The 115,343-nt window shown below is 60.6% G+C and carries 98 protein-coding genes; 51 read left to right on the forward strand and 47 right to left on the reverse strand.

Annotated elements, in window-relative coordinates; all coding sequences use genetic code 11:
- Positions 1-191: 191 nt before the first annotated feature.
- From HB376_RS24690 to HB376_RS24730, 9 genes are all read right to left on the reverse strand, one after another.
- Positions 192-1,256: a putative zinc-binding metallopeptidase gene (locus tag HB376_RS24690; protein WP_213766305.1), complete on the reverse strand. Its 1,065-nt coding sequence runs from the start codon at positions 1,254-1,256 to the stop codon at positions 192-194.
- Positions 1,257-1,373: 117 nt separating this feature from the next.
- Positions 1,374-1,958 carry a TetR/AcrR family transcriptional regulator gene (locus HB376_RS24695; RefSeq protein WP_213766306.1) on the reverse strand — a complete coding sequence of 195 codons (585 nt, stop codon included), beginning with the start codon at positions 1,956-1,958 and terminating at the stop codon, positions 1,374-1,376.
- A gap of 135 nt (positions 1,959-2,093) precedes the next feature.
- Positions 2,094-3,584, reverse strand: a complete 1,491-nt coding sequence (locus HB376_RS24700) for an efflux transporter outer membrane subunit (RefSeq protein ID WP_255631559.1) — start codon at positions 3,582-3,584, stop codon at positions 2,094-2,096.
- Positions 3,585-3,586: 2 nt separating this feature from the next.
- On the reverse strand, positions 3,587-4,633 hold the full coding sequence (locus HB376_RS24705; RefSeq protein ID WP_213766308.1) for an efflux RND transporter periplasmic adaptor subunit: 1,047 nt from the start codon (positions 4,631-4,633) through the stop codon (positions 3,587-3,589).
- A 7-nt stretch (positions 4,634-4,640) separates the two neighbouring features.
- Positions 4,641-4,850 (reverse strand): DUF1656 domain-containing protein, encoded by a 210-nt coding sequence (locus tag HB376_RS24710; RefSeq protein WP_165104258.1) that lies wholly within the window; start codon positions 4,848-4,850, stop codon positions 4,641-4,643.
- A gap of 40 nt (positions 4,851-4,890) precedes the next feature.
- Positions 4,891-7,020: an FUSC family protein gene (locus tag HB376_RS24715; protein WP_213766310.1), complete on the reverse strand. Its 2,130-nt coding sequence runs from the start codon at positions 7,018-7,020 to the stop codon at positions 4,891-4,893.
- A gap of 6 nt (positions 7,021-7,026) precedes the next feature.
- Positions 7,027-7,545 carry a MarR family transcriptional regulator gene (locus HB376_RS24720; RefSeq protein ID WP_213766312.1) on the reverse strand — a complete coding sequence of 173 codons (519 nt, stop codon included), beginning with the start codon at positions 7,543-7,545 and terminating at the stop codon, positions 7,027-7,029.
- Between the two features lie 101 nt (positions 7,546-7,646).
- The gene (locus tag HB376_RS24725) at positions 7,647-9,377 is read right to left on the reverse strand and encodes a cobalamin biosynthesis protein CobT (protein WP_346730572.1); all 1,731 of its coding nucleotides are present in this window, start codon (positions 9,375-9,377) and stop codon (positions 7,647-7,649) included.
- A gap of 127 nt (positions 9,378-9,504) precedes the next feature.
- On the reverse strand, positions 9,505-10,716 hold the full coding sequence (locus tag HB376_RS24730; protein ID WP_213766314.1) for an AAA family ATPase: 1,212 nt from the start codon (positions 10,714-10,716) through the stop codon (positions 9,505-9,507).
- A gap of 598 nt (positions 10,717-11,314) precedes the next feature.
- Here HB376_RS24730 and ltaE point away from each other — a divergent pair.
- The gene (gene ltaE, locus HB376_RS24735) at positions 11,315-12,346 is read left to right on the forward strand and encodes a low-specificity L-threonine aldolase (protein ID WP_213766315.1); all 1,032 of its coding nucleotides are present in this window, start codon (positions 11,315-11,317) and stop codon (positions 12,344-12,346) included.
- Positions 12,347-12,361: 15 nt separating this feature from the next.
- Here the strand turns inward: ltaE and HB376_RS24740 are convergent, their stop codons facing one another.
- A complete protein-coding gene (locus HB376_RS24740) occupies positions 12,362-13,252 on the reverse strand; it encodes a LysR substrate-binding domain-containing protein (RefSeq protein ID WP_213766316.1) in 891 nt (296 codons plus the stop codon).
- 116 nt (positions 13,253-13,368) lie between these two features.
- Here HB376_RS24740 and HB376_RS24745 point away from each other — a divergent pair, with 116 nt between their 5' ends.
- The 8 genes from HB376_RS24745 to HB376_RS24780 all read left to right on the forward strand — a co-directional run bounded on the left by HB376_RS24745 (position 13,369) and on the right by HB376_RS24780 (position 23,315).
- Positions 13,369-14,373: an aldo/keto reductase gene (locus HB376_RS24745; protein ID WP_213766318.1), complete on the forward strand. Its 1,005-nt coding sequence runs from the start codon at positions 13,369-13,371 to the stop codon at positions 14,371-14,373.
- 134 nt (positions 14,374-14,507) lie between these two features.
- The gene (locus HB376_RS24750; RefSeq protein ID WP_213766319.1) at positions 14,508-15,392 is read left to right on the forward strand and encodes an oxidoreductase; all 885 of its coding nucleotides are present in this window, start codon (positions 14,508-14,510) and stop codon (positions 15,390-15,392) included.
- Positions 15,393-15,410: 18 nt separating this feature from the next.
- Positions 15,411-16,451 (forward strand): AraC family transcriptional regulator, encoded by a 1,041-nt coding sequence (locus HB376_RS24755; protein ID WP_213766320.1) that lies wholly within the window; start codon positions 15,411-15,413, stop codon positions 16,449-16,451.
- A gap of 233 nt (positions 16,452-16,684) precedes the next feature.
- Entirely contained in the window at positions 16,685-17,593 is a 909-nt protein-coding gene (locus HB376_RS24760; RefSeq protein WP_218627367.1) for a pyridoxal-phosphate dependent enzyme, read from the forward strand.
- Between the two features lie 550 nt (positions 17,594-18,143).
- Positions 18,144-19,898, forward strand: a complete 1,755-nt coding sequence (oxc, locus tag HB376_RS24765; RefSeq protein WP_213766321.1) for an oxalyl-CoA decarboxylase — start codon at positions 18,144-18,146, stop codon at positions 19,896-19,898.
- A 120-nt stretch (positions 19,899-20,018) separates the two neighbouring features.
- On the forward strand, positions 20,019-21,269 hold the full coding sequence (frc, locus tag HB376_RS24770) for a formyl-CoA transferase (RefSeq protein ID WP_213766322.1): 1,251 nt from the start codon (positions 20,019-20,021) through the stop codon (positions 21,267-21,269).
- Positions 21,270-21,366: 97 nt separating this feature from the next.
- Positions 21,367-21,810, forward strand: coding sequence for a PAS domain S-box protein (locus HB376_RS24775; RefSeq protein ID WP_346730573.1), 444 nt, complete (start codon positions 21,367-21,369; stop codon positions 21,808-21,810).
- Between the two features lie 53 nt (positions 21,811-21,863).
- Positions 21,864-23,315, forward strand: a complete 1,452-nt coding sequence (locus HB376_RS24780; protein ID WP_213766324.1) for an aldehyde dehydrogenase family protein — start codon at positions 21,864-21,866, stop codon at positions 23,313-23,315.
- Between the two features lie 101 nt (positions 23,316-23,416).
- On the opposite strand, the gene HB376_RS24785 is transcribed toward HB376_RS24780, so the two are convergent.
- Positions 23,417-23,767 (reverse strand): hypothetical protein, encoded by a 351-nt coding sequence (locus HB376_RS24785; RefSeq protein WP_213766325.1) that lies wholly within the window; start codon positions 23,765-23,767, stop codon positions 23,417-23,419.
- 131 nt (positions 23,768-23,898) lie between these two features.
- Positions 23,899-24,819: a LysR family transcriptional regulator gene (locus HB376_RS24790; RefSeq protein ID WP_213766449.1), complete on the reverse strand. Its 921-nt coding sequence runs from the start codon at positions 24,817-24,819 to the stop codon at positions 23,899-23,901.
- Positions 24,820-25,242: 423 nt separating this feature from the next.
- Between HB376_RS24790 and oxlT the strand changes: the two genes are divergently transcribed.
- The 9 genes from oxlT to HB376_RS24835 all read left to right on the forward strand — a co-directional run bounded on the left by oxlT (position 25,243) and on the right by HB376_RS24835 (position 35,515).
- Positions 25,243-26,595, forward strand: a complete 1,353-nt coding sequence (gene oxlT / locus HB376_RS24795; RefSeq protein WP_213766326.1) for an oxalate/formate MFS antiporter — start codon at positions 25,243-25,245, stop codon at positions 26,593-26,595.
- A complete protein-coding gene (locus HB376_RS24800; RefSeq protein ID WP_213766327.1) occupies positions 26,592-27,569 on the forward strand; it encodes a LysR family transcriptional regulator in 978 nt (325 codons plus the stop codon). The genes oxlT and HB376_RS24800 overlap by 4 nt, the downstream gene beginning before the upstream one ends.
- A gap of 136 nt (positions 27,570-27,705) precedes the next feature.
- Positions 27,706-28,734 (forward strand): 2-dehydropantoate 2-reductase, encoded by a 1,029-nt coding sequence (locus HB376_RS24805; RefSeq protein ID WP_213766329.1) that lies wholly within the window; start codon positions 27,706-27,708, stop codon positions 28,732-28,734.
- A gap of 114 nt (positions 28,735-28,848) precedes the next feature.
- Positions 28,849-29,070: a hypothetical protein gene (locus tag HB376_RS24810; RefSeq protein WP_213766330.1), complete on the forward strand. Its 222-nt coding sequence runs from the start codon at positions 28,849-28,851 to the stop codon at positions 29,068-29,070.
- Positions 29,060-29,815: a GntR family transcriptional regulator gene (locus HB376_RS24815; protein ID WP_213766451.1), complete on the forward strand. Its 756-nt coding sequence runs from the start codon at positions 29,060-29,062 to the stop codon at positions 29,813-29,815. Before HB376_RS24810 ends, HB376_RS24815 begins: the two co-directional genes overlap by 11 nt.
- A 1,362-nt stretch (positions 29,816-31,177) precedes the next feature.
- Entirely contained in the window at positions 31,178-32,425 is a 1,248-nt protein-coding gene (gene frc / locus HB376_RS24820) for a formyl-CoA transferase (protein WP_213766332.1), read from the forward strand.
- Positions 32,426-32,501: 76 nt separating this feature from the next.
- A complete protein-coding gene (locus tag HB376_RS24825; RefSeq protein WP_213766333.1) occupies positions 32,502-33,284 on the forward strand; it encodes a fumarylacetoacetate hydrolase family protein in 783 nt (260 codons plus the stop codon).
- A 13-nt stretch (positions 33,285-33,297) separates the two neighbouring features.
- Positions 33,298-34,017 carry a hypothetical protein gene (locus tag HB376_RS24830; RefSeq protein WP_213766335.1) on the forward strand — a complete coding sequence of 240 codons (720 nt, stop codon included), beginning with the start codon at positions 33,298-33,300 and terminating at the stop codon, positions 34,015-34,017.
- A gap of 250 nt (positions 34,018-34,267) precedes the next feature.
- Entirely contained in the window at positions 34,268-35,515 is a 1,248-nt protein-coding gene (locus HB376_RS24835; protein ID WP_213766336.1) for a YbfB/YjiJ family MFS transporter, read from the forward strand.
- A gap of 187 nt (positions 35,516-35,702) precedes the next feature.
- Here the strand turns inward: HB376_RS24835 and HB376_RS24840 are convergent, their stop codons facing one another.
- From HB376_RS24840 to HB376_RS24850, 3 genes are all read right to left on the reverse strand, one after another.
- On the reverse strand, positions 35,703-36,041 hold the full coding sequence (locus tag HB376_RS24840; RefSeq protein ID WP_213766337.1) for a DUF4148 domain-containing protein: 339 nt from the start codon (positions 36,039-36,041) through the stop codon (positions 35,703-35,705).
- Positions 36,042-36,326: 285 nt separating this feature from the next.
- Complete coding sequence (locus HB376_RS24845; protein WP_213766338.1) at positions 36,327-37,106, reverse strand: carbon-nitrogen hydrolase family protein; 780 nt, start codon at positions 37,104-37,106, stop codon at positions 36,327-36,329.
- 29 nt (positions 37,107-37,135) lie between these two features.
- Positions 37,136-38,035, reverse strand: coding sequence for a LysR substrate-binding domain-containing protein (locus tag HB376_RS24850; protein WP_213766339.1), 900 nt, complete (start codon positions 38,033-38,035; stop codon positions 37,136-37,138).
- 152 nt (positions 38,036-38,187) lie between these two features.
- Between HB376_RS24850 and HB376_RS24855 the strand changes: the two genes are divergently transcribed.
- From HB376_RS24855 to HB376_RS24885, 7 genes are all read left to right on the forward strand, one after another.
- Positions 38,188-38,424, forward strand: coding sequence for a hypothetical protein (locus HB376_RS24855; protein ID WP_213766340.1), 237 nt, complete (start codon positions 38,188-38,190; stop codon positions 38,422-38,424).
- Between the two features lie 278 nt (positions 38,425-38,702).
- On the forward strand, positions 38,703-39,500 hold the full coding sequence (locus HB376_RS24860) for a sulfotransferase (RefSeq protein ID WP_213766341.1): 798 nt from the start codon (positions 38,703-38,705) through the stop codon (positions 39,498-39,500).
- 645 nt (positions 39,501-40,145) lie between these two features.
- Positions 40,146-40,517, forward strand: coding sequence for a DUF4148 domain-containing protein (locus HB376_RS24865; RefSeq protein WP_213766342.1), 372 nt, complete (start codon positions 40,146-40,148; stop codon positions 40,515-40,517).
- 195 nt (positions 40,518-40,712) lie between these two features.
- Positions 40,713-41,507: an alpha/beta fold hydrolase gene (locus HB376_RS24870; RefSeq protein WP_213766344.1), complete on the forward strand. Its 795-nt coding sequence runs from the start codon at positions 40,713-40,715 to the stop codon at positions 41,505-41,507.
- Positions 41,508-41,951: 444 nt separating this feature from the next.
- Positions 41,952-42,692 (forward strand): DUF4410 domain-containing protein, encoded by a 741-nt coding sequence (locus HB376_RS24875; RefSeq protein WP_213766345.1) that lies wholly within the window; start codon positions 41,952-41,954, stop codon positions 42,690-42,692.
- A gap of 442 nt (positions 42,693-43,134) precedes the next feature.
- The gene (locus HB376_RS24880) at positions 43,135-44,325 is read left to right on the forward strand and encodes a mandelate racemase/muconate lactonizing enzyme family protein (protein ID WP_213766347.1); all 1,191 of its coding nucleotides are present in this window, start codon (positions 43,135-43,137) and stop codon (positions 44,323-44,325) included.
- Between the two features lie 126 nt (positions 44,326-44,451).
- On the forward strand, positions 44,452-46,080 hold the full coding sequence (locus HB376_RS24885; protein ID WP_213766348.1) for an NAD-dependent malic enzyme: 1,629 nt from the start codon (positions 44,452-44,454) through the stop codon (positions 46,078-46,080).
- A 124-nt stretch (positions 46,081-46,204) separates the two neighbouring features.
- Here the strand turns inward: HB376_RS24885 and HB376_RS24890 are convergent, their stop codons facing one another.
- Positions 46,205-46,729: a hypothetical protein gene (locus HB376_RS24890; protein ID WP_213766350.1), complete on the reverse strand. Its 525-nt coding sequence runs from the start codon at positions 46,727-46,729 to the stop codon at positions 46,205-46,207.
- A 277-nt stretch (positions 46,730-47,006) separates the two neighbouring features.
- Between HB376_RS24890 and pyrE the strand changes: the two genes are divergently transcribed.
- Together pyrE and HB376_RS24900 are read left to right on the forward strand one after the other, a co-directional pair.
- Entirely contained in the window at positions 47,007-47,522 is a 516-nt protein-coding gene (pyrE, locus tag HB376_RS24895) for an orotate phosphoribosyltransferase (RefSeq protein WP_213766351.1), read from the forward strand.
- Positions 47,523-47,606: 84 nt separating this feature from the next.
- A complete protein-coding gene (locus HB376_RS24900; protein ID WP_213766352.1) occupies positions 47,607-48,002 on the forward strand; it encodes a VOC family protein in 396 nt (131 codons plus the stop codon).
- A 412-nt stretch (positions 48,003-48,414) separates the two neighbouring features.
- Here the strand turns inward: HB376_RS24900 and HB376_RS24905 are convergent, their stop codons facing one another.
- Positions 48,415-48,639: a hypothetical protein gene (locus tag HB376_RS24905; RefSeq protein WP_213766353.1), complete on the reverse strand. Its 225-nt coding sequence runs from the start codon at positions 48,637-48,639 to the stop codon at positions 48,415-48,417.
- Between the two features lie 865 nt (positions 48,640-49,504).
- A complete protein-coding gene (locus HB376_RS24910; protein ID WP_213766354.1) occupies positions 49,505-49,687 on the reverse strand; it encodes a hypothetical protein in 183 nt (60 codons plus the stop codon).
- Between the two features lie 347 nt (positions 49,688-50,034).
- Between HB376_RS24910 and HB376_RS24915 the strand changes: the two genes are divergently transcribed.
- Positions 50,035-51,567, forward strand: a complete 1,533-nt coding sequence (locus HB376_RS24915) for a GGDEF domain-containing protein (RefSeq protein WP_213766355.1) — start codon at positions 50,035-50,037, stop codon at positions 51,565-51,567.
- A 170-nt stretch (positions 51,568-51,737) separates the two neighbouring features.
- On the opposite strand, the gene HB376_RS24920 is transcribed toward HB376_RS24915, so the two are convergent.
- The 5 genes from HB376_RS24920 to HB376_RS24940 form a co-directional block, all read right to left on the reverse strand.
- Entirely contained in the window at positions 51,738-52,211 is a 474-nt protein-coding gene (locus HB376_RS24920) for a hypothetical protein (protein ID WP_213766356.1), read from the reverse strand.
- Between the two features lie 691 nt (positions 52,212-52,902).
- Positions 52,903-53,439: a YMGG-like glycine zipper-containing protein gene (locus HB376_RS24925; RefSeq protein WP_213766358.1), complete on the reverse strand. Its 537-nt coding sequence runs from the start codon at positions 53,437-53,439 to the stop codon at positions 52,903-52,905.
- A 25-nt stretch (positions 53,440-53,464) separates the two neighbouring features.
- A complete protein-coding gene (locus HB376_RS24930) occupies positions 53,465-53,818 on the reverse strand; it encodes a hypothetical protein (protein WP_213766452.1) in 354 nt (117 codons plus the stop codon).
- A 720-nt stretch (positions 53,819-54,538) separates the two neighbouring features.
- Positions 54,539-55,234 carry an anti-sigma factor gene (locus tag HB376_RS24935; protein ID WP_213766360.1) on the reverse strand — a complete coding sequence of 232 codons (696 nt, stop codon included), beginning with the start codon at positions 55,232-55,234 and terminating at the stop codon, positions 54,539-54,541.
- Positions 55,224-55,832, reverse strand: coding sequence for an RNA polymerase sigma factor (locus tag HB376_RS24940; RefSeq protein WP_213766361.1), 609 nt, complete (start codon positions 55,830-55,832; stop codon positions 55,224-55,226). Before HB376_RS24940 ends, HB376_RS24935 begins: the two co-directional genes overlap by 11 nt.
- 290 nt (positions 55,833-56,122) lie before the next feature.
- On the opposite strand from HB376_RS24940, the gene HB376_RS24945 reads away from it, so the two are divergent.
- Entirely contained in the window at positions 56,123-57,088 is a 966-nt protein-coding gene (locus HB376_RS24945) for a metallophosphoesterase (protein ID WP_213766362.1), read from the forward strand.
- A gap of 29 nt (positions 57,089-57,117) precedes the next feature.
- A complete protein-coding gene (locus HB376_RS24950; RefSeq protein ID WP_255631554.1) occupies positions 57,118-57,483 on the forward strand; it encodes a cupredoxin family copper-binding protein in 366 nt (121 codons plus the stop codon).
- Between the two features lie 16 nt (positions 57,484-57,499).
- Here the strand turns inward: HB376_RS24950 and HB376_RS24955 are convergent, their stop codons facing one another.
- Together HB376_RS24955 and HB376_RS24960 are read right to left on the reverse strand one after the other, a co-directional pair.
- The gene (locus tag HB376_RS24955) at positions 57,500-58,570 is read right to left on the reverse strand and encodes an aldose epimerase family protein (RefSeq protein ID WP_255631555.1); all 1,071 of its coding nucleotides are present in this window, start codon (positions 58,568-58,570) and stop codon (positions 57,500-57,502) included.
- Positions 58,571-58,609: 39 nt separating this feature from the next.
- Positions 58,610-59,818: a DNA-binding transcriptional regulator gene (locus tag HB376_RS24960; RefSeq protein WP_213766365.1), complete on the reverse strand. Its 1,209-nt coding sequence runs from the start codon at positions 59,816-59,818 to the stop codon at positions 58,610-58,612.
- 1,424 nt (positions 59,819-61,242) lie between these two features.
- On the opposite strand from HB376_RS24960, the gene xylA reads away from it, so the two are divergent.
- The 5 genes from xylA (at position 61,243) to HB376_RS24985 (ending at position 71,670) form a co-directional block, all read left to right on the forward strand.
- Positions 61,243-62,559 carry a xylose isomerase gene (gene xylA / locus HB376_RS24965; RefSeq protein WP_213766367.1) on the forward strand — a complete coding sequence of 439 codons (1,317 nt, stop codon included), beginning with the start codon at positions 61,243-61,245 and terminating at the stop codon, positions 62,557-62,559.
- A 255-nt stretch (positions 62,560-62,814) separates the two neighbouring features.
- On the forward strand, positions 62,815-63,843 hold the full coding sequence (xylF, locus tag HB376_RS24970; protein ID WP_213766368.1) for a D-xylose ABC transporter substrate-binding protein: 1,029 nt from the start codon (positions 62,815-62,817) through the stop codon (positions 63,841-63,843).
- Positions 63,844-63,939: 96 nt separating this feature from the next.
- Positions 63,940-65,496 (forward strand): D-xylose ABC transporter ATP-binding protein, encoded by a 1,557-nt coding sequence (gene xylG, locus HB376_RS24975; protein ID WP_213766370.1) that lies wholly within the window; start codon positions 63,940-63,942, stop codon positions 65,494-65,496.
- Positions 65,493-66,692: a sugar ABC transporter permease gene (locus HB376_RS24980; RefSeq protein ID WP_213766371.1), complete on the forward strand. Its 1,200-nt coding sequence runs from the start codon at positions 65,493-65,495 to the stop codon at positions 66,690-66,692. The genes xylG and HB376_RS24980 overlap by 4 nt, the downstream gene beginning before the upstream one ends.
- Before the next feature lie 103 nt (positions 66,693-66,795).
- A complete protein-coding gene (locus HB376_RS24985; RefSeq protein ID WP_213766372.1) occupies positions 66,796-71,670 on the forward strand; it encodes an NAD-glutamate dehydrogenase in 4,875 nt (1,624 codons plus the stop codon).
- 44 nt (positions 71,671-71,714) lie between these two features.
- On the opposite strand, the gene tdh is transcribed toward HB376_RS24985, so the two are convergent.
- The 10 genes from tdh to HB376_RS25035 all read right to left on the reverse strand — a co-directional run bounded on the left by tdh (position 71,715) and on the right by HB376_RS25035 (position 82,916).
- Positions 71,715-72,743, reverse strand: coding sequence for an L-threonine 3-dehydrogenase (tdh, locus tag HB376_RS24990; RefSeq protein ID WP_213766373.1), 1,029 nt, complete (start codon positions 72,741-72,743; stop codon positions 71,715-71,717).
- Positions 72,744-72,768: 25 nt separating this feature from the next.
- Positions 72,769-73,968, reverse strand: coding sequence for a glycine C-acetyltransferase (locus HB376_RS24995; RefSeq protein ID WP_213766374.1), 1,200 nt, complete (start codon positions 73,966-73,968; stop codon positions 72,769-72,771).
- Positions 73,969-74,096: 128 nt separating this feature from the next.
- Positions 74,097-74,864 (reverse strand): SDR family oxidoreductase, encoded by a 768-nt coding sequence (locus HB376_RS25000; protein WP_213766375.1) that lies wholly within the window; start codon positions 74,862-74,864, stop codon positions 74,097-74,099.
- 90 nt (positions 74,865-74,954) lie between these two features.
- Positions 74,955-76,217: an MFS transporter gene (locus tag HB376_RS25005; protein WP_213766376.1), complete on the reverse strand. Its 1,263-nt coding sequence runs from the start codon at positions 76,215-76,217 to the stop codon at positions 74,955-74,957.
- Positions 76,218-76,477: 260 nt separating this feature from the next.
- Positions 76,478-77,275 carry an ABC transporter substrate-binding protein gene (locus HB376_RS25010; RefSeq protein ID WP_213766378.1) on the reverse strand — a complete coding sequence of 266 codons (798 nt, stop codon included), beginning with the start codon at positions 77,273-77,275 and terminating at the stop codon, positions 76,478-76,480.
- Positions 77,276-77,419: 144 nt separating this feature from the next.
- Positions 77,420-78,469, reverse strand: a complete 1,050-nt coding sequence (locus HB376_RS25015) for a GlxA family transcriptional regulator (RefSeq protein ID WP_213766379.1) — start codon at positions 78,467-78,469, stop codon at positions 77,420-77,422.
- A 1,173-nt stretch (positions 78,470-79,642) separates the two neighbouring features.
- Positions 79,643-80,434: an ATP-binding cassette domain-containing protein gene (locus tag HB376_RS25020; protein ID WP_213766380.1), complete on the reverse strand. Its 792-nt coding sequence runs from the start codon at positions 80,432-80,434 to the stop codon at positions 79,643-79,645.
- Positions 80,435-80,514: 80 nt separating this feature from the next.
- Positions 80,515-81,228 (reverse strand): ABC transporter permease, encoded by a 714-nt coding sequence (locus HB376_RS25025; protein ID WP_213766381.1) that lies wholly within the window; start codon positions 81,226-81,228, stop codon positions 80,515-80,517.
- A gap of 45 nt (positions 81,229-81,273) precedes the next feature.
- Positions 81,274-81,963: a histidine ABC transporter permease HisQ gene (gene hisQ, locus HB376_RS25030; protein ID WP_213766454.1), complete on the reverse strand. Its 690-nt coding sequence runs from the start codon at positions 81,961-81,963 to the stop codon at positions 81,274-81,276.
- 446 nt (positions 81,964-82,409) lie between these two features.
- Complete coding sequence (locus HB376_RS25035) at positions 82,410-82,916, reverse strand: metal-dependent hydrolase (RefSeq protein WP_213766383.1); 507 nt, start codon at positions 82,914-82,916, stop codon at positions 82,410-82,412.
- A gap of 214 nt (positions 82,917-83,130) precedes the next feature.
- On the opposite strand from HB376_RS25035, the gene HB376_RS25040 reads away from it, so the two are divergent.
- Both HB376_RS25040 and HB376_RS25045 read left to right on the forward strand, forming a co-directional pair.
- Positions 83,131-83,415, forward strand: coding sequence for a hypothetical protein (locus HB376_RS25040; protein ID WP_255631556.1), 285 nt, complete (start codon positions 83,131-83,133; stop codon positions 83,413-83,415).
- 13 nt (positions 83,416-83,428) lie between these two features.
- Positions 83,429-83,608 (forward strand): hypothetical protein, encoded by a 180-nt coding sequence (locus HB376_RS25045; RefSeq protein ID WP_213766385.1) that lies wholly within the window; start codon positions 83,429-83,431, stop codon positions 83,606-83,608.
- 158 nt (positions 83,609-83,766) lie between these two features.
- Here HB376_RS25045 and HB376_RS25050 read toward each other — a convergent pair whose 3' ends face one another.
- From HB376_RS25050 to HB376_RS25085, 8 genes are all read right to left on the reverse strand, one after another.
- A complete protein-coding gene (locus HB376_RS25050) occupies positions 83,767-84,390 on the reverse strand; it encodes a superoxide dismutase (RefSeq protein ID WP_213766387.1) in 624 nt (207 codons plus the stop codon).
- A gap of 29 nt (positions 84,391-84,419) precedes the next feature.
- Positions 84,420-84,914, reverse strand: a complete 495-nt coding sequence (locus HB376_RS25055) for a hypothetical protein (RefSeq protein WP_213766389.1) — start codon at positions 84,912-84,914, stop codon at positions 84,420-84,422.
- A 179-nt stretch (positions 84,915-85,093) separates the two neighbouring features.
- Positions 85,094-86,023, reverse strand: a complete 930-nt coding sequence (locus HB376_RS25060; protein ID WP_213766391.1) for a hydroxymethylglutaryl-CoA lyase — start codon at positions 86,021-86,023, stop codon at positions 85,094-85,096.
- A gap of 85 nt (positions 86,024-86,108) precedes the next feature.
- Positions 86,109-87,491, reverse strand: coding sequence for an MFS transporter (locus HB376_RS25065; protein WP_213766392.1), 1,383 nt, complete (start codon positions 87,489-87,491; stop codon positions 86,109-86,111).
- Between the two features lie 68 nt (positions 87,492-87,559).
- Entirely contained in the window at positions 87,560-88,375 is an 816-nt protein-coding gene (locus HB376_RS25070; protein WP_213766394.1) for an enoyl-CoA hydratase-related protein, read from the reverse strand.
- Positions 88,372-89,547 carry a CoA transferase gene (locus HB376_RS25075; RefSeq protein ID WP_346730574.1) on the reverse strand — a complete coding sequence of 392 codons (1,176 nt, stop codon included), beginning with the start codon at positions 89,545-89,547 and terminating at the stop codon, positions 88,372-88,374. The genes HB376_RS25070 and HB376_RS25075 overlap by 4 nt, the downstream gene beginning before the upstream one ends.
- Before the next feature lie 10 nt (positions 89,548-89,557).
- Positions 89,558-91,288, reverse strand: coding sequence for a hydantoinase B/oxoprolinase family protein (locus tag HB376_RS25080; RefSeq protein ID WP_213766396.1), 1,731 nt, complete (start codon positions 91,286-91,288; stop codon positions 89,558-89,560).
- Between the two features lie 2 nt (positions 91,289-91,290).
- Entirely contained in the window at positions 91,291-93,348 is a 2,058-nt protein-coding gene (locus HB376_RS25085) for a hydantoinase/oxoprolinase family protein (protein ID WP_213766398.1), read from the reverse strand.
- Between the two features lie 161 nt (positions 93,349-93,509).
- Between HB376_RS25085 and HB376_RS25090 the strand changes: the two genes are divergently transcribed.
- From HB376_RS25090 to HB376_RS25135, 10 genes are all read left to right on the forward strand, one after another.
- Positions 93,510-94,451 (forward strand): LysR substrate-binding domain-containing protein, encoded by a 942-nt coding sequence (locus HB376_RS25090; protein ID WP_213766399.1) that lies wholly within the window; start codon positions 93,510-93,512, stop codon positions 94,449-94,451.
- A 394-nt stretch (positions 94,452-94,845) separates the two neighbouring features.
- Positions 94,846-96,159, forward strand: coding sequence for an MFS transporter (locus HB376_RS25095; RefSeq protein WP_213766400.1), 1,314 nt, complete (start codon positions 94,846-94,848; stop codon positions 96,157-96,159).
- 402 nt (positions 96,160-96,561) lie between these two features.
- Positions 96,562-97,461, forward strand: coding sequence for an MBL fold metallo-hydrolase (locus tag HB376_RS25100; RefSeq protein WP_213766401.1), 900 nt, complete (start codon positions 96,562-96,564; stop codon positions 97,459-97,461).
- A 109-nt stretch (positions 97,462-97,570) separates the two neighbouring features.
- Positions 97,571-98,749 (forward strand): ABC transporter substrate-binding protein, encoded by a 1,179-nt coding sequence (locus tag HB376_RS25105; RefSeq protein WP_213766402.1) that lies wholly within the window; start codon positions 97,571-97,573, stop codon positions 98,747-98,749.
- A 100-nt stretch (positions 98,750-98,849) separates the two neighbouring features.
- Positions 98,850-99,719: a branched-chain amino acid ABC transporter permease gene (locus HB376_RS25110; protein WP_213766403.1), complete on the forward strand. Its 870-nt coding sequence runs from the start codon at positions 98,850-98,852 to the stop codon at positions 99,717-99,719.
- A complete protein-coding gene (locus tag HB376_RS25115; RefSeq protein WP_213766405.1) occupies positions 99,716-100,747 on the forward strand; it encodes a branched-chain amino acid ABC transporter permease in 1,032 nt (343 codons plus the stop codon). The genes HB376_RS25110 and HB376_RS25115 overlap by 4 nt, the downstream gene beginning before the upstream one ends.
- Entirely contained in the window at positions 100,744-101,526 is a 783-nt protein-coding gene (locus tag HB376_RS25120) for an ABC transporter ATP-binding protein (RefSeq protein ID WP_213766457.1), read from the forward strand. The genes HB376_RS25115 and HB376_RS25120 overlap by 4 nt, the downstream gene beginning before the upstream one ends.
- On the forward strand, positions 101,504-102,214 hold the full coding sequence (locus HB376_RS25125; RefSeq protein WP_213766406.1) for an ABC transporter ATP-binding protein: 711 nt from the start codon (positions 101,504-101,506) through the stop codon (positions 102,212-102,214). The genes HB376_RS25120 and HB376_RS25125 overlap by 23 nt, the downstream gene beginning before the upstream one ends.
- Positions 102,215-102,302: 88 nt before the next feature.
- On the forward strand, positions 102,303-103,304 hold the full coding sequence (locus HB376_RS25130; protein WP_213766407.1) for a dihydroxyacetone kinase subunit DhaK: 1,002 nt from the start codon (positions 102,303-102,305) through the stop codon (positions 103,302-103,304).
- 2 nt (positions 103,305-103,306) lie between these two features.
- Entirely contained in the window at positions 103,307-103,918 is a 612-nt protein-coding gene (locus tag HB376_RS25135) for a dihydroxyacetone kinase subunit L (protein ID WP_213766408.1), read from the forward strand.
- A gap of 1,115 nt (positions 103,919-105,033) precedes the next feature.
- Here HB376_RS25135 and HB376_RS25140 read toward each other — a convergent pair.
- The 4 genes from HB376_RS25140 to aldA all read right to left on the reverse strand — a co-directional run bounded on the left by HB376_RS25140 (position 105,034) and on the right by aldA (position 110,970).
- Positions 105,034-105,945 carry an SMP-30/gluconolactonase/LRE family protein gene (locus tag HB376_RS25140; protein ID WP_213766410.1) on the reverse strand — a complete coding sequence of 304 codons (912 nt, stop codon included), beginning with the start codon at positions 105,943-105,945 and terminating at the stop codon, positions 105,034-105,036.
- Positions 105,946-106,009: 64 nt separating this feature from the next.
- Positions 106,010-106,648: a flavin reductase family protein gene (locus tag HB376_RS25145; RefSeq protein WP_213766412.1), complete on the reverse strand. Its 639-nt coding sequence runs from the start codon at positions 106,646-106,648 to the stop codon at positions 106,010-106,012.
- 109 nt (positions 106,649-106,757) lie between these two features.
- Positions 106,758-109,391 (reverse strand): CoA transferase, encoded by a 2,634-nt coding sequence (locus HB376_RS25150; protein WP_255631557.1) that lies wholly within the window; start codon positions 109,389-109,391, stop codon positions 106,758-106,760.
- Between the two features lie 145 nt (positions 109,392-109,536).
- Positions 109,537-110,970: an aldehyde dehydrogenase gene (gene aldA, locus HB376_RS25155; RefSeq protein ID WP_213766414.1), complete on the reverse strand. Its 1,434-nt coding sequence runs from the start codon at positions 110,968-110,970 to the stop codon at positions 109,537-109,539.
- A 233-nt stretch (positions 110,971-111,203) separates the two neighbouring features.
- On the opposite strand from aldA, the gene HB376_RS25160 reads away from it, so the two are divergent.
- The 4 genes from HB376_RS25160 to HB376_RS25175 are packed head-to-tail and all read left to right on the forward strand — an operon-like array spanning position 111,204 to position 115,247.
- Positions 111,204-112,391: a CoA transferase gene (locus tag HB376_RS25160; RefSeq protein ID WP_213766416.1), complete on the forward strand. Its 1,188-nt coding sequence runs from the start codon at positions 111,204-111,206 to the stop codon at positions 112,389-112,391.
- 9 nt (positions 112,392-112,400) lie between these two features.
- The gene (locus HB376_RS25165; RefSeq protein WP_213766418.1) at positions 112,401-113,618 is read left to right on the forward strand and encodes a CoA transferase; all 1,218 of its coding nucleotides are present in this window, start codon (positions 112,401-112,403) and stop codon (positions 113,616-113,618) included.
- On the forward strand, positions 113,615-114,799 hold the full coding sequence (locus HB376_RS25170) for a thiolase family protein (RefSeq protein WP_213766419.1): 1,185 nt from the start codon (positions 113,615-113,617) through the stop codon (positions 114,797-114,799). Before HB376_RS25165 ends, HB376_RS25170 begins: the two co-directional genes overlap by 4 nt.
- A gap of 10 nt (positions 114,800-114,809) precedes the next feature.
- On the forward strand, positions 114,810-115,247 hold the full coding sequence (locus tag HB376_RS25175; protein WP_218627370.1) for an OB-fold domain-containing protein: 438 nt from the start codon (positions 114,810-114,812) through the stop codon (positions 115,245-115,247).
- Positions 115,248-115,343: the final 96 nt, after the last annotated feature.

Below are 115,343 nucleotides of genomic sequence, written 5' to 3' on the forward strand. Positions count from 1 at the left end.
AAATGACGTGCCGCCACGCACAGTGGCTAATAGTGATAAAGAGAAAATCCGACTCTCGCAGACCACTAACACTGAAAGCAGCAACCCGGCACTGACTCTGACCACTAACCCCAGAACCTAGCAACCCAGCATAGACCCCGACCACTAACCCCAGAACCCTAACAACCCGCCATAGCCTATTAACCAGGAACCTACCGCTCGGCATGCCCCGAAGCTGCGATCACCTTATCCACAAATCGCAGTTTTTCCACGACGGGTGGCGCGAGCGCGAACGGATACGCATCCGGCATGCCGAGACTGCGATTCAGGCTGTTTAACGCATAGGTAAGCGGAAACCACTGTTTCATCAGATGATCGAAGGTGGCTTCGCCCGGCGGTGCCTTAGCCTCCAGCGTAGGATCCAGCGAGTTCCCCGGCATGAGCGCGACGCCGCAGGCCATCGCGGTATCGACGGTATCCACGATATGCAGGTAATGCGCCCAGGTCTCCGCCCAATCCTCCCACGGATGCGTGGTCGCGTACGCACTGACAAACGATTTGCCCCAGTTCGGCGGCGCTCCGTCCTTGTAATGCTTCGCCAGCGCCTCGCGATAATTCGCCCGCTCATCGCCGAATAGTTTACGAAAGCCCGTGATCCACGGCGTATTGGCGACCAGCCGATCGAAATAGTAGTGACCAATCTCGTGCCGGAAATGACCGAGCAAAGTCCGGTACGGCTCGCCCATCGCAAGCCGGACGCGTTCGCGTTGCGCGTCATCGGCTTCCGCGATATTCATGGTGATCAGACCTCTATCGTGACCGGTCAGCACTCTTTTACCGCGTTTGTCTTCCAGGAATTTGAACTGCAGCCCGGTCTTCGGGTTGACCTGACGCGACTCCACGCGCAGCCCCAGCGCACCGAGCGTGTAGAGCAGGCGGCGTTTGGCCGCTTCCAGCCTGAACCAGTAGTAACGGCGGTTCGCCACCCGCAGATTGGGAATGGTGTGCGTCAGGCGGCAAGCGTGACACAGCGGGTCGGTGGAGTCGGCCGGAACCATCCAGTTGCAGACTTTTTCGACTTCGTAGTTATGACAGCGCTTGTACAGGATGTCTCGATGTTCAGGGTGCCGGCTGCGCCAGAGGCCGTCGCCCATGTCCTCGAAAGCGCTGATTTCAGCGATTTCCGGGATAAAACCAAGCAGCGATTCGCAGCGTTCGCAGCGAAAATTCTCGAAGAACACCAGCTGATTGCAATGATTGCAATGGAAAGTTTTCATAGGCCGGGGGTATCGAAGTACATGGCGCATGTTCCCCTAGTATGGACATGCGCGCTGGAAGTGCTTCGAAGCAACCCGCATGCCGCCGGGAAAATGACTCCAGGGACGGCTTCAGACCTAGCTTACGCGTTCTGTCAGATACGCGGTCACGACCGTTTTATATTCATCGACGAGCAGACGGCGCTCCTTTGGCTTCGCCGCCAGGTAGAGCGGCGCCAGGCTTTTGACGATCTGCAGCAGCACTTCCGCGATGCGAAGGGCGTCGGCTGCGGCCAGGTCCTCGCGACGATACGCGAACAACTCGGCGAAGCGCTGGCGGAGCCGATGCCGGTCGTCGTCGCTGCGGCCGGACGGAATCGATGCCGCCAGCAAGGGCAAATACGCAGGGTGCTCGCTGATGAACCCTGTCATCAAGTCGATCAGTTGCGCAGCCAGATCGGGCGTGGGCGCAATCCGGGCTTGCTCGGACAAAGCGCTCCAGCGTTGGTCCATGCGGTCCCCATACTCGGTACGCAGCGCAACGGCGAGCACATTCTTGTTGGGGAAGTACTGGTACACCGCGCCAATGGAGGTTCCGGCGCGCGTGGCGATCTCGGTCATGGTGGCGGCATCGAAACCGCGTTCCGCGATGACAGCGCCCGCCGCCGCCAGCATGTCCTGCATCCGCCGTTCGGCGCGTTCTTGCTGGGGGATGCGTCGCATGGGCAAGTAGGGGAATGTGAGGAGACGCTCGGATTATAATTCGTGCGTCGGCGCAGACAGTTGCCGCGTGACCCAGCCGCTTCAACAGATAGGATGACGATCTAACTCATCAGCCAACGAACTCGCCCATCCGCTTTATTGACCCGGAGCGCCAGCACTTGTTCTCACCGGCGCGGCGGCTGCCTTGGCCGGGTCCGGGGCCGAGTTCGGATCCATTTCCCAGCCGCCGCCCAGCGCGAGGAACAGGTTGACCTGATCGAGCGCGACCTGTCCCCTCGCCGCAGCCAACTGCCCATTCGTCGATGTCAGGGTTCGCGTCGCATCCAGATCCGCGATAAACGATTCGCGCCCCGCGACATAAAAACGATGGGTCTGATCGGCGGATTCAGCCGCTGATTTCTGCGCGGCCGTCAATGCATCGGCGCGGGTGTAATCGGCGGCATAGGTGGCGAGGCTGGACTGCGTTTCCCGCAGCGCCTTCAACACGACGCCATCGAATTGGGCTAGCGCGGCATCGGCGCCGTATTGCGCTTCTTGAATCCGGCCGCGCTGACCGTTCACCGGGAAGGACCAGCTGATCAACGGACCGAAGCCCCAACGTGCGGTTGGTTGCGTGCCTAGATCCTCCAGTACCCCAGTCAGCCCCGCCGATGCCCCGAGAGTCACCGTTGGAAACAGCGCACCCGTGGCCACGCCGATCCTCGCTGTCGATCCCGCAAGCTTTCGTTCCGCCTCGCGTACGTCGGGACGCCGGCGCAACAGCGCGGCGCCATCGCCGACGGGCAGCGGCTGCGCAATCACCGGCGTCTTGTTGCAGGCAAACACGCTCTTTGGCAGATCGGCGGGCGCACGCGCCAGCAGCGTGGCGAGCTGGTATTGCGCGATCCGCCGGCGTGCCGTGTACACCGGGATATTCGCCGAGAGCGTTTCCACTTGCGTCTGGCCGCTCGTGACATCGGGCGCATTGCCGCGCCCCGCCTGCTGCAAGCGCCGCGATACGGACACCCGCTGGCGTTGCAAGTCGAGCGAGCGCTGTGCGATGCCAAGCTCTTCCGCCGCCGAGCAATTCTGCACGTAAGCCCGTACTACATCTGCCACCACCGTGATGCGCGCGAGATCGGCTGCGGCCTGGGTTGCATCGCTGTCTGCTCGCGCCGCTTCCACGCCCCGTCGTAGCGTGCCGAACAGATCGAGCTCATACGAAATGTTGATGCCGATATCGCCTTCATTCGCGACCGGGATCTTTTCAAAGATCAAGTATTGCTCCGCCGATTCCTGCGCGCGTTTGAACGCAGCCGACGTACCGCCCGAAAAGCCGCCTTGCGCCTGCGCGACACTGAGCGCGGCGCGCGAGCGGCCGAGATTGGCCGCGGCGACGCGCAGATCCGTGTTCGACGCCATGGCTTGCTGGACCAGATCGTCGAGGACGGGGTCGTCGTAAAGACGCCACCAATGCATTGGCACCGGACCGCTCGATACCGTCGACTGGCCATCCGCGCCGTCGAGCGGGGCGTTGGCGAAAGGCGCATTGACGACGGCATCTTTCGGTACCGAATAGTCAGGACCGACCGTAAAACACGCGGCAAGCGCGAGCACGAACGGCGTCAGGACGAGAGCGCGCGGCATCTTCATTGACTTGCACCCGGCGTTGCACCCGGCGCGGAGGCAGTCGCAGCGCCGATACCGCTAACCGGCGAGACACCGCTTGCGGCGCTCACGGGAGCGGCAGCGGAGGCACCTGAAGCAGCAACGACACCGCTCGCGCCACCGGGTGTATTCGAACCCGCCGTATTCGATTTAGCGAGCGGCGTGATATCGCGTACCGATACTGTCGCCGTGCGTCCGGCGATCATGCGAAAGTCCGCCGGCACTTCATCCAGCGCGATCCGCACCGGAATCCGCTGCGCGAGCCGTACCCAGCTGAACGCCGGATTCACGTTCGGCAGCAGATTCGATCCCTGCACCCGGTCGCGATCCTCGATCCCCGCCACGATGCTTTGCACGTGCCCCCGCAGGATTTTTGTCTCGCCCATCACCTTGATATCCACCGATTGCCCGATATCGATCCCGTGCAGCTTGGTCTCTTCGAAATACCCATCGACACGGAACGAGTGCAGGTCCACCACCGACAACACCGAGCGTCCCGCCGTCACATACTCGCCCGTACGCGGCGCGCGATCGTTGAGATAACCGTCGACGGGACTCACTACCGTCGTGCGCTGCAAATTGAGCCGGGCGGTATCGATGGCAACATCGGCATCCGCCAGCGCCGCTTCCGCCGTTTGCACGCGCGACTGGCTTTCTTCAGTCACTTCACGCGCGACGAGGTCACCGAGCGTGCGGTTGCGGGCATCTTCGCGGCGGGCCTGATCGAGGGTCGCGCGCCGTTGCTGGGCGGTTGCCTGTGCCTGGCGCAGCGCGAGTTCATAACGCGCCTGATCGATGACAAACAGCACCTGGCCCGCGCTCACCGGCTGGCTGTCGACCACGTTCACGCTCACGATCAGGCCGCCCACGTCGGGCGCGACTTGCACGACGTCGGCGCGCACATGGCCGTCGCGGGTCCAGGGCGCGAACATGTAGTAGTCGACCAGCCGCCACAACACGAATGCGGCGATCGCCACGACGACGAGCGTAAAGAGAATTTGTCCAACGGAGAACCAGGCTTTTTTCACGATAATTTCACGGTAATAGCCGATGCGAAACAATGACAACGATGCCGAGCACGATCACGTAGATCGCGAGATCGAAAATGGAGCGATGCCAGACGAAACGGTACAGGCCGACGCGAGCGAACACCCGCGTAACGACCAGGCAGAGCAGGTACGAAACCAGCATCAGTACCAGCACGGCGGGCAGGAACACGCCGTAGATATCGATTTCACCGATCATCGCGGAGTGCTCTGGAAAAAGGAGTGGAAGGAGCGGCGTGTCATGCAGCAGGCTCCGGTTGGGGCGGCAACGCGGACGCGAGCGTATCCGGGAACAGCGATAAACGCATGCCCACCAGCGCATGTAACGCGTCACGAATCTGGCGTCCGGGGACTGTCTTGTCCGGCTGTGCCGCCTCGGCCGCCGCTTCGGCCTGCACCGCACCGCCGCGCCTTGTGATGCGATCCAGTGCTGCGTCGATAGCCGCCTCCAGGCTCGCCGGCACCGGCTGACGCGCGCCGCGCTCCACGCATTGCTGGAAATACGCGCGCACACCTTCCAGCACACCATCGACCGACGCGAGATCACTGTCGTGCAGACGGCGCCGCAGACGCCGCAGATCGAGCGAGTTGAAAGCAATGCGCAGATCGCGAAAACTCTCGATGGACGGATGACGCTGGTCGTCGCTGGCGGCGAGACGCGGGATGATCTGCATGAGACGGTCGATCATGCGCGCGGTGAGATTTTTCTGGTCATCGACGGGCCGGGTCGACGCGCTCAACGCCACGTCGCGCCAGCCCGACCGGATCAGCCGGGCCGCGGCCAGTTCAGCGCCGAAAGGCCGGGTCACGCGGGTCCAGACGAACGCGAATAACAAACCCGCCGGGCCAGCCAGATTGCTGTTCATGAAGGTCAGGAAGTTCGCATCGTAGGTGCCCTGGATGCTGATGAACGTGGCGGTATTCACGGCCGTGAGCATGGTCGCGAGGTTGAATTGCGGCCGCGGAATCAGCGTGCCGATCAGGATGAAGGGGACCGCGAACATGATCACGAGCATGGGGAAGTCGTGCACCGTCGGCAGGATGACGAATAGATACAGCCCCGCGAGCACCACGGCAAGACAGGTGTAGATAAAAAACGAGAACACCTGGGGCGCGGGTTCATCGAGGGCGGCGAAGAAACAGCACGCCACCGCGGCCAGCGTGACCGCGCCCGCGCCGTCGTTCCAGCCGGATGCAATCCAGAGGCTCGACGCGATGAAAATGGCCAGCACGACCGAGCCCGCCGAAAACAACAGCATGCCGCGATCGAAGTACTGCTGCGTGCCGCCAAGCCGCCAGTGCCGGTAACGGGGCCGCCAGCTGCCTTGTTCGTTCGTGATGATCACGCGCAGCGCGCGGCAATCCTGCCAGACATCGACCAGTTGCTTCAAGCGCCACAGGGTGTTCGACAACAGCGCGCCGTCCCAGGTCCGCAGAGCGTCCGCGTCCGGTTGCAGGCCAGCGATCCGGCCGCGCAGCGCGTCGGCCTTGGGGTCGTTATTGGCATTGATGGACGACGCTGTATCGGTGCGCGCGGACAGCGGTTCGTCGAACCATGTAACGATATCGGCGAGTAGCGGCTCGAGACCCGGTGGCGGCGGTTTCTGGCCGTTGAACAACGCGGCCAGCGGGTCGCTGATCGCTGACATGATCGGCATCAGCAATTGCATCCGCCCGCGCAACGCCTGCGCCCGCGCGAGCACGTCGGGCCGGGTGTGGTCGTAGGCAAGCTGGCTCAGCAGGAATTCGAGCGCGTTGACGGTGACCGCGAGCCGTTGCCGGCACGCCGAGATGGTCTTGCCACCCACGCGCCCTGAGAGCGTCTCTTTGGCATAGAACGCGGCGTCTCGGAACCAGGCGTCGGTCCGTTCGATCAGCGTAGGCGCGAGACGGCTCGGCAAGATGGCGCTGCCGACCACGCTGGCGCACACGATCCCGAGCACGATCTCCTCGGTCCGCGATACCGCGAGATCAAAGATCCCCGCCGGGTTCATCACGGAGGGCAGTGCGATCAACGGCATGGTGTAGGCGGCCAGCATGAACACATAGCTGCGCGCGGTGCGGTCCGAGATGGCGAGAAGCAGCAGCGTGCCCGTCCATAACGCGACCACCGCGCTAAAAAGGTAGGGCGACTCCACGAAGGGCGGCACGAACAGCACGGCAGCCGATGCGCCGATCATGGTGCCGAGCGCGCGATACAGCGCCTTGGAACGCGTCGCGCCGACGAACGGATTCGACACGATATAAACCGTCGCCATGGCCCAGTAAGGGCGCGGCAGCTCCAGCTTGAGGCCGATATACAGCGCCAGCATGGATGCCGCGAAGGTCTTGACCGAAAATATCCAGTCGCGCGAAGTGGGGTACATCATGGTGCGCTAGACGCCTTCTTCCGTATCGGTGCCGGCCGTGCCTTGGGGCGACACGTGTGTTGGAGCTTGCGACGGATCTTGCTGAGTTTGACTGGACGCGCCAAGTTTAAACGCAGCGAATACCCTCAGGGTCGCTTCCAGGTCTTCCCGGCTCACATCGTTCAGCACGCCGGCGCGCAGTCCGACCAGTTCTTTCTCGATCTTGGCGGTGACCGACCGGCCTTCGTCGGTGAGGGAGATGATTTTCGCGCGCCGATCGTCGGGATCTTCGTCGCGTCGCACCAGGTTGGCCGCGCACAACTGATCGAGCAGACGCACCAGCGACGGCCCTTCGATTCCCGTCAACTCGGCGAGTGCAACTTGCCGGATAGGCGCATCAAGCCGCGCCGCGATCAGCAGCGGCGTCGCGCAGGCTTCCGAGACGTTATAGGCCGCGATTACGTCGTGGCTCGTGCGCCGCCACTGGCGGGAGGCGATCACGAGCGCGCTGCTGACGGATTGACGGAGGACATCGATTGTTGGCATGGCGCGCATTGTATTTCGACGACAATTCGTTAGCAAGCTATTGAATTAATTTTTTGGGGCGGGATGAGCCTGGAGCGCGGTGGGGTGGGTAAAAGAGCGGCTTAGTGCCTGTCATGCCTGTAGCCGCGCTTGAGCAGGAGTTGGCTAAGCACCGTGAACGCCATCGTGGGGAGTTCGTCAAGTTTGCGCACAACAATGTTATGCGCATAAAACTTTTCTACGGCGTCGTCGAGAAGTCCGATGCCAATCAGTTCTATCCCCGCGTTTGTGATCTCGTCGATGCGCGCCCGCAGGTCGGTCCGCAATATCACGGGGTGACCGTCGCCCGTGGCGGGGTAGCCGTCGGATAGCACCATCAGGATGCGCCTGCCGGCGCGTTGTGCAGCCAGACGTTCGGCTGCCCACGCCAGCGCCTCGCCGTCCGGATTCTCGTGACCGCAATCAATTGCGCTCAAACCTGCCGGATTGTTCGAACCGAAGCGCTTGTAAATCTGTAGATCGAGCCGTTCGACGCGCCGGTTGAAACGGTTCACATCCACACCTTCAGCCAGCTTCTGCTCATAAAGTGCTCGCATTTCCGGCGATTCGACCGAGCTGTAGCCAAGCACTTCGCACTTGAACGAAAGCTGCATCAACGCGTCGCAGAGCGCAGCGGCGCAGAGTCGGGCGAGCGCAATCTTTTCGCCGGCCATGGAGCCGCTGCGGTCAATCAGCAATGTGACGGCGGCGTCCCGGCCTTCGGTCGTTCGTTTGACGCGAAACGGCGTGCGGTATCCCGGCGATACAACCAGCTTCGCCAGCGCCGGCCGGTCAATTTCCCCGCGTTCCTGTTCGCGTTTCCAGTGCGTCTGTTCATCGGCTTTCAGCGCACGTTCAAGGCGCGCGGTTAGCGGCGCGGTTTCCGCGCGTGCGAGCGCGCGCAGGTTGCGCCACGCGGCGGCGTCGCCTAAGCCGGTGAGGTCGGTGATGAGATCGAATTCGGTCGTGAGCGGAATGGAACGGCGAGGTCGGCCATCGATCATGTCGATATCGAAGGTCATCGGCGCGGCGGGCGAGCGTGCTTCCGACGCCTCTGCGCTCGCGTCCGACGGCGCTTGGGCGATGCTGGCGGCATCGGAGGAGGCTGCGTCGGACATTTCCTGCGACGCCGCATCCAATGCATCCGGATCGCCCGATACCTGCTCGGCGTCCAGCGCTTCGTCGGCGTCGGCGGTAAACATCATGGTGTTCACATCGCCGGCTGCCAGCGACCTGATCCGTGCCACGAGCGCTCGCGCGCCCACCACGCTTTCAAGAGTCGAGCGGCTGGCACGGGAGGTCTGAAGCAGCTCGCTCACGGCGCCGAGCGTGGCGATGAGGGCCGGAGTTCGTTCGCTCACGTCCGGCGCTTCGTCCCAGAGCGCGCGTTCGATAAACCAGATCAGCTTGTCGCGCCAGGCCAGGGTCGGCCAGCGTTCATGTGTGTTCCGCGCCGTTTGTTCTCGCAGTTTCCCGACAAATCTGCGCGCACCCGGATAGTCACTGAATAGCCGCTCACAGACGCGCCGGTCTTCGATCGATTGTGCAATGCGCTGAGTGACGCCCGAATTGAGCGCGCTGATTTCACTGAGGGTGGAATACTTCGAACGGGCCACCAGCAAGTCGAGCTGGCCGGTGAGCGCGTCCAGATCGACTGCACCGGAAAGCTCCGGCAACACGATCCGATCACGTTCGACGCGAGGCCCGGATGTATCGAACGATACCGTCACGCCGTATCGGCCCGTCAGCACGCGCGCCATCTTGCCGAGCATGGTTTGCGTCGTGTCGGAATGGGTCAGGTCGGAGGCGGCCACATCGGTTACCGGTAAAACGCGGTGGCGTTGCGCTTCTCGCTGTTTTCCATGTCGGCCGACGTGAAAACCGTGCTGATGGTCGGGGAGCATCGCGCAAAGCGGGCTTGATCAAGCATAAACGCGTCGTTCATTCTTCAAACGCAATGTGATGCCGGATGATGCTGCGGATCAGCGCGGCGTCCTCGGCGCTTACTTTCGCGTAGATCGCCGGGCCGGCGGCGCGCTCCGGGTCGCCGGAGCGCAGCATCAGGTCGGCCCAGTCGAGCAGGCGTCGCGTCGAGAACGCGCTTGCCAGATCTTCGCGGGCGAACGCTGCGCGGCAATCGGCGGCAATGGCCGCGAGCGTTTGCGCCATCGGCCGCGTGAAGCGTCCGCCAAGCGTGCGCATCAACACTTCCGCCTCCTCCTCGGGCGACAGGTAATTCATCAGATACACGCGCCAGCGATCAAGAAACGCCTCGTTCATCAGGTTGGCGCCCTGATACAGATGCCGATAAACGCTCATGGCTCCGACCGCGTTTGCGGTTGCGAAGAGCCGGAAGGACGGATGCGGCGCCACCAGTTCGTTGCCTTTTTCCTTCAGCAACAAGCGGCCATGAGGTTCGAGAACGGCGGTGAGAACGGCGAGAATCGAGGGCTCGGCGAAGTCGATTTCATCGACTACAAGCCACAGGCCTTCGCGCATGGCTGTCGGCAGCACGCCGTCCACCCAGAGCGTTTCACCGCCTTTCACCGTCCAGAAACCCACGAAATCGCCGATGGTCGTCTGGCCGTTCATATTCGCCCGCAGCACGCCGTGTTGCGAACGCGCCGCGACCTGCTCGATCAGGCTCGTTTTTCCCGCGCCGGTATGGCCGATCAGCAGCACGCGCCGGTTCTCCACGATGTCCTGGAGGATGTCGCCGAAACGCTCGGGAAAGAGATAGGCAGGGTTCAGGCGCGGCACGAGCGGACCAGGCTGGCCGACAGGCATGTCCACCGGGCCGATCGTCGTTGTTGCTTCGCTTGAATCCGGATTCGCAGCTTGAGGCGTTTGGCGAACGGCGTGCCGGAGTTCTTTCAGGAAGCCGGTTCGTCCTTGCGCGGGCAGCGGTGCGAGCGCCGGATCGTTGGGTCGAAAAAACCCCTCCCGATGCCACTTTTGCAACTTCGACTTGAGGTTTTCCAGGTCAACGACCGTATCGATATTGGCAGGTCCGTCGTCGTATCCATGTTCGATCCGATACATCTGCGGCCGATCGGAGAGCGTCACTTGCCACCACTCGGCGGCCTGTCCCGTCGAGCGCTCATAGCGGCCAATGTGAGGATCGTCTTGCAACTTCGGTTCGGGCGCGTTCATTGGCTTGCAGGCGTTGGCAGGGTGAATGGGTAAGGCGGAATGTTTGAAACTTTACACGGTCGAGGGTGGGAGTCTGCGTGATGGAGCGGTTTGGGGATGCACACCAAGGGAATTTTTAGGGCTGGAACAGTGGATGATTCTCGGCGATAATTTAACCGACAAAGTGATTTAAATAGTTTGTGTAAGTTGTTGATAGTTAATGGATTTTGCGAAAAATTTTTCGGGTATTTCTAAAAATTAGAAATTAGTTTAGAAAAGCTCCATAAGCCTATGTTTTAGAAAGAAAAATTTGTTTTATAGGGGTAGCTTCCTGAAGTGCTTTATCAAACATTCCTCATGCTCCTGCTTAACTGAAGAAATTCCATCTAACCAATTGATTTTGTTAATAAAATTATATTTATTTAAGTTTTAGATCAATTATCTACCCTATCTATATGATTTTGAACGATTAAATCAAGAAATTAAGCACCAAACCCCCGTTCCCGATCTCGAAACCCAATGAACTCCCGCGCGTACAACCTTGATCTTTCAACGTACGCTGCGCCACCTTTGCCTCCTCACGATGGCAAAATACCCGCTCCACCCATCAGGAGCAGCAATGAGCACACCGATCCAGCACGATTTCCGTTCCGACACTGTCACGCGACCCAGCCCGGCCATGCGCGCGGCGATGGCATCGGCGGAAGTTGGCGACGATGTCTTCCGCGACGATCCCACCGTCACGCAACTGGAAGCCGTGATGGCCGAGCGTTTTGGCAAGGAAGCGGCGGTGTTCCTGACCTCGGGTACGCAATCGAATCTGGTCGCGCTGATGGCGCATTGCGAACGTGGCGACGAGTACATCGTCGGGCAGCAGGCGCATTGCTATCGCTGGGAAGCGGGCGGCGCGGCGGTGCTGGGGAGCATCCAGCCGCAACCGTTGAACAATCAGGCAGACGGTTCCTTGCTGCTGGCGGAGATCGAGGACTCGATCAAGCCCGACGATTCGCATTACGCGCGCACGCGACTGCTGGCACTGGAGAACACGATTGGCGGGAAAGTTTTGTCGCGGGAGTACATGGAAGCGGCGACGGCGCTGGCTCGTCGGCACGGTCTTGCTACGCATCTGGACGGTGCCCGGATCTTCAATGCGGCCACGGTGTTGAATACGCCCGTTGCCACGCTGACGCGGTCCTTCGATACGGTGTCGGTGTGTTTATCGAAGGGATTGGGTGCGCCGGTCGGCTCGGTGCTGGTCGGCAGCGAGCAGTTAATCGCGAAGGCGCGGCGCACGCGCAAGATGGTGGGCGGCGGTTTGCGGCAGGTCGGCATTCTCGCGGCGGCCGGGCTTTACGCGCTGGAGCATAACGTGAGGCGTCTCGCCGATGACCACGCCAACGCGGCCACTCTGGCTAAGGGCTTGGTCGCCTACGAGCAGCTAAAGGTCACGATGCCGGACACGAACATCGTGTTCGTGGAAGTGGACAGCACGATTGCCGCTGACTTCAAGGAGCATCTGGCGGCGCGCGGGATTGGCATTACGTCGGCCTACAGCGCGACGAAACAGCGCTGGGTCACGCATCTGGACGTGGACAGTGCTGCGGTTGAAAACGCGCTGGCCGCGGTCCGGGCGTTTTTCTCGGAACGCTAATTGCCGCACGCGCGTTCAATCCTCCTTGATGAAGTCGATGAACGCGCGCAGCGGCGCGGGCATGTGCGTGCGGCTCTGGTAGTACAGAAACGGCCCTGAAAAACTCTCCCACCACTCGTGCAGCACGGGCACGAGTGCGCCGCTTTGTATCGCCGGCCGCAAGAATTCCTCGAACGTATAGATCATCCCCAGGCCCGCTGTCGCGGCGCCGACTTCAAGCTCCATCACCGACGCCACCAGCGGCCCATTCGGCGTGAATCGAACCTCTTCGCCAGCACGCTCGAAGCGCCACGCCGCCAGCACGCCGCTCGCAAACCGATGCCCGATGCACGCGTGCTCCAGCAAATCGCGAGGGTGTTCAGGCCATCCGTGCGCCGCAAAATACGCCGGCGCGCCCGCCGCCACGAAATGCTGCGTGCGCGGGCCGATCGGCACGGCGATCATGTCGCGCTCCAGGCGCTCGTCGTAGCGGATGCCGGCATCGAAACCTGCTGCCAGCACGTCGATAAACGTATCGTTCGACACCACCTCCAGCGTGATCCCCGGATGCGCGGCGAGAAAGCGCGCGACGATGGGCGGCAGCACGTGCATCGCCACGATAGTCGGCACGTTCAGTCGCAAAGTGCCGGTCGGGCTGTCGCGGAAACTGTTGATCGCGTCGAGCGCGCCGGCAATCTCGCCGAGCGCCGGCGCGAGCCGTTCCAGCAGACGCTGGCCGGCTTCCGTCACCGTGACGCTGCGGGTGGTGCGGTTCAGCAAACGCACGCCGAGCCGCGCTTCAAGCCGGCGAATCGCTTCGCTCAGCGCGGAAGCCGATACCCCGCGCAAACGCGCCGCGGCCCTGAAACTGCGTACCTCGGTGATGGCCACGAAGGCGCTGAGATCGGAGAGATCGGGATCGTTCATTGTGCGTTTTTTCGTACAGCCCGTGCTGTGAAGGCCGGATTGTCGCACGACAAATCGCCTCTCATACTCTCATCAACGCTCGCAATCACGCGACGCCAGACTCCTGGAGACTTCACATGAACCATCTGCAACTCGGCGCGACCGGACCGCGTGTATCGGCACTCGGACTTGGCTGCATGGGCATGTCCGGCATGTACGGACCGGCCGACCGGAGCGAAAGCATCGCCACGATTCACGCGGCGCTCGATGCCGGCATCAACCTGCTCGATACCGGCGATTTCTACGGCAGCGGCCACAACGAAGCGTTGATCGGCGAAGCGCTCAAGGGCACGAAACGCGACGCCGCCATCATCAGCGTGAAATTCGGCGCGCTGCGCGATCCGGCCGGCGGCTGGGTCGGTTATGACGCGAGGCCGGCCGCTGTGAAAAATTTCCTGACGTACTCGATGCAGCGTCTCGGGGTGGATTACATCGATATCTATCGGCCGGCGCGACTCGATCCCAATGTGCCGATTGAAGACACCGTGGGCGCGATTGCCGAGATGGTAAAGGCAGGTTATGTGCGTCACGTCGGGCTGTCCGAGGTGGGCGCCGAGACTATCCGGCGCGCGGCTGCGGTACACCCAATCGCTGATCTGCAGATCGAGTATTCGCTGATTTCACGGGGTATCGAAGGCGATATTCTCTCGACGTGCCGCGAACTCGGGATTGGCGTGACGGCTTACGGCGTGTTGTCGCGAGGACTGATCAGCGGCCATTGGCAGGCGGCGCAAAATCTGGCCGGCAACGATTTCCGCGCGCACAGCCCGCGTTTTCAGGGCGAAAACGCGGAACGCAACCTGCAACTGGTCGAAGCGTTGCGGCGGATTGCGGAAGCGAAGGGCGTGTCGGTGGCGCAGATCGCGATTGCGTGGGTCGCGGCGCAGGGCGCGGATATCGTGCCGCTGGTTGGCGCACGGCGGCGGGACCGGTTGACGGAAGCACTGGGGGCACTGGATGTCATGCTGACGCCGGATGATCTCAGTGCAATCGAATACGCTGTGCCGAAGGGCGCCGCAGCCGGTGACCGTTACGCTGCCGCGCAAATGGCCCATCTCGACAGCGAAGTTCGTCACGGATAATTGCCCCGGTCAGACTCAAGGCATTGGCGCGATCCGATTGCAAGTTGGCGCGATCGGATTAGTGTTGCGGAGAGCGCGCTCCTAGAATCCGGTGGACGCAGCACTCATCGTTCACTGTTAAAGGAATCACGCTCATGTCTTCAGTCTGGTTTATTACGGGCAGTTCTCGCGGCATCGGCCATGAATTGGCGAAGGCCGTCCTGGCCGCGGGTCATCGTCTGGTCGCGACCGCGCGCCGTCCCGACGATCTCGCCGCGCTCGTGGAGCAGTACGGCGAGCGCGTGCGCGCCGTCGCGCTCGATGTGACCGACCCCGCCTCGGCACGGGCTGCCGTGCAGCAGGCCGTGGCATCTTTCGGCCGTCTGGATGTCGTCGTCAACAATGCGGGTTACGGCAACATCGCGTCGATCGAGGAAGGCGACGACGCCGATTTCCGCGCGCAGATGGAAACCAATTTCTACGGCGTCGTCAACGTGACGCGCGCCGCGTTGCCGGTCCTGCGCACGCAGCGCAGCGGCCATATCATCCAGATTTCATCGATAGGCGGACGCGTCGGTTCACCTGGCCTTGCCGCGTATCAATCAGCGAAATGGGCCGTGGAGGGATTCTCCGAGGTGTTGTCGAAGGAAGTTGCGCCGCTTGGGATCAAGGTGACGATCGTGGAGCCGGGCGGCTTTCGCACGGATTGGGCCGGTTCGTCGATGACCATCCACGCGCCCGGCCCTGATTACGCCGCGAGCATTGCGCCCTTGCTCGAATACCGCGCGTCGCATAAGCCAGTCGGCGATCCGGTGAAAGCGGCGCAAGCAATCCTCGGCATAGCGGGACTGGACGAACCGCCGCTGCGTTTGCTGCTCGGCAGCGACGCGGTGCATATCGCAGGACAGGTGCATGAAGCGCGCGGCGCGATGGACGCCAAGTGGCGTCACGTGAGTTTGTCGACCGACGCCAGCGATGCCACCGAATGGCGCGGGTTGATCGATAAACTCGCGATCGTGAAGCAGCCGGTAAAGGACTGAAAAGGGACTGAAAAGCTGATGAAAACCGATGGCGTTCCGATCAGCCACGCACTGCTCGTACGACTAGAGACGCTGGGCGTGGATGTGCCGCGGACGTTCCGCGCGGCGGGCCTGCCCGTGCCGGCGACGACGAACGCCGAGGCGGCCCGGTTGCGGCTGACGACGCAGAAATACTTCGCGCTGTGGGAGGCTATCGCGCAGGTGAGCGGGGACCCGGCCATCGGCTTGCGGATTGGTGCTGAAACCTCGCACGGGCAACTCGACGCAATGTCGCTCGCGGCGCTGCATTCCGCCAATTTCGGCGAGGCGCTGGCGAAGCTCGGGCGTTACAAGCGGCTGAGTTGTCCGGAGGAGGTGGTGGTCAGCGTGCAGCGTGACGAGGCGGCTGTGACGTTCCGGTGGCTGCTGGCCGATGGTTTTATTCCTGACCTGCTGGCGGACGCCATGTTCGCTTCCGCACTTGCCATGGCGCGGCGCGGATCGGGTGTGCCGATCAAACCGCGTCGCGTGGAGCTGACACGGCGGGCGGCCAACCGGGCGATGTTTGCGCGCCATTATGGTTGCGAGATCGTGTTCGATGCCCCGAACGATGTGCTCGTATTCGATGCGGCAAGTCTCGCGCTGCCTTTCGTGACGCATAACGTCGATTTGCTTGCCGCTGTGCTGCCGCAACTCGATGCCGGACTGGCCGCGCTGGCCCGCGAGCAAACTTTCACCGATCACGTCGATGCCGTGCTCGCGCGGAACATGCGCGGCCAGCGGCCGAGTGTTGAAGCGCTGGCGCGGGAGCTGGGGATCAGTACACGCACGCTGCAACGCAAGCTTGCGCTCGATGGGACGAGTTATCAGCAGCAGTTGGACCGCGTGCGCAACCGGATAGCGCGCCGCTTGCTGGGGAGTACGGATCTCGCGGCCGGCGAGATCGCGTGGTTTTTGGGCTTTGAAGAGGTTAATTCGTTTTCACGGGCGTTTAACCAGTGGGAGGGAATGACGCCTCAGCGGTGGAGAGGGCACGAGGGTGAGGGGCGGGACAGATCGTTCTCAGAGCCCGCGGTTTGATTCGGAATGCTGATTAATAGTCCGAAGCGATGAATATGGGGAATGAAGCTTCATCAAGCCATCGGTCAGAATTAGATTCTTCATCGCTTCATTCCGGTTCGTGATTATCGGACACACGCCACGACGCATAACGATAAAATCCCCGTCCTGCAATAAACTATGACACTCGAATCCAGTCGCGGCCGTCATGGTAACCGTCTGGTCCCGGAATTCCCGTTTGAAAAGGACCGATCTTGCTTCACATCGAAACCCCGTTGATCCTGCATCCCGGACTGTCTACGTCCACGCGCCGCATCTGGCTCAAGCTTGAAAACCTGCAGCCCAGCGGCTCGTTCAAAATGCGCGGGATGGGCTTGCTGTGTTCGCGGGCGAAAGCGGCCGGCAAACTCCGCGTAGTGTGCCCGTCGGGTGGCAACGCCGGTTTTGCAACAGCATTTGTGGCGCGCTTGCTCGGCATGCAGGCTGAGATCGTGGTGCCTTCCACGACGCCTGAAAGCACCCGCAAGCGGATTGCCGCGCTCGGTGCGACGGTGATCGTGCATGGTGATGTCTGGGATGAGGCGAACGAGCATGCGCTGGCATTGTCGGCGTCGGATGAAGTCGAATATGTGCCGGCTTTCGATCACCCCGTGTTGTGGGAAGGTCATAGCACGATGATCGATGAGATTGTCGCGGTGCTGCCGCAGGTGGATGCGGTCGTGGCCAGCGTGGGCGGGGGCGGTTTGCTTGCCGGCATCTTGACCGGTTTGCTGCGCCATGGCCGCACGGATTGTCGTGTGATCGCGTGCGAGACGACGGGCGCGGCGTCGTTTCGCGCGGCGCTCGATGCAGGGCATCCGGTGAAACTGGATCGCATCGACAGCATCGCAAAGTCGCTTGCTGCGCTTCAGGTGGCGAGCTGGCCGGTCAGTGCCATCAGGCAGTTTCCGCACGAATCGGTTGTGTTGACGGATGCCGATGCGATCACGGGCGTGACGCGTTTCGCCGATGACCATCGGCAACTCGTGGAACCGGCGTGCGGGGTATCGCTTGCTGTCGGTTACCTCGATCATCCGGCGATTGCTGCCGCGCACGATGTGGTGATCGTGGTGTGCGGCGGAGTCAGTGTCGATGCGCGGATGGTGGCGGACTGGGCGAGGTAATCGCTCATGCCGGACCTTTGCCGGTGACGCGCTGTACAGCACAAATACAAACACGCCAGCGCAACTCCTGGCGATCGCATTCGTCTTTAACCGCTTGATCGTCCTCGCCTTCGGTGATCACAAGCGGCATGACCGGAATGGACCCGGCAATGGGTTCTTCGATCTCTCACTATCTGCTCGACGTCATAGAACGCGACGACAACGAAGAAACCACCCCGCTGATCTAACCCGGATCGACGAATCAACCGCAGCGACCCGCCTCCAGGCGCTGGTAAACCCGCCCCTCGGCGCGAGTGACAAGCGACCGCGCTGACCGCCCTCAGCGCAATCCCATTCGCCCCAATCCTCGGCCGCGAAATCTCCTGCATCGCCCAAACGCTCCTCATCGCATCGCAGCAAAAAAAACGGCAAACCTGCCGCAGCGCCAGCGTTTCCGCCTCAATCGCACCGCACCACTCTCGACCTGGCAAACAAATCCACTTGACTAATACTGTGTGTGGAATATTGTATATCACAAACCAAACAACGCCAGCCAAGGAGGAGAGACGCTATGGCAGAAGTACTGAACCACCCGCAGACCGCCATTACAGCCGAGACAGCGAAGCAAGAAACCCCGGCGACCACTGACGGTTTCCATCTGGTCATCGATGCCCTGAAACTGAATGACCTCAACACGATCTTCGGGCTGGTCGGCATTCCCATTACCGATCTGGCGCGCCTTGCGCAAGCCGAAGGCATGCGCTTCATCGGCTTTCGTCATGAACAGCACGCGGGTAACGCGGCCGCTATCGCTGGCTATATGACGCAAAAGCCCGGCATCTGCATGACTGTTTCAGCGCCGGGCTTCCTGAACGGTCTAACGGCGCTCGCCAACGCGACCACCAACTGTTTCCCCATGATCCTGATCAGCGGATCCAGCGAGCGTGAGATCGTCGACTTGCAGCAGGGCGACTACGAGGAGATGGATCAGCTCAACGCCGCCAAACCCTACGCGAAGGCCGCGTACCGCGTCCTGCACGCGGAAGACATCGGCATCGGCATTGCGCGTGCGATCCGTGCGGCCGTGTCGGGCCGTCCCGGCGGCGTCTACCTGGATTTGCCGGCGAAACTGCTGTCCCAGACCATCGACGCCGTGAAGGGCAAGCAGTCCCTGGTCCGCGTGGTCGACGCGGCCCCGCGCCAGCTTCCGGCGCCTGACTCGGTCAAGCGCGCGCTCGATGTGCTGAAGGGCGCAAAGCGTCCGCTGATCCTGCTGGGCAAGGGTGCGGCTTACGCCCAGGCCGACGCGCAGATTCGCGAGCTCGTTGAAAAGAGCGGCATTCCTTATCTGCCGATGTCGATGGCCAAGGGATTGCTGCCCGATACCCATGAGCAATCGGCGTCGGCTGCGCGCTCGTTCGTACTGCAGGAGGCCGATGTCGTGCTGCTGATCGGCGCGCGCCTGAACTGGCTGTTGTCGCACGGCAAGGGCAAGACGTGGGGTGGCGCACCGAAGCAATTCATCCAGGTCGACATCTCGCCGACGGAAATCGATAGCAACGTGGCAATTGCGGCGCCGGTGATCGGCGATATCGGCTCCTGCGTGTCGGCCTTGCTCGGGGGCATTGACGCCAGCTTCCCGAAGCCCCCCGCCGAGTGGACGGGCGCGATCTCCGAGCGCAAGAACAAGAACCTGGAAAAGATGGCCGCGACGCTGGCCAAGAATCCGTCGCCGATGAATTTCCACAGCGCTCTGCGCGCGATCCGCGACGTGTTGAAGACGCGCCCGGATATCAATGTGGTCAACGAAGGGGCGAACACCCTCGACTACGCCCGCAGCATCATCGACATGTACGAGCCGCGCAAGCGTTTCGATTCGGGTACGTGGGGAATCATGGGGATCGGCATGGGCTTCGCGATTGGCGCGGCGGTGACGAGCGGCAAGCCGGTCGTCGCCATTGAAGGCGACAGCGCGTTCGGTTTCAGCGGCATGGAACTCGAAACCATCTGCCGCTACGACCTGCCGGTTTGCACCATTGTCTTCAACAACAACGGCGTGTATCGCGGCACCGACGTGAACCCGACCGGCGGCAAAGATGTTGCCCCGACGGTGTTCGTCAAGGGCGCGCGCTACGACAAGATGATTGAAGCATTCGGTGGCGTAGGCCGTCACGCCACAACGCCGGAAGAGCTGACGAAGGCGCTGCAGGAAGCCATTGCGTCCGGCAAGCCGACGCTCATCAACGCGGTTATCGATGAAGCCGCTGGTACCGAGAGCGGCCGCCTGACAAATCTGAATCCGCAAAGCACGGCGATGAAAAAGTAATCCGCTTGGAAGGTACCGGCGGGATCGGTGGCATTGGCGGCTTTGTCAAAACGCGCCGCCGATGCCGCTGCAAGAACATGAGTAACCCACCTTTAGCCAGTGAGTCAGGAGACAGGAATCATGAGCAAGCCACTCGAGGGAATCAAGATTATCGACTTCACGCACGTGCAGGCAGGCCCGGCCTGCACGCAGTTGCTTGCGTGGTTCGGCGCCGACGTGATCAAGGTAGAACGCCCGGGCTCGGGCGACGTCACCCGCACGCAACTGCGCGATATCCCGGACGTCGACGCGCTGTACTTCACCATGCTCAACAGCAACAAGAAGTCGCTCACGCTCGACACCAAGAAGCCGGAAGGCAAGGAAGTCCTGGAGAAACTTATTAAGGAATCCGATGTGATGGTGGAAAACTTCGGTCCGGGCGCGCTCGACCGGATGGGTTTCCCGTGGCAGTACATCAAGGAACTGAATCCGAAGATGATCCTGGCGTCAGTGAAAGGCTTCAGCGATGGCCACCATTACGACGACCTGAAGGTCTACGAAAACGTCGCTCAATGCGCGGGCGGCGCGGCATCGACCACGGGGTTCTGGGACGGCCCGCCGACCATTAGCGCAGCAGCGCTGGGCGACAGCAACACCGGCATGCACCTCGCCATCGGCATATTGACGGCGCTGATCGGACGCGACAAGACGGGCAAGGGGCAGAAGGTCGCGGTATCGATGCAGGACAGCGTGCTGAACTTGTGCCGCGTGAAGCTGCGCGATCAGCAACGCCTGGACCGGCTCGGCTACCTTGAGGAATATCCGCAATACCCGCACGGCGAATTCAGCGATGTCGTGCCGCGCGGCGGCAATGCCGGTGGCGGCGGTCAGCCGGGCTGGGTGCTGAAATGCAAGGGCTGGGAAACCGATCCGAACTCGTACATCTACTTCACGATCCAGGGCCACGCGTGGGCGCCGATTTGCCGCGCGATCGGCAAACCCGAGTGGATCGAAGACGCGAACTACAACACGGCGACGGCACGTCAACCGCATATCTTCGACATCTTCAAGACGATCGAAGAATGGCTCGCCGATAAAACCAAGTTCGAGGCCGTGGACATCCTGCGCAAGTTCGATATTCCGTGCGCGCCTGTGCTGACGATGAAAGAGCTGGCCAACGATCCGTCATTGCGTGAAAGCGGCACGATTACCGAAGTCGCACACAAGGAACGTGGCTCGTATCTGACGGTCGGCAGCCCGATCAAGTTCTCGGACATGAAGCCGGAAATCACGGCATCACCGTTGCTGGGCGAGCATACGGACGAAGTGCTCGAGAGCCTGGGTTACAGCAGCGCGCAAATCGCCAACCTGCATCAGCAACAAGCCGTTTAAACGCGAAAGCACAGCGCCGTGGATTGCCTTGACGGACCCACGGCGCGGCCAGAATCGCTATGAAATAGACAAGGCCATTTCAACAATGAATAGCGCCGTGCATACAAAATCCCCCATCGATTTCGCGCAACTGGTTGGCGTGATCGGCGACGCGGTTGTCATCTCCGACGCCAGTGGCGCGATCACCCTATGGAACCCCGCTGCCGAGCGCATGTTCGGGTTCACGCCTGAAGAAGCGCTGGGCAATTCGCTGGACCTCATTATTCCCGAGCGCTTGCGAGGGCGTCACTGGAGCGGCTACGAAAAGACCATGGCGACAGGCGAGACACGGTACGGGCACGACGTGCTGCGCGTGCCGGCCGTGCACAAGGACGGACGATCCTTATCGATTGCATTCACGGTTGCGCTGTTGCATTCAGCGGGACCGGAGCCGGGTGTCAGCGGCATCGTAGCCGTCATACGCGACGAAACCAGCCGCTTCACCGAAGAGCGAAACCTGCGCAAGCGTCTCGCTGAACTCGAAGCAAAATCCGGCGCGTGATCCGAATACAGGGACTCGCGCGCGGGACCGCACTACGGTAAATGGAGACAACAATGACCGCCCAAGCGGACGTGAAACGTTACGAGCTGCTGATTGGTGGCCAAGCAGTGGCGCCCGGTGGAGGCGCGTATTCCAGCATTATCGATCCATCGACGGAGACGCCGATAGCGAGCGTTGCCCAGGGCACCGCAGCGGATGTCGACCGTGCCGTGCAGGCGGCGCGCGCCGCGTTGAAACCGTGGAACGCAATCAGGGCGTCCGAGCGCGGCCGGATCCTGATGCGCTTTGCAGAATTGATGCGCACGCATCAGGATGAAATTGCCGCGGTAGAAAGTCTCGACGCCGGCAAGCCGATTTCCGGCGTACGGCGCCAGGATGTACCGGCTGCCATCGACACCCTCGCGTATTACGCGGGCTGGTGCGACAAGATCAATGGGCAAGTGGTGCCCACGCGCCCGGATGCGCTGACGTACACCGTGCGCGAACCGGTCGGCGTGGTCGCGGCCATCGTGCCGTGGAATTTCCCGTTGATGATCGGCATGTGGAAGATCGCCCCCGCGCTTGCGTGCGGCTGCACGATGGTCGTCAAGCCGGCGGAGCTGACGCCGTTATCGGCGTTGATGCTCGGCCGTCTCGCGCTGGAAGCCGGTGTGCCGCCGGGCGTACTCAATATTGTTACCGGCAAGGGCTCGGTGGTTGGCGACGCGCTCGTGGCGCACCCGGGTGTGGACAAGGTTACGTTCACCGGTTCGCCATCGGTCGGGCGGGGAATCTTGCAGGGCGCGGCGGTCAACTTCAAGCGGGTAACGCTTGAACTGGGTGGCAAGTCCGCCAACGTCATCTTCGCCGATGCCAATCTCGATCAAGCGGCACGCGCGGCTGCGTCGGGGATATTTTTCAACGCAGGGCAGGTGTGTTCGGCAGGCTCGCGTGTCCTCGTCCAGCGACCGGTCTATGACGACATCGTCGAACGTCTGGCGCAGCGGGCGAAGTCAATCACGCTGGGTGATCCATCGCAGAAAGAGACGTCCATGGGGCCGCTTATTTCCGCGAAGCAGATGCAGACGGTGCTCGATTACGTGGACATTGGGAAGAGCGAAGGGGCGTCGATCGTGTCGGGGGGCAGGCGTTGGGGCGAGCGCGGCTATTTTGTCGAGCCCACGGTGTTTGCCAATGTCGAGCACGAGATGCGCATCTCGCAGGAGGAGATCTTCGGCCCGGTGGTCAGCGTCATTCCCTTCGATGACGAAGCCGATGCCGTACGCATTGCCAACGGGACGTTATACAGCCTCGCGGCGGGTGTGTGGAGCGCGGACATAGGCCGGGTGCACAGGATGGCGTCAGCGCTCAGGGCCGGCACGGTCTGGGTGAATACGTACGGTTATACGGACGTGCGATTGCCGTGGGGCGGCTCCGGCGATTCAGGCTTTGGCCGCGAGCACGGGGATGTGGCTATCGAGAACTTCACGGAGCCTAAGAGCGTGTGGGTGTCGTTGGCGCAATGAGGCTGGATGCAACGAGAAGAGGGGCGGGTTGATTAACCCGCGCCCTTTGAGAGCTTGGTACCTGTCAGGCGCGAACAACTCTACGCGACAAGCGACAAGCCTCAAGCGGCTTGCGCGTGTGGGCTGTCGCAATCCGGCCGCCACATCTGTGCGCCGCGCGTGTCGTCGGCGCGGGCGATGGTCGTGGCACGGCACGCTTCGTAATACGCGTTCTTCCTGCTCACGATGGCTTCGCACAGGAACTCCGCGCTGTACGCCTTGAGCAAGTGTGGGCAATGCAGTTCGATGTACTGCGCAATGCGCGCCTGATCGCTCGCAGCGTGCGCCAGCGACCGAAGTGTTTCGACGTCCCAGCGGAACATCAGGTCAAGTTCTTCGAAGGCGCTGTTGTAGGCGCAAAGCTGGGTCTGGAGTTCGCGCGCATCGGCGATCGTGGTTTGTGAACGGTTCATGGTCGTCTCCTTGTTAGCCATGAATGACAGCGTGATGTAGCTGCGTGGCTTAACTGCAGGATAGAAAGAACCATCCATATACGATAGTCACTTGTTTTAAGCCTAACTATTAAAGATACCTAATAGATGGTTTACCCGATATGCGTGATGGCCGAGATTTGCGCCGCCCCTTCTTCGATGAGGAATTGCTTGAACGCCATCGCCACTGCCGGAAGCCGCTTGTTATGACGATGCACGAGATACCAGTTGAGCATCACGGGAAAACCCTCTATGTCGAGCACGGCCAGCCGTCCGATCTGCAGCTCCATGCTGACCGTGTGCGCCGACAGGAAGCTGATCCCCATGCCGGCAATGACCGCCTGCTTGATGGTTTCCGTGCTGGTGATTTCCATGGCGATGTTGAGCTGCTTGAGCCGTCCCGCGAAACCTTCTTCCATCGAATTCCAGGTGTCGGAGCCGCGCTCCCTGACGATGAACGGTTCTTCCGCCAGCGACTCCAGCGCAATGTTTTTCTTGCCCACCAGCGGATGATCAGGCGGCGCCACGATCACGTAAGGGTGCGGGGCAAACGACACGTTCTCGGTGTCCATGTCCTTCGGCGGGCGGACCATGATCGCGAGGTCGGTGAGGTTGTCGGTGAGCTGGTGCAGCAGTTCTTCGCGGTTATGAACGGCCAGATTCAGCTTGACGTCCGTATTGCGTTTGGTGAATTCGGCCAGCAGGCGCGGGAAGAAATAATCCCCGGCGCTGATCACGGCCACGTTCAGCGTGCCTCCGGAAATACCCTTGAGTCGCGCCATGGCGTCGTCGGCTTCGCGGAACTGTTCGAGGATCGCGCGGCTGTGGTGAAGCATCTCCTGGCCGGCCATCGTCAGGTAGATCTTCTTGCCGAGCTGCTCGAAAAGCGGCAGTCCGGCGTGCTCCTCAAGCTGCTTGACCTGCGTGGAGACGGCCGGCTGGGTGAGGTAGAGCTCTTCGGCGGCGCGCGAAAAGCTGAGCCGCCGTGCAACGGTTTCGAATATTTTCAGTTGCCTAAGCGTCGCATTACGCATCATGACGGATGTCCACCTATAAACGATCCTTAATTTATACAATAAATTTTTCTAACTTTCCCTAATCGTTTTTCTGCCGCAGGATGCTTTCAACGTGCGGTAGTTTCGTAAGGTGCACGCGGGGAGAGGGCAGCAGTAGAGGCGTCCCCTGAATTGTCCCCATAAACATCAGAACATTGGGAATCGCTTAAAAATGATTCTTCTTTTCACCGCTCTTACTTTTACGGCCCGCAGGACGGGCATGGCCGTATCCGGCAGCACACGCCACGAACACGTTCCCTGACCGACCAAGACCCTCTCACACCGTCGAGTAAGACGCGGTGTGCCGCAGTCGATTGAGTAATCGACGAAGCAGTCGATGAAGCAGCCGATGAAGCTGTTGATTACGCGCCGTACGAGCGCTGAAACATAACGGAGACAGACATGGCAAACGCAGCGACGGCACCGGCCGCTGGTCAGCCCAAAATGGGGTGGCACAATAATCGGTGGGCTCAGCTCGCCATCGGCATCATCTGCATGGGGCTGGTCGCCAATCTGCAGTACGCGTGGACTTTGTTCGTAGTCCCGATGGATGCGAAACATCACTGGGGCCAGGCGGCGATTCAAACCGCGTTCACCATTTTCATTGTCACGGAAACCTGGCTGGTGCCGCTGGAAGGCTGGCTCGTCGATAAATTCGGCCCGCGGCCGGTCGTGATCGGCGGCTCGATCTGTGCGGCGCTAGGCTGGATCATCGATGCAAACGCGACCAGCCTGATCCATCTCTACATTGCGGCGGTGATTGCCGGCGTGGGCGCGGGTTGCGTGTATGGCACCTGCGTGGGCACGGCGCTCAAGTGGTTCCCGGACAAGCGCGGCCTCGCTGCCGGTTTGACGGCGGCGGGTTTCGGCGCGGGCGCGGCGGTCACCGTCATCCCCATCTCGAACATGATCCAGCGCTCCGGTTACGAACACACTTTCGTGTTCTTCGGCATCTTCCAGGGCGTCTGCATCCTGCTGCTCGGCATGTTTCTGGTGCGTCCGAGGCCGCCGGCTTATGCTGTTCCGGCCAAGCGCGTGGTGGCGTCGAAGATCGACTACACGACAGGTCAGATGGTGCGCTCGCCGCTCTTCTGGGTGTTGTACATGATGTTCGTGTTCGTCGCGGCGGGCGGCGTGATCGCCACGGCGCAACTCGGTCCGATCGCGAAGGAATACGGCTTCGCGAAGATGCCGGTCAACCTGCTCGGCGTGACCTTGCCCCTCCTGACCATGGCGCTGTCGATCGACAACCTGTGCAACGGTTTCACGCGTCCGCTCTGCGGCTGGATCTCTGACAAGATTGGCCGCGAGAACACCATGTTCTTCATCTTCATCGGTGAGGGCGTTGCGTTGCTCGGTCTCATGGAGTTCGGCCACAACCCGTATCTGTTCATGTTCTTCGCGGCCATCACGTTCCTGTGCTGGGGTGAAATTTTCTCGATCTTCCCGGCCACGTGCGCCGATACCTTCGGCAGCAAATATGCCGCCGCCAACGCCGGTACGCTCTACACGGCGAAGGGCACGGCTTCGATGCTGGTGCCGCTCGCCTCGGTGCTGTCGGCCATCGGCTCATGGGACGCGGTGTTCATCGCGACGGCCACCATATCGATTGCGGCTGGCTTGTGCGCGAAGTTCGTGCTCGCGCCGATGAGAAAGCGCTGGATCGATAACACGGTGGCCGAGTCGAGCCGGCTCGATGCCGCGACGTTTCAGGCTGCCTGGACAGAAGCGCCGCGCAACTCGTCGGCACAATGACCCGTAGCCAGACTGATGCCGTGCAGGGATTGAAGGCGTCCGGCGTGTCGCTGCAGCAGTTACGCCTGTTCGTGATCCTGGCGCAGCATCGGAGTTTCACGCAGGCGGGCAACGCGCTCGGGGTCACGCAGTCGGCGGCGAGCCGCAGCATCAGGGAGCTGGAAGACCTGCTTGAGATGAGGTTGTTTGACCGCACGACTCGCCAGGTCGCGCTCACCGATACCGGCCGCGCGCTGCTCCCGCGCATTGCGTTACTGGTCGATGAACTCGAAGTGGCGCTGCGTTTCGGGCGGCAGGTTTCCACGGCTGAAAACGGTGTGGTGTCGATAGCGAGCAGTTCCAGCCTGGTTGCTTCGGTGCTGCCGGCGCTGCTCTCATCGTGCCGGGCGAGCTACCCCAATATCGCGCTGACGTTGCATGATGCACCGCAGGGCAGGGTGCTCGAACTCGTGCGCGCCGGCGATGCCGACATGGGTTTGCTGACCGGCTCCCTGGACGATAGTAATCCTGATGATATCTGCGATCTATCGACGCAAACGCTTTTCTCCGAGTCCCTGTGCGCGATCTTGCCGGCGCGTCATACGTTGGCATCGCACGCCACGGTGCGATGGCGCGACCTGATCGGTGCGAGTTTGTTCCTTCTCGACGACGACACCAGCAGTTTCGACGTCATCGCGCGTGCGCTCGATGAACACGGCGCGTCGAACATCAGGCTTCAGCGGCTGACCCAGGCCGCGAGCGTCGTGCAGATGGTTGCGGCGGGACTTGGCATTGGCATCCAGCCGATGCACGCAGGCGCAGCCTCGGCTCAAGCGCTGGTGCAACCGGTGCCGCTATGGCCGCCAGTGACGCGAACTGTTGCGCTCGTGAGGCGCAAGAGCCGCACGTTGCCAGTGCAGGCAGCGCGTATCTGGACGCATGTCGTTTCGTCCTATGATGAAGAACACAAGCCGTTGCAAATCGCTAACGCCTGATCCCAATCCACCGAAATATCCGAAGCGCGGCTCCTTGAAAAAGAGTCGCGCTTTTTTCTTGCGCTTTCTCCGTTGTTATCCAATACTGAATCTAATATGTTGTATATCAGAAGAGAGAATGGTCCAGGAGACGACAATGAAAATTTGCATTTACGGTGCCGGCGCGATCGGCGGTTACATGGGTGCACAACTCGCCCGTGCGGGAGCGGATGTGAGTTTCGTCGCGAGGGGGCCGCATCTGGCTGCCATGCAGGCGAACGGCGTGCGCTTGCAGATCGAGGGGGAGGAGCACACCGTCAAGGTCCGTTGCACGAACAATCCCGCGGAACTCGGGCCGCAGGATTATGTGGTGATTGCGCTCAAGGCGCATTCGGTGCCTGGCGTGGTGGACTTGATGCAACCGCTGCTGGGGCCGGATACCGCGGTGGTCACGGCGGTGAACGGCCTGCCTTACTGGTATTTCCATGAGCACGGCGGCGCGCTCGCCGGCACCACGCTGGAAAGCGTCGATCCGGGCGGCCAGCAATGGCAGGTGCTCGGACCGGAACGGGCGATAGGCTGCGTGTTGATTCCCGCCGCCGAAATTGCGGAGCCCGGCGTGATCCGTCATGTGTATGGCAAGAAATTTCCCATCGGCGAGCCGAGCGGGCGGGTGACGCCGCGCCTGCAAGCGTTTCACGACATCATGAGCGCCGCCGACATGGAAGCGCCGATGCGCGACAACATCCGCGACGAGATCTGGCTGAAGCTATGGGGCAACCTCTGTTTCAACCCCATCAGCGCACTGACAGGCGCCACACTCGACGTGCTTACCAGCGATCCGGCAGTGCGCGCACTGTCACGCAGAATGATGGAGGAGGCGCAGGGCATTGCCGAGCAGCTAGGCGTTCGTTTTCGGGTGGATGTGGAAAAGCGCATCAACGGCGCGGCCGCGGTCGGCGCTCACAAGACCTCGATGTTGATGGATTGCGAAGCGCGCCGGCCCATGGAGATTGATCCGATCGTGACCGTCGTGCAGGAAATCGCCCGCAAGCTTGCCGTCGACACGCCGATGATCGACGCCGTGCTCGCGCTGATCAAGCTGCGTGAAGGCGTCAACCAGGGAACGGCCAAACCCGGTATCAAAACGATTGAATCCTTCACGCGTTCGCAAAAAGCCGCTTAAACTGCGAACACAGAAGAGCTGTTGTTTCTGATATATCACATACGAAATATGTTGCGTTGCATTGCAACGCAACATATACTGAAGGCTCTTGGAGTAAACCACTAGGAGCCGGAAATGAGCATCGCTTTATTAGTCGTGATCGGAATTGCCTTGGTAGCGGGCGGTGTGGGTGTGACGTTTGCACTGGCATCGGTGGTGCCGCAGGACGTGTTGCAGCGCGCGCAGGACAATGGTCGGTACGCTGGGTTGACGGCGGATGACCAGGGCGGCAGCACGGGTACACGGGCGACGACGGGCGGGCGGAACCTGGGACATCAAACCATCAATGCCATCTGATACTGAAGTTGCTGCAACCCCGGCGAGTCTTCTTGAGCCGCGGGCGGAAGGTAAGCCTGTTGGCGTGACGCTTTCGCTGGCGCCGATCAACGCGACGGTTTCGTTGCGCGATCAGGCTTATGCGCGACTGCGCCAAGCTATTTCCGAGGCGGACATTTATCGTTCGCGGGAAGAGATCCGGCTGGACGAGAAGGATTTGACTGAGGCGCTGGGCGTGAGTCGTACACCGATTCGCGAAGCCATGACGTTGCTCGAGCAGGAAGGGTTTCTGCGAACGGTGCCGCGTCGTGGGATTTATATTGTGCGTAAGACCAAGCACGAGATTGTCGAGATGATCAATATGTGGGCCGCGCTGGAAAGTATGGCGGCGAGGCTTGCGACTCAGCGCGCGACCGATGCAGAGATTGCAACGTTACGGCACATGTTTGACCATTTTCAGAATCAGGCGCCGGCCGAGCATATTGAAGAGTATTCGGAGGCGAATATTGCTTTTCACCAGGCGATTGTGCAGTTGAGCAAGTCGCAGATCATCTTCGATACGATCAAGAATATTTTTGTGCACGTGCGCGCGATCCGGAAGATGACGATTTCGCAAAGCGATCGGGCGGCGAGGTCGATTGAAGACCATATGAAGATTATTGAGGCGCTTGAAGCGCGGGATACTGAGTTGGTCGAGAGGCTGGTGCGGCAGCATTCGCTGGATCTGGCGGCGTTTGTTGAGGCTAATTGCGATTTTCTTGACTGAAAGTAGGGGTTTGTTCGCACTTGATTTGGGGCTGGGGGGCGGGGTTGGTCGGTTCTGGGGTTGCTAGGTTCTGGGGTTAATGGTCGGGGTCAATGCCGGGTTGGTGCTTTCCGTGTTAGTGGTCTGCGAGAGTCGGATTTTCTCTTTATCACTATTAGCCACTGTGCGTGGCGGCACGTCATTTCTTTGTCCAAAGCGACAAAGAAACGAAGCAAAGAAAGCGCTTTAACCGCTCTACCCTAAGTGTCCACAGCGTGCAGTCTTCATTCATAGGTGCCCCAAAAGCACGGTGCTCGCCAGAGCGAAGGATGTTTGAACCCCTCCTTCTCCGAACACGGATACCCACACGCTTCGCCACCAGTGATTGAACCTGCCTAAGGGGCACCCCGCGCTATCCGCGGACAACCTCCCTCCAAATTGTTATGTATAACGAACTACTTCGAAACGAAGTGGCAAAATTGTTCAGGCTTGTTCAGACCGTAACCCACGAAAATAAGCGTGCGGACCACACCGCTAACCCACTAAGACATGAAGCAGTAAAGACGCGTGAGGCCGTGCAGGTTCCTTGGCAAATGTGCTTGCCCGAGAGCGTACGGGGCGAAGCGTGTTCGTGTCAGGGTTCGCGAGAAGGAGGGTTTCACACATCCGTGGCTCTGGCGAGCACCGTGCTTTTGGGGCACCTATGAATAGAAACTGCACGCTGTGGACACTTAGGGTAGCGCGGTTAAAGCGCTTTCTTTGCTTCGTTTCTTTGTCGCTTTGGACAAAGAAATGACGTGCCGCCACGCACAGTGGCTAATAGTGATAAAGAGAAAATCCGACTCTCGCAGACCGCTAAGGCCGAAAGCACCAACCCGGCATTGACCCCGACCACTAACACTGAAAGCACCAACCCGGCATTGACCCCGACCACTAACACTGAAAGCACCAACCCGGCATTAACTCAAACCGCTGCCCCATAGCCCGCACACCCCAACCTGCGATAAGCCCCACAAACCCGCCACACTGCCGGGCCTCGCCATCTCCCGCACTGCAACATCAAACACCATCATCGGCTATTGCGCCAGCATCTCCGGCCTACCGCATCGCACAACCCACCGCGTGCCACGCAAAATCACTTGACTAATACTGTGTATAGAATATTGTATATCACAGCGTCAGCACTTAAACCCATTGCCATGAGGGTCCTCTCCATCTACAGAAGCGGAGAAAAACAGCCCATCATGTTCAGCGCAATACGAAACAGAACAAACCCGAAACAGAACAAATCCACAACACCAAAACCCGGCATGGCCCACAGTCCGCTAAAAAGGGCATCACAAGTACCACGATATAAAACCTGCTAAAGGTTAGGAGACAGGCATGAGCAAAGCCCTCGACGGGGTGCGTATCCTCGATTTCACGCACGTTCAATCAGGCCCGACCTGCACGCAATTGCTTGCATGGTTCGGCGCCGATGTCATCAAGGTCGAGCGCGCCGGCGCAGGCGACATCACGCGCGAGCAACTGCGCGATATTCCCGACGCCGACAGCCTCTACTTCACCATGCTCAACCACAACAAACGTTCGATCACCATCGATACGAAGAACCCGGACGGCAAGAAGGTCCTCGAGTCGCTCGTCAAAAAATGCGACGTGCTGGTCGAAAACTTCGCCCCAGGCGCACTCGACCGCATGGGCTTCACGTGGGAACACATCCAGGAACTGAACCCGAGGATGATCGTGGCGTCGGTGAAAGGCTTCGGCCCCGGCCCCTACGAAGACTGCAAGGTCTACGAAAACGTCGCACAGTGCGCAGGCGGCGCAGCATCGACGACAGGGTTCGACGACGGCCCGCCGGTCGTCAGCGGCGCGCAAATCGGCGACTCAGGCACGGGCCTGCATCTGGCGCTCGGCATTGTCACCGCGCTCTATCAACGCAACGCCACCGGCCGCGGCCAGAAGGTGCTCGCGGCCATGCAGGACGGCGTGCTCAACCTCTGTCGCGTCAAGCTGCGCGATCAGCAACGGCTTGAACGCACGGGCACGATGAAGGAATACCCGCAGTACCCGAACGGCACGTTTGGCGAGGCCGTGCCGCGCGCCGGCAATGCATCGGGCGGCGGGCAGCCGGGCTGGATCCTGAAGTGCAAGGGCTGGGAAACCGATCCGAACGCGTACATCTACTTCATCACGCAAGCGCCAGTCTGGGGCGAGATATGCAAGGTGATCGGCAAGGAAGAATGGATCGATCATCCCGACTTCCGCACGCCGGCCGCACGGCTTCCGCACCTTAAAGGCATCTTCGCCGAGATCGAACAGTGGACGATGACCAAAACCAAGTTCGAGGCCATGGAGATCCTGAACCAGCACGACATTCCGTGCGGCCCGATTCTCTCGATGAAGGAAATTGCCGAAGACCCGTCGCTGCGCAAGACCGGCACGATCGTTGAAGTGGACCACCCGGTGCGCGGCAAATACCTGACCGTAGGCAATCCGATCAAGCTCTCCGACAGCCCCACGGACGTCGTGCGCTCACCTCTGCTGGGCGAGCATACGGACGAAGTGATGGCGGAACTCGGGTATTCGCCCGATCAGATCGCGACGTTGCGAAGCCTCGGGGCGATCTAGGTCAGGGCGCGCATCGCTGCTGGTTCCAGCTGTTGTTCTTCCAAGACGGCAGCACCACTTCTTCAGGGCTTTCAACGTGGCTAACTGGATACGTTTTTCCCGCGCCGATGGCGTGGTGGGCTTCGGCACGCTATCGGAAGATGGCAGGCGCGTCATGCAATTCGAGGGTTCTCCCTTTGACAGTACGGAGCCCGAGCCGACGGGTAAGGAATTGGGCATAGACGAGCTCACGCTGCTGGCACCCTGCCAGCCGGGCAAGATCGTCGCGCTCTGGAACAACTTCTACGCGCTATCGAAGAAGCTCGATAAAGCGCCGCCCAAACATCCGCTGTTCCTGATCAAGCCCGCACGGTCGGTGATCGGTACGCATGAGCCGATCCGCCGGCCCGTCAGCTACGACGGCAAGATCGCTTACGAAGGCGAGCTGGGCATTGTGATCGGCCGACGTTGCTCGTCGATATCGGTGGAGGAAGCCGAGGCTTCGATCTTCGGCTACACGTGCGTCAACGACGTCACGGCCGGCGAACTCCTTCAGGAAGATCCGAACTTTCCGCAATGGTGCCGAGCGAAGGGATTCGATACATTCGGGTGTGTCGGACCTTCGATCGCGACCGGATTCGACTGGCGTGCGGCGCGCGTGATCACCACGCTCGACGGCGTCGAGCGGCAGAACTATCCGCTCGACGACATGATCTTCACGCCCGCGGAACAGGTCAGCCTGATCTCGCACGACATGACGCTCGAACCCGGCGATGTCATCGCCTGCGGCACGTCGCTCGGGATCGGCTCGATCAAGGACGGCGCCGAGGTATGTGTCTCGATCGAAGGTATCGGGACCCTGGTCAATCGCTTGCTCTGATGCGGAGACATCAATGCTCGACGGTGCGTTGTGTGCGTTTGCAGTGATGGCGTCGATGCAGAGCCTGAAGGCGCCGGGTGCAGTCGCGCCCACGCGACGGCAGGCATTGCGCGATGCAACCGGCGTGGGGGCCGCGGTGATCGTCGCTTACGGCATGGCGACGGGATTCGACTCGACGCTCGTCGCGCTGGCCATCGCTGCGTTCGCGATGCTGACGCCGCGGTTAGGCCGGACCACGCCCGTATCGATGCAAAGCGCGCTGGCGCTGGCCGCGCTGGCGTCGGCATCAGCCGATCGTGTGCTCGGTTTCGACCCGGGCGCTTCGCTCGAGTTGACGGCGCTCGGCGGCGTCGCGGCAATTGCGTCGGTGTTCGTGCTGAGCCGTGTGCGCTTCGGGTTATCGAATGCGAAACTAACGAGCACGATGCACTTCGCCTGCGCCGCGTTGTGCACGGTGATTGCCTATACGGCAGGGTTCGAGGGCGGCGCGGTGGCGGTGGTGATCATCGGCGCAATGGTCGCGTTGATCGGCGCGTACCTTGCAATGGAGATGGCCGACCGCGCGTATCCGGTTTTTATCGCTGCATCGAATGGGTATGCCGCGTGTTCGGTGGTCGCGGCCGGCGTCGGGCTGGCAAATGGCGCGCTGGTGGTGACCGGCGTGGCGCTCGTGCTGGGATGCGTGGCGACGTGTACGAGTGTCAGGCCATCGGGTGCAGCGAGCGAGAAGTAGGGCCACGAGTCTGTGCCGTGGGGTTAGGGAATAGCGTGCTTCGGCGCGCTATTTGCGTTATGAGGCGAAGTTTTGTTGAGCCGAAAGGCGGACTTGGCGTCAAGGCGTTGAGCCGGGAGCGAATGGCGCGAGCGTGCCGCCACGAGGCTAAGGCGCGTTACCATAGCGACACGTCGCCAGATGCCGTGGCCGGTGACGTTCATGTCCCCGAGTCTCCTCCAGCCCGTCAGCCCATAAGCCGCCTTAGCCGATGATCGACGACACACGCAGCACCCCGGCACACGCAGCACCTGTTCATGCATCACGCTCTCGGCGGAACACGCTTGTACTGGCAGCGGGCTTGTCATTCGGCAGCGCGATCGCGCTGGGTCTCACGCGCTTCTCCTACGCACTCCTGTTGCCGGCAATGAAGGCCGACCTCGGCTGGAGCTTCGCGCAAGCCGGCGCGATGAACACCGCCAATGCGCTTGGTTACTTGCTTGGCGCACTCGCATTTCCATTTGTATCGCGTCGATGGTCCGTGGGTCTCTGTTTCATCGCGGGATGTATCTTGACGGCGGCGTTGATGACCATTGGCGGCCTGGTTTCCGATACCCATGCGTTGCTCGCGCAACGGGTTGTCACCGGTATCAGCAGTGCGTTGATTTTCGTCGGCGGCGGGGTGTTGGCCGCGCGTCTCGCAACGGCCCATCCACGCGATGCAGGTCTCGTGCTCGGGCTCTATTACGGCGGTGCGGGTAGCGGGATAGTCGTTGCGGCGCTGCTGGTGCCCATGACCACGTTCAGCGGTCCGCATGGCTGGCAATGGGCCTGGTTTGCGTTGGCCGCGGCCTGCGCGTTGGCGTCCATAGCGGCAATTGCCGCCGCTCGCAGGATCGAACACAGCGAACCCGTCCCGCCTGTTCCCGCTGCGCCACACGCTGCCTCGCCGCTGCGCTCGAGCACTTTGCCCTGGCGACGTTTCGGTTTCATGTTGGTCGGTTACGCGCTTTTTGGCGTGGGTTATATCGGCTACATGACCTTTCTTATCGCGCTGCTTCGCGCGGCCGGCATGAGCGCGGCAGTAGTGACCGCCTTCTATGTGCTGCTCGGTCTGGCAACGATTGTTTCCGCCCGGCTCTGGTCGGGGCTGCTCAACTGCATGAGCGGCGGACAGGCGTTGGCGGTCTTCAACGCGGTCCTCGCGTTTGCGACCCTGATGCCCGCACTGTTCACGCAACCGGCAGTGGCATTTGTATCGGGCGCGTTATTTGGCGCGACGTTTTTGTCGGCCGTGGCATCGACCACGGCATTCGTCCGGCACAATCTTCCTGTCACGCAATGGACTCGCGGAATCGGCGTGTTTACGATTGTTTTCGCTGTAGGACAGATTGTCGGGCCAATCGTAATCGGCTGGATCTCGGATGGCGCGGGCCTCGCTCGCGGGCTCGTGTATTCGTCCATCCTGCTTGCCGCGGGCGCTATTCTCGCGATGTTGCAGAAGCCATTGGACGTTTAAGGGTTCTTTAAAGACTCTGTTGACGCGATCTTCGGATGTAAGAAATACTTTGCATAGCTTAGTTATTCGCCACACGTAAAAAATCGCTCAACGCCTTTAAGCGGTGAGCGATTTTTGGAGCCTTACTTTTTTGACTCTGCGCTAAGCGATCAATCCGCAGCGCGGTCGATCAAGCCTCGATCAAATCTTAGTGACCGAAGTAAATCGAATGCTGCTCGTTGCCCGAGGCCGGCGCGACGGTGGTCCGCATACCTGAAGCCGATGTACCGCTGGTCGACGGGCCATACGCTTGTGCTGTTACTCCGTTCGATGCATCAACACGTTGCTGCGCGGCTTGAAGCGCTGCGGGGTAGTACTTGTCATTGCTTGACGGGCTATACCCGGCTTGTTCCAGTTGGACCAGTTGGGCGCGGACTTCCGCACGCGTTACAGGCGCGTTGTTGTCCTGCGCAAATGCGAACGATGGAGCCGCGAGAGCCGAAGCAATCAGCAGGGCGGGAATAAGTGACTTCTGTGACTTGGTCATGATGAGATCTCCATAGTTTGTTTTCGGTTTCGGAAGTCGTTGAGACTGAGTGCCTCTGTCTGCATGCGCTTCTCATGAAAACAAGTCTAGGCCGCCTATCAACGATTTGACACGATAGTTTCAGCGAAATATATTTGCTGTTACCGCAACAATGGGCGCCCTCCCTAAGGTGGTGCATAGTTGTTGGCCCTATTTCGGTAATAAATCTCCGAATTAACCGTTAGCCATTCGAATCAGCAATAAATGCTCGTCAGAGCGCGTTCGCCGCGCTCTGACCCGTTCGAATCAGGGCATGTCTTTCACGTAACACGGGTATTGCGCTTTCTGCGCACGAGCGGCATCAAGGTCGATCGTAACCACGCGCAGCGGCGTTGCTTCGCTGGTTTCCTCAAGCAGAACGCCCTCAGGCGACACCACGAATCCGGCGCCTCCAAACTGTTGGCCGAGTGCGCCCGGGCCATGCCGGTTCGAACTGACGAACCATGCACCCGACACGATGGCCGCCATCGTGCCCGCCGTTTTCCATCGCGACAGGGATATTCCGGCTGCGCGCGGCGTCACGATGAGGTCGGCGCCATCGCGGCCATACGCTCGCGCGCGGTCGTTGAAGAACAACTCGGTGCAGAGCAACACGCCCACCTTCACTTGTCCGACTTGCACGCAGTCGAATCCGCCCGCGCCACGCACGTACCACGCTTCCTCGAAGAAACCGGGCTCCTGCGGGAAGTATTTCTTGTGATGGATCATGCGATACGCATTCGATTCCAGTACGAACGCTTCGTTCGCAAGACGACCGTCGAAGGCCACCGGCCGCGATGAAATCACCGCTGCCGCGCCAAGGCTGCTCAATGCATCGAGGGCATGCTCATGCAGCGCGATGCTACGTTGCGCGGCTTGCGCATCGAAGCTTGCATGCGCTGCAAGCCACGGGCCGAACGGCATTTCGTTGGTGACTAAAATGTCAGGGCGGGCAGTTTCAACGGAACGACGAATGGCATCCCATGCCGGACCGGCCGGTTGCAATCCTTCGGGCCACTGTACATACGCAATGCGAGCAGTTGTCATGAAAGAGCAGTCGATATCACCAGGAAGGGTTACTGGGACGCGCGGAAGTGCTCGACCAGGAAGTCGATGAACGCACGAATACGCGCGGGTTGATTGCGGCGGCTTGGATAGTAGACAAACAGGTCCGCCGGCGGCAGCAGGAAGTCCGGCAGCACGACTTTCAGCCGGCCGCTTTCCAGGTATTTTGCGAGGTCCCATTCTGAGCGGATCGAGATGCCGTGTCCATCGAGCGCCCAGCCGAGCACGATGTCGCCGTCATTGCTCGAGAGCCCGCCGTGCACCTTGACCGACACCGTCTCGCCGTCGCGAGTGAAACGCCAGACGCCGTAGGCGTCGTCGTTTTGCCGGTGAAGGATAGTCCGGTGGCGCACAAGATCCGCCAGCGCGGTCGGGTTGCCGTGCCGTTGCAGATAGGCCGGCGACGCGCACAGAAAGCGTCGGTTCGACATGATGCGGCGCGCGTTGAGCCGCTTATCGGGTAACGCGCCGAAGCGGATGGCGAGATCGAAACCCTGCTCGACAATATCCACGGGCCGGTCGGTCACATCCAGTTGAACCTCGACCTGCGGATAACGCTGCACAAACGCGGATACGAGCGGCGCGATGGTCGTGCGGCCGAAGCCCAGCGAGGCATTCACCCGCAATATGCCGCGCGGTGCTTCGCGGCTACGCGATACGGCGTCTTCCATCTCGCTCACGGCGGCAAGAATACGCGTAGCGTGCCGCAGATACGTGTCGCCTTCGTCAGTGAGGCTCGCGCTGCGCGTGGTGCGGTTCACGAGCCTCACGCCCAGCCGCTGTTCCATCAGCGCGAGCCGCCGGGTGGCGGCCGGTGGCGTCAGGTCAAGCGCACGCGCGGCAGCCGACAAGCTGCCCAGGCGCGCCAGTTGAACAAAAAACTCGAGATCGGAGGTGACGTCGTTCTTCACTTAAACTGAATACGCTGTTGAGTGTTTCAAATCGATGGTCCATGACTTCAGTCAACGGGCCAGGCGTCTTACCTGACAAGGGTTTTAGCCCAATATCAATTTCAAAACCCCCATTTTAAATTCGAGTGGAATCCATCGATTTCAAGCGAAATGTGAGCAAGCTTCTGGCAAGCGGTGGCGCTGGTCAAATCCTGAAATTTTCCGTCCCCGACAAATGGCTTCGCGATGAAACCGCACTCACCCATCGCCGACTCGAAGTGTACAAGAACCTCTGGACCGAACCGGAGCGCTTGAACGTTGCGCCGGGTTTGCGCCTGCTCGTTGCAGGGGAAATGAACAAGCCGAACAAGCCGAGATCGGCGCATTCGAGTCCGGAGAAAACAAAATAAGCCTTGATTGAACCGCATCTAATATTCAAGACGGCGTGGCTGAGCGCGGGAACATCCCTTGCAAGTTGAAATGAAAACGAAAACAAAAACTCGCCCTTAGGTTAGGACGTTTCGTCCAAACATAGCTGAGCCCGCCGACGTCAAGCTTGCAAGCAATAAAGCTACGCCCGTAGAAAGGTCTAAAAAAGCCGCGCCTGGTCAGAAAGGTCATGGCTGCGTCAGGTTTGTGCCATCTGCGTTGCGTATGCTTGGAACCGGAGCAATCGTAAGGAGGGCAAATGGAATCATTCCCGCTTTTCATTGTTGGCTCGCCACGGTCTGGAACAACCTTTCTTTGTTCCGTCCTGAACGCGCATCCGCTCATTCAACTGACCAATGAGTGCCGGGTCTTCGCGTTACTCAAGGACATGCTGGACGTTGGCAGCAATCGTCCCGACTTGTTGAGTCCGGCCTGCCGTGACCGCTTTTCCACTTTCAGCCGTCGCACGCTTGGCGCGTGGGTTGAACGCTTTTATCGCGAAGAGATCGAGATAACGGCGCCCATCTGGGGAGATAAGCATCCGTCCTACGCCGACCCGACGGTGCTCTCCGGCCGGACAGGCTCGATCGAACGCTTGCCACGTTCAGGATCGTGTCTGGGCTTGATACGTGAATTGCTGCCGCAAGCGCGCTTCATTCATATCCATCGCGATCCTCGCCACGTTGCCAATTCGCTGCTGCACAAGCACTGGATTGGATCTATCGAAGATGGGATACGTGTCTGGGAGCAATATGTGGGCGAGATTATCGAATTTTTCGAAGAGATCCCGGCGGACCTGGCCCTGACGGTTTCGTATCGCACGGTGATCGAGGACCCGGGCGCGACGGCGGCGAGTATGGGGCAGTTCCTCGGCCTGGCGGATGCGTCACCGATCAGCGACTTTCTTATGTCGCAACGTCACGCCCCGACGCCGTTCAGTGATCCTGTTACCGATATTGCCGATCTCTATGTCATTCCTCGTGCGTCGACGGGTGGCGACAAACTCCTAGCCCTTGCGGGAACGACGGCGACACATCTGGGATATGCGACTGCGTAACGGGATGCGCGCGGCTTGCCCATGCGGCAGCCGCGTCGCGACGCACTGCCGTACCGAAGATCCAAAAGAAAATAACGGTAAGGTAACGTAGCCGGACCCCGCTGCGTAAGTCCTCAGCCCTCCATACTCCTGATTCATAAAGCCCGCGCGTTTCGCGACTTCTCCAGTGCGTTTCGCGACGCATACGGCCGATCCGTCGCAAATCGCTGGAGACGGACACGCGTTGGAGCGAATATTTGCCTGTCGCAAGGAATTGATGTCCGGCGCCGGCCGATAAGGCGACGCCGAGATACCAACCCCGTACTTTGATCCGTTTCGAGAAAAGTGTGGAATAAATCCTGGGTCCCTGTGTTTGCCCTCATATAGACAGGCGTGAGGCAAGCAGACGGGACCGGACGAGAAGAGTTGCGGTTAGCTATCACGTTCCATACCGAGGATAAGTTGCCATTCAGTTAGGAATGCGATGTGAATGAATGTCTGCGCCCGAACATAACAGATTGGTAATGATCGCATCGCTTTTTTAAATCACGGGAGGATCAGACTGCTTCTGAGTCACCTGAAAGTAGTTTCAACCGGATTATGTATCACCCGCTGACAGGCGTTCGTGCCGCTCAGTTAATTTAACTTAATAGAGGAGTCTTAATCATGTCGAAGCTTTTTGTTGGTATCGCTTTCGCCGTCGCCACCCTTGGTGCTCCGGTTCTCAGCTTCGCCCAGTCGAATGCACCGCTCACGCGTGCAGAAGTTCGCGCTGACCTCGTTCGTGTCGAGAAGGCCGGTTATACGCCGGGCGCTAACGACATTAACTACCCGTCGGACATACAGGCGGCTGAAGCCAAAATCGCTGCGCAAAACGATCCGCAACTGGCAAACCAGGCCGTTGGCGGTGTCGCGGAGAACGGCAGTTCAGCGTCGGGTGCGCCGACACGTTTGGCGACCCATACGGCAACCCATACGGCGATGCAGTCCGACTGCGTCGGTCCGGTCAGCTTCTGCAATGTGTTCTTCGGCAGCTAAGTGCGCCGGTACGGATCCTGTGCCATGTGCCGGCGTAAGCAGGATCCCCGCTTGTTCTGCTTGTAGAAATAGACAGCTTGATAGACGAGTGCGTCGCGCAGCCCCGCGCGGTGACGGATCAAGCCAGCTATTTTTTAAATTGCATCCCCCTTATTTCAACCCCTTAATTTCACCCCCTATTAATGGAGTTTCGTCGTGAAGATCTTGCCTTTCGCTGCATCTGTTTTGTCCCTGTCCGCTTGCGTGTTCGCCTCTTCCGCAGCAATGGCGCAGGACGCCCAACCTGCCACCACCGCGATCAAGAACATTGTCCTGGTACACGGCGCGTGGGTGGATGGCTCGGGCTGGAAGCCGGTCTATGACATCCTGACCAAGGATGGCTACCACGTCACCATGGTGCAGGAGCCGCTGACCTCGCTCGACGACGATGTCGCCGCCGCCAAACGCGTGATCGACCTGCAGGACGGCCCGGCCATTCTCGTGGCGCACAGCTATGGCGGCTCGATCATCACTGAAGCCGGTGTCGATCCGAAGGTGGCCGGCCTGGTGTATGTGGCCGCGCATGCGCCGGCCGTCGGCGAGGACGAGTCCGATCTGGGCAAGAAGATGCCCAGCTATACGTCGAAGCAGCCGGGCGCGATCAAGAAGACCGACGACGGTTATACGTACCTGAATCCGGCGGATTTTCCGAAGGACTTCGCTGCTGACCTGCCGCTCAAGCAAGCGCAGCTCGAAGCGCAATCGCAGATCCTGACGGCGGCGAAAGTCTTCTCCGCGCCGATGACAGTCGCCGCGTGGACCACCAAGCCGAGCTGGGGCATCGTGGCCGGCGCCGACAAGATCATCAATCCGGATCTGGAGCGCTTCTATTACCAGCGCGCCCATAGCCACACCACCGTGCTGGCGGGTGCAAGCCACTCGGTCTATGAATCGCGTCCGAAGGAAGTGGCCGCGGTGATCGAAGACGCAGCGAAGCACGCCCAGCAGTAACACGCCCAGCAGTAACACGCCCAAGGGCAGTCAGATGCGCGGTCGCGTCGAATGGCGCGTCCGCGCATCTGACTGTCCGTTTTCGGTAGACCAACGAGGGCAGCCACAATGAAGCGACAGAACGCCTGGAATTGCCCAGCGCCGCCTGGGTTGACGTTTCGCGGCCGCTGCAACGGGGCATCTTCATCGATTTGATGATTTCATGATCTTTCGTATCCAGGCGTATCCCGGCCTAACCGGCAACTGACTTGCGTTCCGCGATGGTGAGGAGACCTTTCGCGACTTGTCACGCCGCTTCGTCGCAATGCGCTGGTGAGTCGTGCGCAGGATGTCCAATATACGCACCGGAGAAAGCGAACCCGCTGTCTCCGGGACGCGGCCCTATCGGTGCGGTAAGCCGAGTGAAAGCGGGACGGCGATTGCTACCAAATTGAAGGGATCTATATGAAACGCACCGCGATTGCAGCTGTCTTGCTGACTTTTGGAGCACTTCAGGCCGCGCAGGCGCAAGACAGCGTCGGCAGTGTTTTGACGGGTGGGGCCAGGGTCGATAAAGTCGAGGTTGGCGGGGACGTTCACGATCTTCCTAAACCGGAGATCGTGCTGGTACGCGACTTGGCGCCTCCCGTCAGCGGAGTAGCGCTGGACACGTCTCTTGCGGCGAGGTTGCGCAGGCACAGAATGAACTTGTTCGATACACCTGACGACCTGACGCCGGAGATGCTGGCTCAAAACGTTCAGACGGCCTTCACGAAGGGGCTGTCCGACGAGCTGAAGAAGGTCCAGATTCCGACCGGGAAAGTGGGGGAGCCTGAGGGGGCCAGCGCCGGTTCCACTCTTGTGGTTGACGGTGAATTCCTTGCTATCAGCGAAGGCAACGAAAGCAAGCGGATCATGGTCGGGCTTGGACGGGGCGCAAGCACGGTCAGGATGCACGTCACCGTGTCTTCCGTCAGATCCGGTCGCTCGACGGTTGTGTTGGCTTTCGACGTAAGTTCGGCTAGCGGTAAGTCGCCCGGTGCGCTTCTAACCATGGGCGGCGGGTCGCTTGCTGTCGGTACGGCCAAGAAAGCGGCCGGAAACACACGATCGACTACAGAGCACGACGCATCCGCCATGGGAAAACTGGTGGCGCTTCAGATCGAAGCGTCGCTGGACAACCAGCAGCGGGTTGCAAGCCAGTAGTGTGGACCGTGCTGGCCCATACCGAACCGAAAATAGGACTGAGCACGATAGGCAGGGCTACCCATCGGGCCGGCCATATTATTGGCTTGCCGTATCGCACTGACGGTGACCGCGTCGTGTAAATGACCATCACCGCATCAGTTGCTTCCCACACCCGTTTTACGGCTTTCTCGGCACAGTGCCGGGAAGCCGCGTGCTGGCGCTTTTGGAAACGGAACGCTGGTGGAGTACGGATCGGAGCCTCCTTGGGGTGTACCCCGGTTAGCAATGCAACAAAAGCCTTTCCCAACAAGAGCCCCGGCATTTTCTGACTAGTCATTCTTCACTTAAACTGAATAATTATATGTGTAGCGGTGAAGTGCAATGCGGGTGCACGAGCGTAAGCTTCGTTATCCGCTTAAGCATTCATTCGCGTATTCCTTGGCACTCAGGAGACAGTCACATGAAAATCGTGGAAATCCGCGAGCAAACCATTCCGATCAGTTCGTCCATTCGGAATGCATATATCGATTTCAGCAAGATGACGCTCAGTCTCGTTGCCGTTATCACCGACGTCATCCGTGACGGTAAACCCGTCGTAGGCTACGGCTTCAATTCGAACGGACGGTACGGCCAAGGCAAGCTGATGCGCGAACGTTTTATTCCGCGCGTGCTGGAAGCCGAGCCGGATTCGTTGCTCGACATCTCGGGTAACAACCTCGATCCACACAAGATCTGGGCCGCGATGTTCACGAACGAAAAGCCCGGCGGTCACGGCGAGCGCTCGGTGGCCATCGGCACTATCGACATGGCGGTATGGGACGCGGTCGCGAAGATCGAAGGCAAGCCGCTGTTCCAGTTGCTGGCGGACCGCTACGGCAACGGCACGCCGGACCGCTACGGCAACGGCACGCCGGACCGTGAGATATTCGTCTATGCGGCGGGCGGTTACTACTATCCGGGCCAAGATTTCGGCAAGCTCAAGGACGAGATGCGCAGCTATATTGACCGCGGTTATACGGTGGTCAAGAAGAAGATAGGCGGCGGTTCACTCGACGACGACCTGCGCCGCATCGACGCCGTGCTTTCCGTGCTGCAGGACGGTCAAAAGCTCGCTGTGGATGCGAATGGCCGCTTCGACCTGGACACGGCCATTCAGTATGCAAAGGCCCTCTCGCAATACGACCTGTTCTGGTATGAAGAGGCGGGCGATCCACTCGATTTCGAACTGCAGGCCACGCTGAGAAATTACTACGACAAGCCAATGGCAACTGGCGAGAATTTGTTCTCGATGCAGGATGCGCGTAACCTGATCCGCTATGGCGGCATGCGGGCCGACCGCGATTACCTGCAATTCGACTGCGCGTTGAGCTATGGGTTGGTCGAATATTTGCGTACGCTGGACATGCTGCACCAGCATGGCTGGTCGCGTTCGCGCTGTATCCCGCACGGCGGCCACCAGATGTCATTGAACATTGCAGCGGGTCTCGGTCTGGGCGGCAACGAATCGTATCCGGATCTGTTCCAGCCATTCGGCGGCTTTCCGGACGGCGTGAAAGTGCACAACGGCTATGTGACCTTGCCGGAACTTCCCGGCATCGGCTTTGAAGGCAAGAGCGATTTGTATGTCCATATGCAGGCTTTGTCATCGTAAGGCTTTCTTCTCTTCGTCGTCGCGTGGCTTGGCTATTTTCTAGCGGCTGGTGTGGCGGCGCCCGACGCGATTTATCCATACGCTATTCGGCGCCGTCCCGAAGCGCCGGCTGACAGGAATATTGCAATGCAAAAACCTAGCGAGCTCACCGGCCGCGATCTCCTTCGCGATCCCCGTCTTAACAAAGGCTCCGCCTTTACCGAAGCAGAACGCCGCCAATACCATCTCGAAGGACTGCTTCCGCCGGGCAGCAGTTCACTGGAATTGCAGGTCGCGCGTACGCATACGGAACTGGCCGCCCTCGACAACGACCTGCAAAAATATCTTCTGTTGTCCGATCTCCAGGCCCGCAACGAGACCTTGTTCTACGCCACGATCATGTCCGATCCGGCGACGTTCATGCCGCTCGTGTACACACCGACAGTCGGCGAGGCATGCCAGAAATTCAACCATATATTCCGTGCGACGCGGGGCATGTACGTGCCCATCTCGGCGCGCGGAAGGGTGAAAGAGTTGCTGCAAAACTGGCCTGAAAAGGATGTTCGCTTCATTGTGGTGACGGATGGCGAACGCATTCTCGGACTTGGCGACCTGGGCGTCGGCGGGATGGGCATTCCTATCGGCAAGCTCTCGCTCTATACGGCCTGCGCAGGCGTGCCGCCCCAATATTGCCTGCCGGTGACGCTGGATGTGGGCACCAATAACCGCGACCTGCTCGACGATCCGCTGTATCTGGGCCTGCGTCAGGAACGCGTACGAGGCGACGACTACCATGCATTCGTGAACGAGTTTGTCGAAGCTGCGCTGGAGCTGCATCCGAAATGCTGCATCCAGTGGGAAGACTTCGCCAACTTCAATGCCGTGCCGCTGCTCGCGCGATACAAAGACAAAATCTGCACCTATAACGACGATATCCAGGGCACCGCCGCCGTCGCGCTGGCGGGGATCTTCGCCGCGCTTCACATCTCGAAGCAAAAGCTCGTCGACCAGCGGTTCCTGTTCCTGGGCGGCGGCTCGGCGGGGACCGGCATTGCCGAATTGATCAGCCAGGCGATGGTGCTGGAAGGCTTGAGTATCGACGAAGCAAGGGCACGCAACGCGCTGTTCGACGTGAATGGGCTGATGGTGAAATCGCGCCAGGACCTGGCCGATTTCCAAAAGCCTTTCGCTGTGGATCATGCGCCCGTGGATACGTTTGCCAACGCGGTGAAGGCGCTGAAACCGACGGGCATCATTGGCGTCAGTACCGTGCCGAAGCTGTTCAACCAGCAGGTGATCGAGGCCATGGCGCAGATCAACGAGCGTCCGATCATCTTCCCGTATTCCAACCCGACCTCACGCTCCGAGTGCACGGCCGAGGAAGCGTACCGGTGGTCCTCCGGCCGCGCTATTTTCGCGAGCGGCAGTCCGTTCCCGCCGGTGGAAATAGAAGGGCGCACGTTTGTGCCCGGACAAGGCAACAACGTCTATATTTTTCCCGCGCTGGGCATGGCCGTGTTCGCCACCCAGGCAACTCGGGTCACGGACGAAATGTTCATTATCGCGGCGAAAGCAGTGGCCGAGCAGGTCTCCGAAGCCAGTCTGGCAACCGGCCTGATCTATCCGCCGCAGAGCAAGATTTTCGAGGCCTCGCTTCATGTGGCCGTGCGCGTGGCCGAGTGTATTTTCGATAATCAACTCGCGCGCGTGCCAAGACCGGACGACATCACCGCACTGATCCGCGACTGCGCTTATAAGCCGGCATACGCGCTCTGAGTCGGGCGGGCGTTCGATTTGGCCCGTGCCCGATCAGGGCCGGAACATGTCGAACGCTTTCGGTGGGTTCGGTCCCGAGATTCCGTCCCAAGCGGTTTCACTCCGCTTTCATCGTGCGGATGCGTTAGGCAAGTGCGGCCCGGATGCGGTCGATCGCCGGGATCTCCGGCGCGCGCCCGCCGACCTGTTCCCGAGGGCACCACGGGTACGGCAGGGCGTCGGCCCATCGCAAGATCGGCTCGACAGCATCTTGCGGCAATGTCGTCATCTCTTCTATCGTGATACGGAGTTGCCGGACCTGTCCGGAATTTTCCGCCGCCAACCAGTCGTATCGGCCGAAACCGACGCGCGCCAGACCGGTGCTTTTCTCCGACATACAAACAAGCCAGTCGCAACTAAATGACGATCCGGCGGCGGGCGGATCGCCGATGCAGAAGGTGTAGACGTTCTCATAACGCTGGGCAAATTCGCTCACCAGAACAGTCGAAATAGCTTTCGCGCCTTTGACCGTAGCCGGGAACGAGATTTCCGAGGTGTTCACTTGCATCGTCAGTTCGGCATCGGCGGTAAATGCGTCGGTGATCAAAAACGGGCGATTGCCGTCCTTTGCCCGAATATAGATTTCGATGGATTTTTGCAGAGTGATCATGGGCGGTTCAGTGACTATGCTGACAGGGTGGGAGCGGGTGCGGGCCCAAGTCTAGCGCCGCCTGGCGCGTCCAGGGCGGTACCCCTTCGCCTTTGGCGGACATGCGGGCGGCGCGTTATCGACGTCTTTGACCGTTGGATAATTCAGGCGGGACCCTGTCTTTACGCGATGTCGGAAAGGCCGCGCCTGGGATAATTGCTTCCGCGAAAGCGAGTTTTCGCGTAGATTTGCGACCGCGAAACAATTGTTACCCGGTAAAAGTAAGAGGAAACCATTCATGACCATTGCCCGGCGAATCCGCGAAGTGTCCAAGTTGAGCGGCGATTTCCTGCTCCGTTCAGGCAAGCGCAGCAACACCTACTTCGATAAATATCGCTTCGAATCCGATCCCGTATTGCTGAAAGCGATTGCGGAAGCGATGGTGCCCCTGATCCCCCCCGGCACCGAAATATTGGGCGGTCTCGAGATGGGCGGTATTCCAATCGTGACCATGCTCAGCCAGGTGACTGGCTTGCCCGCCGCGTATATCCGCAAGGAAGCGAAAGAGTACGGCACCTGCAAGTATGCGGAAGGCGCCGAGCTGGCCGGACGCAAGCTGGTGCTGGTCGAGGACATTGTGTCGAGCGGCGGCGCAATTTCCGACGCGGTGGCTAAACTGCGCGCCGACGGCGTGCCGGTTTCGTTGACGCTGTGCGTGATCGACCGTGAAAGCGGCGGCAAGGAAATGCTTGAGGGAATCGGGATTGAATTGAGATCCCTCTATACCTTCTCGCAGATAGAAGCCGGGCAGTAAGGGCTTGCTTTGAAAGCTTGCGCTATCCCGGTTCTGTGCGCTGTGAGCACGTCATCCTGAGTCTCCCTCCTTGAGCGCCCGAGCATGCAGCTTCTCGATCACGTTTCTATCGGTGTTCCCGATCTTGACATTGCCCGGCGCTTTTACGACGCGATCATGAGCGTGCTCGGCGCAGCGAAGGTGTACGACTTGCCTCACGCGCTGGGATACGGCGAACGGTGCACGCCGCAGGATGCTGGATCGACTTATCTCGCGGTGTACCTGGATCAGGGCCTGATAGGCGACAACAAGCGGCATTGGTGTTTCAAGGCCGCTTCCCGTGGGCAGGTCGACGCATTCCACGCGGCGGGCCTTGTGGCTGGGGGCCGCTCGGATGGACTTCCAGGATTACGATCCGACTACCATCCAGGTTATTACGCCGCGTTCCTCCGTGATCCGGCGGGCAATCGCGTTGAAGCGGTGTGTCACCTCGTCGCCTGACGGCTGGTTTGCTCAAGCCTTCACCCAGTATCCGCGCTACCCGAAAAATAGTTGTATGCGCCGGAGAAGTCATCGGCGGTGATGGCTTGCCATGAATACTTTGTCCCGGGTCTTGAGTTCTGCACCGAGCGCTTCGATGGCCCTCGTAATCGCGGCCGGTGAACTCACTGTGCCGAAGTATAACTAACCATTAGCATTGCCAAGTTGTTATGCGATCGGACCGGTCTCGCGCATGAGCGCGGCTCCTTGGGTGAAATCCTTGCCTCCAGTTGCATGGCTGACACGACCCACGGGATTGTGAACGCGCGTGCGCAGGATCAGAGTTCAAACCGGGTCGAGCGTTCGCTATCCAGACAACCAACGAGCGTTTCGCTGCCGTCCGGAGAACGGCGGGCGTTGGCCCCAAGCGTGGCTATTGAGCCTGGTCGGTGTCGGTCGAGGCCTGCTGGTGCCGATGCCCATGGCCTCTTCCGGTTGCGGCCGGAGCGCTGGCTTGAACCGGCGGCGCGGGCGGATGATTCATGTACTGGAAGTTTTGCGCGATGGCCGAGTTGGCCATGTCCGGACTGGACTGTGCGTAAGCTGAGGAAATGAACAACAGACAGGCGACGCCCGGGGCAAACGGGATACGGTTCATGTGTGACTCGGTTGTATTGATCAGCTCGTGATGCTCAGTCGCGCGATCCGGTCGATGGAAATAGCATGCTTGCCGCGAAGGCTCGTGAAAGTGATCAAAGTGACGGGATCAAAGCGTGAAGAAAAAAACGGCCCACCCAAGAGGGCGGGCCAAGCTGCAGTCACTTGCATCACTCACAACCGCGTCTTTGGGAGAAGACGCATATTGAGTGTATGCCGTGCTTGCCGCGAATGCATTGCAGGGCTGCTTACATGCGTTACACCGCGTGACAAGTGCTCCCTGACACACGTGGAACAAACCTTGCGCATGCTTCTATCGCTGCATGCCGCAACTTGGCATGCGAGGTGAAGAATGAAGGGGTCCGTAACACCCGGATAGATTACAATGCCGACATCGAAATCATATCAACTGAAGTTTGATGAGCATCAATCCGTGTCCTGACCCGAGTTAACCCCATTCCCATGAGCAAAAAAAATTGCAGAAAGTTGTTATCCAAATCGGCATTCAAGCCGTTAATAGGCAAGTAGATGGACAACCATCGACCGGCCGGAAGGTTCCTGGGATGTTTGACCGACCGCATCATCGATCGTTAGACGGGCTAAAGCGACGAGCTAAAGCTCGTTGAGCGCCAGGGTTGATGTCTGCCGTTGAACTTGTCCGCCGATGTCGGCGTCTGTACCACCTGTGCATGAATGCACGACTCGCCATGTGAAGCTACTTCACTTTTTACCCGCCTCGCACTTATGGAAAACACCATGAAGAAAATTGCCATCACCCTCGCTCTCGTAGCAACGAGCTTCTGCGCTATCGCTCCGGCTTCCGCTGCGCCGTATCATCATCGCGAGTGCCACAAAGTGAAGGTGCATCACCATTGGGTGAATCGCTGCCATTGATTCGGAGCTTTCCGGCTGATCGATGCGCAGGCATGGCGTCGAATCCCGGTTAAATCCGCTGCGTCCGCATCAACAAAGCGCATCAGCAAGGCATTAAGCAGTCTTTGAAAAAGCCGTTCTGCATTTCGCAGGAACGGCTTTTCCGCGTCTGGCATTGCCCTGTGCGACGCGTAGCCTGACGGCGTTGGATCGCGGTGACAGCCTCGACGGACAAACGCGTACAAGAAGAAAGATCATCGCGCGCCAGCCCAGAGCGCATAGAATAATTGCATGACGAATGAGCGCTGGACTGCTCACAAGACCAGAACAGGAAAGAAAATCGAAAGGTGGGACGTGCATGCAAGGCATTGACTGATTGCGTGGGTGATCGCGGCTTTAGGGAAACCTTTAGGGAAACCGTTTTCCGCAAGCAGGAGGGGCGATCGGCGAAGTGCGAACAGGCGCGGGTCGGCTCGGGTCCGAGAGCGTCAGACAATACCGCCTTAGCGTTGGAAGCCTTCGAATGTTAAAAAAAACGACTATTTTCTTTCGGCTAAGAGCGGCTTTAGCGCGCCATCCGAATGCAATAGGTCTAGGCAGCATCGCTTTCTCGGTGATCGTGCTCGGGTTCGCCCTGGCTGTCCTGGTGCAGGCGCGTGAGGACGCAACCGCTCGCGCTATCGAGAATGCAGACAATCTCGCGCGGGTCATTGAACATGACATCACCTACACCTCCGAACTCACGGACCTCTCCATTCAAGCGGCCGTGGACGGCGCACAAGACGCAGACATCATGCGGCTGCCGGACCACCTGAGGCGGGAACTTCTATTCGATAGATCCGCTACCGCCAGCCAGTACATAGGCGCGTTGTTGTGCCTTGATTCGAGGGGCAGGATCATTGTGGATTCCACCAGCGTGGTTCCACGCAGCGTGGATCTGTCCGATCGCCCATGGTTCACCGTTCATCGCGACAATCCAAAGCTGGGCCTGTTCGTCAGCCGTCCGCTACAGTCGCGCCTGAATCCCGGTGAAGTCGATCTCATGTTCAGCCGGCGGGTGAACCATCCTGATGGCTCGTTCGCCGGTGTGGTGGTGGCGGCCTTCCGGCTCGACTACTTCCAGAACCTGCTGTCGGGCGTCCAGCTTGGTCCTGGGGGTGCCATTACGCTCTTGCAGGATGACGGCCATGTGATCCTGCGTTATCCGAACGATGGAACCCCGGTCGACGAGAACTTCAGCGGGAGAAAAAACTTCGAGCGATTCAGGCAGACGCATGAGACGTCGTTCATCGACACATCCGGGAAAGACGGAGAGGAGCGGCTGTACAACTTTCGCCGGTTCGACAAGCTGAAAATGATTGTGATCATTGCGCCCGCGACCCGTTACGTGTTTGCGGACTGGACGAGCCGGGCGTGGTACATCGGCATTGTTACTGCGCTGCTGATCATCGGCATGTTGTTTGCCGCGCAGCTTCTCTCCGTGGAATTCCGGCACAGGCTGATCGTCGAGCAGCAGTTGCGCGACATGACGCGTATCGATGGGCTGACGGGTCTGAGCAACCGGCGCAGTCTGGACGATCGTCTCATGCTCGAATGGCACCGCTCGAAACGCTCGGGAAAACCATTGGCGCTTTTGTTCGTGGATATCGACCGGTTTAAAAGCTACAACGACACGTACGGTCATCAGGCCGGTGACGACGCGTTGACCGCCGTGGCGCAAGCGATCGCGCGTAACAGCCAGCGGCCGGGCGATATCGCTGCGCGCTTCGGGGGCGAGGAGTTCGTCGTCTTGCTGCCGGAGACGGACGGCGCGGCGGCGGCTATAGTTGCAGCCGCTATCCACGCGGCGGTGCGTGGACTGGCTATCGAACACAACGGCAGCGAACATGGGTTGATCACGGTGAGCATCGGCGTGGCGTGTACAGATACTGAAGAGGTAACCGACGCGCTCGCGTTGATCAAGGCGGCAGACCAGGCCGTGTATCGAGCGAAGGCTTCAGGCAGAAACCAAACCAGCATGGCCGAGCCATTCGGCGGCGCGGCCGTGACGACATAGGCCGGATTTAAGTGCCCACGGCTTCATGCAATGCGCGACCTTGGGCTGATCCTTGGGCTGATAGTGATGAGCACGCGCCCTGGCGTTCGTTTAGCCGGCTCCGGTCGAAGAGGCCAGGGCGCTGATGGTTTCCCTTATGTTGCTCGCGGCAACATCGTTTAACCGTGTGCTCAGGCCGCGCCGGTGATTGGGGTTTTATCGCGGATTGACGTGACATGCTGCCTGGCCGCCTCGTTCCCGTGAGATAGCGCGCGCACGGCAAGGGAAAACGCTAGCTGGGTGTCGTGAGCAACAGCGCTACGGTCATCGTCGAAGAGTTTGGCTGCGTGGCGCAAATGCTGTGCCGCTTGCCCATGGAGTTCCGCGGCTGTTGCGTGATGCTGCGCGGCGGTCGTGCTGTGTTCAGCGGAACCCGTTGGCGGCGGCAATACTGTCGACGAACCGGCGTTGTGTTTGACGACGCTGTTGGCCTCGTCTATGGCGTGAAGCGCATAACCGTGTGCCATGACCGCCTGATGGGCGGCGTGGTCGTAGTCCTTGCCTGCTTCGAAATGGTGTGACGCCTCGCGGTGAAATCGCGCGGCCTGCTCGTGATGCGACGCTGCGGCTTCGAGATGTCCCTTTTTACTTTGTTTTGTGTTCATGGCTGCTCCTCCTGTACAACTTGTCCGACTTCGACGTTTGACCCGTCGCATGATCCACGCAACAGGCCGGAACCTATCCAATGAATTTACGCTTCTTCGGTTCCCGGATGTCTTTTTTCTGCAGGTGGGTGCGCTCTGGCGCTACTTGCTTGTACCCCGGCCGCAGTGAAACACGATGACGTTGCCGGGATGGCGGTGGCTAAGTCGATCACCAGGAGTTCAGCGCAGCGGATGACCTACACGCTTGAAAAGCTGAGGTATGTGAAGAAGCATCCGCGCGCGAAGCGTTACCACCTTGTGTTGAATGCGATGCAGATTGGCTTTAACCAGGCGTGAGCGTGTGGTGCATACGCGGTACACGGTGACGGATCTCGGGCGAGAGTGATTCTCGGCTGATGCAAGGGAGGCTTAGCGACTATGCGTCGAACGGGGAAGGGCTGATTATTGGCGATATGACGATTCCAGCGGCCGTGGTTGACCGGGAGCGGCGGCCAGTGGGATCGGTGCTGTTGTCGCGCCGACGACTCACCGGACGCTCGCCGAAGCGAAGCAGCGCCTGGCACCAACAGTGATTGATTGCGCGCGCACAATCAGCGACTCAATCCATACGCCTGGATAGGTTTTTCGTTCGCACTCCTCCAACTGAACCCTTTGGCCGGGTGCGAACGAAACCAACGAAAGCGCGCCTTCTTCAATACCCCGGCGGCGGAGGAGGCGGCATTCCGGGCGGCGGTGGCGGAGGAGGCGGCTGCGTCGAATAAACGCCTTGCGGCGGCGGTGCGCTCATCATCCGGCCGCGCATTGGCACGCGGTTGCCGTTCGCATACATGCACTGCAGATACGCGTAGTCATAGCGTCGCTGCACGTCATACGCCGAACCTTGCGCATTGGTCGCACCAAACAAACTGCCGCCCAGCAAGCCAGCGCCGGCACCAATAGCTGCGCCCGAACCGCCGCCGAACGCCGCACCTGCCGCGGCGCCCAACGCCGTACCGACCACTGCACTGCCCACCGCGCTGTTGGTAGTGGCCTGATTGGCCGATTCGCCGCCCACCTGCCCATACGCAAACTGGCGACACGAACCGTCATCCGCGCGGAACTGGTCAAAAGTCTTGCCAGTGCCAGGAAGGGCCATCACGCTCGGTCCCGACGGCACTACGGCGCACCCGCCAAGAATGCCCAGCGAAACCCCCATTGAAACGAGTAATGCAAGTCTTGGATACTTCATGACGCTTTGATCTTCCATTCAAGGATTACTGAGAGTTGCCTGGCTGCGGCGCCACGGGACGCCAGCCGGACGGGCAGTCCTTCACATACGGGTAATACGCTTTCGATGCATCGCAGTAGTACCAGGAACCACCCTGCTGTCCGGAGGCATCGGCCGACGGCCCCGGACCCTGCGCTTGTCCCTGTTCGACATAGTTGACCGGTGGCGGTGCCGGTACAGCCACGACCGGAGGATAGGGGTAGTAATACGGAACAGGTGCAACCGGATAGTAATAAGGCACACCCACGCCCACCCCAACAAAAACACGTGCAGCATTTGCCGGCCCGCAGAGATAGGCTGCGGCGGCTGCGACCGCCGCCAGCGGCAAGCAAGAATTCAGGCGTTTCACGACATTTCTCCCAACCTGGTTTGACGACACGCTCCCCGATTCTTTACCGTAAGCAGTAAGCAGATATCGCACCGTCCCGCGATCTGCTGCATTAAAAGGAGCACACCTGAACGCTAATTCAGTTGACCACGAAGCGCCATTACAGACGTTACTCGCCATTTTTCCGATCGTTACAAAACTGCAGTGAACGTGTCTATTAGAAAGAAAATTGACAGTATAAAGTAATATATTTTACGAGAATCGTTCGAAAATCGCCTGTAATTCCGGGCACTTGGCGGCGAATGCATGCATTCGCCCACGCGTTCCCGAAGCAGGGTCTCAGGATTGAAAACGATCAATTCGCCCGATAATTCCAGACGCAGTGTTGTTTACATGAGACGCCGAATCGTCTTCAGGCACAAGAGCAGGTGTCTGTGAATAGTTGCTCGCGCAACCAGCGGTTATTCGCGAGCAAGTGTCGGTGCGAATGGCAATGGAAGAGAGCGCGTTGACGCAACACCTGACGCGGCTGCAAGCGTAGCAGAACCGCAAGGCGACGTAGCGCCGCTGGAAAACGGTCACCGGCAGTGGCGCCACAAGGAAGCGGCGAGGTCGGATAAAAGCGCAAGCGCAGCAGCGGCCCGGGCCGCGCCATGATGCGGACCATCACGCCGGCCCGTGGTCCGCGAACAAATGAACCGCGGACCACGGGCTCAGGCCGTCCGCTTCCGGTTATTGCCGCGTTTCAGCTCTGATCGCTTCGGCGAACCGCTTGATGTAGACCGGCGATGCATCGCTGATTGCCCAATACACCATGCCGTCCTGACGCCACTCGACCAGCGAGTAACCATCGTCGGATTGCGTGATCAGAGGCGTGGACGACGGCGCGCTTTTGCCAGCGCTTTTGCTACGATCATCAGGGTAGACGTACAAGTCGATCGGATGTTTCAGATACCGGTAGATCATGACGGCAACGGGGCGATGATCCACGTAATCGAGCCGCCCGCCGACCAGCGGAAAGCCTTGCGCCTGGGGATCGACCACGGGCGGCGCATAGTCAATACGTCCATTGAACCAGGGCTTCACCGTGTGCTGGTCGCTCGACAGCACATCCATCGTGCGCGCCGACATCAGCGCCCGTACATGGCTTGAAACGATCTCCTGTTGCAGGTCAGCGCCTCGGGGCGGTTGCCGGGTCCAGAGCAGCGTCATGAAGACCAGCGAGCACAAGCCGATCCCCGCGATTCCCCCGCCGATGAACGGCAATCCCGCCATGCGCCACAACCCGTTCCAAGGCGATGGACTTTTCCTGGCCGTTTCTGCTTTCAACCGGGCTTGCACCTGCGCGCGCAAGGATTCAGGGGCCCGTTCATAAAGCGACCCGTCGCGCAGTTTCCCCGCGAGCGATGAGTTGGATTTAGTTTCCACGCTTGGACTCCTCTGGACCGGCGGGTGGTGTTTTGACCAGGCGGATCGCCTGCTGTTCCGAGCCGCCCTGCGCCGCCCGTACAGCCGCGCACAACAGGCGGCGCGCGCGCGAAAGCCGTGACATGACTGTGCCCAGCGGGATGCCCGCCACGGCCGCTACGTCCCTGTAGCTCATGTCTTCCAGTTCACGCAAGACGATCACCTCACGATATTCAACCGGCAACGTAGCCAACGCCCGATGCACGAGTTCGGTCTCGTCCTGACGCACCGCCAGCTTTTCCGGATCGTCGCCGCTTTCATCGGCCCAGCCGGGGAGTTGATCGTCGACGTTGAGCGAATCGTCGTAGGGCGTGGCATCCACACGGTTATGTTGCCTGCGCCATTCGGTGAACCACGTGTTGCGCACGATCGCCAGCAGCCAGGCGCGCGGATTGTCGCCCTCGTAACTATCGAAGAAACGGAAGGCTCTCAGGAAGGCTTCCTGCACGACGTCGTCGGCGTCCGTGGGATTGCCACTCAACCAGCGGGCAAGGTTATACGCCGCGTCCAGATGCGGCAGCATCACCGCATCGAAGCGATTCGGCGAGTGCTTCGCCATCGGTACTCTCCCTGGCAAGCGGTGTTGCCGCGGAACCTGTGGAACGTGCAAAACGTGCGCCACACGCCGACGCGCACGACGGGTCGCCGGTCGGTCCGCAATACCGCAATTCAAGACGCCGGCTCTCGACTGTACTTACCGGTCAACTACCTGATTTATTCCCGATTATGCGAGTTTGGCGAAAAAAATTGACCAGGAATAAAGCGCTGGACCTCTGAGTTTGATGGGCATGGGCCAATGCATAGCCACGTGCATACCCGTTTTGCACACCCATCCATCAGGAGCCGTTCATGCCCGACCTCGACAAAAAAATCCTCCCGCCCGACCCCCTCACGAAACACGGCGCCAGACGGCGCACCGCACTGACGTGCATGGCATGGGCCGGTGCAGGCATGCTGTGGACCCTGAACGGCGGCGTGCCGGGATCAAAGCTGATAGGGGGCACCGCAGAGGCTGCCGAAATCGACCGTCATGCGTTCAGCTTCGTGCAGATCAGCGACAGTCATATTGGCTTCAGCAAGGACCCGAACCTTGATCCTGCCAGCACGCTGCAGGAAGCCGTCGACAAGATCCGCACTAGCTCGGAGAAGCCCAGGTTCATCATCCATACCGGCGACATCAGCCACCTGTCCAAGCCCGGCGAGTTCGACACCGCCACGCAGATCGTCCAGAGCGCCGGGCTCGATGTGCACTACGTACCGGGCGAACACGACGTGCTCGTCGATGACGGCGGTTCATATTTCGAGCGCTTCGCCAAACCCGCGGACCCCAAGTGGTACAGCTTCGATCAAGGCGGGGTGCATTTCGTCGGCTTGACCAACGTGCTGGATCTGCGTGGCGGCGGCCTGGGTTTTCTCGGCGACGAACAGCTAGCGTGGCTGAAGCAAGACCTGCACGCGCGCACGAGCAGCACGCCGCTGGTGGTGTTCGCGCATATCCCCCTCTGGTCTTTGTATCCGCAATGGGGCTGGGGCACCGACGACAGCGCGCAGGCGCTGAGCCTGATGAAGCGTTTCGGCTCGGTCACGGTGCTCAACGGCCATGTGCATCAGGTCGCACAAAAAGTTGAAGGTGAGATCAATTTTTACTCCGCGTTGTCGACCGCTTTTCCGCAACCCGCACCGGGCACGGCAGCAGGTCCCGGTCCGATGAAGGTCCCGGCGGACACGCTACGCAAGATGCTCGGGGTGCGCACAGTCAACTATGTTCCAGGCAAAGCTGACCTGGCCATTGTCGATACGCGGCTCAGCGTATGAGCGCCATCTTGAACAAGCGGAGAACGATGATGTCTGATCTTCGGCGTGTATGGGTAGCGAAGACCGCCGCCAAAACGCTGGTCGCAGTATCCTTTGCAACGGCGCTGGTGGCTGCGCCCGCATTCGCCGCCGAGGCGAAGCCGGCGGCTATCGTTGTGATCGACAACTTCTCGTTTAGTCCTGCTCAGTTGTCCGTTTCAGCAGGGTCGACCGTGACCTGGGAGAACCATGACGACATGCCTCATACCATCGTCAACGATGCAACGCCGCGCGAATTCAAATCGGCGCCGCTAGATTCCGGGGAGCAGTTTTCACAGACGTTCCCGAAGCCCGGCACGTACAAGTATTTCTGTTCGATCCATCCGCACATGACGGGCACGATTGTTGTGAAATAGAAGGGACTACTACGGGCTATTGCTGCAGACCCAGCCGATACCACGTGACCTGCCGGTATGGTTCACCGGGGCGCACGATCACGCTTCCCGCGTCCGCCATGTTGACCTGGTTTGGGAACGCGCCGGCCTGGAGACACAGGCCGGCGTGTTTGCCGTAACGCTGTCCGTGCCGTCCCACGATGCCATCCAGATGATTGCCGGTATAGAACTGCACGCCGGGGGCGTTGGTTCCCATTGTCAACTCGCGGCCACTGCCGGGGTCGTAGAGCCGTACCACGGGCTTGAGCGTTTTGCCGGTTTCGCCCACGACATAGCAATGGTCGAAACCGCCAGCACGCGCGAGCTGATCGTGTGGCCAGTCGAGCCGTGCGCCGAGCGGAGCGCTTGCGCGGAAATCGAACGCATGGCCCGCGACCTGAGCGCGGCCTTCGGGGATCAGGGCGGCGTCGACTTCGAAGAACGTGTCGGCATCGATGGAGATGACATGGCCGCGGATATCGGCGGTTTCGTCGCCGGACAGATTGAAGCAGGCGTGGTTCGTCAGGTTCAGTGGTGTAGGTGCATCCGATACGGCTTCATACGCGAGCGTCAAGGTGCCGTCGTCGTCGAGCGTATAGCGCAATGTGGTTGACACATTGCCTGGAAACCCCGCGTCGCCTTCTGGCGATTCATGCGTGAGGACCAGTGCGCCGTCCACTTCGCGGGCGTCCCACAGCGCCCGATGAAATCCTGCCGCGCCGCCATGCAGCAGGTTATCGCCCTCGTTGCGATCGAGCGAATAGGCAACGTTGTCGAGCGCGAAGCGGGCGTTCTCGATGCGGTTTGCCCAGCGTCCGATCACCCCGCCCAGATAAGCATGGCCGGCGAAATATTCGGCGGGCGTGTCGTGACCCAGCAGGACATCTGCCACGCGTCCCGCGCGATCAGCGGTATTCCACGAGACCAGCGTTGCACCGAGATCGCTGATTGCGACGCGCATGCCGTGCACATTACGCAGCGTGAACAGGCGCGCAACATCGCCGCCGGGTAACTCCCCCCAGCGTTCGACACTTACGCGCGCAGAGCCTGGGCGGAGAGGGGTGGGCATATCGGCGAAAATTTCGGCGAAACTCATGGAGGGCGGGGATCAGCCGGGTTGTGCGCAGGGCGCGACCGCCAGGCGCTCCTGATATTCGCGCGGCGTACAGTCCAACTCGCGGCGGAACACGGCGTACATGTATTGCAGCGAAGTGAAACCGCAGCGGATGGCGACTTCGGCGCTGGATAGATCGTGACGAGCGAGGAGTTGCTTCGCGACATCGAGTTTGTGATTCAGTATCTCCTGATGCACGGTGCAACCGAGTTCGCGGCGGAAGTGATCCTCCAGCGACGAGCGCGATACGCCCACGTAATCGGCCACTTGCTCGGTCTTGATGCCCTGGCATCCGTATTGGCGGATGTAATGGCGCGCACGCATGACATAGGGACTCGACACCGGTTGATGGCGAGTCGATTCGAGCACGTTGATGCCCACCGGCGGCACGAGGATGCGCCGGCCGTGAAAGCGCGCGCCGCCCAGCATCTGGTGCAGCAAATGAGCCGCTGTACGGCCCATTTCCTCGGTTCCCTGGATCACGGAGGAGAGCGGAATGCGGGTGAGCGAGCGGGTCAACGGATCGTTGTCTATGCCAATGATGGCCACTTGCTCAGGTACGGGAATACCGGAGATGAGGCACGCTTGCAGCAGATGCCGCGCGCGGGCATCGGTCACGGCGATCACGCCGACGGGCTTCGGCAAGCTCTCGAGCCATGAGGTCAGTTGTGCGCTTGCCTGGCTCCAGACCGGCGCGCTGGTCGGCAGGCCGCGATGGATATCTGCCTCCAGCCCATCGGCTGCGAGCAGCGCCTTGAAGGCCAGTTCACGCTCTTGTGCCCAGCGGTTTTCCGGTGCTTCAGGCAGGCTGTAAAGTGCGAAACGCTGCAAGCCCGCACCGATCAGATGCGTGTACGCAAGCGACATCAGCTTGGTGTTGTCGGTTGCGATATAGGGCAGCCTGGCTGGATAACATGTCGGGTCCGCATAAGACGAACCTACGGCGACCACGGGCAGTTGGGAATCTCCCAATGCTTCGGCCACTGCTGGATCGTCGAAATCCGCGATGATGCCGTCGCCTTCGAAGCGTTCAATGCCATTCAGCCGGCAGCGGAAATCCTCCTCCAGGAAGAGATCCCATGCGACGCGCGTGGACAGCAAATAGTTGCCGATGCCGGTAATCACCTCGCGGTCATACACCTTGTTCGCGTTGAACAGCAGCGCGATCCGGTGTGAAGCCTGAGCGGTCTGTGGTCGTGTCATCGAACTCCGTATGGATGCATGCCGCTGGCCGCGATATGTCCATCGTCTCTGTTGCGGCGCAATATGCGCCTGTTTTTTTACGGGGTCTTTTTAGCGTTTGCTGATTTTAGGCCCGCGCGCCGGGGAACCGCCAGCCTGATTTTCACTTAGTGGTGTTACGAAATTGGGCAGGGGTGTTCGTTCGCACTCGGGGTTTGGGCGTTGATTTTTTTGGGGGTATGGTGGGTTCTGGGGTTGGCGGTCGGGGTTAGTGCTGGGTTGGTCGGTTCCGGGGTTAGTGGTCGGTCGGGTTCATTGCCGGGTTGGTGCTTTCGGCCTTAGTGGTCTGCGAGAGTCGGATTTTCTCTTTATCACTATTAGCCACTGTGCGTGGCGGCACGTCATTTCTTTGTCCAAAGCGACAAAGAAACGAAGCAAAGAAAGCGCTTTAACCGCGCTACCCTAAGTGTCCACAGCGTGCAGTTTCTATTCATAGGTGCCCCAAAAGCACGGTGCTCGCCAGAGCGAAGGATGTGTGAAACCCTCCTTCTCGCGAATCCTGACACGAACACGCTTCGCCCCGTACGCTCTCGGGCAAGCACAATTGCTAAGGAACCCGCACTGCCTTACGGGTATTTACGGCTGCGGCTTTTTGACAGCTTAGCTCCTGGTCTGTGCGACCGTATTCATAGGCCACAGCTTCTTGCGTGTTTGTGTTTACTGCTTCAGTTTTTGTGAATTGGCTGCGCGTTCTGTACAGCTATTTTCGTCGGTCACGGCCGTCCGCATCTTTGCGGCTTCGTTTCCAGCAGGGTTGGCGACGAGGTTCGAGGCGCTTACACATTTGGTGTTTGGTCGTCCGCGGATAGCGCGGGGTGCTCCTTGGGCAGGTTCAATCACTGGTGGCGAAGCGTGTGGTTCCTTGGCAATGGTGCTTGCCCGAGAGCGTACGGGGCGAAGCGTGTTCGTGTCAGGATTCGCGAGAAGGAGGGGTTCACACATCCGTGGCTCTGGCGAGCACCGTGCTTTTGGGGCACCCATGAATGAAAACTGCACGCTGTGGACACTTAGGGTAGCGTGGTTTAAAAGCGTTTTCTTTGCTTCGTTTCTTTGTCGCTTTGGACAAAGAAATGACGTGCCGCCACGCACAGTGGCTAATAGTGATAAAGAGAAAATCCGACTCTCGCAGACCACTAACACCGAAAGCAGCAACCCGGCACTGACCCCGACCGCTAACCCAGAACCGACCACCCCGGCATTAACCCCGACCACTAACCCCCGGGAACCCACCACCCCACCATAGCCCACCAAACCCCAAGTGCGAACGCCCCCCTCCCGCTAACCTCCAACCTCAAGAAACACCATAAGCGCTGGCGGATTTCGCAATTGCCCGGTCCGCGACGATGCTGGCAGCATGGTGACACATTAAAAAGAAGGAGACGCCCATGTCATATTTCGAACATTTGCCCGCCGTGCGTTACGAAGGCCCCCAGTCGGATAACCCCTTTGCTTATCGCCATTACGACCCCGACAAACTGGTGCTCGGCAAGCGCATGGAAGATCACTTGCGGCTGGCCGTCTGCTACTGGCATACGTTCGTCTGGCCGGGCGTGGACATGTTCGGCCAAGGCACGTTTCACCGGCCGTGGCAGCAACCCGGCGACGCTATCGAACGCGCCCATCTGAAAGCCGACGCGGCGTTCGAATTCTTCTCGAAACTGGGCGCGCCGTATTACACCTTCCATGACACGGACGTGTCACCCGAAGGCGACAGCATCAAGCACTACGTCAACAACTTCAAAGGCGTCACGGACTATCTGGCGGCCAAGCAGGAAGAGACCGGCATCAAGCTGTTATGGGGTACGGCGAACCTGTTCTCGCACCCGCGCTACGCAGCAGGAGCCGCGACCAATCCAAACCCCGAAGTATTTGCGTTCGCAGCCACGCAGGTGTTCCAGGCACTTGAGGCCACGCATCGGCTTGGCGGCGAAAACTATGTGTTGTGGGGCGGTCGCGAAGGTTACGACACGCTGCTCAATACCGATCTCAAGCGCGAACGGGATCAGCTCGGACGTTTCCTCAACATGGTGGTGGAGCACAAACACAAGACGGGTTTCAAAGGCGCGTTGCTGATCGAGCCGAAACCGCAAGAACCGACCAAGCACCAGTACGACTACGACGTGGCGACAGTCCACGGTTTTCTCGCACAGTTCGGTTTGCAAAATGAAATCCGCGTAAACATTGAAGCGAATCATGCAACGCTCGCGGGACATTCATTCCACCATGAGATTGCGACGGCATACGCGCTAGGCATCTTCGGCAGTGTCGATGCAAATCGCGGCGATCCGCAAAACGGCTGGGACACCGACCAGTTTCCGAACAGCGTTGAAGAGCTGACGCTGGCGCTGTATGAAATCCTGCGGCACGGCGGCTTCAGCACCGGTGGCATGAATTTCGATGCGAAGGTACGGCGCCAGAGCGTAGCGCCCGAAGACCTGTTCTTTGGGCACATAGGCGCGATCGACGTGATAGCGATTGCACTTGAACGGGCCGCCACGCTGGTCGAGAACGACAAGCTTGCCGAATTCAAGACGCAGCGTTATGCAGGTTGGGACACGGAATTTGGCCGCAAGATACTCTCGGGCGGTTACTCTCTGGAGTCGCTGGCTATCGATGCGCTTGGACGTCGTGTTAACCCTCAGCATGTGAGCGGACAACAGGAGCAGCTTGAAAATATCGTGAACAGGGCGATCTATAAGTGATGTGCTTATTCGCGGAAACCCGCATCGAAAATCATTAAGCGGCCCGGCTGATTTCGCAATTGCATCCAAGGCGATCAAGGGCCCAAGCTAACGACAAAATAAAGAGACGACCCACCCGCAAAACCGACGACCGCGAACATCGATTCGCGGCGCAAGCAGTAGATTCCGCCGACGTCCCCTCTCTCGCACATGCGTTGTCCTGACCGGCCACGCAGGAAGACGCATCGGCTAGTCAACCATAAAAAGGAGTGAGACATGAAGTTCGCAAAACGCCGTGCCGTGCTGGGATCGCTGGTCTGTGGAGCGATGTTCGCCAGTTTGTCCGTACTTCCTACCCTCGCTCATGCGAGCAAGGACAAGCCTGAAATCGGCTTCTGTATTGACGACCTGCGGGTCGAGCGCTGGTCGCGTGACCGCGATTATTTTGTCGCCGCCGCCACGAAGCTGGGTGCCAAGGTGTCCGTGCAATCCGCCGATGCCAGCGAAGAACGGCAGATATCGCAGATCGAAAACCTGATCTCGCGGGGTGTCGATGTCATCGTGATCGTGCCGTTCAATTCGAAAACCCTCGGCAATGTAGTGGCGGAAGCGAAGAAGGCGGGCATCAAGGTGGTGTCGTACGACCGTCTGATCCTCGACGCCGATGTGGACGCCTATATCTCCTTCGACAACGAAAAGGTCGGCGAAATGCAGGCTCAAGGCGTGTTCAACGCCCAGCCCAAGGGTAACTACTTCATGCTCGGCGGCGCACCGACCGACAACAACGCGAAGATGCTGCGTGCAGGGCAGATGAAGATCCTGAAGCCGGCCATCGATCGCGGCGACATCAAAGTTGTGGGCCAGCAATGGGTGCCGGAATGGAGCGCCGCGACCGCGCTGCGCATCACCGAAGACGCGCTGACCGCGAACGACAACAAGATCGACGCGATCGTGGCGTCCAATGACGGCACGGCCGGCGGCGCGATCCAGGCGCTTGCCGCGCAACACCTCGCGGGCAAGGTGCCTATCTCCGGGCAGGATGCCGACCTGGCGGCAGTCAAGCGCCTGGTGGATGGCACGCAGACCATGACCGTCTATAAACCGCTGAAGTTGATTGCAGGCGAAGCGGCCAAACTGGCGGTGGACCTGGCGAAAGGGCAGCAACCGGCCTATAACGCGAAATACGATAACGGCAAGAAGCAGGTCAACACCGTGTTGCTGCAGCCGACGCTCCTGACCAAGAGCAATGTCGATACCGTGATAAAGGACGGCTTCTATACGCAGGCCCAGTTGGCGGGAAATTAATACGCCTTTTGCGTCATGCCAGGCGTGAGGGCCTTGAAAATACGCTCTAAGCGTATGAGGCCTTCACGCTGATTCACTGTCCAGGATAAAAACCGCATGGCAAACGCGCTGCTGGAAATGCACGGCATCGTCAAGACGTTTGGCGGTGTGAAGGCGCTCGATGGAATCGACCTCGTGGTCTCGCCCGGGGAATGCGTGGGTTTGTGCGGCGAGAACGGCGCAGGCAAATCGACGCTGATGAAAGTGCTGTCCGGGGTGTATCCGCACGGCACGTGGGAAGGAGAAATCCTCTGGGAAGGTGAGCCTTTACGGGCATCAACCATCCGCGAAACGGAAGATGCCGGCATTGTCATCATCCATCAGGAACTGATGCTGGTGCCGCAATTGTCGGTGGCGGAAAACATCTTCCTCGGCAACGAAATCACGTTGAGCGGCGGCCGGATGAACTACGCGGCCATGTATCAGCGCGCCGACGAACTGCTGCGCGAACTGAACATCAGCGGCATCAACGTGGCTCAACCCGTGATGAACTACGGCGGTGGCCATCAACAACTGATCGAGATCGCCAAGGCGTTGAACAAGCGCGCGAAGTTGCTGATCCTCGATGAACCTTCTTCGTCCCTGACCGCGAGCGAAATCCGCATCTTGCTCGACATCGTGCGCGACCTGAAGAAGCGCGGCGTGGCGTGCGTATACATCTCTCACAAGCTCGACGAAGTGGAAGCAGTCTGCGACACCATCACCGTGATCCGGGACGGCAAGCATGTCGCCACGCAGCCCATGAAGGATCTGAGCACTGACAGCATCATCGCGATGATGGTCGGCCGGGAGATCAAGAACCTGTTCCCGCGCGAGCCGCACGACATTGGCGAAGTGATTTTCGAGGCGCGCCACGTCACCTGTTTTGATGTGACCAACTCGCGGCGCAAGCGCGTGGACGACGTCTCGTTTTCGCTGCGCAAGGGCGAGATTCTCGGCGTTGCCGGGCTGGTCGGCGCGGGGCGGACCGAACTGATGCAGGCAATCTTTGGCGCTTACCCGGGGATCAGCGAGGCGGAGGTTTATCTGAACGGCAAACGGCTCAAGATCAAGACGCCGGCCAATGCGATCGATGCCGGTATCGGCATGGTGCCTGAGGACCGGAAGCGTCATGGCATCGTGCCGCAACTCGGTGTGGGACATAACATCACGCTTGCCGTGCTGAACCGTTTTGCGAAGGGCGGGCGGATTGATTCGGCGGCCGAACTCGACACGATCAATACAGAAATGAAGCGGCTTTCCGTACGTGCCGCCACGCCTATGCTGTCTATTGCCAGCCTGTCCGGCGGCAATCAGCAGAAGGCCGTGCTGACCAAGATGCTGCTGACCGACCCGGAAATTCTTATCCTCGATGAACCCACGCGGGGCGTCGACGTCGGCGCCAAGTTCGAGATCTACAAACTCATGTTCGCGTTGGCCCGGCGCGGTATGTCAATCATCGTGGTGTCGTCAGAGCTCAACGAAGTGCTTGGCATGAGCGACCGCGTGCTGGTCATAGGCGAGGGCCAACTGCGCGGCGACTTTATTAACGAAGGGCTCACGCAAGAACATATCCTGGCAGCGGCCATCCGCGCGACCCCACAGACAAACTCTTTTCAAGCGAGCGTCGCATGACTCCTGACGTCACCTCGTCGCCCAAACGCAGCGTTACCGGCGGCGCAAGCACCACATCCGGTCAGCGCTTCAAGCAGCTTTTCACGCGTTATAAATTGCTCGCGTTGCTGCTGGCGGTAACCGTCATCTGGATCTTCTTTTCCTTCCTCACCGACGGCGCGTTCGTCACGCCACGCAACCTGTCGAACCTGCTCCGGCAGATGTCGATTACCGGCATGCTCGCATGCGGCATGGTGTTCGTGATCATCGCGGGCGAGATTGATTTGTCGGTTGGATCGCTGCTCGGTTTGCTCGGCGGCGTGGCCGCTATTCTCGATGTCTCGCATCACTGGCCGATCCAGTTCACCGTGCCGGCCGTGATGCTGCTCGGCATTGCGATCGGCATGTTCAACGGCTGGTGGTCGACCTATCTGCGAGTGCCGTCGTTCATTGTCGGGCTTGGCGGCATGCTGGCGTATCGGGGCGTGCTGCTTGGCGTGACCGGAGGTTCGACGATCGCGCCGGTCTCCAGCAATCTCGTGTTTATCGGCCAGGGATATTTGCCGCGCATGGCGGGCAATGCGCTTGCTGTCGTGCTGTTTGCGTTGCTTGTCACGCTGACCGTGCGCCAGCGGCAGAACCGTCTGCGTTACAACCTGGCCGTCGTGCCGTTCTGGCAGGACGGCGTGAAGATCGTGGCGGCGGGGCTGGTGCTGGTCGCGTTCGTGACCACGTTGAACCAGTACGGCGGCATTCCTGTGCCGGTGTTGTTACTGCTGGCGTTGCTCGGTATTTTCACCTATGTTGCGACGCAGACTGTGTTCGGCCGCCGCATTTATGCAGTGGGTTCAAACCTCGAAGCAACGCGTTTGTCGGGCGTGAATACGAACCGCGTGAAGCTGATGATCTTCGCGCTGATGGGCCTGATGTGCGCGCTTGCCGGGCTGGTCAACACGGCGCGGCTCGCGGCCGGGTCGCCGTCGGCGGGGACGATGGGTGAGCTCGACGCCATTGCTGCGTGCTTTATCGGCGGGACGTCCATGCGCGGTGGTTCGGGGACCGTCTATGGCGCGTTGATCGGGGCGCTGGTGATGGCGAGCCTTGACAACGGCATGTCGATGCTCGACGTCGATTCGTATTGGCAGATGATCGTGAAGGGCGGGATTCTCGTGCTCGCGGTGTGGATCGATGTCGTATCGGGCTCCAATCAGCGTTAGGGTCAGGGTCTGAGGGTTTCCGCGGACGGTGCTTCCGGCGCTTAAGTGTCACAAAACTTGGCGCATAATCCGAGCACCGTACGTGCCAGATCCGGGAGACGACATGCTGACCAAGAGCGAAGAGCGCGTTGCGCACCTTCTCACTGACGTAGTCGATTTTGCACGGGGACGGCTTCCCGCGCCCGCGTTCGATGTCGTTGAACCCCTGCTGAGCCACTACTACGCGCTTGCGGACCCCGAAGACATCCAGAGCCGCGACATAGCCGATCTCTACGGCGCGGCCATGGCGCACTGGCAAACGGCGCAAAAATTCACGACCGGCCGCGAAGTCCTGCGGGTATACAACCCCAACCTTGAACAACACGGCTGGCACTCCGATCACACGGTGGTCGAGATCGTCAACGACGACATGCCGTTCCTCGTCGACTCGGTCACGATGGCGGTCAACCGACTTGGTCTGGCGATGCATTCCGCCATTCATCCGGTGTTCAGGGTCTCCCGCGACGCAAGCGGAGCAATCACGCGCATCGCGTTGGGTCACGTCGACGGCGGCGATCCGCAATCGCGCCTCGAGTCGTTTATTCACTTCGAAGTGGATCGCTGCGGCGAGGCAGCCAAGCTCGACGAGCTACGCCGTGACATCGCTCGCGTGCTCGGTGACGTACGTGCTTCAGTGGAAGACTGGCCGAAGATTCTTGAGGTTGCGCGCGCCACTATCGGAGAAATGAAAGCGCGTGAGACCAGCGCGGATGGCATCGAGGCACGCGCGTTCCTGGAGTGGATGGTGGCGGATCATTTCACCTTCCTCGGGCATCGCGACTACGAACTCATTACGCAGGATGACGGCTTTGCGCTGCGCGGCGTGCCGGGTTCCGGCGCAGGATTGTTGCGCGAAAGCCTGCGCCCGCCCGCAGCCGATAACGTCACGCCATTGCCTCCGGCTGCAGCGGCCATCATCAACGGCTCGGTGCCGATCTTTCTCACCAAGGCGAATTCGCGCGCGACGGTGCACAGGCCCGGTTATCTGGATTACGTGGGCGTGAAGCGCGTTGGTGCGGATGGCAAGGTGATTGGCGAGCGGCGGTTTATCGGCTTGTACACGTCCACCGCGTATCTGGTGCCCACGTCCGAGATCCCGATTGTGCGGCGCAAATGCGCGAACATCATCAGGCGTGCCGGCTTTCTCGCCAAGGGACATTTGCATAAGTCACTGGTGACCGTGCTCGAACAATATCCGCGCGAAGAACTCTTCGAAGCTGATGAGGACGACCTGTTCGATATCGCGCTCGGCGTGCTGCGATTGCAGGAACATCAGCGCACACGCCTGTTCGTGCGGCGCGACCGGTTCGACCGCTTTGTCTCATGCCTCGTGTTCGTCCCGCGCGACAAGTTCAACACGGACTTGCGCAAACGGATCGCGACCGTGCTCATGCAAGCGTTCAACGGCAAGAGCATCGAATTCACGCCGCTGCTGTCCGAGTCTCCGCTCGCGCGCATCTATATCACCGTGCGTTCGGATAAAGGCGCGATGCCCGAAGCCGATACGCGCGAACTCGAGCAACGGATCGTGCAGGTCGCGCGCCGCTGGCAAGACGATCTCGCCGATGCACTGGTCGACAGCTTCGGCGAAGAGCAGGGCAACCGGCTCCTGAATCGATACGCTGATTCATTTCCGGCGGGTTATCGCGAAGATTATCCGGCTCGTACTGCGGTGCGCGATATCGAGTTGATCGAGCAGACGCAGGTGAGGGCGGGCGGCCTTGCGATGAGCCTTTACAGGCCGATTGAGGCTGGGCGCCGGGCGTTTCGCTTCAAGGTGTACCGGGTGGGCGACCCGATCGCGTTGTCACATAGCCTGCCGATGCTGGAGCATCTCGGCGTGCGGGTGGATGAAGAGCGGCCTTATCGCATTGAACCGCTGGGTGCGCCGCATGCGTGGATACACGACTTCGGTCTGGAGCTTGCCGACGACGTGGAGTTCGATATCGATCGCGTCAAGGAACTGTTCGAGAACGCGTTCGCAAGCGTCTGGACCGGTGAAGTCGAGAACGACGACTTCAACCGGCTGGTCCTGCGCGCGCAACTCGGCGCCCGCGACGTCACGATCCTGCGCGCTTATGCCAAGTACCTGCGGCAAGTGGGCTCAACGTTCAGCGACGCCTACATAGAGCGCGCGCTGACCGGTAACCCGGCGATCGCGCGCAAGTTGCTTGAACTGTTCCTGGTGCGCTTCAATCCGGCTCTTCCAGGGGTGCTCAGCGATAACCCTCAAAGTCGTGAGCTTCGCGACGCCCGCACGCAGCAGGTGCGCGCCGACATAGAAGCCGCGCTTGATAACGTACCGAATCTGGATGAAGACCGCATCCTGCGGCAGTTCCTGGGTGTCATCAACGCGACGGTACGAACCAACCATTTTCGTAAGGATGCCGAAGGTAAGCCAAAACCTTATCTGTCATTCAAACTTGATCCGTCGATGGTGCCGGGCTTGCCCGAACCCAAGCCAATGTTTGAGATCTGGGTGTATGCGCCGCGCGTTGAAGGCGTGCACTTGCGGGGCGGAAAAGTGGCGCGAGGTGGCTTGCGCTGGTCGGATCGACGGGAAGACTTTCGCACGGAAGTGCTCGGCCTCATGAAGGCGCAGATGGTGAAAAACACCGTGATCGTGCCGGTTGGATCGAAGGGTGGTTTTGTGGTGAAGAACCCGCCGCCCGTCACGGACCGCGAGGCGTTCGCGCGTGAAGGCGTAGCCTGCTACCAGATGTTCCTGCGTGGTCTGCTCGACGTGACCGACAACCGCGTGGCCGGCGTTATCGTGCCGCCACCGGATACCGTTCGCCATGATCCCGATGACCCCTATCTCGTTGTCGCCGCCGACAAGGGCACGGCCACGTTCTCCGACTACGCCAACGCCATTGCCCGCGAATACGGCTTCTGGCTGGACGACGCGTTCGCGTCAGGCGGTTCGGTAGGCTACGACCACAAGAGAATGGCGATCACCGCACGCGGCGCGTGGGAATCGGTCAAGCGGCATTCGCGCGAGATGGGCGTCGACACGCAGACGACCGACTTCACCGTAGTGGGTATCGGCGATATGTCCGGCGATGTGTTCGGCAACGGCATGCTGCTCTCGCGTCATATCCGCCTGATCGCGGCGTTCGATCATCGTCATATCTTCCTCGACCCGGAGCCTGACACCGTCGCGAGTTTCAACGAACGCGAGCGCCTGTTCGCGCTGCCGCGATCGAGCTGGGCAGACTACGACGCCACGCTGATTTCAGCCGGAGGCGGAATATTCCCGCGCACGGCGAAAACGATCGCGTTGTCGCCGCAGGTCCAGGCCGCGCTCGGCGTGACAGCCGTGACGCTTGCACCGAACGAACTGATCCGCGCGATCCTGCTGGCCGAGGTGCATCTGCTCTACAACGGTGGCGTGGGCACCTACGTCAAGTCGACGCGCGAGACGCCTGCGCAAGTCGGCGATCGAACCAACGACGCCGTACGCGTCAACGGCTCCGAACTGCGCTGCAAGGTCGTAGCCGAGGGCGGCAATCTTGGCGTGACGCAGCTCGGCCGGATCGAATACGCGCAGCATGGTGGGCGTATCAATACCGATGCCATCGACAACTCCGCAGGCGTCGACTGTTCCGACCACGAGGTGAACATCAAGATCCTGCTGGGCCTTGTGGTGGCTGACGGCGAGATGACTGAAAAGCAGCGCAACGCGCTGCTTGCCGAGATGACCGATGAAGTCGGCCTGCTCGTGTTGAACGACAACTACGCGCAGACGCAGGCGTTATCGATTGCGAACCGCTACGTGGCCGAGATGCTCGACGCCGAAGCGCGGCTGATGCGCTGGCTTGAGCGCGCGGACCGGTTGAAACGCAAGATCGAATTCCTGCCGTCGGATGAGGACATTGCCGAACGTCAGGCGGCCCGGCTTGGGCTCACGTCACCCGAGCGCGCGGTGCTGCTGGCATACAGCAAGATGTGGCTGTACGACGAACTGCTCGCATCCGACGTTCCCGAGGACGTGCTTGTAGCAGGCATGCTGTCCGACTATTTCCCGCTGCCTTTGCAGACGCGCTACAGCGAACCGATGCAGCGTCATCCGCTCAGGCGCGAAATTCTGGCGACGCACCTGACGAATGCACTGATCAACCGGGTGGGCTGCACCTTCGTGCATCGGTTGATGGAAGAAACGGACGCGCGTCCGAGCGAGATCGTGCGTGCCTGCATCATGGCGCGTGACGTGTTCGATCTGAACGATATCTGGCGAAGTATCGATGCGCTCGACAATCGTGTCGCAGACGAAGTGCAAGCCCGGATGTTCGTCGATGTCGTGCGGTTGCTGGAGGGCGCGACGCTCTGGTTCCTGCGTCATTTGAAGGTATCGACGCAGGAAGCTAGTCTCGCAGTCGAGCGTGTCACGCGTTGTCGTGAAGCGGCGCAAAGGCTTGCGCCGCAGTTGCCGAATTTGCTGCCTGCCGACGAACTCAACGGGTGGACCGAACGGCGTCGCGTGCTGGAAGAGGCGGGCGTTGAAGGTGAGCTCGCGGCAAAAGTGGCGAGCGGCGAGTTATCGACGGCCGTGCTGGACAGCGCGGAAGTAGCGGCCAATTGTGATAGTAGCCTTGAGACCGTCGCGAGCGTTTATTTCGCCATAGGCACGTTGCTGAACTACGGCTGGATCGCGGAGCGCGCGATGGCGTTGCCCGCGTCCACTCACTGGGACCTGCTTGCACGGGCGGCTGCTTTGGAAGAGCTCGCGCGGCTCAAGCGCGCATTGACGGTCAGTGCGCTCGAACAAACACGCGATATCGATACGCCTGAGGTGATCGTTGAAAACTGGCGGTCAAGAAGGGAAGCCGCGGTCGAACGTTACGCGCGTTTGCTGGCGGAATTGCGCGCAGCAAGCGGCGCAAGTCTTTCGATGCTGCTGGTTGTGGTCCGTGAGATAGCGACGCTGGAACGCGCGTAGTTGCGCCGGGCTGGAGTCGTAAATATGCCTCCAGCCCGTAGGTCTTAAACCGTCCAGTCCAGAATCACCTTGCCGCTCTGGCCTGAGAGCATGGTCGCGAACGCTTCTTCATAGTCGTCCACCGCGAAGCTGTGCGTGAGGATAGGCGAGAGATCGAGGCCGCTTTGCAGCATGGCGACCATCTTGTACCAGGTCTCGAACATCTCGCGGCCATAGATGCCCTTGATCTCCAGTCCTTTGAATATCACCTGGGTCCAGTCGATCGCCATGTTCGCGGGCGGGATGCCAAGCAATGCGACCTTGCCGCCGTGATTCATCGCTTCGAGCAAGCCCATGAACGCGCTCGGTACGCCTGACATTTCCAGCCCTACGTCAAACCCTTCTGTCATGTGCAGCTCGGCCATGACGTCGCGCAGTGACGTCTCCGAGACATTGACCGCCCGCGTCGCGCCCATCTTGCGGGCAAGCTCCAGCCGGTAATCGTTCACGTCGGTGATCACTACATTGCGCGCACCCACATGCTTGGCGATGGCCACGGCCATGATCCCGATGGGCCCGGCACCCGTGATCAACACGTCTTCGCCAACCAGATTAAACGATAGCGCCGTATGCGTCGCGTTGCCGAACGGATCGAAGATAGCGGCGAGATCGTCGGAAATTTCCGGCGGAATCTTGAACGCGTTGAACGCTGGAATCACGAGGAATTCAGCAAATGCGCCTGGACGATTGACACCCACACCCACCGTATTGCGGCACAGATGCCGACGTCCCGCACGGCAGTTTCGGCAGAACCCGCAGGTGATATGACCTTCACCCGACACCCGGTCGCCGATAGCGAAGCCGCGCACTTCCTGCCCCATTTCCACGATCTCGCCAACGTATTCGTGACCCACATGCATGGGCACGGGAATCGTTTTCTGCGCCCACTCGTCCCATTTCCAGATATGGATGTCGGTGCCGCAGATCGCCGTGCGTGTGATGCGGATCATCACGTCGTTGTGGCCGACTTCAGGCTTCTTGACGCGTGTCAGCGTCAGCCCCGGACCCCGTTCCAGTTTTGCCAGTGCTTTCATGATTGTTCCGATTTGTCCCGATGCCTCAGATAATGCCCAGTGAACGGCCGACGCGCGCAAACGCATCGACCGCGCGATCGATCTGCGCGGGCGTATGCGCGGCGCTCATCTGCGTGCGGATACGGGCGCGGCCTTTCGGCACCACCGGGAACGAAAACCCGATCACGTAGACGCCTTCCTGCAGCAACGCGTCCGCCATGCGCGATGCCAATTGCGCATCGCCAAGCATCACCGGGATGATCGGATGTTCGCCGGGCACGAGCGTGAAACCGAGCTTGCTCATGGCGTCGCGGAAATGCGCGCCGTTGGCACGCACGCTTGCGCGCAGTTGGGCGCCTTCGTCGCTCGCAAGCAATTCGAGCACCTTCAGCGTGGCAGCGGCAATGCTGGGCGCGAGCGTATTCGAGAACAGATAGGGACGTGAACGCTGCCGCAGCAACTCGACGATCTCGCGGCGTGCAGCGACATAACCGCCGGATGCGCCGCCCAGCGCCTTGCCCAAGGTGCCGGTGATGATATCCACACGAGAAAGCACGCCGCAATACTCAGGCGTGCCGCGTCCGTGTTCACCGATAAAGCCGACAGCGTGCGAGTCATCGACCATGACCAGTGCACCGTATCGATCGGCGAGGTCGCAGATGCCGGCGAGATTCGCGATGATGCCGTCCATCGAAAATACGCCGTCGGTGGCGATCAATTTGAAGCGCGCGCCGGCAGCGTCCGCTTCGCGCAATTGGGTTTCGAGGTCAGCGAGATCGTTGTTCTTGTAGCGGTAGCGCTTCGCCTTCGACAAACGCACGCCGTCGATAATGCTCGCGTGATTGAGCTCGTCGCTGATGATTGCGTCGGACTCGTCGAGGAGGGTTTCGAACAGGCCGCCGTTGGCGTCGAAGCAGCTTGAGTAGAGGATACAGTCATCGGTTTGAAGGAACGAAGCGAGCGCTTGCTCGAGTTCCTTGTGGACGGTCTGCGTGCCGCAGATAAAGCGCACTGACGCCATGCCGAAACCATCGTGGTCGAGACCCGCTTTGGCGGCTTCGATCAGGCGGGCGTCGTTGGCGAGACCGAGGTAATTGTTCGCGCAGAAGTTCAGCATGCCGCCGCCGCTCGCGAGCCGGATGGCGGCCGATTGCGGACTTGAGATCACGCGTTCGGTCTTGTAGAAACCGTCGGCGCGAATCTGGTCGAGAGTACTGCGCACGTGCGTGAGATAAGAATCATGCATGGATCATGCTCCTGAGTAATACGATACCCGGCGATGGATCGCATCGCGGGACCGCAAGGCAACGCTGTTTCGATGATGCGGCTGTCAGTATGCAGGAACTGACGTCCGGCATGAAGCAAAATGCCGGATCAAAGCACTGCCAGCCAGCCTCCATCGACATAGATGATCTGGCCGTTCACATAACTCGACGCGGACGACGAGAGATACACGGCCGTGCCGACCAGCTCTTCGGGTTTGCCCCAGCGTTGTGACGGATTGCTGCTTTTCACCCATGCATCGAAGGCGGCGTTTTCTATGAGCGCCTGGTTCATGTCGGTCAGGATATAGCCGGGGCCAATGGCGTTCGCCTGGATATTCGACGCCGCCCATTCGGCGCTCATGGCGCGCGTCAGCATCTTGATGCCGCCCTTGGCCGCCGTGTAGGCGCCCACGGTTGCGCGTGCTCCCTCGCTCGTCAGCGACCCGATGTTGACGATCTTGCCGCCCGAGCCGCGCGCGATCATTCGTTTGGCCGCCTCCTTCGAAACGATGAAGGCGCTGGTCAGGTTGGTATCGATCACGCGCTGCCAGTCGCTGAGTTCCAGTTCCACGAGCGGCTTGCGAAACTGGATGCCGGCGTTGTTGATCAGGATGTCGATGTGGACCCCATCGTGGTCCCACTGCGCGAAGGCATCGGCGACAGCGTGTTCGTTGGTTACATCGAATGCACGGCCGGTCGCGGCAAAGCCTTGGGCGTCCATCCGGGCGACTGCCTCGGCGACGGTGTCCGCGCGTGTACCGTTAAGAATCACGGCCGCGCCTGCGTTTGCCAGTCCTTGCGCCAGCGCAAAACCAATACCGCGCGCCGATCCCGTAACGAGCGCCGTGCGGCCGCTCAAATCGAATAACGTTGACATGCCTTGCCCTCTTGGTGGAATTCACCCGGCATTGTGGCAGGCCGCATGAAGGGCTGCATGAACGGTTGCACGAAGGGCAACCCAGGGCGATCACTCCAGCTCGACCCCGCGCAACTCTGGAATCAGAAAGACGGTTGCCAGCAGATCGAGAATATAGATCGATGCCAGCAAGGCGATTGCCGTGCCGAACGAGTAATGCGCGGCGAGCGCGCCGATGGCGAGCGGACCAAATCCGCCAACACCGCGCCCGATGCTCCACAACACATTTTGCGCGGTGCTTCGGGCGTGCGTTGGATAAAGCTCGGCCATCAACGCGCCGTAACCGCCCATCATCCCGTTCACGAACAAGCCCATGAAAATGCCGCCGATCAGCAGCGCGTCCGGGGTGGTGAGCGTCGAGTAGACGAACACCATGACCAGCGCGCCGACCTGATATCCGATGAAGGCCGGCTTGCGTCCTACGCGATCCGCAAGCTGGCCGAAGATCCAGATGCCGGCGAGCATGCCGAGGATCGAACAGCCGGTCCAGATGGCTGACTTGGTGAGCGTGTAGCCGAACATCTTCGACAGATAAGCCGGCATCCATACGATGAGGCCGTAGTACCCGAAGTTCTGAACCGAGCACAGGATGATTACGCCAATGCTGTGTTTGGTCGTGGCTTTGTCGCGAAACAGGGTCTTGATCGGGAACTCGCGTTTCTGCGCGGCATGCGTGCGCACGAACAGGTCGGATTCGCCGATAGCCTTGCGGATCACGAACGACCCCACTGCCGGAAACAGGCCGACCACGAACATGCCGCGCCAGCCGATATGCGGCAGCAGCAGCGGTGTGACCACGGCCGCCGCGAGGACGCCCACTTGCCAGCCCATGCCGACATACGACGACACGCGGCCGCGTTTGTCCGCAGGCCATGCTTCGATGGCAAGCGCCATGCCGATACCGAACTCGCCACCCAATCCGAGACCTGCAATAAACCGGTAGACGAGCAGATCGCCGTAACCCGTTGCGAGCGCGCAGAGGCCCGTGAAGAGTGCAAACAGCAAGATGGTGTAGGTCAGCACGCGGACGCGGCCGAGGTAGTCGCTCAAGATGCCGAAGCCCAGGCCGCCGGCTACTCCTCCGATTAATGTCCACGTGACCAGCGATCCGGCCTGTGAACTCGTCAGGCCGAGGTCGGCGGAAATCAGGTTCAGCATGAAGCCGAGGATGAGCAGATCGAAGCCGTCCATCGCGTAGCCTGAAACGGCTGCGATCAGGGCGCGAACCGGGCTTTGCGTTCCGGCCGCGAGAGGCGCGCCGGTGCCGGCCGGGACGTCGAGCGTTTCGACGCGGTCTTGCTTGTAGCTTGTCATGAGGGAAGGGCTCCGTGCGGATGGCGGCGACTCTGCCATGCACACGGGTGTCGAGCTGCTTGTGGATCATGCTTATCGATCAACCCAAGAACTCGAAGCCTGGTGTGCGCCCGTGATGATACAGCGCGCCGCGCCCGGTCAAAAAAGGGCGCACGGCCTGTTGCATTCGTTGTGACGTAAATGAAAGCCAGATGTCATGCTGACACCTGGCGTTAGCTCGCGGGTCGGTCCCGCGCTGTGGGACCGATAGCGAAGCGCTCTTACTTCACCACGACTTTCACATCGAAGTACTTCGATCCCAGCTTGTCGATGGTGCCGTCGGCCTTCAGATCCGTCAGCGCCTGATCGAGGGCAGCTTTCAGCGCGTGGTTGTTCTTGGCCACGCCGAAACCCACACCTGCACCCAGCAGTTTTTCGTCGGCCACGGCGGGTCCGGCGAACGCGAAGCCCGCACCCTGCGGCGTCTTCAGGAAGCCCTTCGACGCCGCTTCCGCATCCTGGAACGCGGCATCCAGCCGGCCGGCCGCGAGATCGGCATAGACCTGGTCCTGCGCCTGGTACGACACTACATCGATACCCGCCGTTGCCCACTTGGCCTTCGCGTAGGTTTCCTGGATCGACCCTTGCAGCACGCCGACGTGCGCGCCCTTCAGTCCGTCGGCTGTGGGCAGGATCTTGCTACCTTTCTTCGCGATCAACTGGTTCGGGATTGCGTAGATCGGATTCGTGAAATTGATGGCCGCCTTGCGCTGGTCGGTGATGGTCATGTCCGAGTTGATCGCGTCGAACTTGCGTGCCTGCAGGGCCGGAATCAGGCCGTCGAACGAATTCTCGACCCAGACGCATTTGACTTTGAGCTTCGCGCATACGGCGTTGCCGACATCGATGTCGAAACCGATCAACTCGCCGCTCGGCGACTTCGATTCGAACGGCGCATACGATGCCTCGACGCCAAAGCGAATTTCCTTGAGATCCGCCGCCTGCGCGCTTGGTGCGGCGAATGAGGCCGCGAACACCGTGGTGGCGGCAACCGCGAAAGCGGCGACTTTGTGATTCATCCAATAAACGTTCTTCAATGCATACCTCTCGGGGGTGGGGCGGTGATTTTAAACGTTCGCACGGTCACGTTTCCGGCGAACGCGAGATGGGGGGGCGTACGCAAGCCGATAAAAGAGCTTCAAACACGGGCTCAAGCACAAGCTTCAAACAGGCTCACGTGACGAACCGAGCAGCGCGCCGCCACGCGGTTCATCGGGTGCCTGTCCGCTATGTTTTTCGATCCAGTTGCGGCGTTCCTCGCGCGGTGTCACGCCGAAGCGGTCGCGGTACGCATTGGAGAAATGCGCCGCCGATGCAAACCCGCACGCGAGGCTGATCTGCACCACCGATTTGCTGGTGCGCTGCAATTGCGTACGGGCTTTGGTCAGGCGCAGGTTGACGTAATACTTCGATGGCATCGCGCCGAGGTATTGTCGAAACAGCCGTTCGAGCTGGCGTCGCGAAATGCCGACAAGCCCGGCGATTTCATCGGTGGCGAGCGGGTCTTCTATGTTCGCTTCCATTAGTTGCAGCGCGTCGTTAAGCCGCGGATGGCGTTCGCCCGGCGCGGTTACGAACGGAATGCGCTGGCGCTCTTCGCCTGAGCGCAACACGCCGATGCCAAGTGAATCCGCGATCCGTTCCGCCAGGTCTGCGCCCTGGTCGCGTGCGATCATCGCCAGCATGAAGTCGACGGTCGCCTGGCCGCCGGTGCAGGTCGAACGATCTCGGTCGATCTCAAAGATTTGCTGCGTGACGATCGAGCGCTCGAACTCCTCGGCGAACTGCTGGTAGGTTTCCCAGTTCACCGCCACGCGGTAGGCGCTCAATTGGCCGGCCATCGCGAGCCACCAGACGCCGTGGTGAATGCCGGTCACGCGGGGCGTGCGGCTGCCCACGCGCGCGAGGCTTTGCAGGAACAGCCGGTAGTCCGCGAATTGCTGATACCGCTCGCTGACCACGATTAGCCAGTCGCAAGTGACGGCATCGCCGAATGCGGTGTCGGCGGGAAGTTGCGCGCCGCCGGCGAACGTTACGGGGCGTCCGTCCCACGAACAGATTTGCCAGTCGTAGAGCGCGTGGCCGTCGATCTCGTTCGCGAGACGCAGGCTGTCGAGGATTAGCCCTACGCCGCTCATGGAGCAGGGAGGCAGCACCACGATCGCGACCTTGAGTGGCCTGGTGCTCGGGGCCGGGTTAACGCTCGCGCTCATGTTCGAAATTGGTTTTTGTTCGCACTAGGGATGGGGAGGGGTAGTGGTCGGGGGGCTTTCGGTGTTAGTGGTCGAGGTCCATGCCGGGGTGGTGGTTTCGGCGTTAGCGGTCGGGGTCTATGCTGGGTTGGTGCTTTCAGTGTTAGTGGTCTGCGAGAGTCGGATATTCTCTTTATCACTGTTAGCCACTGTGCGTGGCGGCACGTCATTTCTTTGTCCAAAGCGACAAAGAAACGAAGCAAAGAAAACGCTTTTAAACCACGCTACCCTAAGTGTCCACAGCGTGCAGTTTTTATTCATAGGTGCCCCAAAAGCACGGTGCTCGCCAGAGCGAAGGATGTGTGAACCCCTCTTTCTCCGAACACGGATACCCACACGCTTCGCCACCAGTGACTGAATCTGCCCAAGGTTCACCCCGCGCTATCCGCGGACAACCTCCTGCCGAATTTGTACATGACGGACCACGTCGCTAACCCACCAAGACACGGCCCACGCGGATGCGTCGGGCCGTAGCTGGGAAAAAAATCGTGCAGGCCGCACAACTACCCACCAAACATGAAGCCGTAAGTATGCGTTCGGCCGTGTAGCCCACCAAAAAAACAGTGCACGCTTGGCCAACGCTCCAAGAAACGCGGCAGCGAATACGCGTGAGGCCGTGCGGGTCCCTCGGCAATTCGTGCTTGCCCGAGAGCGTACGGGGCGAAGCGTGTTCATGTCAGGATTCGCGAGAAGGAGGGTTTCACACATCCTTCGCTCTGGCGAGCACCGTACTTTTGGGGCACCTATGAATAGAAACTGCACGCTGTGGACACTTAGGGTAGCGCGGTTTAAAAGCGTTTTCTTTGCTTCGTTTCTTTGTCGCTTTGGACAAAGAAATGACGTGCCGCCACGCACAGTGGCTAATAGTGATAAAGAGAAAATCCGACTCTCGCAGGCCGCTAACATGGAAAGCACCAACCCAGCATAGACTCCGACAGCTAGCCCCAGAACTGACCACCCCAGCATAGACCCTCGACCACTAACCCCAGAACCGACCACCCCAGCATAGACCCTGACCACTAACCTGAACCCTGGCATTGACCTCACCCGTTAACTCCAACGCCCAACGCCCAATCACCACCCTACCGCCCCCAACATCGCGCCCCCCCCCAAACCCCAAGTGCGAACGAAACCTCACTTAAGACTACCAGACAGAAACTGGCGCAGCCGCTCGCTCTTCGGTGCCGTGAGCACATCACCCGGCGCGCCTTCCTCTTCCGTGCGGCCCTGATGCAGAAACATCACATGGTTCGAGACGTTGCGCGCAAAGCCCATCTCATGCGTAACCACGATCATCGTGCGACCCTCTTCGGCAAGCTTCTGCATCACCTTCAGCACTTCGCCCACCAGTTCGGGATCGAGCGCCGAAGTGGGTTCGTCGAACAGCATCACGTCAGGATGCATCGCCAGCGCACGCGCAATCGCCACGCGCTGCTGCTGCCCGCCCGACATGTGCGAAGGATATTGCTTCTCGATGCGAGGCGCGAGCCCCACCTTCTCAAGGTACATCCGGGCCCGCTCCTCCGCTTCCTTCTTCGAAAGACCGAGCACATGCCGCGGCGCTTCCATCACGTTTTCGATGGCGGTCATATGCGACCACAAGTTGAAGTGCTGGAACACCATCGCGAGCTTGGTCCGCACCCTCTGCAACTGCTTGCGGTCAGCCACGTCATGGCTGCCCGCGCGGTCGGCGTTGACGAGCACGGTCTCGCCATCCACCACGATCTGCCCCGCGTTCGGCCGCTCGAGAAAGTTGATGCAGCGCAGGAACGTGCTCTTGCCCGAACCGCTCGCGCCGATGATGCTGATGACGTCGCCCGCGCGCGCGGAAAGCGATACGCCCTTGAGCACCTCATTGTCGCCGTAGCGCTTGTGAATGTCCTGCGCGACCAGTTTCGTCGCGGCATCTTTGGCGGTTAGCTCCAACTCATACTCCCAGGGTGATTGGCTGAACTGCGGTTTAAACCAAGGTGACGCTCTAACGCGCCGATTCCAAGCGACGACCTTCAACGACGGCTCGTGCCCAGATACCCAAGCCAGCGCTTTTCCGCGCGCCGGAATGCGCCGATCAACAGGAACGATACGGCCAGGTAGATCAGCGCCGCGAGCCCGAACGACTCGAATGACTGATACGTGGCCGAGTTTGCGTCGCGCGCGACCTTCAGGATGTCCGGTACGGTCGCGGTGAACGCAACGGTTGTGGCGTGCAGCATGAGGATCACTTCGTTACTGTACAGCGGCAGCGCGCGTCGCAACGCGGACGGCAGGATCACGCGCCGGTACACCGTGAAGGTGCTCATGCCATACGCGCGAGCAGCCTCTACTTCACCGTATGGGATCGAGCGGATCGCGCCGGCGAAAATCTCGGTGGTGTACGCGCAGGTATTGAGCGCGAAGGCCAGTATCGCGCAGTTGAACCCGCTGCGAAAAAAGGCTTCGAGCAGCGACTGCGAGCGTACGAATTCGAGACTGTACAGGCCGGTGTAGAGCAGCAGCAACTGCACGTAAAGCGGCGTGCCGCGAAACACGTAAGTGTAGAGGCGCACCGGCGTCGAGAGCCAGCGGTTCTTCGATACACGGGCGCAGGCAAGCGGAACCGCCGCGATAAAACCGAGCGCAAGCGAGCTTGCCAACAGCCACAAGGTCACGACAAGACCCGAGGCGCGCATGCCGTCGGAGTAAAGAAACGGGCGCCAGTAGTCGGCAAGTATCTGGATCATGATGGTCGCTTTTTCCTGTTTGCTAAGAGGTCGCTCAGGCGCCGCTTAGAGGTCGGCATGGCGCACGCCCGTGGAATAGCGGCGTTCAAAATACAGCAGGACGACGTTCGAAACCGTCGTGATGGCGAGATAGGCAGCGGCTGCGACCAGCATGAAGAAAAACATCTTGTAGGTGCTTTTGCCGGCGTCTTGCGCGGCCTTGACGATATCGGCGAGACCGATGATCGATACCAGCGCCGTCGCCTTGATCAGCACCTGCCAGTTGTTGCCGATCCCCGGCAGCGCGAAGCGCATCATCTGCGGAAACAGGATCCGCACGAACACCCGCACGCCACTCATGCCATAAGCGCTGCCCGCTTCCAGCTGGCCGCGCGGCACCGCGAGAAACGCGCCGCGAAAGGTTTCGGTGAAGTAGGCGCCGTAGATGAAACCGAGCGTAAGCACGCCGGCCGTGAAGGGATCGATGTCGAACTGGTCCAGGCCGAGCGCGTCGGTCAGGTGGTTGACCGCAATCTGGATGCTATAGAAAAGCAGCAGCATCAGGACCAGGTCGGGCACCGCGCGAATCAGCGTCGTGTAGGCGGTGGCAAGGCTGCGCGTGACGCGGTTGCGCGACAGCTTCGCGCTTGCACCCGCGAGCCCGAGCAGGATGGATACCGCGAGAGACAGGACTGCAAGCGCGACCGTCTGCTTCGCGCCCGCCAGCAGGAGTGGACCATAGCCGTAAAGGAACAAGTACATGTCTCCGTCTGTTGAAGGAATCGTGCGGGCATGCGCCTTATCACGGCGGCTTGCCCGTACGACTGGCGCCGATAGTCACCAGCGAAAAAGAATTGCTCAAACGGGGTAGAGGTTGTTTATTGCGCCGCAACAAACGCTCGGTCCGATGGACGTTGCGGACAATGAACCATGGGACAGGGCGTTCAGGCAGGTTGCGGCTTTCGTACGACATGACGCGCGGTATTAGGCGACGAGCGGAATCCACAGGTTTTGCGTCGCTTTTCCGATAGAAACCAGGGGGCTCGGGAAGGCGCTTTGGCAGGTCTGAACATGGAAAATCCGTCCGCCTGATCCATCGTGGATGGAGATGCGACGCAAAAGCGTATCCACTTGCTTTCGCTGAGCGTCGGCGAGCGCAAGCGAGTGGAAGCAAGCAAACACGCCAACTGCTTAGCCGCTGTTCAGAGTGCGTGAAGCAGCCTTAGACCGTAGGCGCTGTGAAACCAGATGTGGTCTACAGCCAAGGCCGCCGCGATCCACGCTGCGCCGACTATCAGCGCGTCGCATCGGCCGCTGTTCCACCAGTTCAGGGAGTGTCGGGAGACGAGCCACGGTACGCCGAGCGGGTTGGGCCAGTCGGCGAAGAGATGCATCAAGCCACCGCAGGCGAAGCCGAAACTGATGGCGGCCCAGGGGCGCACGCCGAGCAGATGGTAAGAAACGGCGAGCAGCGCAACCCAGCCAACGCCCCAATGCGTGAGCGTGCGGTGCGTGATCCACAACCTTCGCGCCCGCGTCCACCACGCCACTTCAAGCCAGTCCGGCGCTGTGCCGCCGAACACGCCGGCACAGAAACTGAGTACGCCCCAGAGGTGATACGGACCGGTCGCGCCGGTCTTGCTGACGACCGCAGCAGCGATAAGACCTGCCGCCCACCCGGTCGCGTGATGCGCGTTGCTCGAAGCCATGAAGGGATACCGCGTGTAGCGAATGAAATGAAGCTGCGCATGTTGACACAAGAGTTGCGTAATGTGCGCACTGTTCTGGCGGATCAAGGCCCGTTCGGGTGATGGCGGATTTTTCAGGCGTCGCGCAGGAGGAAGGGCGGCCGGTAAGCGTCGATGCGGGCTGCCAGAGTCCGCAGGCGGCCCTCAGGCAAGGGGCGGGCGCGCGATTTGCTGAATGAGGATATCGCCACGTTTTACTGATGCCATGACCCGTCTTTTACTGATCGTTTTTTCCTTGCTTGGAATCCTGCTGACCAGTGCTGCGTTTGCCGCCTCCCGCGAGGAGCAGACCGCAGCCTGCAAAGGCGACGCGCTTCACTACTGCGCATCGGAAATTCCGAACGAGCAGAAAATCACCGTCTGTATGAAGGCGCATCTTGAGCAGCTCAGCCCCGAGTGCAAGGCGATGTTCAAGCAACCAGCGACAAGCAAGCACAAGAAGGTGCTCAAGCCCGCATGAACAAGGAGCAATCATGCTGACGCAGACGTTCGAAACGATTCTCGCGCTGTTCTCGCCCGGCTTTATCCGCCTGTCAGCGCTTACGCCGCTCAATGTCGCGCACGGGTTCGGGTCGGTATTGGGAATCCTGATCGGCATTGCGATCCCGCTAGGCATGGCGATGACGACCCGCAAGCAGTTGGAAAGACTTTGAAGATTTGACCTGTCGGGAGGGAACCGGCCGTAGGATTCGTTCGGAATGTGTGCAAGCGAGGCAAGCGACGCGCGAGCACTGGCGCACTCCGGCATTGAGAACGCCGCAACAGCGTTGCGCCCGATGACGCAACGCTTTTTCAACCAAAGCTGCCCGATTCAAGCACGCGCCGCCGTATAACGACGCGCAACTTCAGCCCAGTTGATCACGTTATAGAACGCGGCGATGTACTCCGGCCTGCGGTTCTCATACTTCAGATAATACGCATGCTCCCAGACATCCAGCCCGAGAACAGGGTGGTTGCCTGACGTCAATCCAGCCATCAGTGGGCTGTCCTGATTGCCTGTATTTTCTACGACCAGGCGTCCCTGCGTGTCGACACAAAGCCACGCCCAGCCGCTGCCAAAACGCGTCAGCGCAGCCTTGGTAAAAGCTTCCTTGAAGGCCGCGAATCCGCCCAGGTCGGCATCGATCGCGCGGGCCAGTTCACCATCGGGTTCACCGCCACCTTGAGGCGACATGACGGTCCAGAAAAGGCTGTGATTCTCATGGCCGCCGCCGTTGTTGCGTACGGGCAATTTCAGAGACTCAGGCAGTGAATCAAGTTGTGCCACGAGCGATTCAACCGGTAGATCCTGATACTCCGTGTCCTTCACTGCGGCGTTCAGATTGTTGACGTAGGTTTGATGATGTTTCGTGTGGTGAACTTCCATCGTGCGGGTATCGATGTGGGGTTCGAGTGCATCGAATGAATAGGGCAAGGCGGGCAACGTATAGGGCATCGCAAGTTTCCTTTCCGGTTGGGGGTGAGTCAGTGCGGTATCGGATGGGCGGCGCTCAACGCGAGGCAGCCTGCGCCAAGCGCGCGGGTCACGAGCGGATGGGGTCCGTGCGCACGTATGTGGTTCAGCAAGGCGAAGTGGGTTTCGCGACTGTGGCGCAATGCGGCTTGTTGCAGGCTTGCGTCCTGGTTGCCGTCGAGAAACAGGCGGATGAGGATTTCATGGGCGTGGCAAAGATGCGCGGCGGCGCTGTCCAGATCACCCAGTTCAGCGTGCAGGTCGGCCAGGTTGTGATGCGAAACGACCAATGCGGCGACACAGTCATCCGCCCGTCCTGGCGGCGGTTCCCCGATCAGCCGACCAGCAAGTTCCAGCGCTTGCTGGTAAGCCTTCAGCGCGACATTCCCAGGTGCCGCCGATGAAGTACGCACAGCTTCGCGCATCACACGTTCCCACGCGGACAGGCTCGATCCATTGTTCGGGGCAAACTCGTTTTCCGCAGCATTGGCGATGTGCTGGTGCATGAAAGGGCTCCTGTTTCTGCACCCTTTGCGTTGGCGGACGCCTGCGTACTTGGGATTTTAAATGATAATCATTCGTGTTTGTGGTGTCTAGTGAAATTCAGGTTTTGCGGGGTGTTTTCGTCGCGGGTCCATTTGCAGGCGGCGAGATTCGCACCCCGGCTTCGCACCCCGGCGCAAGTTCACATCGTCAAGCTGACAAAGCCCTTTGGCAATCCCGCCCGCGCGATGGCGCCTGCGAACGGCTCTCCTGGCAGCCACGAAGCCACCTGTTCGCGGATGGCGAGGAGGGCGTCAATATCGATACCCGTTCGCATTCCTTCCGATTCCAGCAGGAACACCGTGTCCTCCGTATTGATGTTGCCGGTGGCGTTCGGCGCGAACGGACAACCGCCCAGGCCTCCGAGCGATGAATCGAAGGCGCGCACGCCGGCGTCGAGCGCGGCGACCACGTTCGCAAGTCCAAGTCCGCGCGTGTCGTGAAAGTGGCAGGTGACGGGGAGGTCACCGGTCAGCGCCAGGACCTGCCGCATCAGCTTGCGCACTTGTCCGGGGTGCGCATAACCGACGGTGTCGGCGATGGCAATCTCATCGGCGCCGGCCTTCAGCAAAGTTTCGACCAGTCGGAGCACGTGCTGTTCGTCGACATGCCCGGAGATCGTGCAGCCGAACGCCGTCGCCACGCCCGCACCGAGCTTGATATCCTGCCGTCCGCTTTCATTGCGTGCGGCGATGATGTTGCTGAAGTCGTCGACGGATTCTGCGGTACTGCGCCGCACGTTCTTGAGGTTGTGTTCGTTGCTCGCCGAGAGAACGTAATGGACTTTCTTCAGGCCGGCGTCGAACGCGCGCTGAGCGCCTTTCAGGTTCGGCACGAGCGCCGATGCGTGCAGTCCGGCAATGGTCAGCGCGCCGCGCGCGACCTCGTCCGAATCGGCGAATTGCGGCACGATCCGGGGCGGCACGAACGACGTCACCTCGATTTCGGTGCAGCCCGCCGCGACCATTCGCCTGCACCATTCGAGTTTTTGCTCTGCGCTGAGAATGGTCTTCACCATCTGCAAGCCGTCGCGCAGCCCGACCTCCCTCACCTGGGCGCGACTATCGTTCATATCGCTTCCTGTTGCCGATTCCATTCCTGTTTCCTCGATATTGCTCGTTAAAGTGCACTGCGGGGCACAGCGCTCGCGTGCGCCTTCACTGAATTGCCGGATTCACCGGATGACCGGCATCGGCGTCGGGTTCGTTACTCGCACCCGCCGCGTCAGCCTTTGCCTGCAGCGCGCGGGTTTGCGGCGCGAACAGGATCACCGCCAGCGCACCGATCAGCATGAGCAGCGCAATCGCGCCAAGGCCACCTATCATGCTGCCGGTCATCGTCTTGATCGAGCCGATGATCATCGGGCTGACAAAACCGCCCAGCAAGCCGACGCAGTTGATGATCGCGACCCCGCCGGCGGCGCCGCTGCCGCGGATGTAATCGGTGGAGATTGCCCAGATCAGCGGGTTGGGCGCGAGGATGCCGGCGGTCGCCACCGAAAGCGCGATCAGCGACAACGTGAGGTTCCCGGCGAGCAGGCTGGCGGCAACCAGTCCAATAGCACCGGCGATCATCGCGCCGCCGCAATGCCAGCGGCGCTCCATCGTCCGATCCGAATGGCGGTTCAGCAGGATCAGCGCGATCCAGCTCACGAAGTACGGGATGGCCGAGTAGCCGCCGATCGCGAGCGGGCTTGCGACGCCCGAGTTTTTGATCAGCGTGGGCAGCCAGAAGCCGATCGCAAACACGCCGGCGATCTGCGCGAACCACACGAAGCCCATCAGGTACACGCGCGGATCACGCAGCGCGCGGGCGAAGGTGTGTTCGGCATGACCGTCGCCGAAGCTTGAGCTCTTGCGCAGGTCGTCGACGATCATCTTCTTTTCCGGCGCCGTCAGCCACTTGGCTTCTTCCGGACTGTTGTCGAGATAGAAGAAGGCGACTACGCCCAGGACGCTTGCCGGCAGTCCCTGCGCGATGAACATCCATTGCCAGCCGTGCATGCCGTGAAAGCCGTTCATGTGCGTGACGAGCCAGCCGGACATCGGGCCGCCGAAGAGACCCGCTATGCCCGTGGCGCACGTGAAGATCGCGATGACCTTGGCGCGGCGCTCGACCGGATACCAGCGCGTGAGGTAAAAAATCACGCCGGGATACAGGCCCGCTTCGGACAGGCCGAGCAGGAAGCGCACCGTGTAGAGATGCGCGGGCAGCGTAACGAACGCAGTCGCCGCCGCGACGATGCCCCACAAAATCATGATGCGCGAAAACGTCTTTTTCACGCCGATACGCGCGAGCAGCAGGTTGCTCGGCACTTCCATCAGCACATAGCCGAGAAAGAAGATGCCCGCGCCGATGCTGTAGGTCAGGTCATTGAAGCCCACGTCCTGCTTCATGTCGAGCTGGGCGATGCCGATGTTGATGCGATCGAGGAACGCGAATACGTAGCACAGGAACAGGAACGGGATCAGCCTGCGCGTGATTTTCGCGTAGGCCCGGTCCGCGTCGTAGGCCGGCTCAACAGGTGTAACGGGGGTCATGATGCGTGTCTCCTCCAGTATGTGGCCGGACGGATCGGCGCCGTCCGTGCCGGTTTGCTGAGTGCGTGCTAGCGTCCCTTGAACGTCGGCTGCCGTTTCTCGTTGTACGCGCTGATACCCTCGAGCCGGTCGGCTGTCGGGATCAGGCGGTTGTATGCCTCTATCTCCACATACAGTCCCGTGTGCAGGTCGGCCTGCATGCCAAGGTCGATCGCCTTCTTCGCCTGCGTCACCGAAAGCGGCGCGCTGGTGCAGATATCGCGTGCCGCGGCCAGTGCTTCGTGCAGTACGTCGCGCGCCTCGCAGAGCTTGTTGACCACACCCCACGCGAGCGCTTCCTCGGCGGTAAAGCGCGCGCCGCGAAAGATCAGTTCCTTCGCCCGCCGCGTGCCGATGGTGCGTGGCAACTGCTGCGTGCCGCCGCCACCCGGCATGATGCCGCGCTTGACTTCGGTGAAGCCGAACACCGCGTCCTTCGATGCATACGCGAAGTCGCAAGCAAGCATCAGTTCGAGGCCGCCCGCCACCGCCGAGCCATTCGCCGCGCAGATGAGCGGGACCGGGCAGTTCGTGATCGCGCGGTTCATGCGTTCAAACAGGTAGTGCTGACGGCCGAACTGTTCATCGGTCATGCCTTCGCGCTGCTTCAGGTCCGCGCCGCCGCAGAATGTGCGCTCGCCCGCCGCCGTGAGAATCACGCAGCGGTAGAGTTCCGGATCGAGCTCGATCGCACCGAACACGCGGATCAGTTCGCGGCCCATCTGCGTGCTGATCGCATTCGATACCTCGGGCCGGTTGATCCGGACAACCAGGATATGGGCGTCGACTTCTTCAAGCTGCAAGGTAGCAAGGGACTCGGACCCCAGATATTCGTTGATCTTCACGGTTTCTCCTGATCTGTCTTTTCAAGTTCTTCAAGTAGATGGTTGTGTTCGCCGAGTCCCGGCGTGCGGCCGATATTGCCGGGCCGAACGCCGCCAAACGATATCGGCAGGCCGACGACCGTCGCCGAGCCATCCGACGTGCGCTTGAGGATATCGAGCGCCTGGGTCTGTTCGTGAACGACCACCTGATCGATGGTCTGGATCGGACCAGAGGGGATGCCGGCTGCGTCGAGCGTATCGAGCCAGTAAGACGACGGCTTCGCGCGAAAAGCCTGTTGCAGCAACTCGATCAACGCGTCACGATTGCTCACCCGCGCGCCGTTGGTCATGAAACGGGCATCGTCGGCGAGCGCAGCAATCCCGAGCACCGCGCAGAGCTTGCGGAACAGGCCGTCATTGCCGGCCGCGACCATGATGGTGGCGTCGGCGCATTCGAACGCCTGGTGCGGCACGATGGCGGCCGTGCCGGAACCCCATCGTCCGGGCAGAACACCGGACGCAAGGTAGTCGGCAATCTGCACGCCGCCCCAGCTGATCGCCGTTTCGTATAACGAAACATCGACGAGTTCGCCCGAGCCGCTCACCTGCCGCCGGAACAGCGCGGCTAGTACGCCGATCGCGGCCCAAAGGCCGGTGCCCATGTCGTTGACCGACACCGGTATGCGGCTCAGTGGTTCGCCGGGGCCGCCGAGGAAACTCATCAGGCCGCCGAGCGCCTGGACGAGCGGGTCATAGCCGGGCTTGTCCCGCAGCGGACCCGTTGTGCCGAAAGCGCCGAGGTTGCAGTAGACGAGCGACGGTTTATCGGCCATGAGTTGCGCCGCGCCGAGGCCATACTTTTCGACACCGCCTGCTTTCAGGTTCTGCAGCACGACATCGGCACGCCGTTCAATCAGCGCCTTCAGCAGGCTCACCTCCTCAGGGTTGCCGAACGACATCGAGATGCTCGACTTGCCGTGGTTGATCGCGTGGAAGAGCGCGGCGGCGCCGTCGATGAAAGGCGGCCCCCAGTCGCGCGCATAGTCGCCTTTGCCGGCATTCTCGATCTTGATCACTTGCGCCCCGAGCGAACCCAGGATCATGCCCGCATAGGGCGCGGCGAGACTATGGCCGATCTCGACCACGCAGATGCCGGTCAGCGGCAGGGGCGGCGTGCGCTGCGTCGTTTGCACGGTCGCGTCCTCACTCATGCGCGATGGCCGGTTCTGGCGTCTCGTCGAGTTCCACGCGATACAGCCGGCGCGCGGCATCGGCGCTGATGTAGCCGTCGGCGATATCGCCAAGGACACGTTCGCGCTCGCGTTCGAGCGGGTCGCCGTAGCCGCCGCTGCCCGCGGGCTGGACGATCACGCGTTCCCCGCGGCGCACAACCGTCTGGCCGCCTTTCGCCGCCACGACCGTCGCGGTGCCGTCGGGCTTTTCCACGCTGCAAAGAAACGGTGTTCCCGACAGGCCGCCGAAGTGGCCTTCGGGTGCGGAACGCCCGCGCTCGCCGGAGACCGTGAACGTGGCTTCGTCATAGTCGACCCGATACACCCGGCGCGATGTCAGTCCGCCCCGATACCGCCCCGCGCCGCCGGTGTCCGGCACGAGGGTCCATTCTTCGAGCAACAGCGGTGAACTGCGTTCGATCATCTCGACCGACTGGCTGCCCGCATTGCCCACATACACGCGAATGCCGCTCACGCCGTCCTTGTCCGCACGCGCGCCCATGCCGCCGGCGTGAACATCGTGCATCGTGACGAAGGCCTGTCCGGTCTGCTCGACGCGGGCGGCGTTCGTATCGCGGCCGCTGAAAATGCCCGCGCAAGAGGCGCAGTTGCTCTGCCCGACAATGCGTTCCGGAATGGCCGACGCGAGCGCTTTCAACAGCAGGTCGATCACGCGCGGCGAGGTTTCGGTGTTGCCCGACACCACGGACGCGGGATACTGGCAGTTCAGCACGCTGCCTTCCGGCGCAATGATGGTGACCGGCCGATAGCAGCCCTGGTTGATCGGAATGCTGATGTCGGTGATCGCCTTGACGGTGAACCAGGTGCTGTTGCACGTGACCGACAGCGGGCAGTTGATGCCCCCGCGCACCTGCGCGCCGGTACCTGTGTAGTCGAACGTCATGTGGTCATCAGCCACCGTGATCTTGACTTTCAATAACGGGCGTTCCTGCTTCCAGCCATACGCTTCGATGGGATCGAGATATTCCTCAGCCTCGTAGGTTCCATTCGGAATCCTGCCGATCGCCGCACGGATCAGCTTCTCGGAATGATCGAGACTCTGGCTCATCGCGGCGCGCAGATCGGCCACGCCATACTTTTCGACGAGATCCACCAGGCGGCGTTCGCCCACGAACGTGCCCGCGTATTGCGCCTGGATATCGAGCAGCAGTTCATGCGAATTGCGGCTGTTGCGGCTCAGGATTTCCAGTACGTCGCGCACCGGCTTGTCGTCGCGGTAAAGCCGCACCGGCGGAATCCGGATGCCTTCGGCGAACACGTCCCAGGTCGTAACGGTATAACTGCCCGGCGATTGCCCGCCAATATCCGTCCAGTGGCCACGCGTCATGACGAACGCAACAATCTCGTCGCCGACGAACACCGGCCGCGTGAACTGCACGTCCGGCTGATGATTGCCGCCGCCCACATACGCGTCATTGCTCACGATCACGTCGCCCGGACGCAAGTTCTCCCGGCCGATCGCTTCAACGGACACGCGCGTCGAGATGACGGCTGAACCGAGCATGGTCGGAATGTCATTGCCTTGCGCGACAAGTTGCATCTCGGCGTCGAAGATCGCGGCGGAAGAATCGCCGCTTGCGTGCATGAGCGGGCTGCCCGCGGTGCGCATCATCGCAATCTTCATTTCACGCGCAATCGCAAAGAGACTGCTGCGAATAATTTCGTAGGTAACGATGTCCATAATCAGGCCGCCAGTTCAATCACAAGGTTCAGGGCTTCATCGACAACGGCGTTTTGCGCCGCTTTCAGCACGGAGCAACTGCTGTGCTCCTCGATGACAGCGGGCCCCTCGACGCGCGCGCCGACCGCCAGCGCGCTGCGTTGATACACGGGAAGGGTATGCATGGCGCCATCGAAATAGACGGAGCGTGTTGCTTTGGACGCGCGCGCCGATGCCGATGGTGTCACGGCAGCCGATTGCGCCACGCCGCCGCGCCAGCCGGTCGGCGTGACGATTTGCAGCCGCAGGTTCGCGACCACGATGGGTTTATCGGCGCTCACGAAATTCCACAGGCGCTGGTGGGCCGCCTCGAAGCTGCTTGCGAGCGACTGGCACAAGCCGTCCTCGTGACCCTGCACCTCGACGGTAATGACGTCGGGCTGCCCCGCATAGCGGCAATCCGCAAGCCGGACGATATGCGCGCTTTCAGGATCGACATCAAGCCGGCGAAGCTCGGTTGCGCCCAGGTTGAGAAGTTCGGCGAACTGCGAGAAAAGCCCGGCGTCGTCGAGATGATCGAGATCCCGTTCCACTGGCCGCTGGTAGTCGTATTGCTGGTCCGCGACCGTCATGCCGAACGCACTGAACAAGCCCGGCAGCGGTGGAATCACCACGCGGCGAATCCCCATCTGCTGCGCGAGATCCAGCGCGTGAACCGGGCCTGCGCCGCCGTAGCAAATATAGGAGAACTCGCGCGGATCGTAGCCGCGCTCGACCGTCATGATTCGAATGGCCTGCGCCATCAGCGCGTTGGCTACCGAGCGCACGGTCTGGGCCGCCTCGAGCACGCTCATGCCGAGCGGCTTCGCCACGCGCTCTTCCACCACCCGATGCGCGGCCTCGGCATCGAGCTTGAATTCGCCGCCGAGGAAACTGTCCGGATCGATATAACCGAGCACGAGATTGCAGTCCGTCACGGTGGCGCGCTGGCCGCCGCGGCCGTAGCAGGCCGGTCCCGGATCGGCGCCCGCGCTCTCCGGTCCGATACGCACGCCGCCGCCCGCATCGATCCATACGATCGAGCCGCCGCCTGCGCCGACCGAGTCGATATCGATACTCGGGCTTCGCACGGCGTAGGTGTGCAAGAGGCTCTTGTTGCGCAGTTCAGGACGGAATTCGCGGATGAGCGAGACATCGAATGTGGTGCCGCCCATGTCGCCGAGAATGGCGTTGCGCAGGCCGCTTTTTTCACAACTGCGGATGGCCGCGCTGACGCCGCCCGCGGGGCCCGATTCAAGCAGCACGATTGGACGATCCGCTACGACGGCCGTGCTCGCGAGACCGCCGTTCGACTGCATGAAGAGGAGCTTGCCGTTAAAACCAAGGTCGGCAAGGCCGTGGCCAAGGCGCTCGATATACCGTCCGCAAACGGGGCCGAGCATCGCGTTGATGACGGTTGAACTCGTGCGTTCGTACTCCATCACCTCGGGGTTGACGTCGTGCGATGCGCAGATAAACCGGTCCGGCAGCAAGCGGCGCAAGATCTCGACAGTCTCGCGTTCATGCTGAGGATTGACATGGGCATGCAGGAACGAAACCGCGACCGCTTCCACGTCGGACGACCGGATCAAGGCCGCCAGGTCGTGCAATTCGCTACGCTGCAGCGGCGCTTCAATGCGCCCGTCGAAGGTCATGCGCTCGGTGACCTCGAGCCGCCAGCGGCGCTCCACCAGCGGGCGCGGGTTATCGAACAGCAGGTCATAGAGATCGGCCCGGTCGTGGCGCGATACACGCCGCAATTCGAGGATGTCGCGAAAGCCGCGCGTGGTGATCAACGCGGTCTTGGCGCCGGTTCCCTCGACCACCATGTTGGTGGCCATGGTCGTGCCATGGCCGAGAAACGATACGTCCGCGCTCGTCGAGCCCGATATCTCCAGGATGCGCCGGTAGCCTTCCATTGCGCCGACAACCCGGTCCTTGGGCGTGGTCGGCACCTTGGTCGACCAGACCTGACCGTTTGCATCGTCCACCATGACGACGTCGGTGAACGTGCCTCCCACGTCGATTCCAATTCTTCTCACGCTGCTCATCTCCACGGTCTCTGGGTTTCATGGCGCGGCATTGATCAGCTATGATCGGACGCCCGCCGCATGCTCTGCTAGTGAATGAATGAGTGTAGTGATGCAGGAGGGTGCACAGATAATGAAACCTTCCGATCACGTGAGACTGTGGAGTTATATCGGTGATAACCAGTATCGACGCAATTCTCAGGCGCTTGCGCGGCAGCCATGTCGCGCTCCTGATCGCGCTCGACGATCACGGCTCGTTGCGTCGCGCCGCGCAGCAGGTGTCGCTTTCGCAACCGGCCACGACCAAGTCGCTGCGGGAAATAGAATCGATGTTCGGCACGGAACTGTTCGCGCGTTCGCCGCGCGGCATCGTGGCGAACGAACTTGGACGCTGCGTGATCCGCCACGCGCGTACCTTGCGCGCGGACGTCGGCGCGCTGCGCGACGAGCTGGCCGCGATCATGCGGGGCAGGGGCGGCACGCTTGCCATCGGGGCCGTGATGGGCGCGGTGCCAGGCTGGCTCACGCCGACGCTCAAGGCGCTGCGCGAAGTGGAACCGGATGTCGCGGTGGAAGTGTGGGAGGACAACAGCGCGCGGCTGCTTTCCATGCTGGACCAGCGTACGCTCGACCTGGTACTGGGACGGCCAAGCGTCAGCGTTCATCCGGAGGCTTACGACTTCATTCCGCTTGCCGTGGAAGAGATGTGCATTGTCGTGGACGGGGCGCATGAACTCGCCCGCAAGCCGGACGTCAGCTTGCTCGACATCGCGACGAATCCATGGATCGTGCCGCAGGCGCACTTGCCGCTGCGCTCGTTGCTGGAGCAGGTGTTCGAGGACGAGGGCCTGCCGTTTCCCGCTTACGCGACCGAAACCTCGTCCACGTTCGCCACGCTTGCGCTGCTGCGTTCCGGCGATGGCGCCGTCGGCCTCATCCCCATGATCGTCGCGCAATATTTCGCGGAGGGCGGGTTGATCGGCATCCTGCCGATCAAGATCACGCGCACCGGCGCGCCTTACGGTATTGCTACACGCCGGGGCGCAACGCTCACCCGGCCGGTCCAGATGTTCATCGACCTTTGCCGCAGCCGGGCCGAAAACGCCACCCCCTGACGCGTCCGCCATGCGCCGCTGAGCGCATAGTCGAATACTTTTCCCTGCTCTCATGCCCGCGCCCCGGTCCCGAGGCGTCGGTGTGCGGCCGCTTGCAACCCGGCCGCACGCGCTTTTCCCCTCGCTCCCGCCCCGCTGTTTTCCCATTCGCCAATCCCCCGATACACCCGCTCAGGGCAAACCCCTAACGCGGCATCGATTGTGTATTTGCATTATATTTATATAAAATATAATTTATGGGTCTCGATGCCGGTCGAGATTTCGTATGGCGTCGCGTATTCAAGTATCCGACTATTCATGATCATTCGCTGGCATCCGCTGCCGGGCTTAAAACGGCATCCGACCTGAGAGCGAGCTCATTCCTAGAAAAACCAACAGCATTCAGGAGACATTCGTGCAGCCCACCGATCCTGTAACACTTGCATCACCCACCTCTGTTTCCGGCGACCATGCGCAAGTCTATGGCCGCATTGCGCGCCGCTTGCTGCCCTTGCTTTTGATCTGCTATGTCGCGTGTTACCTGGATCGGGTGAACGTCGGATTCGCGAAGCTGCAGATGGCGGCTGACCTGGGCTTCAGCGACACCGTCTATGGACTTGGCGCGGGGATGTTCTTTATCGGCTACCTCGCGTTCGAGATGCCGAGCAACATGATCCTGTATCGGGTAGGGGCGCGCCTGTGGCTGGCGCGAATCATGATTACGTGGGCGCTGGTGTCCGCCGCGACGCTCTTCGTGCATACGCCGACCATGTTCTATGTCATGCGTTTCCTGCTCGGCATCGCGGAAGCCGGCTTCTTTCCGGGCGTGGTGCTGTATCTGACCCAGTGGTTCCCTTCGGAGCAACGCGGCAAGGTCATCACCCTGTTCATGATCGGCATACCCATTGCCGGTGTGCTCGGCGGTCCGGTATCGGGATGGATCATGGAGCATATGAGAGGGACGGGTGGCCTGGCCTCATGGCAGTGGCTGTTTCTGCTTGAATCATTGCCGTCCATCGTCCTTGGGTTCGTGCTGTTCTTCTTCCTGCCAAATAACCTGGCCGACGTCAAATGGATGACCGCGGATGAGAAACAGTACGTCCGCTCGCAACTTGCGAACGAACGGCGAGGGAAGGCCGACGCGTCCTTCACGCAGATGCTGCTGGACCGGCGCGTGTGGATATGCGTGGCGATCAACTTCTGCAACGCCATGGGACAGTACGGCATCGGTTTTTGGCTGCCCACGCTGGTACAGAAAATGGGCATCCACGATAACTTCGAGATCGGCTACCTGAGCGCGATTCCTTATGCGGTTGCCGTGGTCGCGATGGTGCTGGTCAGCCGAAGTGGTGACCGCCTGCGAGAACGGCGCTGGCACGTGGCCGGCCCCGCATTGGTCGGTACGCTGGGTTTTGTGCTGAGTACCTTGCTGGTCGATCGACCGTCGTTCGCCATTGCTGCGCTGACGCTCGCGACCGCTGGCGTGATGACAACGCTGCCGCTTTTCTGGTGCCTTCCGACAGCGTTCCTGAAAGACGCATCGGGCGCGGCCGGTATCGGGTTGATCAATTCCGTGGGCGGGCTGGCGGGATTCGCGAGTCCGTTCCTGACAGGACGGCTCAATGATGTGACGCACGACGCGCGCTACGGCGTCTGGATGCTGGCCGCGTGGCTGGTTCTGAGCGCCTTCCTGATTCTTTCCATCCCGGCGAAGCTGGTGAACCGATAACGGCATACATCCGTCGCGCGTTACCGGCGCACGTCACCCGCGGCCACTGACAGGTCTCATGCCGAGACGCAAACCGCGCGACCGCGAAGCTCAGGTGACACTGCCGCTGGCGGAAACTGTCGCTTGACAAAGGCCGGCGAGACATAGAATATAAAAAATAAAAAATATTTCTGTCATGGCCGATGATATAAATACGAGCGCGTTCGTACCGGATGCACACGCCGGAGAATGCGTTCGGGGTCAAAGGAAAACAGGTGCAAGCCGGCTTCAGCCGGGCACCACGACGTAGTGAGCGACAAGACACACGCGTCGCGCAATCGTGGTCAGGCCGGCATCTCGATCGAGCGGCGACGCTCGCAACTTTTGGATGAACCGCGGTAAGAAAAGATTCAGGAGACTGACTTGAACGTTCAGAAGATTGGCAACGTAGCAATCCATAAAGTCGATGAGATTGCGCGGATGGCGCTGGAAGCAAAGTGGCTGTTTCCATCGATTGACGAAGAGCTTGTCGCAGCGCATCGGCACACGCTCGGTCCGCTGCTCGTGGAACCCGGGTCCACGAGGCTGTACATGAGCTTTCATAGCTATGTCATCCGCACCCGGCATCACACCATCCTGGTCGATGCCTGTAACGGCAACCACAAGCAGCGTCCCTCGATGCCGGCCTGGAACGACCTCGATACGCCGTATCTCGCCAACCTCGCCGCTATCGGCGTGCGGCCTGAAGACATCGACATCGTGTTGTGCACGCATTTGCATGCGGATCACGTTGGCTGGAACACACGCCTTCAGAATGGCAAATGGGTGCCGACGTTTCCGAACGCGCGCTACCTGATGGCGCGCGTGGAATACGAGCACCTGTTGAAGCAGAAACATGCCGATCCGCACACGCCGGTCAATCGCGGCTCATTCGACGACAGCGTCCTGCCGGTTGTCGAGCACGGCCGCGCGGACATGGTCGAGTTGGACCACATGGTCGAGCGCGAACTGGGCGAGAACATCTGGTTGTCTCCGGCATGCGGCCACACACCGGGCCATGTGTTCGTCAATGTGGGCGAGCATGGCCGCGAACGCGCCGTGTTCACAGGCGACGTCATTCATCACCCGATCCAGTTCATCGATACGAGCGTCGCCAACCTGGCGGACTTCAACCCGCAGCAAGCGCGGGACACGCGCCTGGGGCTTATGCGCCGTTACGCCGATACCGACACGCTTGTCATGACAGGACACTTTCCTTCGCCGACCGCGGGCCGCATCGTGAGTCATGGTGATCAGTTCCGCTTCGCGTTCAAGGAAGACTGACGCCCGGGCAAAAACCGCGCAATGGAGCAGGGCGCTTTCGTTGCCGGTTGAAGTAAGCGCATCTCGGGTGGGTAGTTAGCTGCCCGGACAATTCCAACTGGAGACATGTATGAGCAAGAGGAAGTTTGGGGCGATCGCGACACGCGCGTTGTGCGCGGGTGCTTTGTGCGCAATCGCATTGTCGGCCCATGCGCAGGAAGTGATGAAGATTGGCGTGATTGCTTCGCTGTCCGGAGGCGGCACTGCCTGGGGCCTCGGGCTCGAGCGGGGCGTACAGATCGCGGCTGACCAGATCAACGAACAGGGCGGTTTGAAGCTCGCGGGCAAGACCTACAAGCTGGAGGTGATCCCCTACGACGACCAGTACAACGCGGCGCAGGCGAAGACGGCCGCTGACCGGCTCGTCAATCGCGACGAAGTGAAGGTTATTTTTGGCCCGGTCGGCTCACCCGGCGCAATGGGCTCGCTGCCGGTCACGCAGCCGGCGAAGGTAATTCAGTTCGTCGACGGTTATGCACCCGCGATTCTGAAGAACGAGTGGCAGGGCGCGTACGTATTTCGTATCAACAACAGCACCCTCGAATTCTCCGAACCCATAGTTGCGTGGTTGAAGAAGACTTATCCGAATGCGAAAAAGGTCGGCATGATCGCGCCGAACGACGCGACGGGGCAGGCGGGCGTGCCGATCCTGGCAACGGCCTACAAGAACCAGGGGTTCACTGTATGGACCGAGAACTATGAGCGGGGAACGAAGGAGTTCACGCCGCTGGTGCTGCGCATGATGGCGCAGAACGTCGATGTATTCGATCTCAACGCGAACGCGCCGGGCGAAGCCGGGCTCCTCGTCAAGCAGGCGCGCCAGGTTGGCTATAAAGGGCTGATCGTGCAGTCGGGCGGGGCCGGTATTGATGAGCTGATCGCTATTGCGGGGCCGCTTGCCAACAACATGCTGAAGTACGACGTCATTGACGAATCCTTGCCACGTGTCCAGCCGTTCGTGGCGCTTTATCACAAGAAGTACACCGGTGTGATGAACGGGCTCGCACCGGTCTACTACAACGCCGCGAACATCTACTTCGAAGCAATGCGCCGCGCCGATTCCACCGACACAACCAAGATTCGCGACCAGATCGAAAAGCTGGGCGGAAACTATGACGCACCGATTTTCGGCAAGGTGGTGTGGACCGGCGAGAAGAACTACGGCGTGAATCACCAGCTTCTGCATACGTTCGTGATCAAGGAAGTGCAGAACGGCAAAGCAACGGTGAAAGCGGTGATCACGCCCTAACGGCAGCCCGGCAGCCCCGGATTGCCCACGGTCGATGCCCGCGCTCCACGCGCGGATTCGGCTGCTGCGGTAATCGGTGAAAAGCGATTCAGGAGCGTTCATGTTTTCTTTTTCTGTTTTAGCGCAAGTGTTTGTGGACGGCATAGGCCTGAGCGCGATCTATATTCTGATCGCGCTCGGGTTCACCTTGCTGTTCGGCATCATGCGTGTCGTGAATTTTGCGCATGGAGCATTTGCGATGCTGGGGGGCTATGCGCTCTATTACCTTTACGGCAATCTCGGATTGCCGTACCTGGTCGCGGCGCCGCTCGCCGCGTTCGTTGTTGCCACGGGAGCGCTCGTGCTTGAGCGGCTCGTATACCGGTTTTTCTATCAGAAGATGTTCCAGAGCATGATCGGGCTGCTCGGGCTCGACATGGCGATCACGTACCTCGCGGTCATTGCGTGGAATGCCGAGGAGCGTTCGGTGCCGCCGAGCACGGACGCGCTGATGCAAGCGGGCACTCTCGTGTTTCCCGCGCAAAAGCTGATCATTGCCGGGATCGCGGCCGTGGCGCTGCTGGCGTTCTATCTGTTCACGCATTACTCCCGGTACGGGCTCGCCATGCGCGCGGCATCGCAGGATGTCGACATTGCCGAGGCGCAAGGCGTCAACAGCAAGTCTATTTATCGGCTCGCGTTCTTCATTGCAATTTTCATGGCGGCGCTCGCCGGCGGCTTCTATGCGCAGACCTATGCGCTCTCGCCGTTCGCCGGTGAGCCACAGTTGATGATCGCCTTCGTGGTCGTGATCCTGGGCGGCATGGGCAGTATTCCAGGGGTGGCGCTGGGCGGCTTGCTGCTCGGTTTCGCCAATAGTTTCCTCGGGACGTTCTACGGCAGCGCGACATCGGTTTTCGTGTCGTTCGGGGCGGTCATCCTGTTGTTGATCGTGCGGCCCTGGGGCCTGTTAGGAGCGAGGGAAGCATGAGCAAACCATCGACTATCGATTCCGGCGCATTGCATCAAGGCGTGAGGCCGCGCAGGCTCGGTGAACAGCCGGTGCGCCGCTGGCTCACGCATCCGGGTGTGCTTGCGATCATTGTGCTGGCGCTGATTGCATTGCCGCTGGTGTTCACGAACAAGTTCATCCTGTCCGTTGCGGTGACCACCTTCATCACGGCGATTGCCGCAGCGTCCTTGCACCTGATCGTGCGGACGGGTCACGTCTCGCTTGGGCATGCGGCGTTCATGGGCATTGGCGCTTACGTATCGGCGATTGCGACCATGCAGTTGAACCTCGCATTTCCGCTGGCCCTCGCGCTCGGTTTTCTCGCGCCTGCCGTGATTGCATTGCTGATTGGCCCGGTCGTGCTGCGCCTGACCGGCAAGTACTTCGTGCTGGTTACATTCCTGCTCGGTGAAATTGTCAGGACCGTGTTCGTCAACTGGTCGAGCGTGACGGGCGGATCGAGCGGCATATCGGGCGTGCCCTCGCCGAGTCCGCTGTTTGCGCAGCCGGTACCGTTCTATTATCTCGCGCTTGCGTTCGTGGTCGTGATCCTGGCGTTCATCGCACGGCTGCTGACTTCAGAGATTGGCCGCACGATCGAATCGATCCGCGAAAGCGAGGCGCTTGCGCGCTGTTCCGGTGTGCCGGTCCTGCGCACGAAAGTGGTCATCTTCATGCTGGGCTGCGGACTGGCCGGCGTGGCCGGTGCGCTGCAAGGGCACTTCGTCCACTACATCGATCCAACGTCGTTCTCGATGGACCAGTCGCTCAATCTCGTGGTCATCAATGTGGTCGGCGGCATGTACACGCTGATCGGGCCGATTGTCGGCACGTTGTTCATCGTCCTGCTGCCTGAGTTTCTGCGTGGTTATGTGGAACTTCAGCATGTGTTCTTCGGCATCGTGCTGATTCTCGTCATGGCGTTTTTCTCGGGAGGCATTGCGGATATCGGCACGTTGTTCAGGCGGCTCTCGCAAGAGCGCGGCGCGAGGAGGGGAACGCAATGACCCATCTGCTCGATATCGACAAGCTCACCCGGCACTTCGGCGGCTTGGCCGCCGTATCCGACCTGACCTTTCACGTCGATGAAAACGAAATCCTCGGCATCATTGGACCCAACGGCGCAGGCAAGACGACGGCCATCAATCTGGTGAGCGGCGTGATCCGGCCGAGCAGCGGTCACGTACGGGTCGCGGGCGAAGACGTGACCGGGCTGCTGCCCCACGTGCTGGCCCGCAAGGGGCTCGTCCGCACCTTCCAGTCGACGACGGTGTACGGCGAGCGCACGGTCCGCGAGAACGCGATGCGTGGTGCGTATCTCGGCATGTATCCGGGCGCTGTTGCGGCGTTCCTGAATACCGCGCGTGCGCGTCGGCTAAGGGAAGAATCCGTGCGTCGCGTGAATGAATTGCTGGAATGGCTCAATCTCGCCGATGTCGCCCATCTCAAGGCGGGCAGTCTTCCGTACGGACATCAGAAGACGCTCGGCATGGTCATCTCGCTGGCGGCGCAACCGCGCATCATCATGCTCGATGAGCCCGTCGCCGGCCTGAGCGCCGAGGAAGCCGATCACGTGCGCGACACCATTCTGAAAATTCGCGAGCGCGGCATCACGGTCGTTGTCATTGATCACAACATGCGTTTCATGAAGGGACTCTGCGACCGCGTCATGGTGATGAACCAGGGACACGAGTTGACAACGGGCTTGCCGCTCGAGGTGCTTGCGAATCCGCTGGTCATCGAAGCGTATCTTGGGAGGGGTCATGCCGCAGCTCATAGTATCTGATTTGAACGTGCGCTATGGCCGTGTGATCGGCACGCAGGACGTGTCGTTTTCCGTGGACGAGGGCGAGATCTTCGCGCTTGTCGGCAGCAACGGCGCGGGCAAGAGCAGTGCGATCAAGGCCATCATTGGAATGGCGCATTACAGCAGCGGCAAGATCACGTTCGAAGGCGAGGACCTGGCTGGACTGAAGACCAGTGAAATCGTCCGCCGTGGCATTGCGCTGTCGCCGGAGGGGCGGCGCGTCTTCCCGCAATTGACGGTGGAGGAGAACTTGCGCATGGGCGCATTCACGCGTGCACGCGATGAGTCCCAGGTGCGCATGCAACAGATCTACCGCTATTTTCCGCGCTTGAAGGAACGCGTGAAGCAGCACGCCAGCAACCTGAGTGGTGGCGAGCAGCAGATGCTCGCTATCGGCCGGGCGCTCATGTCGCGGCCAAAACTGTTCTTGCTCGACGAGCCGTCGCTTGGGCTTGCGCCGATCATTGTCGAGCGTATTGGTGACGTACTCGACGAGATCCGCCGTGAAGAGAAGCTCACGGTGATTCTCGCCGAGCAGAACGCGCACTGGGCGATGCACCTTGCGTCGAGAGCGACGATCTTCGAGCTGGGCCGCTCGGTGAATACCGGGCAGACCGAGGCGTTGCTCCAAGATCCTGCCGTGCGTAACGCTTATCTCGGCGTGTGACGCGGTACCCGGTGCATCACGGCATCACACTTCAAGCCCCGCTCTTTTGCATACGATGCGACAGGCCGCAACGGCCTCCAAGGAAACGATGAAGAAGATACTGAATCAACCGGACGATTACGTCGACGAGACACTCGACGGAATGTGCGCAGCGCATCCCGATGTGTACCGGCGCACGGGTGAAAGCGGTCGCGTCATCATGCGCGCCGAGCCTGGTTTTGACGGCAAGGTCGGAGTGGTATCCGGCGGCGGCTCGGGACATCTGCCCTTGTTCACCGGCTACGTGAGCCCGGGCCTGCTCGACGCATGCGCGGTCGGCAACGTCTTCGCGGGGCCGGCGATTGGCGATTGTATCGACGCAATGCGCGCAGCCGATCACGGCGCGGGCGTGCTGCGCCTGTATGGAAACTACGGCGGCGACCGGATGAACTTCGACATGGCGGGTGAGCTGACCGAGCTTGATGGCATGCGAAGTGCGACCGTGCTGGTTGCCGACGACGTCGCCAGCGCGAGCCATGAAGAGCGCGCGAAGCGGCGCGGCGTGGCGGGTGTGGTCTATGCGTACAAGATCGCGGGTGCGAAAGCGGAAGAGCGGGGCGCATCGCTGGAGGACGTCACGCGCGTGGCCCGTAAAGCCGTCGATGCCTGCGCTTCGATCGGCGTGGCGCTCACGCCTTGCATCGTCCCTGAAGCCGGTGTACCGAGCTTCACGATCGGCGACAACGAGATCGAGATGGGCATGGGCATTCACGGTGAGCCGGGCATCTGGCGGGGTGAACTGAAGACGGCCGATACGCTTGCTGCCGAGATGCTCGAGCGCGTGTTGAGCGACCTTGGCATTGGCACAGGCGAGCGCGTTTCGGTGATGGTCAACTCGCTGGGCGCAACGCCTTATGAGGAACTTTATATTCTCTATCGCGCGGTCGCCCGGGAGCTTGCGGCCAAGGGCGTGAGCATTGTTGCGCCGCTGGTTGGCCGCTATGCGACATCGATGGAAATGACCGGCGCATCGCTCACGCTGCAACGGCTCGACGGCGAACTCGAGGCATTGTTGCGCGCGCCGGCGAATTGTCCATTCTGGAGGTCGTGAGCATGCCGATAACCGTAGGTGCAACGGATCATGCGCTGCGTCGTTGGGCCGATGCAATGGACAGCGCCGCGCCGGAACTGAACCGGCTTGACGGTCAACTCGGCGACGGCGATCTGGGCGTGACACTCGTCAAGTCTGCAGCGGCTGTGCGCACGGCGCTCGATGCGGGGCCGTATGCCGACCTTGGGCAGCTCTTCAAGGCATGCGCGATGGGATGTGCGCGCGCATCAGGTTCAAGCTTCGGGACGCTGTTGACCTTGACGTTCATGACGCTCGCGAAGCGTCTCGAGGGTTGTGCGACGCTTGAGTGGAATGCATTGCCGGCTGAGCTACAGGCGTCGCTTGATGCAATGTCGCAGCGAGGCGGCGCGAAGCTCGGCGACAAGACTGTGCTCGACACGCTGGCAGCGGCGAGGGACGCGATTGAGGGGTTATCGGATCCGAAGGCGCAGCATGCAGCGGCGAGTGCGGCGGTGGATGCTGCCATTGAGAGTTTCCGGACGCAGCCAAACCGAATTGGGCGGGCGCGGATGTTCGCACAAAAATCCATCGGTCTGGATGATCCGGGCATGATCGCGTTTCGGTATATGGTGGCGAGTTTTTCGGAGGGGTAGGAGGGCGGGGTTTCGTTCGCACTGGGGATTGGGCGGGGGTAGGGGCTATGTTCGGGGGTTTGGTTATTGGGGGGGTAGCGGTCGGGGTCTATGCCGGGGTGGTCGGTTCTGGGGTTAGCGGTCGGAGTCTATGCCGGGTTGGTGCTTTCGGCCGTGGTGGTCTGCAAGAGTCGGATTTTCTCTTTATCACTATTAGCCACTGTGCGTGGCGGCACGTCATTTCTTTGTCCAAAGCGACAAAGAAACGAAGCAAAGAAAACGCTTTCAACCACGCTACCCTAAGTGTCCACAGCGTGCAGTTTGTATTCATAGGTGCCCCAAAAGCACGGTACTCGCCAGAGCGAAGGATGTGTGAAACCCTCCTTCTCCGAACACCGATACCCACACGCTTCGCCACCAGTGATTGAACCTGCCCAAGGGGCACCCCGCGCTATCCGCGTGAACCAGCCACCGAATTTGTACGCATAACGAACCACGTAGCCAACCCGCCAAGAAACAACGCTGCAGAATGCGTAAGGCCGTAACCGACGAAAATAGCTGTACAGAATGCGCAGCCAATTCATAGAAACTGAAGCAGTAAACACAAACACGCATGAAGCTGTGGCCTATGAATACGGTCGCACAGACCAGGTAGCTAACCTGTCAAAGAACCGCAGCCGTAAATACCCGTAAGGCGGTGCGGGTTCCTTAGCAATTGTGCTTGCCCGAGAGCGTACGGGGCGAAGCGTGTTCGTGTCAGGATTCGCGAGAAGGAGGGGTTCAAACATCCTCCGCTCTGGCGAGCACCGTGCTTTTGGGGCACCTATGAATTGAAACTGCACGCTGTGGACACTTAGGGTAGCGTGGTTTAAAAGCGTTTTCTTTGCTTCGTTTCTTTGTCGCTTTGGACAAAGAAATGACGTGCCGCCACGCACAGTGGCTAATAGTGATAAAGAGAAAATCCGACTCTCGCAGACCACCACGGCCGAAAGCACCAACCTGGCATAGACCCCGACCACTAACCCCAGAACCGACCGCCCCGGCACTGCCCCCGACTAACCCCGGAACCGCCTCCGTCCCTCCAACGACCAAACCCCGCCCGCACCAGAAAACCCCAAGTGCGAACGAAACCCAAATCAAGGTCGCTGCGCGCCACTCTGCCCCACATACACCGCCATCAACGACGAAGCCGTCGTCACGAACAGCCGATTTCGCTTCGGACCGCCGAAGGTCAGGTTAGTCGCGACCTCAGGCAAATGGATCTTGCCGATCAACTCGCCATCGGCTGCATAGCAATGCACACCATCGCCGGCTGTCGTCCAGATATTACCTTCAGTATCAACACGAAAACCGTCCGCCACACCCGGCGAAATAGTCGCAAACACACGTTGATCGCCAAGCCGGTGCCCATCGATCACGTCATACGCGACAATATGATGCGGACCCGACGGATCGTGAGAAACCCCTGAATCCGCGATATACAAAATGGTCTCATCAGGCGAAAAGGCAAGCCCGTTCGGCTTCACCAGCGCGCCCGTTGCAATCGACATTTCTCCGTTGCGCGGATCAAGCCGATACACATTGTTCGCCCCGATCTCACTTTTCGCCTTATGACCGGTGTAGTCACTAAGGATGCCGTAGTCCGGATCGCTGAACCAGATCGTGTCATCGGACTTCACGACAATATCATTCGGTGAATTGAGCCGCTTGCCTTCGAATCGATCGGCAAGCACGGTGATCGTTCCGTCGACTTCAGTACGGGTCACACGGCGCCCGCCACTCTCGCAGGTAATCAGTCGTCCTTGACGATCGCGAGTATTGCCGTTGGCATGATTGCACGGGCTGCGATAAACCGTCGCCGGCGCACCTTCCACCCAACGCATGATACGATCGTTTGGAATGTCGCTCCACAGCAGGTAATCGCCGTCGGCGAAATAAACAGGACCTTCCGGCCAGCGCATGCCTGTATGCAGCACTTCAATGCGTGCGTTCGCAACCAGGCTCGTGCGAAAACGCGCGTAGTTGATGATTTCGAATTCCGGGCTCACAACGTGTCTCCATAAAAAATGAATGCGGGCGATGGGTTGCGCCGGAACGCCCGCGGGCTTGCAATCATTCGGTTGCGGTTTTCGAATTCCACGTGGCGACAGGAATCGTCGGCATGTTGAAAATCTCGCTGGTGCGCACGTAGTGATGGCCATGCATGCGCCCGACAAGCTGTAGCCGCGGGGTATCGATCAAACATCGCCCGGCGTCCAGCACAGCGTGATCGCTGATGTGCATGGCGAGCACTTCGCCAATGATCAGCGAGCGGCGTGTGCCCAGCGGAACGATCTGCATCAACTCGCATTCGAACGAGACGCTGCTTTGCGCAATCCGCGGCGTGCGAATCAGCGCAGAAGGCGCCGGCGTCAGACCTGCCGCGACGAATTCATCGACCTCCGGCCCGAATTCGATCGCGGTGATGTTCATGCGCTCGACCGTATCGTCGCTCACGAGATTGACGACGAACTCGTTTTGCAAGCGCACGTTTTCGCCAGTGTCTTTGCGATCGATATCGGAACGATGGTTGATGGCGAAGCCGAGCGTCGCCGGATCTTCGGCGAAGACATTGAAGAACGAGAACGGCGCGGCATTGGGCTGGCCGTTTGCATCCATGGTCGACACCCAGGCAATAGGGCGAGGCGTGACCGTCGACGACAACAGCTTGTAACGCTCATGCGGGGTATGTTTCGCGAAATCGAAGTACATGACGATCCTGTTGATAATTGAATAGCCGACAGCGGCGCACCGCGCCACGGCCCTTGCATCAAGACGCGTGGCAAGCTCATGGCGGCGGCATGTAGCCACATGTTGCGCTTCAGATCACGCCTTCTTCGCGCAACCTCTCTATCTGCGATTTCGAGAACCCCAGCCACTGTTCGAGGATGTGTTCATTGTCTTCGCCATAACACGGCGCACCACGGTCGATCACACCGCCGCTGTAGGCGGGCGTCGCGCTCATCTTCACGGGGAATTCCGCGACCGGCCAGCGGCCGATTCGCGTGCCGGTGACTTCAGTCAGCCATTCGAGCGACGCCAGTTGCGGGTCGCTGTCGCATCGGTCGCCTGCCGTCTGGCACACGCCTGCCGGCACGCCGGCGCGCTGCAACCGCTCCATGCCGGCGTAGGCGTCCTGCGTCGATGACCACGCGTTCACGAGCGTGTCGAGCGCGTCCTGGTTCGCGAGCCGCAACTCGAGTGTCGCGAAGCGCGGATCCGACTTCAGGGCGGACAACGCCGTGACGTCGGCGAAAGCGCGCCATTGGGTATCGTCGAAACACGCGATGCTCAGCCACCGGTCGTCGCCCGCGCATCGATACGCGCCGTGCGGCGCAGCGGGCTTGTAGGGCGAGCGGTTGCCATAACGCGACCAGACGCGGCCGTTCGCGGACCAGTCGAGCACGGCCGTTGCCGTCTGGAAAATGCCGGACTCGCATTGCGATGAATCGATCCACTGTCCTTCGCCCGTCTGCTCGCGGTGATAAAGCGCGCCGAGCGCGGCGAGCGCGAACCCATATGCGCCGATCCAGTCGAGATATGAATATCCCCAGCCGGCTGGCGGCGCCGGATCGGGCAGGCCGGACATTTCCGTGCTGCCGACAAACGACGCCGCCACCGGCCCAACCGTGCGGAATCGTCCGTACTTGCCGATCGCGCCCATGCCGGCCTGCTGCACATAGATGATGTCCGGACGGATCGACTTGAGTACGTCGTAGCCAAGTCCGAGCCGCTGCAACACGCCCGGCGAAAATCCTTCGGCGACAATATCCGACATCCGGATAAGGTCCTTGGCGATCGCAAGTCCTTTAGGATGCCGAATGTTAAGCGACATCCCGCGTTTGCCCGCGTTCTTGTTGTTGAACTGGCCACCCATGTCGGAATCGGTGACGGCTTGCATCGGTCCGGTCGCTTTCATGCGCGCCTCGCGGCCGCCGACGGGCGCCATTGCGCCAAGCCGCGTATCGGGATTCTCTTTCCATTCGACCTTGATGCTTTCCGCGCCCAACGAATTCAGGAACCGCGTGCCGCCCGCCGATGCCAGGAACCACGAAAAGTCGAAGATCCGAACCCCTTGCAGCGGGAACGGTTTGCCACGCGCGGAGAGCGCCGGCGCACGGGCTTGGGCGGGAACGCGGGCTGTGGTTGTCGTGGCTTGCACGGGACGTGCAGGACTTCGTGCAAGACTTTTATCGCCGTTGTGCTCGCCGAGCTGGGGCGCGCGGGTACCCGGTTGCCACGCAGTGGCGGTGCCCATCCATTTACTGGTCGGGTATTGAAAGGTGCGGCCCAGCTCGGGATGCTCGACGTCCGAAAACGTGGAACGCATGAGCCAATGTTCGTCCTGCGCGTTCTCGTGCGGCTTGCGCACCGGCGCCCACAGCAACCCGGCGTCCTGCGCTTCGCGCCAGGGCAGATGCGCGTAGTCGTACGACGCGACAAAGCGCTGGATCACCTCCAGCATGTGCTCGGTTTCCTTGTCGAGCCGTGCCGAACCGGGAGTGTCGCGCGCGGAAAGATCGCTATCGAGGGTTGGTGGGCGCAGGTCTTCCGCCCGGTCGTAGTGCTGGAGGAACGGCACGAGCCGGGCCTTGTCGCGCGCCGATACACCCCACGTCATGTTCCATCGGTTATCGGCCGTGCGGCTGATGTTGAGCATGCTGTTCGTTGCTTCCGCCGCATGACGCGCGGTCTGGCGCATCAGCGGCGCGCGGCGCATCACCCATGACATCAGGTCCAGTTCCGTATTGATCGCCACGGCCTGATGGATCGCGCACGAGAGATCCTGTCCTTCACCCGTTTGCTTGCGATGCAGCAGCGCTGCAACGATCGCCACCGCGGTCTGATCGCCGGCGATGTGATACGCGTGCCACACCTGCGGCGCAATGGGCGGCTTGGCATAGCTGCCGTCCGGTTCCGGATCGTATCCGCAATTCATCATGACGCCGCCAAGCGCGAGATGAATCAGGTCGGACGCCTGGTAGTCCTTCCATGGGCCGCTGTCGCCGAACGGGGTAATGCGCGCGACGATGAGACCCGGAAATTGTTCTGCCAGCGGCTGGTCGAGTCGCAACTCGCGCGCAAGGCGGCCGCAACTGCTGTCGAGCAGAATGTCAGCGTTCCCAAGGAGGTTTAGAAACTGTTCACGTCCATCCGCGGTTGCGGTGTCGATGACAACCGACTTCTTGCCGCGGTTATAGGCCCAGTAAAACAACGAGCGTTCGGGACCGGGCTCGTCTTCGAAGAACGGCCCGATCTTGCGCGTCGGGCTGCCTCCTGGTGGTTCGATCTTGATGACTTCGGCACCCAGGCCGGCTAACACGAGTCCGCAGTATTCGCCCAGTTCGTCGGCGACTTCGATCACGCGCAACCCGGCCAGCATGCCGGGCAGGGTCTTTTGATCGGGCATCAGCGAGCTCGGGGCAGCGGAGGTGCTGGAAGTGGGATGCGACATGATTTCCTTATATTGAAGGGACCAGCCTCGTCAAGGGCGGTCTACCCGGCGGCTTGCCCGAGCATGAACATGAGCAAGAGCGGGATACACCGCCCCACGGGGAGGGCGGTGTTGCCATACGCCGCAATGGCAGCGCAGTTGCGGCCTAGCGCGAGTTCTGGATGTAGACGACGTGGGTCTGGGTGTACTCGTAGAGCCCATGCTTGCCGTCCGCACCGCCAATTCCGGAACGGCGCACACCGGCGTGAAAGCCTTGCATCGCTTCGAAGTTTTCGCGATTGACGTAGGTTTCGCCGAAGCGGAGTTCGTTGCAGGCGCGCATCGTGTTGCCGAGGTTGCGTGTATAAATCGATGACGTTAATCCGTAGTCCGAATCATTTGCCATATCGATCACCTGATCGAGCGTGTCGAAGACCGTCACCGGCGCGACCGGACCGAAGATCTCGCGCCGCATGATCTCCATGTCCTGGCGACAGTCCAGCAGTACCGTAGGTTCGAAATACTGGCCCCCTTCGCGTTCCACCCGATTGCCGCCAGTCGCGAGCCGGGCGCCGTCTGCAAGCGCGCGCTCGACCAGTCCGTGCACCTTTTCTGCGGCGGCGACATTGATGAGCGGTCCCATGTTGACATCGGCTGAACCAAGCGGGTCGCCGAAGGTAGTCGCGCGCATGGCGCGCACGAGTTTCTCGCTGAACGCATCCACCACCTTGCGATGCACGTAAATGCGCTCCGCGCAATTGCAGACCTGGCCACTGTTGATGATGCGTGAATCCTTGATGGCGTTGACGGCCAGATCCAGATCGGCGTCATCCATCACGATCGCCGGCGCCTTGCCGCCGAGTTCCAGATTGACCTTGGTGATGTTCTTCGCTGCAGCGGCCATGATGCGCGAGCCGGTTTCCACGCTGCCGGTGAAGCTGATCATGCCAATGTCGCGATGACCGGCCAGCGCGCTGCCAGCTTGCGCACCGTTGCCATAGACAAGATTGAAGACGCCTTTGGGCAGGTCGGTTTGCGCAAGCAGTTCGGTGAATAACGCAGCGTTGTTCGGTGTCTCCTCGCTCGGCTTGATCACGATGGTGTTGCCGGTGACAAGCGCCGGCGCCATCTTGCGGGCAATCAGGAAGAACGGGAAATTCCACGGCAGGATCCCTCCGATCACCCCAATAGGCTGGCGGAACAGGAAGATGTTTTCGTCGGCGCGGTCGCTGGTAATGACTTCGCCTTCCAGTCGGCGCGCCCATTCCGCCATGTAGTCGAGGTAGTCCGCCGTGAACGTGGCCTCGGTGCGGGCGAGTGAAAGAATCTTCCCTTGCTCCTGCGAAATCACGCGGGCAATTGCCTCGGCATTGTCACGGATCTTGCCGGCGATACGCCGCAGATGCCCGGCTCGTTCGATTGCAGGAAGGCGTCCCCAACCGCTCTGGGCGCGCTTCGCGGCTTCTATCGCCTGGTCGACGACCGCTGCGGGCGAGTTCGGTATTTCCGAAATGACGGCGCCGGTGGCGGGGTTGAGGACCGCGATACGTTCGCTGTTGTCCGGGTCGATGAAACGGCCATCAATGTAGTTACGGTGCATGTGTCTCTCCATGTCGTGTGAGCTGGCCGGCCGCGCCTGGCTGGCATCCGGCGGGTCAGTAGGGGGCAGTTTTAGAGAATTTATATTGAATATAGATTATATAATGCATTGTATTCGTCCAGGTCGTCAACGCTGAACAGGCTATCTGGCACCTCGCCAATCCACCTCTTGTGCGCAGATAAAATATAAATTATATTCTTTTCATTGAAAACAAATAGCAACGAGGAGGGAGGATGGAAAGGCCGTTCGACAACGTACGGATTCTCGACATGACGTACGACCTGGGACGCTATGTCGGGCGTCTGTTTGCAGACCTCGGAGCGTCAGTGACGCGTTTGGAGCCGCCCGGCGGATTGCCTGACCGGCGCTCGGTCAGCAGCAGCGACCCGGCCACGCGCGAGCCGGCGGTCTACGAGTTCGAGTTCCTGAATGCCGGGAAAGAGAGCCGCACGCTCGACCTGCAATCGGCGGACGGACGCGCGGCGTTCGCCGCGCTGGCGAAGTCCGCGCAAGTGATCCTGCTGGAGCGCGGTGGCCCGCTATATGACGAGCTTGACTGGATCAGGTCGCTCTCGCCGTCTGTTGTCGTGACATCGGTGTCGCCTTTCGGGCGCACCGGCCCGTGGGCGGATGCTGCGGCGACCGATCTGACGCTGCAAGCGGCGGGCGGCATTGCGTGGCTTTCAGGACGGCTCGACGATGCGCCGCTGCGCCTGCCCGGTTCCCAGGCGACCATGATCAGCGGTGTCTATGCCGCTGTGGCCACGTCGCTCGCGCTGTATGACGCGAATGCGACGGGGCGCGGCCATGTCGTCGATGTCTCAGCGCAGGAATGTATTGCGCACTCGCTGCAGAATTCCATCCAGATGTGGGACTTCGAGAAGAAGATATCGATGCGTGGCGGAGAGGGTACCCGCGACGCGAGCGAAGACATGTTTGCCTGCAAGGACGGCCTGATCTTTCTCGCCGCGCCCCGATCGCTGGGCGTGTCGTGGAATGCGTTGGTCGCCTGGATCTGCGAGACCGGACATCCAGCTGGCGAGGCATTGTCCGAAGCGCGCTGGGGTGATCGTGTGTGGCGCCTGACCAAGGAAGCAAAACACATCTTGCGGGAGACGCTTGAGTCGTTCACGCGGCAGTACACCAAGCAGGAACTGACGCAGGAGGCGCTCAAACGCAAGATCGTGCTGGGGCCGGTCAGCACCGTTCTCGACGTGCTGGAAGACCCGCAACTGCGGCACCGGCAATTTTTCGAGTCGGTTGCGTTGAACCATTTGAACGCCACTGAGTTGAACGCCACTGCGCTGGACACCACCTCGAACGCGACCGCGCGCTTTCCCGGCGCCCCCTACCGGCTGTCTGAGCCGGTATGGTCGGTCAGTCCGGCGGCGCCTCTCGACCAGCCCTCCGCTCGATCCTAGGAACCTTTCATGCGACCCAATTTTCTCAAGGGCATCCGTTTTACAGACCTCACATGGGCCGGCGCCGGTCCGTTCGGCACCAAGGTATTTTCGGATTTCGGCGCCGAGGTGCTGAAGATCGAAAGCATGACGCGGCCCGACTCGGTGCGCACGGCCGGGCCTTTCAAGGACGGCGTGGTCGGCACTAACCGCAGCGGTTACTTCGCGTCGCGCAATACAGGCAAGCACAGCGTCTCGCTGAATCTCAAGACGGAGGAGGCGCGGCAAATCGTGCGCGATCTGGTTGCCCACTCCGACGTCGTCTGCAATAACTTCGGACCGGGCGCGATGGATCGCCTTGGCTTTGGCTACGAAGCGCTGTGCGAGATCAAGCCCGACATCATCTATCTATCCATGCCGATGTACGGCCAGGACGGCCCGCGTGCGGACCTGCTCGGCGTTGGCATGACGATCAGCGCGGTGACGAGCATCATGTGGCAGACCGCGTATGGTCCAGGTGACCCGGTCGGCCCCGGCACGCATTATCCCGACCATGCAGCGAACCCGTACCACGCGGCGTTTGCCGTGCTGGCTGCGCTCGCGCATCGGCGCAAGACGGGGCGCGGCATGAAGATCGATTTATCTCAGGTCGAATCCACCACGAACTTTGTCGGACCCTCGATTGTCGAGGCGGCCGCGACCGGGATCGAGCCGCCGCAGATCGGCAATCGCAGCCGCAATGACGCGCCTCACAACATCTTCCGGGCGCGTGGTGACGACGCATGGATCGCGATCGCGGTCACGGACGATACCCAATGGCGCGCGCTCACGGACGCGATCGGCCGCCCGGATCTCGCCGCCGATGCAACCCTGTCCCACGCCGCCGGCCGGCTTGCAGCGCTGGCACGCGTGGAAGATGCGGTTGCGGGTTGGGTGCGGGAACGCGACGTGGACGACATCATTGCTGCGTTGCGTCCTCACGGTATCGCGGTGGCGCGCGTGTCATCGTCGCGGGAACTGATCGAAAACGATCCACAGTTGGCGTATCGGCACTATTGGCAGCATGTCGATCACCCCGAAGTCGGTCCGGTGCTGCTGAGTTCATTGCCGTTCACCATCGACGGGGAGCGCGTTCAGCTTGAGCGGCCGCCGCTCTTTGGCGAGCACACGAGCGCGGTGCTGGGCGGCTTGCTTGGCCTGTCCAGCGAGCGCATCGACGCGCTGAATGAACTGGGAGCGTTGTCATGAGCGAGAAGGAATTCAAACGGCCCAGCTCGAGTTTGCGCCGGGCGGCGGCCGTCGTCGGCGTGGGTCATACCGATTGGACCGGCGACTGGAAGCGGGTTCGCGCCGGCGAAAAGCCTACCGACAGCTACGGCTACGGCGCGCTCGCATTGCGCGAGGCGTTGGCCGACGTGGGGCTGACACGCGCCGATATCGACGGCTTGATTGTCGGTCCGACCACGGCCTACGAGCGCATGTCAGAAGTGCTCGGCATCAACCCGCGCTGGGGCGACCAGGCCGACGCGGTTCTTTCTGTGGCGCAGGCCGTCACGGCGATCGAAGCCGGGCTTGCCGAGACCATTGCGCTGGTTTATGGAAACGATCAGCGCTCCGCTGAAATCCAGTACGGCGGACCGCAGGCGATGGGCGGCGACGCGTTCTTGTCCTACGTGTATCACTCACCGTGGGGCCTGACATCGCAAGGCGCGCTCTACGCGCTTACGTTTCGCGCGTACTGCCATGAGCGCGGCTTCGATTCGCTGGACCTGGGACAAGTTGCCGTTGCGCAGCGTGCATGGTCGTCGATGAACCCGAACGCGGTCATGCGCAAGCGCATTACGCTTGACGACTACGCGCAAGCGAAATACATCTGCGAACCGTTGCGGCTTTACGATTACTGCATGATCAACGACGGTGGAGTGGCGTTGATCGTCACCACCGCCGAGCGGGCGAAAAAGTTGCGCAAGCCGCCGGTGTATATCGAAGCGCTGGGGCGGCGCGACCTGAATCGGGGGGCAACGAGCCTCGAGCCCAGGCTGACCGATTTTTATCTGTCCGCACAGCAGGATTGCGCGCGTCAGGCGTACGACATGGCCGGCTTCGGACCGCGCGACATGGACTTGTTCCAGGTGTACGACAGCTTCTCGGTCCACGTCCCGCTCGCGCTCGAAGGCTACGGCTATTGCGATGTCGGCGACGCGGGGCGTTTCCTGCGCGAAGACGGCATTGGCCCGGGCGGAAAATTGCCAACCAATACGAGCGGCGGCCATCTGTCCGAAACCTACATGCAGGGATGGGCGCATCAGATTGAATGCGTGCGCCAGTTGCGCGGCGAATGCGGCGAGCGGCAGGTGCCCGACTGCCGGCACGCGCATTACACCTCAGACGTTGCCGGCAAAGCGGTGTCGATCATTTATAGCCGATAGGGAAAACGCGATGAGCCAGGCAACATCTGAAGCGGCGCGTACGCCGCAGCCCGTGATGGGCCTCTACGACCGGCCGATGTGGGAAAGCATTCGTGAACGGGCGATGAAACTGCAGTGCTGCGCCGAGTGTGGAGGGTTTCAATATCCGCCTGCGCCGGTGTGCGTGCACTGCTTGTCGTCGAAGCTTGAATGGCGCGTTTTGTCCGGGCGCGCAAGCATCATCTCGTGGGTGATCTTTCACAAAAGCTATCTTGGCGCGTATCCGGCGCCTTATAACGTTATCGCGGTCAGGCTGGAGGAAGGGCCCGTGATGATTTCCAATCTGGAACCACCGCTGCCTGAGGGAGACTGGATCGGCAAGCCCGTGCGTTTGACGTACGTGACGATGGCGGATGAACTCGTTCTTCCGCGTTTTACGATCGACGCAAGCGAACCGGTATCGACTTGATGTCCGGCGATTGCTTAGCAGAATATCGTCGATATTCACGCATGAAGCAATCACGCGAAGCGGTCCGGAAAGCCCGAAAAAAGCGTGCGCCGCGTG

This window comes from Caballeronia sp. dw_19, assembly GCF_018449515.1.
GTDB lineage: Bacteria > Pseudomonadota > Gammaproteobacteria > Burkholderiales > Burkholderiaceae > Caballeronia.

Bases quoted from the DNA above. Each gene is read 5' to 3' on its own strand.
- HB376_RS24690 (WP_213766305.1), bottom strand. From the start codon at position 1,256: ATGAAAACTTTCCATTGCAATCATTGCAATCAGCTGGTGTTCTTCGAG.
- HB376_RS24695 (WP_213766306.1), bottom strand. From the start codon at position 1,958: ATGCGACGCATCCCCCAGCAAGAACGCGCCGAACGGCGGATGCAGGAC.
- HB376_RS24700 (WP_255631559.1), bottom strand. From the start codon at position 3,584: ATGCCGCGCGCTCTCGTCCTGACGCCGTTCGTGCTCGCGCTTGCCGCG.
- HB376_RS24710 (WP_165104258.1), bottom strand. From the start codon at position 4,850: ATGATCGGTGAAATCGATATCTACGGCGTGTTCCTGCCCGCCGTGCTG.
- HB376_RS24715 (WP_213766310.1), bottom strand. From the start codon at position 7,020: ATGATGTACCCCACTTCGCGCGACTGGATATTTTCGGTCAAGACCTTC.
- HB376_RS24720 (WP_213766312.1), bottom strand. From the start codon at position 7,545: ATGCCAACAATCGATGTCCTCCGTCAATCCGTCAGCAGCGCGCTCGTG.
- HB376_RS24730 (WP_213766314.1), bottom strand. From the start codon at position 10,716: ATGAACGCGCCCGAACCGAAGTTGCAAGACGATCCTCACATTGGCCGC.
- ltaE (WP_213766315.1), top strand. From the start codon at position 11,315: ATGAGCACACCGATCCAGCACGATTTCCGTTCCGACACTGTCACGCGA.
- HB376_RS24740 (WP_213766316.1), bottom strand. From the start codon at position 13,252: ATGAACGATCCCGATCTCTCCGATCTCAGCGCCTTCGTGGCCATCACC.
- HB376_RS24745 (WP_213766318.1), top strand. From the start codon at position 13,369: ATGAACCATCTGCAACTCGGCGCGACCGGACCGCGTGTATCGGCACTC.
- HB376_RS24750 (WP_213766319.1), top strand. From the start codon at position 14,508: ATGTCTTCAGTCTGGTTTATTACGGGCAGTTCTCGCGGCATCGGCCAT.
- HB376_RS24755 (WP_213766320.1), top strand. From the start codon at position 15,411: ATGAAAACCGATGGCGTTCCGATCAGCCACGCACTGCTCGTACGACTA.
- oxc (WP_213766321.1), top strand. From the start codon at position 18,144: ATGGCAGAAGTACTGAACCACCCGCAGACCGCCATTACAGCCGAGACA.
- frc (WP_213766322.1), top strand. From the start codon at position 20,019: ATGAGCAAGCCACTCGAGGGAATCAAGATTATCGACTTCACGCACGTG.
- HB376_RS24780 (WP_213766324.1), top strand. From the start codon at position 21,864: ATGACCGCCCAAGCGGACGTGAAACGTTACGAGCTGCTGATTGGTGGC.
- HB376_RS24785 (WP_213766325.1), bottom strand. From the start codon at position 23,767: ATGAACCGTTCACAAACCACGATCGCCGATGCGCGCGAACTCCAGACC.
- HB376_RS24790 (WP_213766449.1), bottom strand. From the start codon at position 24,819: ATGCGTAATGCGACGCTTAGGCAACTGAAAATATTCGAAACCGTTGCA.
- oxlT (WP_213766326.1), top strand. From the start codon at position 25,243: ATGGCAAACGCAGCGACGGCACCGGCCGCTGGTCAGCCCAAAATGGGG.
- HB376_RS24800 (WP_213766327.1), top strand. From the start codon at position 26,592: ATGACCCGTAGCCAGACTGATGCCGTGCAGGGATTGAAGGCGTCCGGC.
- HB376_RS24805 (WP_213766329.1), top strand. From the start codon at position 27,706: ATGAAAATTTGCATTTACGGTGCCGGCGCGATCGGCGGTTACATGGGT.
- HB376_RS24810 (WP_213766330.1), top strand. From the start codon at position 28,849: ATGAGCATCGCTTTATTAGTCGTGATCGGAATTGCCTTGGTAGCGGGC.
- HB376_RS24815 (WP_213766451.1), top strand. From the start codon at position 29,060: ATGCCATCTGATACTGAAGTTGCTGCAACCCCGGCGAGTCTTCTTGAG.
- frc (WP_213766332.1), top strand. From the start codon at position 31,178: ATGAGCAAAGCCCTCGACGGGGTGCGTATCCTCGATTTCACGCACGTT.
- HB376_RS24830 (WP_213766335.1), top strand. From the start codon at position 33,298: ATGCTCGACGGTGCGTTGTGTGCGTTTGCAGTGATGGCGTCGATGCAG.
- HB376_RS24835 (WP_213766336.1), top strand. From the start codon at position 34,268: ATGATCGACGACACACGCAGCACCCCGGCACACGCAGCACCTGTTCAT.
- HB376_RS24840 (WP_213766337.1), bottom strand. From the start codon at position 36,041: ATGACCAAGTCACAGAAGTCACTTATTCCCGCCCTGCTGATTGCTTCG.
- HB376_RS24845 (WP_213766338.1), bottom strand. From the start codon at position 37,106: ATGACAACTGCTCGCATTGCGTATGTACAGTGGCCCGAAGGATTGCAA.
- HB376_RS24860 (WP_213766341.1), top strand. From the start codon at position 38,703: ATGGAATCATTCCCGCTTTTCATTGTTGGCTCGCCACGGTCTGGAACA.
- HB376_RS24865 (WP_213766342.1), top strand. From the start codon at position 40,146: ATGTCGAAGCTTTTTGTTGGTATCGCTTTCGCCGTCGCCACCCTTGGT.
- HB376_RS24875 (WP_213766345.1), top strand. From the start codon at position 41,952: ATGAAACGCACCGCGATTGCAGCTGTCTTGCTGACTTTTGGAGCACTT.
- HB376_RS24880 (WP_213766347.1), top strand. From the start codon at position 43,135: ATGAAAATCGTGGAAATCCGCGAGCAAACCATTCCGATCAGTTCGTCC.
- HB376_RS24885 (WP_213766348.1), top strand. From the start codon at position 44,452: ATGCAAAAACCTAGCGAGCTCACCGGCCGCGATCTCCTTCGCGATCCC.
- HB376_RS24890 (WP_213766350.1), bottom strand. From the start codon at position 46,729: ATGATCACTCTGCAAAAATCCATCGAAATCTATATTCGGGCAAAGGAC.
- pyrE (WP_213766351.1), top strand. From the start codon at position 47,007: ATGACCATTGCCCGGCGAATCCGCGAAGTGTCCAAGTTGAGCGGCGAT.
- HB376_RS24900 (WP_213766352.1), top strand. From the start codon at position 47,607: ATGCAGCTTCTCGATCACGTTTCTATCGGTGTTCCCGATCTTGACATT.
- HB376_RS24905 (WP_213766353.1), bottom strand. From the start codon at position 48,639: ATGAACCGTATCCCGTTTGCCCCGGGCGTCGCCTGTCTGTTGTTCATT.
- HB376_RS24910 (WP_213766354.1), bottom strand. From the start codon at position 49,687: ATGCCAGACGCGGAAAAGCCGTTCCTGCGAAATGCAGAACGGCTTTTT.
- HB376_RS24915 (WP_213766355.1), top strand. From the start codon at position 50,035: ATGTTAAAAAAAACGACTATTTTCTTTCGGCTAAGAGCGGCTTTAGCG.
- HB376_RS24920 (WP_213766356.1), bottom strand. From the start codon at position 52,211: ATGAACACAAAACAAAGTAAAAAGGGACATCTCGAAGCCGCAGCGTCG.
- HB376_RS24925 (WP_213766358.1), bottom strand. From the start codon at position 53,439: ATGAAGTATCCAAGACTTGCATTACTCGTTTCAATGGGGGTTTCGCTG.
- HB376_RS24940 (WP_213766361.1), bottom strand. From the start codon at position 55,832: ATGGCGAAGCACTCGCCGAATCGCTTCGATGCGGTGATGCTGCCGCAT.
- HB376_RS24945 (WP_213766362.1), top strand. From the start codon at position 56,123: ATGCCCGACCTCGACAAAAAAATCCTCCCGCCCGACCCCCTCACGAAA.
- HB376_RS24950 (WP_255631554.1), top strand. From the start codon at position 57,118: ATGTCTGATCTTCGGCGTGTATGGGTAGCGAAGACCGCCGCCAAAACG.
- HB376_RS24955 (WP_255631555.1), bottom strand. From the start codon at position 58,570: ATGCCCACCCCTCTCCGCCCAGGCTCTGCGCGCGTAAGTGTCGAACGC.
- HB376_RS24960 (WP_213766365.1), bottom strand. From the start codon at position 59,818: ATGACACGACCACAGACCGCTCAGGCTTCACACCGGATCGCGCTGCTG.
- xylA (WP_213766367.1), top strand. From the start codon at position 61,243: ATGTCATATTTCGAACATTTGCCCGCCGTGCGTTACGAAGGCCCCCAG.
- xylF (WP_213766368.1), top strand. From the start codon at position 62,815: ATGAAGTTCGCAAAACGCCGTGCCGTGCTGGGATCGCTGGTCTGTGGA.
- xylG (WP_213766370.1), top strand. From the start codon at position 63,940: ATGGCAAACGCGCTGCTGGAAATGCACGGCATCGTCAAGACGTTTGGC.
- HB376_RS24980 (WP_213766371.1), top strand. From the start codon at position 65,493: ATGACTCCTGACGTCACCTCGTCGCCCAAACGCAGCGTTACCGGCGGC.
- HB376_RS24985 (WP_213766372.1), top strand. From the start codon at position 66,796: ATGCTGACCAAGAGCGAAGAGCGCGTTGCGCACCTTCTCACTGACGTA.
- tdh (WP_213766373.1), bottom strand. From the start codon at position 72,743: ATGAAAGCACTGGCAAAACTGGAACGGGGTCCGGGGCTGACGCTGACA.
- HB376_RS24995 (WP_213766374.1), bottom strand. From the start codon at position 73,968: ATGCATGATTCTTATCTCACGCACGTGCGCAGTACTCTCGACCAGATT.
- HB376_RS25000 (WP_213766375.1), bottom strand. From the start codon at position 74,864: ATGTCAACGTTATTCGATTTGAGCGGCCGCACGGCGCTCGTTACGGGA.
- HB376_RS25005 (WP_213766376.1), bottom strand. From the start codon at position 76,217: ATGACAAGCTACAAGCAAGACCGCGTCGAAACGCTCGACGTCCCGGCC.
- HB376_RS25010 (WP_213766378.1), bottom strand. From the start codon at position 77,275: ATGAATCACAAAGTCGCCGCTTTCGCGGTTGCCGCCACCACGGTGTTC.
- HB376_RS25015 (WP_213766379.1), bottom strand. From the start codon at position 78,469: ATGAGCGCGAGCGTTAACCCGGCCCCGAGCACCAGGCCACTCAAGGTC.
- HB376_RS25025 (WP_213766381.1), bottom strand. From the start codon at position 81,228: ATGATCCAGATACTTGCCGACTACTGGCGCCCGTTTCTTTACTCCGAC.
- HB376_RS25035 (WP_213766383.1), bottom strand. From the start codon at position 82,916: ATGGCTTCGAGCAACGCGCATCACGCGACCGGGTGGGCGGCAGGTCTT.
- HB376_RS25040 (WP_255631556.1), top strand. From the start codon at position 83,131: ATGAGGATATCGCCACGTTTTACTGATGCCATGACCCGTCTTTTACTG.
- HB376_RS25045 (WP_213766385.1), top strand. From the start codon at position 83,429: ATGCTGACGCAGACGTTCGAAACGATTCTCGCGCTGTTCTCGCCCGGC.
- HB376_RS25050 (WP_213766387.1), bottom strand. From the start codon at position 84,390: ATGCCCTATACGTTGCCCGCCTTGCCCTATTCATTCGATGCACTCGAA.
- HB376_RS25055 (WP_213766389.1), bottom strand. From the start codon at position 84,914: ATGCACCAGCACATCGCCAATGCTGCGGAAAACGAGTTTGCCCCGAAC.
- HB376_RS25060 (WP_213766391.1), bottom strand. From the start codon at position 86,023: ATGAACGATAGTCGCGCCCAGGTGAGGGAGGTCGGGCTGCGCGACGGC.
- HB376_RS25065 (WP_213766392.1), bottom strand. From the start codon at position 87,491: ATGACCCCCGTTACACCTGTTGAGCCGGCCTACGACGCGGACCGGGCC.
- HB376_RS25080 (WP_213766396.1), bottom strand. From the start codon at position 91,288: ATGGACATCGTTACCTACGAAATTATTCGCAGCAGTCTCTTTGCGATT.
- HB376_RS25105 (WP_213766402.1), top strand. From the start codon at position 97,571: ATGAGCAAGAGGAAGTTTGGGGCGATCGCGACACGCGCGTTGTGCGCG.
- HB376_RS25110 (WP_213766403.1), top strand. From the start codon at position 98,850: ATGTTTTCTTTTTCTGTTTTAGCGCAAGTGTTTGTGGACGGCATAGGC.
- HB376_RS25115 (WP_213766405.1), top strand. From the start codon at position 99,716: ATGAGCAAACCATCGACTATCGATTCCGGCGCATTGCATCAAGGCGTG.
- HB376_RS25120 (WP_213766457.1), top strand. From the start codon at position 100,744: ATGACCCATCTGCTCGATATCGACAAGCTCACCCGGCACTTCGGCGGC.
- HB376_RS25125 (WP_213766406.1), top strand. From the start codon at position 101,504: ATGCCGCAGCTCATAGTATCTGATTTGAACGTGCGCTATGGCCGTGTG.
- HB376_RS25130 (WP_213766407.1), top strand. From the start codon at position 102,303: ATGAAGAAGATACTGAATCAACCGGACGATTACGTCGACGAGACACTC.
- HB376_RS25135 (WP_213766408.1), top strand. From the start codon at position 103,307: ATGCCGATAACCGTAGGTGCAACGGATCATGCGCTGCGTCGTTGGGCC.
- HB376_RS25145 (WP_213766412.1), bottom strand. From the start codon at position 106,648: ATGTACTTCGATTTCGCGAAACATACCCCGCATGAGCGTTACAAGCTG.
- HB376_RS25150 (WP_255631557.1), bottom strand. From the start codon at position 109,391: ATGTCGCATCCCACTTCCAGCACCTCCGCTGCCCCGAGCTCGCTGATG.
- aldA (WP_213766414.1), bottom strand. From the start codon at position 110,970: ATGCACCGTAACTACATTGATGGCCGTTTCATCGACCCGGACAACAGC.
- HB376_RS25160 (WP_213766416.1), top strand. From the start codon at position 111,204: ATGGAAAGGCCGTTCGACAACGTACGGATTCTCGACATGACGTACGAC.
- HB376_RS25165 (WP_213766418.1), top strand. From the start codon at position 112,401: ATGCGACCCAATTTTCTCAAGGGCATCCGTTTTACAGACCTCACATGG.
- HB376_RS25170 (WP_213766419.1), top strand. From the start codon at position 113,615: ATGAGCGAGAAGGAATTCAAACGGCCCAGCTCGAGTTTGCGCCGGGCG.
- HB376_RS25175 (WP_218627370.1), top strand. From the start codon at position 114,810: ATGAGCCAGGCAACATCTGAAGCGGCGCGTACGCCGCAGCCCGTGATG.